Genomic DNA, 115343 nt, shown 5'->3' on the forward strand with positions numbered 1-115343 from the left:
TGATCCATAGGAATCAGCGCCGCCAGCACAAATACCGTGCCGATGAAGAAGATAATCAGCCGGGCCACGGTAGTACGGATCGCCAGCGGCAGCACTTTCTCCGGCTGCTGGGTTTCACCGGCCGCAATACCGATCAGCTCGGTGCCGGAAAAAGCGAAGTTGACTGCCACCATGGTCATCAGAATCGGCAGTACACCGTTAGGCAGCCAGCCGTGCGCCGTCAGGTTGCTCAGGCCCGGTGCGGGCGTGCCATCCTTCATCGGGATAAACCCAAACATCGCCGCACCCCCGAGCACGATAAAGGCGACGATCGTTACCACCTTAATCAGCGAGAACCAGAACTCCCCTTCGGCGAAGAAGCGGGTTGAGATAACGTTCAGCAGATAGATGGCGCAGCAGAAGACCAGGCACCAGATCCATACCGGGATCTGCGGGAACCAGTACTGCATACAGAAGCCCGCCGCCGTCAGGCTGGAGCCAAGGGCGACGGTCCAGGTGAGCCAGTAGAGCCAGGCCACGGTGTAGCCGGTTGCCGGGCTGAGATAGCGTGCGGCATAGACGTGGAACGCGCCGGTTTCCGGCATCGCCACCGAGAGTTCGCCCAGACAGACCATCACCAGCCAGACCACCAGCGCGCCAATCAGATAGGCGAGCAGCGTCCCCGCCGCCCCGGTGGTGGAAATGATGTAGCCGGTATTAAAAAACAGGCCGGTGCCGATTACGCCGCCCAGCGATAACATCACCAGATGGCGCACTTTCATGGTGCGTTTAAATTGTTCCTGCGAGGGAGTTGGCTGTTCGCTCATCACTTTTATCCGTATGGACGTCTAAACATCTATAATGGACAGTTTTATACGCGTCACAGCCGGTAATTGCAACGGCAGGGAAACAGGGAAGAGGTAAAGGCGGTTCAGTGCCCCGTCGCGGCGGGGCCTGATGCGTTAGCCGAAAACGCTTTGAATATAACGTTCCAGCGCCATGCGGGAACTAAATCCGTGCGGGATGCCGTAGTGTTCCTGTGAATCACCCGCCAGGTAGAGAGGGAATTGGGTGTAGTGATCGCAGGTCTTCATTTCTGAAGCAGGTTCAGCGAACGGCTGGCTCTTCTCTTTCAGTGTCGGGTGAATGACGAGTGCCATGCGCCCCATGCGCGCTTCGCGATTCACATAAACATAGTTCTCTCCACGGCGATAACCATAGGCCCGTGGGGTAATTTCATCGACTTCGAAACCCGCTTTTTCCAGTACGCGCGCTACCTCATCTGGTCGTAAATACATGCTCGATCCTCTCCTCTTTCAAAAGCTTCGCAACCTTACAACAGCATGACAGAGTGGGCATTCGGAATTTTCCCTAAAGAACACTCCCGCGTCTCGTTTATCTCAAGGTCGTCTACACTAGTATTACGTTTTTAAATCAAAGGGAGCTAAAAAATGTTTAATCGCACTGTAAAAAACGATGACATTGATATTAATCAGGATGTTAACGAACTGGCCGATTCACTGGAAGCGCTGCTGAAATCTTACGGCAGTGACGCCAAAGACGAAGTGGATTCTGCACGCAGTCAGGCAGAAAAGCTGCTGAAACAGACCCGCTCCAGACTGAACGGCGGCAGCAACCGTGTCTCACAGGTTGCCCGTGATGCCAGTGCACAGGTTGACACCTATGTCCATGACAAGCCATGGCACGGTGTTGGTATCGGTGCCGCTTTCGGTATCGTAGTGGGTGTGCTGCTGGCTTCACGCCGCTAAGCTCAACTCCAAAAAATCTCCTGAGCCCTGCCCTGTGCGGGGCTTTTTTATGCCCTTTTTCTGGCCGATGACATTTACAAAAGATTTTTCCAGGCTGCAGGGCGCATCCCTGCTGGCTTTGCCGCTGTTGCGCAAATGCAAATCATAAAACCCTATATCTGGTGGGCTTGACCCACAAAACCACTACATCTAGTATTTATCTCATCAGCACGACACCAAATGTTCGTCACAATGAAGCCCGCAACCTGCCGCGTCTGCTTTGTTTTCGGGCATCAGAACCGCATATAGAGGGAAATACGAATCATGCGCATTATTATTTACACTAAAGATAACTGTGTCCAGTGCACGGCAACCAAAAATGCGATGGACCGTCAGGGTCTCGCCTATCAGCTTATCAATCTCGACAGCCAGCCCGAGGCGATCGACAACCTGAAATCACTGGGTTACCGCCAGGTACCGGTCGTGATGGCAGATAACGATCACTGGAGCGGTTTCCGCCCGGACAAAATCGCCACGCTGCGCTCGCTTTCTGCTGTCGGGGGATAAACACATGTTCCCGCTGGTCTATTTTTCCAGCCAGTCGGAAAACACCCACCGGTTTGTGACGCGCCTCGGCCTGCCTGCCCGGCGCATCCCGCTTGATGCCCGGCAACAACTGCATATCGACCAGCCCTATATTCTGGTCGTGCCCAGCTATGGCGGTGGCAGCAGTCGCGGTGCGGTGCCCGGTCAGGTGATTCAGTTTCTTAATGATGAGGCGAACCGACGCGGCATTCGTGGCGTGATCGCAGCGGGCAACCGTAACTTCGGTGCCGGTTACTGCCTGGCGGGCAGCATCATTGCAAATAAATGTCAGGTTCCCTGCCTCTACCGCTTCGAGCTGATGGGAACGCCTGACGATATCGCGAAAGTTAAAGCGGGAGTAACCCAATTTTGGCAACAACAGACACCCTCAACGGCGTGACGCTCGATTATCACGCCCTTAATGCCATGCTCAATCTCTACGACGCCGAGGGCCGCATCCAGTTCGACAAGGATCGCGAAGCGACACGTCAGTTTTATCTGCAGCATGTGCAACCCAATACCGTCCCCTTCAATAGCTGCGCTGAGCGTTTACGCTATCTGGTAGCAGAGAGCTATTACGAAGCGGAAGTGCTGAACCAGTACGATTTTTCGTTCCTGCTTGCGCTGCATGAGGTGGCGGAGAACTGGGGATTTGAGTTCAAAACCTTTCTCGGTGCCTGGAAGTACTACACCAGCTACACTCTGAAGACCTTCGACGGCAAACGCTATCTGGAAACCTTCGAACAGCGCGCCTGCATGGTGGCGCTGACGCTGGCTCAGGGCGATGAAAAGCTTGCGCGGGCCCTGCTGGAGGAGATCCTCAGCGGCCGTTTCCAGCCCGCTACACCAACCTTCCTGAACTGCGGCAAACAGCAACGCGGTGAGCTGGTCTCCTGCTTCCTGCTGCGCATCGAAGACAATATGGAGTCGATTGGTCGCGCCGTGAATTCGGCACTGCAGCTCTCAAAGCGCGGCGGCGGCGTCGCCTTTTTGCTGTCGAACCTGCGTGAGTCCGGTGCGCCAATCAAACGTATTGAAAATCAGTCGTCGGGCGTTATCCCGGTGATGAAAATGCTGGAGGATGCCTTCTCTTATGCGAATCAGCTTGGCGCGCGTCAGGGCGCTGGCGCGGTGTGGCTCAATGCGCACCATCCCGATATTTTCCGCTTCCTTGATACCAAGCGCGAAAACGCCGATGAGAAGATCCGCATCAAAACCCTGTCGCTGGGCGTAGTGATCCCCGATATCACCTTCCAGCTGGCAAAAGAGAACAAACCGATGGCGCTGTTCTCGCCTTACGACGTTGAATGGATCTACGGTCAGGCCTTTGGCGATATCAGCATCAGCGAGAAATATGACGAGATGCTGGCCGACGACCGCATCCGTAAAACCTATATTCAGCCACGCGACTTCTTCCAGACGCTGGCTGAGATTCAGTTTGAGTCGGGCTATCCCTACATCATGTATGAGGACAGCGTGAACCGCAGTAACCCGATTGCCGGTCGCATTAACATGAGCAACCTCTGCTCTGAGATCCTGCAGGTGAACAGTGCCAGCGAGTACAATGACGATCTCAGCTATCGCCGGATCGGCAAAGATATCTCCTGTAATCTCGGCTCACTGAACATTGCGCACGCCATGGATTCACGCGATCTGGCGCGTACCGTGGATGTGGCGATCCGCGCCCTGACCTCGGTGTCGATGATGAGCGAAATTGGCTCGGTGCCCTCGGTCGCCGAAGGCAATCGCCGTTCGCACGCCATTGGCCTGGGTCAGATGAACCTGCACGGCTATCTGGCGCGGGAAGGCATCGCCTACGGTTCACCGGAAGCGCTGGATTTCACCAATCTCTACTTCTACTGCATCACCTATTATGCGCTGCGCACCTCTAATCAGCTGGCACAGGAGCGTCAGCAGACCTTCGATGGCTTTGCGGAATCGCAGTACGCCAGCGGTGTCTACTTCGATAAGTATCTGCAGCGCGAATGGCTGCCGCGCACGCAACGGGTAGCGACGCTGTTTGCGGATGCCGGACTGACGCTGCCGACACAGGCGGACTGGCAGGCACTGCGCGACGCGGTGATGCAGCACGGGCTGTTTAATCAGAACCTGCAGGCGATCCCGCCAACCGGTTCAATCTCCTACATTAACCATGCCACCTCCAGCATCCATCCGATTGTCTCCCCTATCGAGATCCGCAAAGAGGGCAAAACCGGCCGCGTCTACTATCCCGCGCCGTTTATGACCAATGAGAATATCCATCTCTATCAGGATGCGTATCAGATTGGGCCGGAAGCGATTATTGATACCTACGCAGAAGCGACTCAGCATGTCGATCAGGGCCTGTCGCTGACGCTGTTCTTCCGCGATGACGTCTCGACCCGTGACATCAACAAAGCGCAGATTTACGCGTGGAAAAAAGGCATCAAAACGCTCTATTACATTCGACTGCGCCAGATGGCGCTTCAGGGCACGGAGGTTCAGGGTTGCGTCTCATGCTCCCTGTGATGAAAACGATGAAACTAAAACAGATTCAGGCAATTAACTGGAACCGCATTCAGGATGACAAAGATCTTGAAGTGTGGAATCGTCTCACCAGCAACTTCTGGCTGCCGGAGAAAGTGCCGCTCTCCAACGATCTGCCCGGCTGGCAGACGCTGGATAAACAACAGCAGCAGCTGACCATCCGGGTATTCACCGGCCTGACGCTGCTCGACACCATCCAGAACGTGATCGGCGCGCCGGGGCTGATGGAAGATGCCATTACCCCGCACGAAGAGGCGGTGCTGTCGAATATCAGCTTTATGGAAGCGGTGCATGCCCGCTCCTACAGTTCGATCTTTTCAACCCTGTGTAACACCCAGGATGTGGATGCCGCTTATCAGTGGAGCGAAGAGAATGCGCCGCTACAGAACAAGGCGCGCATCATTCTGGAACACTACCAGGCCGATGATCCGCTGAAGAAGAAGATCGCCAGCGTCTTCCTGGAGTCGTTTTTGTTCTATTCCGGCTTCTGGCTGCCGATGTACTGGTCGAGCCGTGGCAAGCTGACCAACACCGCTGACCTGATTCGCCTGATTATTCGCGATGAGGCGGTGCACGGTTACTACATCGGTTACAAATATCAGCAGGCGCTGGCTGCCGCTGACGATCTGCGCCGCGAAGAGCTGCAGCAGTTCGCCTATGATCTGCTGCTGGCGCTGTATGAAAACGAAGTGGCTTATACCGAGGCGCTCTATGCCGATGTCGGCTGGGTAGAGGAGGTGAAAACCTTCCTGCACTACAACGCCAACAAAGCGTTGATGAATCTGGGCTATGAGGCGCTGTTCCCGGCGGAGCTGACGGCAGTGAATCCGGCCATTCTGTCGGCTCTGTCGCCCAACGCCGACGAAAACCACGACTTCTTCTCCGGTTCAGGCTCCTCCTATGTGATGGGAAAAGCGGTCGAAACCGAAGACGAGGACTGGAATTTCTGAGGGTTACCGGGTGCTGTTTTGTCAGCATCCGGTTTTCACTGGCAGTGCCGTGTCAGCCGCGCCATTCCGTCTAATCATAAGAAAAAAATATTACTGCAACACAACCTGACTATTTCACCGTTTGTTGATTCTGCCCCTCCCCGCATTTCCTTTTTTTTCGACCAATTATTCCACTGAACCCGATCGTTTCAGGCGTGATTATTTCCCTGCATCGGAATCCATTATTTCCGTAATATTTCACCCTGGTGACGCTTATTTTTCTCCCTTTCATGCGGCAAATCGGCTGAAATGCCAAAAACCCGCCAATGATTTCACAAAAAATTAATCCACGCTTATCCCTTGTGAGCACTGAAGATAATCGGCATCTGAATGTCCCGCGGCCGGCCAATATCCCACTTCAGGGTTGTCAGATAACGTCAGTGTGCTACGGTATGGCCTGCTTAAATTTCAGCGGGAACGACAGGATAATATTAGATATTTCAACCAGGATTTAATGACTGCATGGCTATTAAGCTCGAAGTAAAAAATCTCTATAAGATATTTGGCGACAATCCGGATCGCGCGTTTAAATATATTGAAAAGGGTGCGACCAAAGATGTCATTCTTGAGAAGACCGGGCTCTCCCTTGGCGTAAAGAACGCCAGTCTGGCCATTGAAGAAGGCGAGATATTCGTCATCATGGGGTTATCCGGTTCAGGAAAATCGACCATGGTTCGCCTTCTCAATCGTCTGATAGAGCCGACGCGCGGCCAGGTGATTATTGACGGTGTCGATATTGCCAAAATATCAGCCAGCGAACTGCGTGACGTGCGCAGAAATAAAATCAGCATGGTATTCCAGTCATTTGCTTTGATGCCGCACATGAATGTATTAAATAATACGGCATTTGGTATGGAATTAGCGGGAGTCGCACTGGCTGAACGCCAGGAAAAAGCACTGGAAGCGTTACGTCAGGTCGGGCTGGAGAATTATGCGCACGCTTACCCGGATGAACTTTCCGGAGGGATGCGGCAGCGCGTCGGATTAGCCCGCGCACTGGCCATCAATCCCGACATCTTATTAATGGATGAGGCCTTCTCCGCTCTGGATCCGTTGATTCGTACTGAAATGCAGGATGAGCTGGTTAATTTACAAGCCAGGCATCAGCGCACCATCGTCTTTATTTCCCACGATCTTGATGAAGCGATGCGTATTGGCGACCGTATTGCCATTATGCAGGGCGGCGAAGTGATACAGGTTGGTACGCCGGATGAAATCCTGAATAACCCAGCCAATGACTATGTCCGCACCTTTTTCCGTGGCGTCGATATCAGCCATGTATTCAGCGCCAAAGATATCGCCCGTCGTAGCGCGGGAGCGTTGATCCGCAAAGCGCCAGGTTTCGGCCCGCGCTCCGCTATTAAGCTGCTGCAGGATGAAGACCGCGACTACGGCTACGTGCTGGAGAAACAGAAGTTTCTTGGCGTGGTCTCCACCGACTCGCTGAAAGCCGCGCTGGCAGCAGGTCTGGGACTCGATAGCGCCCTTCTCGACTCGCCAGCCGCGGTGCCCGCCGATACCTCACTGAGCGATCTGCTCTCGCACGTCGCTCAGGCGCCCTGTGCGGTGCCAGTGGTCGGCGAGGAGAATCAGTATGTCGGTATCATTTCCAAAAGCACGCTATTGCGCGCGTTAGATCGTGAAGGAGCCCAGCCATGAGTCAGGAAACCACCAATCCGTGGGATAGCGGCAACGCCGCCAGCAGTCAGGCTGCGCCCACCAGCAGCGGCGGTGCCGATGCCTGGGGCACGCCCGATGGCAGCGCGACACCCGATGCAGCCAGCAGCAGTGACTGGCTCAACAGCGCCCCCGCGCCCGCGCCGGAACATTTCAATATCATGGATCCGTTCCACAAAACCTGGATCCCGCTTGATCACTGGGTGACCACCGGTATCGACTGGGTGGTCAACCATTTCCGCCCGTTGTTTCAGGGTATCCGGGTACCGGTTGACTATATTCTCAGCGCCTTTCAGCAGCTGTTACTGGGAATGCCCGCGCCGGTAGCGATTCTGGTGTTTGCGCTAATCGCCTGGCAGATCGCGACGCCCGCCATGGGCATCGCCACGCTGGTATCGCTGATCTTGATTGGCGCAATTGGCGCCTGGTCGCAGGCGATGGTCACGCTGGCGCTGGTGCTTACCGCGCTGATGTTCTGCATTCTCATCGGCCTGCCGCTGGGGATCTGGCTGGCCCGCAGTGAACGGGCAGCGCGTATCGTACGTCCCTTGCTGGATGCGATGCAGACGACACCCGCCTTTGTCTATCTGGTGCCGATTGTAATGCTGTTTGGTATCGGCAACGTGCCAGGCGTGGTGGTCACGATTATCTTCGCCCTGCCACCGATTGTGCGTCTGACTATTCTCGGCATTAAGCAGGTGCCCGCCGATCTGATCGAAGCGAGCGAATCCTTTGGTGCCAGTCCGCGTCAGCTGCTATTCAAAGTGCAGTTGCCGCTGGCGATGCCCACCATTATGGCGGGCGTCAATCAGACCCTGATGCTGGCGCTGTCGATGGTGGTGATCGCCTCGATGATCGCTGTGGGCGGACTCGGTCAGATGGTGCTGCGCGGTATTGGCCGTCTCGATATGGGGCTGGCTACGGTGGGTGGTGTGGGGATTGTGATCCTTGCCATTATCCTTGACCGCCTGACCCAATCGTTTGGTCGCGATAGCCGCAGCCGCGGTAATCGTCACTGGTATCACACCGGCCCGCTGGGCCTGATCTTCTCTCCTTCGCGTAAAAAATAATCTGTCGGGCGGCGCCTGCGCGCCGCCCATCCTGACGCGACATCTGAAATAAGGAATGACTATGCGCAACAGAGCCTCTCTGCTCGCCGCCGTGGTAACCACGCTGGCCGTTTCACACGTCTCCGCTGCCGATCTGCCGGGCAAAGGTATTACGGTACAACCCATACAGAGCACTATCGCTGAAGAGACTTTTCAGACCCTGATTGTCAGCCGCGCGCTGGAAAAACTCGGCTATCAGGTCAGCAAGCCGAGTGAAGTGGATTACAACGTTGGCTACACCTCTATCGCCGCTGGCGACGCCACCTTTACCGCGGTAAACTGGCAGCCGCTGCATGACGACATGTACAAAGCCGCCGGTGGCGATCAGAAGCTCTATCGTCAGGGAACCTACGTTACCGGTGCCGCCCAGGGTTATCTGATTGATAAGAAGACCGCCGAGAAATATCACATCACCAATATCGAACAGCTGAAAGATCCTAAGATCGCCAGCCTGTTTGACGCCAACGGCGATGGCAAAGCGGATATGACCGGCTGTACGCCAGGCTGGGGCTGTGAAGCGGTGATTAATCATCAGAACAGCGCCTTTGGTCTCAGTGATACCGTGACCGCCAATATGGGTAACTATTCGGCGATGGTGGCGGATACGCTGGCACGCTACAAACAGGGTAAACCGATCCTTTATTACACCTGGACGCCCTACTGGCTGAGCGATGTGCTGAAGCCGGGCCGCGATGTGGTCTGGCTGCAGGTGCCGTTCTCTTCGCTGCCTGGCGAACAGAAGGATGTGGATACTAAGCTGCCAAACGGTGCGAACTACGGTTTCCCGGTTAACACCATGCACATCGTCGCCAACAAAGCCTGGGCGGCGAAAAACCCGGCGGCTGCCCGTCTGTTTGCGGTCATGAAGCTACCCATTACCGATATCAATGCTGAAAACTCAGCAATGCATGCCGGACAAAACTCAGAAGAGGCGATTAACCGTCATGTGGATGGCTGGATTAAGGCGCATCAGGCTGAGTTCGATAAATGGATCAGCGAGGCGCAGGCCGCCGCGCAATAACCTGAAAACATTTCCGCCCCGGGTGGTTGATAAAAGTGCTGGCTCAGTGAGCATACGCTTTTAGTCGGGCAGTTATCTGAGGGCAGAAATTTTTCTGCCCTTTTTTTATGCCTGCTTTCCCGACTGGTATGGCCTGTTAATAAACATGCGTGTGAAATAGTTTTTTGAGTTACTATTAACCTCAAATGATTATTAGCGACCGATGCTGTTTATGAATGCGACTCGCCAGGGTCTGACGCCTGCTTTAGTAATGCTGATGTCAGTAGCAACCGGCCTCTGCGTAGCCAGTAATTACTACGTTCAGCCACTACTGAATACCATCGCCCAACAGTTTGATCTCTCTGTCAGCCTCGCCGGATTTATTGTCACCACGGCGCAGCTGGGCTACGCCTGCGGTCTGCTGCTGCTGGTGCCGCTTGGCGATCGGTTTGAACGACGCAGCCTGATTGTTACGATGATCCTGCTGGCTGCTGCCGGCATGGTGATTATCGCCCTTTCGCACTCCTTTCTCTTTTTACTGCTGGGCACGGTGATGACCGGCCTGTTCTCGGTCGCCGCACAAATCCTGGTGCCGCTGGCCGCCACGCTGGCAGAGCCGGAGCGGCGCGGCAAAATAGTGGGAACGGTAATGAGCGGTTTGCTGCTGGGGATTCTGCTGGCGCGCACCGTGGCAGGCGGCCTGGCGCAGCTTGGCGGCTGGCGTACCGTCTACTGGACTGCCAGCCTGCTGATGGTGGTGATGGCCCTGGCGCTGTGGCGATCGCTGCCGCGCGTAAAACAGTCCGTGCCCATGAGCTATCCGCAACTGCTGGCCTCCATCTTTCGCCTGTATGCCGGTAATCGGGTGCTCCGCACCCGCGCCTGGACCGGCTGCCTCTCCTTTGCCAATTTCAGCCTGCTGTGGACCTCAATGGCCTTTCTGCTCGCCGGGGCGCCCTATCACTTCTCAGAGGGCGAGATTGGCTTGCTGGGGCTGGTCGGTGCCGCGGGTGCGCTGGCCGCACGTCAGGCGGGCGCGCTGGCTGACAAGGGTAAAGCGAAGCTGACCACCCAACTGGGCCTGCTGCTTATGCTGCTGTCGTGGGCCGCCATTGCGTGGGGCGCGGAGCAGCTTGCGCCGCTGATCGTCGGCATCCTGCTGCTGGATCTGGCGGTACAGGCCGTCCATATCACCAATCAAAGCGTGATCTACGCGCAGATGCCGGAGGCGCGGAACCGTCTTAATGCCGGTTACATGACCAGCTACTTTATGGGTGGCGCGGCCGGCTCACTGCTCTCCGCGACCGCTTACCATCTTTGGGGCTGGTATGGCGTCTGTGGCGCTGGCGCGCTGCTGACTGTGGTTAATATGCTGATTTGGGCAGCCGGATCGCGCTTTGAGCCGGAAAAAATCAACTGAAGCCTGGCCGGACAGCGCATTGCGTCTGGTCACAAATGGTTAGGTTTGTTATGGTTAGTAGCAAACCTATTCACTTCAGTTATTTTTCCTCGCGATATTATTAAATTTGCCCCCTTTTTGATCACGTTCCGGCACAGCGGCTGCCGCCGGACGTACGGGTTTTTGACCCAGGGCCAGGGAATGGCCTGGAATACCTTTGATGGTGAATAGTGATTCTGTCAGCGATCACCTGCCAAAAAGTGACTACGCTTATCCTGTCACCATAGTTATTATACAAGTTGCAATTAGTGAGGTTTTTTTTAATGGAAAGTTCGTTTACTCCCATTGAGCAGATGCTAAACATCCGTGCCAATCGCCATAAGGATTTTCCGTTGCAGGAAATTATTCTGACGCGTCTCTGTATGCATATGCAGGGTAAACTGCTGGACAACCGCAATAAGATGCTGAAAGCACAGGGTATTAATGAAACCCTGTTCATGGCGTTGATTACGCTGGATGCACAGGAAAACCATAGTATTCAGCCCTCTGAGCTCAGCTCTGCGCTTGGCTCTTCACGCACCAATGCCACGCGCATTGCTGATGAGCTGGAAAAGCGCGGCTGGATTGAGCGTCGTGAAAGCGATCACGACCGTCGCTGCCTGCACCTGCATCTGACCGATAAAGGGATGGAGTTCCTGCGTCAGTTGCTGCCACCTCAGCATCAGAGCCTGCAGTACCTGTGGTCGTCGCTCTCCGTCGATGAGAAGTCACAGCTGGAAGGCATCACCCGTAAGCTACTTAATCGTCTTGATAAAATGGATGAAGATCAGCTGATCGCCTCGCTTTCCCGCTAATAGCAATAAGTGCGACACAATCACCTGTCGGAATCGTTATTTTAATTTCCTTTTTTATCTGGCCAGCGCTCAGTCGCTGGCTTTTTCGACTCGGGCGCTGGCGAAAAGGGATTTCTGCCGCCCGACTAAATGGAAAACGTGGAGAAAGACATGAGTGCAACGGCAGAAGCACAAAGCCCGCAACCGTCAGCCAACAAAAAGAAGAAGCGCAAAAGTGTGCTCATCGTGCTGGCGCTGATCTTTGTGCTGATCGGTATTGCCTGGGGAGTTTACTGGTTCCTGGTCCTGCGCCATTTTCAGGAAACGGATGACGCCTACGTTGCGGGTAACCAGGTGCAGGTGATGGCACAGGTCTCCGGTAGCGTGAATAAAGTCTGGTTTGAAGATACCGATTTCGTCAAAAAAGGCGATGTGCTGGTTTCACTGGATAAGACGGATGCGGAGCAGGCGTTTGAAAAAGCGCAGACGGCACTCGCCACCAGCGTGCGTCAGACGCATCAGCTGATGATTAATGGCAAACAGTATCAGGCCAGCATTACCTTGCAACAGACCGCTCTGGCGCAGGCACAGGCCGACCTGAAACGCCGTGAGCCGTTAGGCGCGGCTAATCTGATTGGCCGTGAAGAGTTGCAGCACGCCCGCGATGCCGTCGCGACGGCCAAAGCACAACTGGACGTGGCGATTCAGCAATACAATGCGAATCAGGCGATGATCCTCAACACCTCACTGGAAAATCAGCCTACCGTGCAACAGAGCGCGGCTGAGCTGCGTGACGCCTGGCTGGCGCTGCAGCGCACCGAAATCCGTAGCCCGATGGATGGTTTTGTCTCCCGTCGCAGCGTACAGGTCGGTTCGCAAATCTCCACCAGCACCCCGCTGCTTGCCGTCGTGCCTGCAACGAATCTGTGGGTCGATGCCAACTTTAAAGAGACCCAGCTGGCTGGCGTTCGTATTGGTCAGCCTGTCACCGTGGTTGCCGACATCTACGGTGACGAAGTGGTTTATCAGGGCAAAGTTGCAGGACTGGATATGGGCACCGGCAGCGCCTTCTCACTGTTGCCGGCACAGAATGCCACCGGTAACTGGATCAAAGTGGTTCAGCGCCTGCCGGTTCGTATCGAACTGAATCAGGAAGATATCGCCAGACATCCGCTGCGTATTGGCCTCTCAACGCTGGTTAAAATCGATACCACCAGCAAAGAGGGCAGCGCGCTGGCCACCAGCGCCCGTCAGCAAGCCGCTTACAGCAGCAACGCACTGGCGATTGACCTTGCGCCGGTCAATCAGCTGATCACCGATATCGTCCGCGCCAACGCCGGATGATGACGCGGAGGCTGTAATGGCACAAAAACCGCTTGAAGGAATGCCGCTGGTCCTGATGACCATTGCGCTATCGCTGGCGACGTTCATGCAGGTTCTGGACTCGACCATCGCCAACGTGGCTATCCCCACGATTGCCGGTAATCTGGGAGCGTCGAACTCCCAGGGAACCTGGGTGATCACCTCGTTTGGTGTGGCCAATGCGATCTCGATCCCGCTGACCGGCTGGCTGGCAAAACGCATCGGTGAAGTGAAGCTCTTTACCTGGTCGACCATTCTGTTTGCTATCGCCTCCTGGGCGTGCGGCATGTCAGACAGCCTGGAGATGCTGATCTTCTTCCGCGTCATTCAGGGGATCGTCGCGGGTCCCTTGATCCCGCTGTCGCAAAGTCTGCTGCTCAACAACTATCCGCCTGCCAAGCGCAGTGTTGCGCTGTCGCTGTGGGCGATGACGGTGATCGTCGCACCGATCTGTGGCCCGATACTGGGCGGCTGGATCAGCGATAACTATCACTGGGGCTGGATCTTCTTTATCAACGTGCCCATTGGTGTGGCGGTGGTGATACTGACGCTGCAAACCCTGCGCGGCCGGGAAACCAAAACCGAAATCCGGCGGATCGATATGGTCGGGCTGGTGCTGCTGGTGGTGGGGATCGGCTGTTTGCAGGTGATGCTGGATCGCGGAAAGGAGCTCGACTGGTTTAACTCGTCCGAGATCATCGTGCTCGGGGTAGTGGCCGTGATTGCGCTGTCAGTCCTGCTGGTGTGGGAGCTGACTGACGATCACCCGATCATAGATCTGTCGCTGTTTAAGTCGCGCAACTTCACCATTGGCTGCCTGTCGATCAGTCTGGCTTATATGCTCTACTTCGGCTCGATTGTTCTGTTGCCGCAGCTGCTGCAGGAGGTCTACGGCTACACCGCAACCTGGGCCGGTCTGGCGTCTGCGCCGGTGGGCATTTTGCCGGTGATCCTGTCGCCGATCATCGGACGCTTTGCCCATAAGCTCGACATGCGACGGCTGGTCACGTTCAGCTTCATTATGTATGCCGTCTGCTTCTACTGGCGCGCGTATACGTTTGAACCGGGAATGGATTTTGGTGCCTCAGCCTGGCCGCAGTTTATTCAGGGCTTTGCCGTGGCCTGCTTCTTTATGCCGCTGACCACTATTACGCTGTCGGGACTGCCGCCGGAGCGCATGGCCGCGGCCTCCAGCCTGTCGAACTTTATGCGTACCTTTGCAGGCTCGGTGGGAACGTCGATTACCACCACTATGTGGAGTAACCGCGAATCGATGCATCATAGCTACCTGACGGAGTCGATCACCCCTTACAACGTCAATTCGCAGCAGATGTATAGCCAGCTGGAGAGCATGGGGATGACGCAGCAGCAGGCGTCGGCCTGGATCGCGCAGCAGATTACCAATCAGGGACTGATTATTTCAGCGAATGAAATTTTCTGGGCGTCGGCGGGGGTCTTTTTGATTCTGCTGGTGCTGATCTGGTTTGCCCGTCCGCCGTTTAGCGCAGGCGGCGGTGGCGGTGGCGCACACTAACGTTACACAGCAAAACGGGCCTTTCGGCCCGTTTTTTTATGCGTTCTGACGCCACCATTCGGCGAGCAGTACGCCGGTTGCGACCGAGACGTTAAGGCTTTCTACGTTGCCGGTGCCGCCAATCGACAGGCTCATGTCACCCTGTTTGAACGCGGTATCAGAAAGACCTTCACGCTCCTGCCCTAACACCAGCACCATTTTCTCCGGCAGCTGAGCCTGCGCCAGCGGCGTGCCCTGATGGCTGGAGGTGGTGACGATGGTGTAACCCGCTTTACGGAACGCTTCCAGACCTTCACTGAAGGTTGCGCCGCTGATGGCCTGCACATGCTCAGCACCGCCTTCTGCGGTACGCACCGCTGCGCCGGACTCCAGCAGTGAGGCGTCGTTCACCAGCAAACCTTTTACGCCAAAATGCGCGCAGCTGCGCATAATCGCGCCGAGGTTATGCGGGTTGCTGACATCTTCCAGTGCCAGCACGCAATCTTTGGTATTCGCCTGGCTCAGCCATTCAGAAACCGCCATACCCATGCGCTTTTTGATCAGGAAGCAGACGCCACCATGATGCTCAGTGCCTGACGCTTTGGTAATCTCTGCATCTTCCACGACGTGATAGGCTTTGCGGTTAGCCGCCAGCCAGCGCAGCGCTTCGCGGAAACGCGGTGTCACTTCCTGCACGAACCAGGCGCGAACAATCGCTTCAGGACGGCTCTGGAACAGCGCCTGACAGGCGTTCTCACCATAGACGCGCGTCTCTTCGTTACGCTGACGACGGATCTGCTCGGGATCGACGAAGCTCTTGCCGCTGATGCCGCCGTGATCCGGCTTATCGCTTTCGGTTGCCGGACGATCTGCTGATGGCGCGCGTGACACAGTGCGCCATGGGGAATCGCTGCTGCCATAGGCGCCGCGATTATCATCGCCACGATCGTTGCGGCGGCCTGCGCCATCGTCTGAACGGCGTGGAGCGCTACGTCCGCCTTCATCACGACGCGGTGAACTGCTGCGACCGGTGTCGTCGCTGCGACGGCCAGCGGAGCGACCACCTTCCTGACTGCGTTCAGTACGGGGGCCAGACGAACGACGATTATCATCCGAACGAGCAGCAGCGTGACCACCTTTGCCTGTACGAGGATTAGGCGCGCGCGCGCTTTTATCGTCCTCGCCACGCACGTACATCACCTTAACCTTACCGCTCTTGCCTTTAAATTCGTCGTTCATGTCTTCCTCCTGCATTGAGAGCGCGCAGATTACCTGATGTGCTGGCGCTTAGCTATCAACTATTGAACCTATAGAGCAATCCAGATTGAGAGGGAATCCGTCCCCTTTCATAATGAACAATATTTATCAGACTGACACTTTTCAACATCAGAGGTTCCTATGAATACGGTATGCGCTTCCTGTCAGGCAACCAATCGCGTTCCTGAAGAACGCCTTGCCGACGTGGCGAAATGTGGTCGCTGTGGAAATGCGTTATTTGATGGCGAAGTGGTGAATGCCACCAGCGCTAACTTTGACAAATATCTGCAGGATGATCTGCCGGTGGTGATCGATTTCTGGGCGCCCTGGTGTGGTCCCTGTGTCAATTTTGCGCCGGTGTTTAAAGATGTCGCCAGTGAACGCAGCGGTAAAGTCCGCTTTATTAAAGTGAACACCGAAGCGGAGCCGGCCCTGAGCGCCCGTTTCAACATTCGCAGCATCCCGACCATCATGCTGTTTAAGAACGGCGAGCGGGTCGACATGCTGAATGGCGCGATGCCTAAAGCGCCTTTCAATGAATGGCTGGATGAGTCACTTTAATCTTCAGAGGCCAGCCTGGCTGGCCTTTTCCTTTTCGCCTGCGCTTCGATTACACTGACGTTTTTCCTGCCCTGAATACTCATGTCTGATAATGCTGTTTTGCGCTTGCGCACCCAACGCCTGGCCCGATCCACCCGTCCTTTCCTCGCGCGCGGGAATCGGGTCATCCGCTGTCAGGGCTGCCTGCTGCCAGAAGTCAACTGTCTCTGCAGTCAGATCGTGCCGCAGTCCGCCCGTAGCCGCTTCTGCCTGGTGATGTTCGATACCGAGCCGATGAAGCCGAGCAACACCGGCCGGCTGATTGCCGATATTCTGCCGGAAACTCAGGCTTTTGGCTGGTCACGCACCGAGCCGGATCCGCTGCTGCTGGCGGCGGTGCGCAATCCCGATTATCAGCCGCTGGTCGTTTTCCCGGCCGCTTATGCCGATGCCGGTCGCGAAGTGCTGACAACGCCGCCCGTCAGTGGCAAGCCGCCGCTGTTTATTATGCTGGACGGCACCTGGACCGAAGCCCGCAAAATGTTCCGTAAAAGCCCCTGGCTCGACGCCCTGCCGGTGATGTCGCTGGATGTCAGCACCCCGTCGCGCTATACGCTGCGTGAAGCCCACGGCGCAGGTCAGCACTGCACCGCTGAAGTGGCCGCGGCGCTGCTGGCGCAGGCGGGCGATCGGCTGGCGGCTGAGGCGTTATCTCACCATTTTGATCAGTTCCGCGCGGCCTACCTGGCAGGGAAACCGCACCACGCCGGACAGGCTTAATCGCCCTGTCACCTACTGGCGGGAGCGTCCCTGCGGGGACAGAGATTAAAATCGGGATGCGCAGCCTGCGATCTGCCCGAAAGCACTGCCAGCAAAAAGCGTTTACAATCACGCAAATCCCGAACTCTGGAGAGCGAGATGAGCCAACGCGGACTGGAAGCGCTGTTACGACCTAAATCAATTGCGGTGATTGGTGCCTCGGTCACGCCAGGGCGCGCCGGATACTTTATGATGCGTAACCTGCTGGCGGGCGGTTTTAGCGGCCCGGTGTTGCCGGTGACGCCGAAATATAAAGCGGTCAGCGGCGTACTGGCCTGGCCCACCATCGACAGCTTACCTTTCGCGCCAGACCTGGCAGTGATCTGCACCCACTCAAAACGTAACCTCGAACTGCTACAACAGCTCGGGGAGAAAGGCTGCAAAGCCTGCATTATCCTCTCTGCGCCCGCCAGCCAGTCGGCCGAACTCAAAGCCTGCGCCAGCCAGTGGCAGATACGTCTGCTGGGCCCGAACAGTCTTGGCCTGCTGGCCCCCTGGCAGGGATTGAATGCCAGCTTCTCGCCAGTGCCGATAGAGAAAGGCCGTATCGCATTTATCTCCCAGTCCGCCGCCGTATCCAACACCATTCTCGACTGGGCGCAGCAGCGTAATCTCGGATTCTCCTGGTTTATCGCGCTGGGTGACAGTCTGGATACCGATGTCGATGATCTGCTCGACTTCCTGGCTCGCGACGGTAAAACCAGCGCTATCCTGCTCTATCTTGAGCACCTCAGCGATGCGCGTCGTTTTGTTTCTGCCTCACGCAGCGCCTCCCGTAATAAACCGATTCTGGTGATCAAGAGTGGTCGCAGTCGGGAAGCACAGGCACTGCTGGGCACTCACAGCGGTCTGGACGCCGCCTGGGATGCAGCCATTCAGCGTGCCGGGTTACTGCGGGTGCAGGATACCCATGAGCTCTTCTCCGCCGTAGAGTCGCTGAGTCATATGCGGCCGCTGCGTGGCGACAGGCTGATGATCATCAGTAATGGTGCCGCCCCCGCCGCGCTGGCGCTGGATGAGCTCTATGCCCGCAACGGGAAACTGGCACAGCTCAGCGAGCAGACGATTCAGCAGCTCGAGGCGCTGTTGCCCGCTGGTGCAGGCCGCGGCAACCCGCTGGATTTAAAAGACGACGCCACAGCTGAACGTTATGCCGCCTGCACAGAGATCCTGCTCGACAGCCATGAACTTGACGCGTTGATGATTATTCATGCGCCAAGCGCGGTCGCGCCCGCGACTGAAACGGCCGGACATCTGATCGACACCATAGCCCGTCACCCACGCGGTAAGCTGGTGACGCTGCTGACCAACTGGAGTGGCGAGTTCTCTTCACAAGCCGCGCGCCGAGCCTTTACGCAGGCGGGGATACCGACCTGGCGCACGCCAGAGGGAACGGTGACCGCTTTTATGCATCAGGTTGAGTACCGCCGTAACCAGAAGCAGCTGCGCGAAACCCCTGCCCTGCCCGCCACCCTGAACCTGGACAGCGCCCATGCACACCAGCTGCTGTCACAGGCGCTGGAGCGCGGTGTTACTGCGCTGGATACCCACGAAGTGCAGCCGGTGTTGCAGGCTTACGGCCTGGCCACGCTGCCGACCTGGATCGCCAGCGACAGTAAGGCGGCAGTGGCGATTGCCGATCAGATTGGCTATCCGGTGGCGCTAAAACTGCGTTCACCCGATATCGCGCATAAATCGGAGGTGCAGGGCGTGATGCTCTACCTGCGTAATGCCAGCGAAGTGGAGCATGCCGCTGAGGCCATTTTTGATCGGGTAAAACAGACGCTGCCGCAGGCACGTATCGAAGGGCTGCTGGTTCAGAGCATGGCGAGTCGTGCAGGCGCACAGGAGCTGCGGGTCGTGGTCGAACAGGATGCCCTGTTTGGCCCGATCATTATGCTGGGGGAAGGCGGCGTTGAATGGCAGGCCGATAAACAGGCTGCCGTTGCCCTTCCCCCGCTGAATATGACGCTGGCACGCTATCTGGTGATTCAGGCGATCAAGAGCGGAAAAATCCGCAGCCGCAGCGCGCTGAATCCGCTGGATATCCCCGGTTTAAGCCAGTTGCTGGTGCAGGTCTCTAACCTGGTGGTGGATTGCCCGGAGATCCAGCGACTGGATATTCATCCGCTGCTGGCGGCGGGCAATGATTTTACCCTGCTGGATGTCACCCTGACGCTGGCTCCGTTCCACGGCGATAACGAAGCACGGCTGGCAATACGTCCTTATCCTCAGCATCTGGAAGAGCAGGTGGAGTTAAAGGATGGGCAATTCTGCCTGTTCCGGCCCATTCTGCCAGAGGATGAGCCCCTGCTGCGCGATTTCATCAGTCAGGTCACCAAAGAAGATCTCTACTACCGCTACTTCAGTGAAATCAGTGAGTTTACTCATGATGATCTCGCCAACATGACCCAGATCGATTATGACCGCGAGATGGCGATTGTGGCGGTACGTCAGCATCATGGACGACCCGAGATCATCGGCGTCACCCGCGCTATCTCTGATGCAGATAACATTGATGCAGAGTTTTCGGTGCTGGTCCGTTCCGACCTGAAAGGCCTGGGCATGGGCCGTCGTCTGCTGGAAAAGATGATCCGCTATACCCGGCATCACGGCTTGCAACAATTGAACGGTATCACCATGCCCCATAACCGCGGCATGATTACGCTGGCACGAAAGCTCAACTTTCATGTTGATATTCAACTGGATGACGGTATTGTCAGCCTGAAATTGTCTTTACAGAATGAGATCAACTAACCTTGTAGAGAAAGGTAAAAAACGTTCGAATCGGCGAAGTTGATGTTATTATTTGTGGTTATAACCCTGATTTGATGGCAAAAGGCCATGCAATGAACAGAGAAGAAGTGCACTGTGATGTTGTCTAAATTTAAACGTAACAAACACCAACAACACCTCGCACAGCTGCCGAAACTGTCACAATCCGTTGCGGATGTGTCGACACTTTACTCGCCTGCCGAATTTCGCCAGACGTTGCTGGAGAAGATTGCGGCAGCGCAGACTCGCATCTGTATTGTTGCGCTCTATCTGGAAAATGATGACGCCGGACGTGCCGTCATGGATGCGCTTTATAGTGCGAAGCAGGCGCGGCCGGAGCTGGATATCTCGATTCTGGTTGACTGGCACCGTGCGCAGCGTGGGCGAATTGGCGCAGCGCGAGGCGTAACCAATGCCGACTGGTATTGCGAAATGGCGACACGTTATCCGGATATTGCCATCCCGGTTTATGGTATCCCGGTCAATACCCGTGAAGCGCTGGGCGTGCTCCACCTTAAAGGGTTCATTATTGATGATATGCTGCTCTACAGCGGCGCCAGCATCAATGATGTCTACCTGCATCAGCATGATAAGTATCGCTATGACCGTTATCAGGTTATCCGTAATTCCCAGCTGACAGATACGATGTATGACTGGATCACGCTCAATCTGAAGTCAGCAGAGGCGGTAAACCGACTCGATTTTGCTGAGCGCCCCTCAAGTCCTGAAATTAAAAATGAGACACGCCAGTTCCGTCAGGACCTGCGCGGTTTCAATTATCAGTTTGAAGGGAATGCCGGCAACGATGAACTGACGGTCACGCCGCTGGTCGGTCTGGGTAAGCATAGCCTGCTCAATAAAACCATTTTCCACCTGATGCCCTGTGCGGAACAGAAGCTGATCATCTGTACCCCCTACTTCAACATGCCCGCCTTGCTGGTACGTAATATCATTCATCTTCTGCGTCAGGGAAAACAGGTTGAGATCATCGTCGGCGATAAAACAGCCAATGACTTCTATATTGCGCCCGATCAGCCGTTCAAAATCATCGGCGCACTGCCTTACCTGTATGAAATCAATCTGCGTCGCTTTATGAGCCGTTTGCACTACTACGTTACGACCGATCAGCTGGTCGTGAGACTGTGGAAGGATGGCGAGAACAGTTATCACCTTAAAGGAATGTGGGTTGATGACGAATGGCAGCTGATTACCGGTAATAACCTCAATCCACGTGCCTGGCGGCTCGATCTGGAAAATGCGGTGCTGATCCACGATCCTCATCAGGAGTTAGCGGCTCAGCGTGAGAAGGAACTGACGTTAATCCGGCAGAACACGACGGTAGTGACGCATTTCCGTGAGCTTGAAAGTATTGCTGATTACCCGGCCAAGGTGCGCAAACTGATTCGCCGCCTGCGCCGGATACGTATCGATCGCCTGATCAGCCGGATTCTTTAATCACTGCGGCCAATAAGGCATCTGCTATGCGAAGTGTGCTGCTTGCTGTGTTGTTGTGTAGCGGATGCGCCCATATGGCGGAAGATCAGTGGACCGGACGGGATAAAGCGGAGCATTTTGTCGCCTCTGCAGTCCTGGCCGCTGCCGGTAGTGAATATGGGAAGGCAGCGTCAGCACCATTCTGACCGGCAAAGCCAGACTGTTTTCATTAACGCCTGGGGCGGGAAAAGAGTGGTATGACAGCCGCCCGAATGGCAGCGGCTGGAGCTGGAAAGATTTCGCCTGGGATGCCGCCGGTGCTGCCAGCGGCATTGCCCTGTGGAATCTGAGTCAGTAGCTTTCTCTGTTAAAGCTTAATCCCCTTACCGCGCTTGTGCAGCAACAGCGACACCAGAAATGCCACCGCGCCCATCGCTGAAACATACCAGAAGAAAGTCGTCTCAATCCCCTGCTGCTTCATCAGCAACGCAACATACTCTGCCGACCCACCGAAGATCGCATTCGCTACTGCGTAAGATAGTCCTACACCCAGTGCGCGCACCTGTGGCGGAAACATTTCTGCTTTAAGAATGCCACTGATGGCGGTGTAGAAGCTGGTAATCAGCAGCGCCAGCATGATTAACAGGAAAGCCACACCAGGGCTCTGCACGTTTTGCAACAGGGTCAGAATGGGGACCGTACAGATGGCCGCGCCCGCGCCAAAAATCATCATTGAGGTGCGACGACCGATTTTATCTGACAGGGCACCGATAATCGGCTGAATCAGCATAAAGACCAGCAGCGCACCGGTCATCAGGCCGCTGGCGGTTTTAGGATCCATACCTGACGTATTAACCAGATACTTCTGCATGTAGGTAGTGAAGGTGTAAAAACTCAGGGAGCCGCCTGCGGTGAAACCCAGCACCATCAGGAAGGGACGAGTATGATTACGCAGTAACCCGATTACGCTACCCGCATCGCGATGTTCGCGGCTCGTCTTATCTGAGGTCTCTTCCAGTGAGCGTCGTAACCATAATGCGACAACGGCGAGGAGTGCGCCGAGGAAGAACGGAATACGCCAGCCCCAGCTTCGCAGTTCTGCATCCGTCAGCAAAAATTGCAGGACCACGACGGTGAGTACCGCCGCTAACTGACCACCTATCAGCGTGACATACTGGAATGAGGCGTAGAATCCTTTGCGTCCTTCCAGAGCCACTTCGCTCATGTAGGTTGCACTAGTCCCATATTCTCCGCCCACCGATAATCCCTGAAACATACGCGCCAGCAGCAGAATAACGGGCGCAGCCACGCCGATCGTTGCGTAACCGGGTAAGCAGGCGATCACCAGCGAACCAAAACACATCATGCAGACCGAAACCAGCATCGAATTTTTTCGGCCATGTTTATCGCCGATATAGCCGAACAGCCAGCCGCCAATCGGACGCATTAAAAATCCTGCCGCAAAAACGCCCGCTGTTTGTAACAACTGAGTCGTGGTATCGCCCTGCGGAAAGAAAATGTGGGCAAAATAGAGTGAGAAGAAGGAGTAAACGTAGAAGTCGAACCACTCAACCAGGTTACCTGATGACGCGCCGACGATAGCCCAGATACGTTTCTTTGTATCATCCGTCTGAGTTTTATTATTTGTGGGTGCCATGCCTTACCTCTGTTCCTTGCTGATCAACAGCGTTTAAAGGAGTGAGTAAAGCATTTAAGTCTACTGAAGGTAAAGGCGGCGTAATCCGAGATTATTATTGTGAGCCATGTCGCTAATTATCGAAAAATCAGCGGGTTGCTGGTCATTCAGAAGTGAAAAATGGGTAGTTAAGGGTGACATACCGCATGCCTGCAGGTCACGTTTTCAGCTTAACGTGGCAAAGTGCAGACGTAAAAAAGCCCCGCACTTTCGTGCGGGGCTTCTTCACTTGTTTAATGCCTGGCAGTTCCCTACTCTCGCATGGGGAGACCCCACACTACCATCGGCGCTACGGCGTTTCACTTCTGAGTTCGGCATGGGGTCAGGTGGGACCACCGCGCTAAAGCCGCCAGGCAAATTCTTTGTGCTCTGTCCTGTGTCTTTTGTGCTGATGCTGCGTTGGCCGCCCTCGCGCTACTCCGTCACATACTTCAGTATGCTCCTTCGTATCGCTCGGTTGCCGCCTTGCCTCAGCGCAAAATCCTTCGGACTTCAGTCCGCAGGACACAACTGTATCCGGTTAACAAGCTGAAAATTGTGTCTCTCAAAAACGCCTCTGGCGTTGTAAGGTTAAGCCTCACGGGTCATTAGTACCGGTTAGCTCAACGCATCGCTGCGCTTACACACCCGGCCTATCAACGTCGTAGTCTTCAACGTCCCTTCAGGACTCTCAAGGAGTCAGGGAGAACTCATCTCGGGGCAAGTTTCGTGCTTAGATGCTTTCAGCACTTATCTTTTCCGCACTTAGCTACCGGGCAATGCCATTGGCATGACAACCCGAACACCAGTGGTGCGTTCACTCCGGTCCTCTCGTACTAGGAGCAACCCCCCTCAATTCTCCAGCGCCCACGGCAGATAGGGACCGAACTGTCTCACGACGTTCTAAACCCAGCTCGCGTACCACTTTAAACGGCGAACAGCCGTACCCTTGGGACCTACTTCAGCCCCAGGATGTGATGAGCCGACATCGAGGTGCCAAACACCGCCGTCGATATGAACTCTTGGGCGGTATCAGCCTGTTATCCCCGGAGTACCTTTTATCCGTTGAGCGATGGCCCTTCCATTCAGAACCACCGGATCACTATGACCTGCTTTCGCACCTGCTCGAGCCGTCACTCTCGCAGTCAAGCCAGCTTATGCCATTGCACTAACCTCACGATGTCCGACCGTGATTAGCTGACCTTCGTGCTCCTCCGTTACTCTTTAGGAGGAGACCGCCCCAGTCAAACTACCCACCAGACACTGTCCGCAGCCCGGATCACGGGCCTACGTTAGAACATCAAACATTAAAGGGTGGTATTTCAAGGTTGGCTCCACGCAGACTGGCGTCCGCGCTTCAAAGCCTCCCACCTATCCTACACATCAAGGCTCAATGTTCAGTGTCAAGCTGTAGTAAAGGTTCACGGGGTCTTTCCGTCTTGCCGCGGGTACACTGCATCTTCACAGCGAGTTCAATTTCACTGAGTCTCGGGTGGAGACAGCCTGGCCATCATTACGCCATTCGTGCAGGTCGGAACTTACCCGACAAGGAATTTCGCTACCTTAGGACCGTTATAGTTACGGCCGCCGTTTACCGGGGCTTCGATCAAGAGCTTCTCCTTACGGATAACCCCATCAATTAACCTTCCGGCACCGGGCAGGCGTCACACCGTATACGTCCACTTTCGTGTTTGCACAGTGCTGTGTTTTTAATAAACAGTTGCAGCCAGCTGGTATCTTCGACTGGCTTCGGCTCGGGGAGCTAGTCCCTCCACCTACGCGCCAGCGTGCCTTCTCCCGAAGTTACGGCACCATTTTGCCTAGTTCCTTCACCCGAGTTCTCTCAAGCGCCTTGGTATTCTCTACCTGACCACCTGTGTCGGTTTGGGGTACGATTCTGTGTTACCTGATGCTTAGAGGCTTTTCCTGGAAGCTGGGCATTTATCACTTCAGCACCGTAGTGCCTCGTCGTCACGCCTCAGCGTTAATAAGGGACCGGATTTACCTGGACCCTCCGCCTACACGCTTAAACCGGGACAACCGTCGCCCGGCTGATATAGCCTTCTCCGTCCCCCCTTCGCAGTAACACCGAGTACAGGAATATTAACCTGTTTCCCATCGACTACGCCTTTCGGCCTCGCCTTAGGGGTCGACTCACCCTGCTCCGATTAACGTTGAACAGGAACCCTTGGTCTTCCGGCGAGCGGGCTTTTCACCCGCTTTATCGTTACTTATGTCAGCATTCGCACTTCTGATACCTCCAGCATGCCTCACAGCACACCTTCGACGGCTTACAGAACGCTCCCCTACCCAACAACGCATAAGCGTCGCTGCCGCAGCTTCGGTGCATGGTTTAGCCCCGTTACATCTTCCGCGCAGGCCGACTCGACCAGTGAGCTATTACGCTTTCTTTAAATGATGGCTGCTTCTAAGCCAACATCCTGGCTGTCTGTGCCTTCCCACATCGTTTCCCACTTAACCATGACTTTGGGACCTTAGCTGGCGGTCTGGGTTGTTTCCCTCTTCACGACGGACGTTAGCACCCGCCGTGTGTCTCCCGTGATAACATTCTTCGGTATTCGCAGTTTGCATCGGGTTGGTAAGCCGGGATGGCCCCCTAGCCGAAACAGTGCTCTACCCCCGAAGATGAGTTCACGAGGCGCTACCTAAATAGCTTTCGGGGAGAACCAGCTATCTCCCGGTTTGATTGGCCTTTCACCCCCAGCCACAGGTCATCCGCTAATTTTTCAACATTAGTCGGTTCGGTCCTCCAGTTAGTGTTACCCAACCTTCAACCTGCCCATGGCTAGATCACCGGGTTTCGGGTCTATACCCTGCAACTTAACGCCCAGTTAAGACTCGGTTTCCCTGCGGCTCCCCTATACGGTTAACCTTGCTACAGAATATAAGTCGCTGACCCATTATACAAAAGGTACGCAGTCACCCCCATAAAGAAGGCTCCCACTGCTTGTACGTACACGGTTTCAGGTTCTGTTTCACTCCCCTCGCCGGGGTTCTTTTCGCCTTTCCCTCACGGTACTGGTTCACTATCGGTCAGTCAGGAGTATTTAGCCTTGGAGGATGGTCCCCCCATATTCAGACAGGATACCACGTGTCCCGCCTTACTCATCGAGCTCACAGCATGTGTGTTTTTGTGTACGGGAGTATCACCCTGTACCCTGCGACTTTCCAGACGCTTCCACTAACACACAAGCTGATTCAGGCTCTGGGCTGCTCCCCGTTCGCTCGCCGCTACTGGGGGAATCTCGGTTGATTTCTTTTCCTCGGGGTACTTAGATGTTTCAGTTCCCCCGGTTCGCCTTGCAGCACTATGTATTCATGCTGCAATGATGCACAGAGTGCACCGGGTTTCCCCATTCGGACATCGACGGCTGTAGCGGTTCATATCACCTTACCGTCGCTTTACGCAGATTAGCACGTCCTTCATCGCCTCTGACTGCCTGGGCATCCACCGTGTACGCTTAGTCGCTTAACCTCACAACCCACAGGCGTTTTACAACGCTGCGAATTGCAAGCATTTGAGAGACTCGAACGCATCGCCTTGTCATTCCTTATTACGGAGGAATGACGCGCTGCGTCGTTTCAATTTTCAGCTTGTTCCGGATTGTTAAAGAGCATAATACGTCGCAGCACACCGTCGCCGGTATGCTCTGAGGTATTTCAGAAAAAAACAGATAAACGGTATGGTGGAGCTAAGCGGGATCGAACCGCTGACCTCCTGCGTGCAAGGCAGGCGCTCTCCCAGCTGAGCTATAGCCCCATACAGTTACTGCAGAGACCACTACTACCACTCAACCGAGTTACATTCTTCAGGAGAAGGATGCAATTTCTTTTCAGGCAAGGCATGCGGAAGGGACGTTTACTCAGGTAAACGACCGCGCGCATAACGCAGCATGAGAAGAAATTTGGTAGGCCTGAGTGGACTTGAACCACCGACCTCACCCTTATCAGGGGTGCGCTCTAACCACCTGAGCTACAAGCCTGTAGAGGTTTTTTCTGCTCGTTACTTTTTTATCAGACAATCTGTGTGGACACTGCGCGGGAAGGTATCTTCAGGTAAGGAGGTGATCCAACCGCAGGTTCCCCTACGGTTACCTTGTTACGACTTCACCCCAGTCATGAATCACAAAGTGGTAAGCGCCCTCCCGAAGGTTAAGCTACCTACTTCTTTTGCAACCCACTCCCATGGTGTGACGGGCGGTGTGTACAAGGCCCGGGAACGTATTCACCGTGGCATTCTGATCCACGATTACTAGCGATTCCGACTTCACGGAGTCGAGTTGCAGACTCCGATCCGGACTACGACGCACTTTGTGAGGTCCGCTTGCTCTCGCGAGGTCGCTTCTCTTTGTATGCGCCATTGTAGCACGTGTGTAGCCCTACTCGTAAGGGCCATGATGACTTGACGTCATCCCCACCTTCCTCCGGTTTATCACCGGCAGTCTCCTTTGAGTTCCCGACCGAATCGCTGGCAACAAAGGATAAGGGTTGCGCTCGTTGCGGGACTTAACCCAACATTTCACAACACGAGCTGACGACAGCCATGCAGCACCTGTCTCAGCGTTCCCGAAGGCACCAAAGCATCTCTGCTAAGTTCGCTGGATGTCAAGAGTAGGTAAGGTTCTTCGCGTTGCATCGAATTAAACCACATGCTCCACCGCTTGTGCGGGCCCCCGTCAATTCATTTGAGTTTTAACCTTGCGGCCGTACTCCCCAGGCGGTCGACTTAACGCGTTAGCTCCGGAAGCCACTCCTCAAGGGAACAACCTCCAAGTCGACATCGTTTACGGCGTGGACTACCAGGGTATCTAATCCTGTTTGCTCCCCACGCTTTCGCACCTGAGCGTCAGTCTTTGTCCAGGGGGCCGCCTTCGCCACCGGTATTCCTCCAGATCTCTACGCATTTCACCGCTACACCTGGAATTCTACCCCCCTCTACAAGACTCAAGCCTGCCAGTTTCAAATGCAGTTCCCAGGTTAAGCCCGGGGATTTCACATCTGACTTAACAGACCGCCTGCGTGCGCTTTACGCCCAGTAATTCCGATTAACGCTTGCACCCTCCGTATTACCGCGGCTGCTGGCACGGAGTTAGCCGGTGCTTCTTCTGCGGGTAACGTCAATCGACAGGGTTATTAACCCCGTCGCCTTCCTCCCCGCTGAAAGTACTTTACAACCCGAAGGCCTTCTTCATACACGCGGCATGGCTGCATCAGGCTTGCGCCCATTGTGCAATATTCCCCACTGCTGCCTCCCGTAGGAGTCTGGACCGTGTCTCAGTTCCAGTGTGGCTGGTCATCCTCTCAGACCAGCTAGGGATCGTCGCCTAGGTGGGCCATTACCCCGCCTACTAGCTAATCCCATCTGGGTTCATCCGATAGTGAGAGGCCCGAAGGTCCCCCTCTTTGGTCTTGCGACGTTATGCGGTATTAGCCACCGTTTCCAGTGGTTATCCCCCTCTATCGGGCAGATCCCCAGACATTACTCACCCGTCCGCCACTCGTCACCCAAGAGCAAGCTCTCTGTGCTACCGTCCGACTTGCATGTGTTAGGCCTGCCGCCAGCGTTCAATCTGAGCCATGATCAAACTCTTCAATTTAAGTTTGATTTGCTTAAACAAGTTAAGCGGTGCTCATCTGTAAAACGTCATAATGAATTTCATTATGTGTTCACTCGTGAGGCTTGATATTTTTTACGTCCGGAGACGCTGATATCAATCCTGCGAGTGCCCACACAGATTGTCTGATAAATTGTTAAAGAGCAGTGCGAACAGTGCGTTAGCGTCCTGTCGCGAGGTGGCGTATATTACGCTTTCCTCCTGCAGAGTCAACCTCTTTCTCAGAAGTTTTTCTCCGGCGGCGCAGTCTCCTGTGCCTTCTGACCCGTTTTCCGTTTCCGGTTTGCCGTGTCAGTGGAGGCGCATTATAGGGAACGGCTCAGATAGCGCAAGTGCAAATTGAGACTTTTTTACTGACCGTTCATTTTGCACTCAAAAGGAGTATTAAATAAGCAAAAACCCCTCAAAAGGGCAAAAAAAAACGGGCCAGAGGCCCGTTTTTCATTCCACACCCTTACTGATGTGCAGTAATGATGTTGTTCTCCACATCCATTTCGATGGTTTTGCCTGGCACCAGCGAACCGGCAAGGATCTGCTGAGCCAGCGGGTTCTCGATCTGCTGCTGTATCGCACGTTTCAGCGGACGTGCACCGTATACCGGATCATATCCGTTCTCCGCCAGCAGTTTGATCGCATCATCAGAGATGTGCAGCTGATAACCCCGTTCATCCAGACGTTTGTACAGCCGCTGCAGCTGAATCTGCGCAATGGACGCAATATGTTTCTCAGCCAGCGGATGGAACACCACCACCTCATCAATACGGTTGACGAACTCAGGACGGAAATGCTGTCCGACCACACCCATCACGATATCTTTCATTTCCGGGTAACTGAGATTGCCGAACCGCTCCTGGATTAAATCTGATCCCAGGTTAGAGGTCATAATCACCACGCTGTTACGGAAATCGACCGTCCGGCCCTGCCCATCCGTCAGACGCCCATCATCCAGCACCTGCAGCAGAATGTTAAAGACATCAGGATGCGCTTTCTCTACTTCATCCAGCAGGATGACCGAATAAGGCCGACGGCGCACAGCTTCGGTCAGATAACCGCCCTCTTCATAGCCGACATAACCCGGAGGTGCACCCACCAGCCGTGATACTGAGTGTTTTTCCATAAATTCAGACATGTCGATACGAACCATCGCATCGTCACTGTCGAACAGGAAGTTAGCCAGCGCTTTACACAACTCCGTCTTACCGACCCCGGTTGGCCCCAGGAACAGGAAGGAACCGATAGGCCGGTTTGGATCAGAAAGGCCTGCGCGACTACGGCGAATAGCATTTGATACCGCCTCAACCGCTTCATCCTGTCCGATGACCCGGCCATGTAAGTCCTGCTCCATGCGCAGTAACTTATCGCGCTCACCTTCCATCATTCGTGCGACCGGAATACCGGTCCAGCGTGCCAGCACATCGGCAATCTCCACATCGGTTACCCGGTTACGCAGTAACTTCATGGTCTTGCCTTCCGCCTGAGTCGCTGCGGCTAGCTGTTTTTCCAGTGCCGGAATTTTACCGTACTGCAGCTCTGACATCTGAGCGAGGTCACCCTGGCGACGTGCCTGCTCTAAATTCAGACGCGCCTGCTCAAGTTCCGCTTTGATGTTCTGCGTGCCGGACAGCGAGGCTTTCTCTGTCTTCCACTCATCTTCCAGCTCGGCGTATTCGCGCTCTTTCTGGTTGAGCTCGGTTTCCAGCATCTCAAGACGCTTGATGCTGGCATCGTCCGCCTCTTTCTTCAGCGCCTGCTGCTCCAGCTTCAGCTGAATGATACGGCGCTCAAGGCGATCCAGTGACTCCGGCTTCGAGTCCATCTGCATACGAATGCTTGAAGCTGCCTCATCGATCAGGTCAATCGCTTTATCCGGCAGCTGCCGGTCAGCAATATAACGATGAGACAGGGTCGCCGCCGCGACAATCGCCGGGTCAGTGATTTGCACATGGTGATGCAGTTCATAACGCTCTTTCAGACCACGCAGAATGGCGATGGTATCTTCCACACTTGGCTCAGCCACAAAGACTTTCTGGAAACGACGCTCCAGCGCGGCATCTTTTTCAATGTACTGGCGATATTCGTCAAGCGTAGTGGCACCCACACAGTGCAGTTCACCACGCGCCAGCGCAGGTTTAAGCATATTGCCGGCGTCCATCGCACCGTCCGCTTTACCGGCTCCCACCATGGTGTGCAGCTCGTCGATAAACAGAATGACGTTGCCTTCCTGTTTCGACAGGTCACTCAGTACGCCTTTCAGACGCTCTTCGAATTCACCGCGATATTTCGCCCCGGCCACCAGCGCACCCATATCCAGTGCCAGTACCCGACGTCCTTTCAGACCCTCAGGCACTTCACCATTGATGATGCGCTGCGCCAGCCCTTCGACAATCGCGGTTTTACCCACGCCAGGTTCACCAATCAGTACCGGGTTGTTTTTGGTACGGCGCTGCAGAACCTGGATGGTGCGGCGAATCTCTTCGTCACGACCGATGACCGGGTCGAGTTTGCCCTTCTCTGCCCGCTCGGTCAGGTCGATAGTGTATTTTTTTAAAGCCTGGCGCTGATCTTCAGCCCCCTGATCGTTCACGTTGTCTCCTCCCCGCATCTGTTCAATCGCACTGGTGATTTTTTCGCGCGTTGCGCCCGCTGCTTTGAGCAGATCGGCCAGTGAGCCCCGCGATTCCAGCGCGGCCAGAACAAATAATTCGGATGAAATAAAGTTATCGTTGCGCTTCTGCGCCAGCTTGTCGCACAGGTTTAATACCCGGACGAGGTCAGATGAGGGTTGTACATCGCCTTCGCTGCCTTCAACTTGTGGCAGGCGATCAATAGCCTGCTCAACCTGAGCGCGAAATGGCGTAACGTCGACACCGGCCGAAGTCAGTAAAGGTGAAACCGATCCGCCTTCCTGTTTGAGCAATGCGCTCATCAGATGCAGAGGTTCAATGAATTGATTGTCGTGTCCCAGAGCGAGGGACTGCGCGTCGGCGAGAGCCAGCTGAAATTTATTAGTAAGACGATCCAGACGCATAATTCCTCCCATTACAGGTCAAAATGCTACTGGAGATTAAATGAGGTCATCCCTCAAAATTTCAAGGTTAATGACCTGAGATTTGAGTAAAAAATACGCTAACTGGACCGTCTTATGGCGTAAGGTTATAACAGCCAGATCAAAGTTGCCATACGCCCGGTGATCCCATCGCGGCGGAAAGAGAAGAAATCGTCGCGCTGCGTAAAGGTACAAAGGCTGCTGGCGCTGACTGAATTCACGCCCGCTGCCTGTAGTCGCATCTGCGCCAGCAGGCCGATGTCGGCGTAAAAGCGGTCACCTGATGGACGGAAAGCCTGCACAGCCCTGTGATCCTGAGCCATAAAGGCCTGACGGACTTCTTCGCCGACCTCAAACGCATCAGGTCCGATTGCCGGTCCAAGCCAGGCATGAATCTGATCAGGCGGCGAACGAAACTGCGCCAGCGTATTTTCCAGTATACCCGCACAAAGTCCGCGCCAGCCTGCATGTGCCGCCGCCACTTCCGTGCCATCCTGCGAACAGAACAGGACCGGAAGACAGTCAGCGGTCATGATGGCACAGACGACGCCGGGCTGATCGGTAATACAGGCATCAGCACGTAATGGCGTACTTCCCCCTGCAGTCAGACGCACAACCTCAGTGCCATGAACCTGATCCAGCCACTGCGGCATGGCAGGTAAACCCGCCTCTTCCAACAGCAACTGCCGGTTACGCGCCACCGCATCCGGATTATCTCCCACATGCCCGCCGAGATTCAGTGCATCCCAGGGCGATGTGCTGATGCCGCCCTGTCGCTGCGTCGAGCAGGCCCGAACGCGTGACGGAGCGGGCCATTGAGGAGTAATCAGATTCATCACCAATTCAACTGGTCTTTAAATTCTTCAGTGTCTGCTTTTAACGCCGCGATTAAATCAACCATGTCCTGCGGAAGCGCAGCATGGAACTCCATTTCAATACCGCTGATGGGGTGATAGAGGCGCAACATCGTGGCGTGCAGTGCCTGACGATCGAAACCGCGCAGCGTAGTAATAAATGCTTCAGACGCGCCTTTTGGTGGACGCGGACGGCCACCGTAAAGCGGATCGCCCACCAGCGGATGGCTGATGTGAGACATATGCACACGGATCTGGTGAGTACGACCGGTTTCCAGACGCAGGCGCAGACGGGTATGGGCCCGGAAGTGCTCCATGATGCGGTAATGAGTGACCGCCGGTTTACCCATTGGGTGTACCGCCATGTGGGTGCGTTTGGTTGAGTGACGGCTGATAGGCTGCTCAACGGTGCCGCCCGCAGTCATGTTGCCAATCGCAACCGCTTCATATTCGCGGGTGATTTCGCGACGCTGCAGCGAGTCCACCAGATGCGTCTGAGCCGGAACGGTTTTCGCGACCACCATTAAACCGGTGGTGTCTTTATCCAGGCGGTGTACGATGCCCGCGCGCGGCACATCCATAATCGCCGGATAGTGATGAAGTAAGGCGTTTAACACCGTGCCATCCGGATTACCGGCGCCAGGGTGAACCACGAAGTCGCGTGGTTTGTTGATGACAATAATGTCTTCATCTTCATAAACGATGTCGAGTGGCAGATTCTGCGGTTCCCAGCGCTGCGCCTCCTCGATCTCAGCGTCAATCGCGACCAGCTCGCCGCCCAGCACTTTTTCTTTGGGTGTATCGACCATGACGCCGTTTACAGTAACGCGACGATCGAGGATCCACTCTTTTATGCGAGAACGTGAATAATCAGGGAACAATTCCGCCAAAGTCTGATCTAAGCGTTGTCCGAGTTGTGATTCGGATACCGTTGCGGTGAGTTGAACTTGTTGTGCCATATACAGCTTCTTCGTTAACGTTGGGTTTTCACGGCGATGCCGTTTAATATAATGTGCTATCGTACCTGGTCATTACCGGGAGCTATACGGACAGCTTCCGCCATAACATTTGAGGATAATCACTTCGTCATGACGCGTATGAAACATCTGGTGGCTGCTGCCACACTGAGCCTGGCACTTGTTGGTTGTTCCGGCTCAAATGACGCGGTACCGGACAGCCCGCCTTCTGAAATCTATGCTACAGCGCAGCAAAAGCTGCAGGACGGTAACTTTAAAGCTGCGATTAAGCAACTGGAAGCGCTGGATAATCGTTATCCGTTCGGTCCTTATTCGCAGCAGGTGCAGCTGGATTTAATCTACGCGTACTATAAAAATGCCGATCTGCCCCTGGCGCAGGCTGCCATTGCTCGCTTTATGCGTCTGAACCCCACGCATCCGAACATTGACTATGTCATCTATATGAAAGGTCTGACGGACATGGCGCTGGATGACTCCGCGCTGCAGGGCTTCTTTGGTATTGATCGTTCTGACCGCGATCCGACGCACGCTCGTGATGCTTTCCGCGACTTCTCTCAGCTGCTGCGGAGTTACCCGAACAGCCAGTATGCGGCTGATGCTCAGAAACGCCTGGTCTATCTGAAAGACCGTCTGGCTAAATATGAGCTGTCAGTGGCGCAATTCTATACTAAGCGTGAGGCTTATGTCGCGGTTGTTAACCGTGTCGAAGGTATGATGCGCGATTATCCGGATACGCAGGCAACACACGATGCCCTGCCGCTGATGGAAAATGCTTACCGCAATCTGCAGCTGAACGCTGAAGCCGATAAAGTGGCGAAAATCATTGCAGCTAACAAAAGCTGATAGTCAGACAGATTTCCAGCCATAAAAAAAGCAGCCTCTCAGGGCTGCTTTTTTTTGCTTACAGAACAGTCAGATTTGGATCTGTTCTCAGCGAGCTAACTCATCAAGCATGCCGTGTTAATCGTTTCGCTTCAAGCCATTTCGGCCAGTTTCTCTGCCTTTCTCACAGAATGTTGTGACTGACAAAAAGTGACATTTTTTCGTGATCGAAATCCCACATTGAACGCTTTTTCGCGCTATGCTGAGAAGACCAAGACGGAAATGACAGAGAGGTAAGAACGATGATTCTGAACATTACCAGTAAACAAATGGACATCACTCCGGCAATCCGAAGCCATGTTGAAGACCGTCTCGCCAAGCTCGAAAAATGGCAAACCGACCTGATTAATCCACATATTGTCCTTTCCAAAGAGCCCAAAGAATTCGTGGCTGACGCCACTATTAACACACCTAACGGGACTCTGGTGGCCTGCGCCAAGCACGATGATATGTATACCGCTATCAACGATTTGATTGCCAAGCTCGAGCGTCAGCTGAATAAAGTTCAGCACAAGTCTGAAGCACGCCGCGCCAGTGCCAGCGTGAAAGACATCATTCCCGCCGACGAAGAGTCCTGATTTTCTTAACGCTGTTTCTTGACGCGCCTGCGGGCGCGTTTTTTATTGACAGCTTTTAAGCAGTACGGTTACTCTCAGGTCACTCTCTTTTCGGACATAACAATGAAACCTGATCTGTTTTTCTTCGCTTTCTTTTTTACCTTCCCCTGAACGGGAGGCCATTCGTCGTGTGAAAATGAAAGCGAAGACGAACACCGAAGCCTCCCAACCGGGAGGCTTTTTTTTTGGATAGCATACAGGTGAGCCCTATGAATCCCGATAATCCATTGCTGGCGCTACGCGATAAAATCAGCGCCGTGGATAAAAAACTTCTGACGCTGCTGGCCGAGCGTCGTTTGCTGGCAGTGGAAGTTGCACAAGCGAAACTGGCGACGCATCGCCCGATTCGGGATGTGGAGCGCGAACGCGCGCTACTGGAGAATCTCATCGTACTGGGTAAGGCACACAACCTGGATGCGCACTACATCACCCGTCTGTTCCAGCTGGTAATTGAAGATTCCGTGCTGACTCAGCAAGCGCTGCTGCAAAAAAACCTCAATCATCCCCATGCGCATGCCGCCCGTATCGCCTTTCTGGGCCCGAAAGGCTCTTATTCGCATCTTGCAGCACGCAACTACGCGTCGCGCCATTTCGATAGCATGGTGGAGTGTGGCTGCCTGAAGTTTCACGACATCATCAAACAGGTCGAAAATGGCGTGGCTGATTACGCCGTGATGCCGATTGAGAATACCAGTTCAGGCTCGATCAACGATGTCTACGATCTGCTGCAACAGACCAGCCTCTCAATCGTGGGCGAGCTGACATTGCCTATCGACCATTGCGTATTGGTGAATGGCCCCACCGACCTTCAGCAGATTGAGACGGTTTACAGCCATCCTCAGCCGTTCCAGCAGTGCAGCCAGTTTATTAATCGTTTCCCGCACTGGAAAATCGAATACACCGAGAGTACCGCGGCAGCGATGGAGAAAGTGGCTGCGCTCAACTCACCTAAGGTGGCGGCGCTGGGCAGTGAGGCCGGCGGCGAACTCTATCAGCTGCAGGTGCTGGAACGTAATCTGGCGAATCAGCAGCAGAATCACACCCGCTTTATCGTGCTGGCCCGCAAAGCAATCGAGGTTTCCGACCAGGTGCCAGCGAAAACCACGCTGATTATGGCAACCGGCCAGCAGGCGGGTGCGCTGGTCGACGCGCTGCTGGTACTGCGTCAGCACAACCTGATTATGAGCAAGCTGGAGTCCCGCCCGATTAATGGTAATCCGTGGGAGGAGATGTTTTACATTGATGTGCAGGGCAACCTGCAATCAGAGCGGATGCAGCAGGCGCTGCAGGAATTACAGACCATGACCCGCTCTCTGAAGGTACTGGGCTGTTACCCCAGCGAAAATGTGGTGCCCGCTGAACCTGGCGAATAAAAAGAAGAAAAAAGGCATCCAACTGGATGCCTTTTCATTGATGGATGGCTGTCATTTATGGGCGGCTGTCATTGGCCGATCGCAACAGGCTTCGGCTTTCGACCAGGAAGCGTTTTGCGTGATCGCCAAACCACTGTTCAACCCGGTTAAAGCTGGCGATAAACGCCTGCTTGTCGCCCTGCTCCAGCAGCGCAATCGCTTCACCAAACCGCTGGTAATAGCGTTTTATCAGCGCCAGATTACTCTCTGAAGACATGATGATATCCGCATAGAGTTGCGGATCCTGAGCGAACAGCCGCCCCACCATCGCCAGTTCAAGCCGGTAAATGGGCGACGAGAGCGCCAGCAGCTGATCCAGATTGACGTTCTCTTCGGCTAAATGCAGACCATAAGCGAAGGTAGCAAAGTGACGCAGCGCCTGAATGAATGCCATGTTCTGGTCATGCTCAACAGCGCTGATACGATGCAGACGCGCACCCCAGACCTGAATCTGCTCCAGGAACCACTGATACGCTTCCGGTTGTCTTCCATCACACCAGACCACCACCTGTTTTGCCAGGCTGCCGCTGTCCGGGCCAAACATCGGATGCAGACCCAGCACAGGCCCGTTATGGGCAGCCAGCATTGCCTGCAGAGGCCGGTTTTTGACCGACGCCAGATCGACCAGAATACAATCTTCCGGCAGTGGTGGCAGTTGGGCAATCACCTGCTCGGTCAGGTGAATCGGCACGCTAATGATCACCATTCCGGCATCGCTGAGCAGAGTCTCAGCCTGAGGCCAGTCCTCTTTATCCAGCGTTTTAACCGTGTAGCCTGATAGCCCGAGCATTTTTTCAAACAGCCGGCCCATCTGGCCCTTACCACCGACAATCACCACCGGGCGCAGTTCAGGACAGAGGGTTTTAAAGCCTTTATCATTCTCGCTGGTATAAGATTCCCGCATCACGCGACGCAGCACATCCTCAATCAGATCCGGTGGGACGCCGAGCGCTTCGGCCTCTTTACGACGGGAAGCCAGCATCGTCGCTTCACGCTCAGGCACATAGATAGGCAGGCCGTAACGGCTCTTCACCTCACCTACCTCGGCCACCAGTTCCAGTCGCTTAGCCAGCAGATCCAGCAGCGCTTTATCAACACTGTCAATTTGATCGCGTAACGCGGTCAGTTCAGCCACCATTGCTCTTACACCTCTTGTGACAGACGCGCCGACAGCACTCCCTGCAGATCCTGATGCATTTCACGCAGCAACGTTTCGGTCACTTCCCAGTTGATGCATGCATCGGTTACGGAAACACCATACTTCATTTCGCTGCGTGGCTGCTCAGAAGACTGGTTACCTTCATTGATATGGCTTTCCAGCATCAAACCAATGATTGAACGGTTCCCGTCTTTGATCTGCGCAATAGCGGATTCCGCTACGCCAGGCTGACGGCTGTAGTCTTTATTCGAATTACCATGGCTGCAATCTATCATTAAGGCCGGACGCAGTCCCGCCTTGAGCATCTCTTTTTCACACTGCGCGACATCTTCAGGACCGTAGTTCGGCGCTTTGCCGCCACGCAGGATCACGTGACCATCCGGATTGCCCTGAGTCTGCAGCAGGCAGACCTGACCGGCCTGATTAATCCCGACAAAACGGTGTGGCATTGCGGCTGCACGCATGGCGTTGATTGCCGTTCCCAGGCTGCCATCGGTGCCATTTTTAAAGCCTACCGGCATCGACAGGCCCGATGCCATTTCACGGTGCGTCTGAGATTCAGTGGTACGTGCGCCAATGGCAGACCAGCTGAACAGGTCGCCCAGATATTGCGGACTATTGGGATCCAGCGCTTCAGTGGCCAGAGGCAAACCCATTTCAACCAGGTTCACCAGCAGCTGGCGCGCAATGTGCAGACCCGCTTCCATATCAAACGAGTTATCCATGAAAGGATCGTTGATCAGCCCTTTCCAGCCGACGGTGGTACGAGGTTTTTCAAAATAGACGCGCATCACGATAAAGAGCTGATCTTTCAGCTGTTCAGAAAGGGTTTGCAGACGACGAGCATAGTCCAGTGCCACTTCGGTATCGTGAATTGAGCAGGGTCCGCACACTACCAGCAGACGCGGATCGCGGCCGGCAATAATGTCAGAGATAGTCTGGCGCGACGCCGCGACCTGATCCTGCTGTTCAGTGGTCAGTGGAAACTTCGCTTTCAGCTCTTCAGGCGTGATTAATACCTGTTCACCGGCGATATGCACATTGTTCAGCGCGTCTTTTTGCATGATGGCGATCCTTTGGCTCGTATTGGCAGTCATGGACTCCTCACTGAGGAATGCAAATACTGTATCACATACAATACATAGTGCAATATTATATGTACACTTTTATTACCACGGATCAAGAAGGGTGCGAAATATACTTAAAATAACCAATAAAATCATGCATATAATAAAAAGCTCAACCACAAAAAACCAAACGCAATTGTACAAATAAGTTTACAGTTAAGGTTATTGCCTTTCTTCTACCCACAGGCAGAATAAAAGAATCATTCTGTTCGCGCTGAGAGAGTTATGTACCCATCACCACAAAATATTTATCTGCGACCTTTTGAGCTCAGCGACGTATCTGCGTTTACCACTGCGGTTAATGCCTCGCTGGATAGCCTTATCCCATGGATGGTCTGGGCGCATCACGATTATCAGCCTCATGAAGCAGAAAGCTGGATCCGCTTTACCCACTGGCAACGGATGAAAGAGGAAGCGGAAGAGTTTGCCATCGTTGATCAGCATGACCAGCTGCTGGGGGGCGCAGGAATACGCTTTGCCCGTCATCCGGGTGACACCAGCGCAATTGGCTACTGGGTTCGCAGTGATGCACAGCGTCAGGGAATCGCCAGCCGCGCGGTGGCCGCGTTGCTGCCGCTGGGGTTTTCACGCCCAGAGACCCGGGTGATTGAGATTCTGGCAGCAGAGGATAACCTGGCCAGTCGGGGCGTGGCTGAGAAGTGCGGTGGTCAGTTCATTGGCTGTCGCTATGGCCTGATCGTATTAGAGGAAGGGCCGGTTAATACCGCGATTTATCATTTTCAGCGGCCGGACGACGGTTAACTGCAGGCAGTAAGGTTGACTGTGACATAAAAAAGGGGCTGGCAGATGCCAACCCCTTGTTTGCTATTAACTTTTAGATGTCGCGTTAGCGATACCTTAGTTAAGACGCTTTTTTATTTAGGTGTTGATTTCCCTATAAATTTAAATACAAACATAGGTTTAAAGTAAAGTGTAGTGCAAACAAGTGCTATGAAAACCATGCTCTGTAGTCAAAATGTAGGCACTATTTTGTTCCCTGCCCTAACTTACTTACCACCGTTTCAACAAGCTTTGTTAGCGTCTCAAGTTCAGTTTTATCGAGTTTTCTTGATTCTAAAATTTCTGTAGATTGTCCAGCCTCAAGTTTACCAGGGTTACCACCAAGCCTTCCCTTCTCAATCACTTCGGCGAGATCAACCTCTTTACCGCTTTCTAACGTAAACTTAATGATAGCCAATGTTTCTTCTCTTGAACGTTTAATCGCTTCATAATATCTAAACTCATCCATGATAGTCCTATATTGGCGAAGAAAGAAAAATGCAACCAACTCTAAAAAAAACAAAACACCAAAATTAGGTAGTATTGACAAAAGTTGTTGTGATGGTGTTTTTTTTAAATCAACAACATGAGTCTGAGAATAAAAAAAGGCAATGCCTGCAAAAGCACAAATTAACCCTATCATTAAATACAAACTACCACGATTATAAATATTTTTTGAAAGAGATTGAGATGAAAAAATCAACTCTTTGAAATAAAATTCGGCGGTTTCATTTTGGTTGCCCGATGATTTTGACGGCATATCATTAGATTGACTGGATGTAAGAATCTCCTTAGAGTTATTTTTTCCCACCCTAACACTACCAGCATGAACTTTATTAGATATTCTTATTTTAGGATTTATTAGCTTTCTATACGTTAGCTGTAGGGGGGATATCCCATAAACCACCGTAAATATTATATGTAAAACAGTTATGAACAAGGCCTTAGAAAAAACAGGCATTCTATGGAAATCACTATCATACCCCGGAATAATATAACTAAGGGTAGCGTCAAATGTACCATTTAACAAAATAACGTTGGCAGCAATAAAAAAAGCAATTACCTCTATAACATTGCTAACACCCTGCTTCTTTCTTTCATAAAAAAACCTTTCTTCAATGCTAATTTTTTTATCATCTTCTTTTGAATTGTCACTCATTATTAATACCTCTTTTAAAATTTGATAAAGGATTAAGCGCCGCTGCTTCCTCTAAATGGTCAGGAGCGAAGTGAGCATACTTCATGGTTTCACGGATGTTAGCGTGACCGAGTATTCTTTGAAGCACCAGAATGTTGCCACCATTCATCATAAAATGGCTGGCAAAAGTGTGCCGGAGCACATGGGTTTTCTGGCCTTCTATAAGCTGGATAGTTGTAGTAGCTAACATCTTCTTGAAGTCCTGATAGCATGGCTTAAACATCCTCCCCTGCCTTTCCTTTAGCTCGTCATAAAGCCATTGCTGGATAGGAACCGTTCTGTTTTTGCCGCCTTTAGTTTTAAAGAATGAAAGTTTATTAGGTGATAGCTGTGAACGGGTCAGGGTTTCCGCTTCAGTCCAGCGCGCGCCAGTAGCCAGGCAAACTTTGCATATCATCTTTAAGTCTGGCTTTCCGTAAAGCTCGCAGCCATTCAGAAGTTCTGTGATCTGCCTTAAGGTAAGCCAGGACATTTCCTTTTCGTCTTCCCGGAATGTCCTGACACCTTCCAGTGGGTTAGGTAAAGTCCATTCCCCTAATCGCTTCAGTTCATTGAAAACAGCGGCAAGATAGTTTTGCTCTCTGTTGACAGTAATAGGCTTTACTTTCCACTTTGATTCATCGTCGTGATAGCCATTAGAAATTTTACCCTTCAAGCGCTGGTCACGATAATGCGCCCAATCTTTTGCCGTCAACTGAGAGGCTATCGGATCACCTAGTCCGGCACACACAATATCTAATTTAGCCTTACGAGATTTGACGGCCTTGAGCGACTGCCCATGCAGAGAATCCCAGAGATTTATCAGCTCACTAAGCTTGCGGCGATCCTCCTTCTCTTTTATCCACGGTTTGTTTCCGGCCTCAGCGCGCGTGTAATCTTCAAAAGCTACCGCTTCACCTTTTGTCGCAAAGCTTTTCCTGACACGTCGACTGCCGCGCCCATCTAAATAAAAATCAGCAAGCCATTCACCAGATGACAGTTTTTTGATGGACATGTTAACTAACCAAAGATTTTTTAAATTTAGATATATTATTGATTAGGATGGCAATACATACAGCCGCGATTGAATATGAAACCCACATAGGCGCTAAGAAACTAAAAAGCATTATTGTGCCCAGCACTGCCCCACCAAGGCATAGACTCATAAAAGCTTTAAAACCTCTGATGCTTTTTGCTTTACAATTAATATGAGCTGAAACAATACCGCTCACTGTCGCTATTATTAATAAAATAAACTCAGCCATAATTTCCCTATAAATTTTTGGATATTGTCAGCATTACGAAACCAATAGGGTTTACATCACTTTCTGAACATTCAAATGAAGATGAATTGTTAGTAACTTTGATCCTATTACCCGGAAGCCGTGAAACGCTATAAATATCTTTATTTCCATCAATATCTAATAGCCAATCACCATTACCAATGGTCTGAGCGTCCTCTTCCACGATCCATGACATCGAGCCGCGTTGAATATAAAGGGGGTTAGTTAAATCAAAGCCAAAAAGTGAAAGATTAAAACTCACATCAGCCTGATTCTCTAATGTGCCTCCGGAGAGTTTTCGTGCAGGTATGGATGGTATCAGCTGATCAGCTAAATCTTTCGTGGGTAGTGCCTCATCCTCATGGCCAGTAGCTAACCAAGAAAGAGAAACCCCCGTATCAAGTGCGCATGTAATGACAACATCACCTGGAAAATAATCTCTGCGAACCCATGCGCTCATCGTCGCTGAAGGAATATCAAGCAAGTCACCGAGCTGCTTCTGCATAGTAAAGCCATATGCGTGCATTATGCGGTCCAACACTGCCCGCCCGCCATTAGCCAGCATAGTGTCATGAAGCTTCTTCCCTTTAAGAGAGGGATGCTTCACCCCACCTGAACTTACATTTGCAAGTTCACCACTAACCAGCCATCTAAGGCTTACTCCCGTATCCAATGCGCATTGAACGATGTAATCGCCGGGTAAACTCTGGCGAGCCACCCAATTTTGGATAGTAGGTAACGGAATTTTCAGAAGTTCCGCTAGCTCTGGGCGTGAGCTAACCCCATAAGATTTAAGGATTCTCTCCAGTATGGCCTTAACATCGCTGTTGTAATCGGTCATATACCCTTCAAATAATCCAATATGATCTGTTTACACAAATCCATTTGGAATATATCATCCACTTCGTTAGTGAAAATGCACGCCAATGCACCGTAAATACTGCCAACTGGAGATAATCCCCGATGACCAATCAAATTACAATACCTAGCGGCCCCGATCTGATGACTTATGAACAGTTCGCACAGGCTTATGGTTACAGCCTTCGCACTGTGAAACAGATGGTTGAAGATGGTGATCTGCTTGTTATGCCACGTAAAAAAGTTGGTGGTGCCGCACGCATCAACATGGTTGCCTTCCGCGCGCGTTTGCTCGCTCAAGGTGTCAATTGCCACTACGTCGCTGCGTAACAACTTAATTATTTAAGTTGAGCAAAGGAATGACCATGTTTGATTTTAAGACTTCCACCCATAGCCACTATGACGACGCCTGCCGCAAGTTTGCGCTGTCCCACAATATGGTGAAGCTGGCCCAGCAAGCGGGCATGAAAGTGCAGACTCTTCGTAACAAACTCAATCCTGATCAGGTGCATCAGCTGACCGTTCCTGAAGTGCTGCTGCTTACTGATCTGACCGAGGACGCAACGCTGATGGATGGGATGCTGGCGCAGCTGCACTGTCTGCCGTGTGTTCCTGTCAATGAACATGCCGCTGAAAAATTTCCGGCTTACGTGCTCAATGCTTCCGCTCAGGTCGGGACGCTTGCTGCCAGTGCTGCTAATCACGCCAGCATTACCACCTCATGCCGTCGCGGGATCGTTGAAGCTGCTAATACCGGCATTCGCTGCATGATGCTGGCGGCCCTCGCGGTCCAGACTCGCGTCCACTCTAACCCTGCGCTGTCGGGTACTGCTGATGTGTTAAGTGGTATCGGTGCATCTATCGGGATGGTGTGAAATATGGCCTTTTCAGTAGCTCCGCTTCTGAAGCGGCAAAGCCCGTCCCACGCATACGGCCACGGCTGGATTGCAGCAGATAAGGGCAGGAGCTGGCATCCGGCAATATCACAGGCCGAACTGCTGGCAGAATTAACCGGTAAGAGGAAAGAATCATGGGTTACAAAGCTGAGAGTATCACTGTTCAGATGAACGCGGGGCAGCGTGCAAGTGCGCTTAATCATATCTCTGCGCTTCGTACCATGATGTACGGCGATTGCAGCCACGAACTCAAACGCTTTATCGCAGATATGCGTAATAAGCGCGATCACCAGGCTGAACAAAATGGCCGCGCACTGAGCGCAATATTCTTCCTGGCAAATATCAGCAAAGAACGTCACAGCGTTGATTTTAGTGAACTGACGAGTGACGAATTAACGGCGCTGATTAGCGCGATGAATCACTTAAAGGCAGTCGTGAGTTTATTTCCAAAGAATCTGACGTTACCTAATTAATTAACCCAACGAAATTAAATGGCGTAAACCCGCCGGGCATTTTTTTGCCCGAATTCAGGAGAAAGTGAAATGCGAAATATCGAGACCCGTAATTTTAAAGCCGATGAGGACGCGCTGGCCGTCCTGCTGAGCAAGGCAAAAACCGAGCAGCGTTCTGATGATGCTCTGTCAGTTTCTATCCGCCTTGCCGCACTGGCAATTCATGCCCGCAAAAACGAAATGTCTGCGGCGGAAATCATCGAGCTGCTGGACAAAGAAGCAGAACGTTTTGAGCGCCAGGCGCAGGAGCTGCACTGATGTCCCTGAAAGTAAAGCAGTAAAGCCTGCCTGCGGGGATCGAGGTCGTCTGGGGCGGGTGTCATGTTCATGCAGCCAAAATACGGCCCCGCCGCTTCCTTTTCCGCCATCCCTCATTGTGTGGTTTCCCGTACAACGTCCGCGCGTTGTTTCGATACCCCTGCCGCCGCAACCATAGAGCCTCACAGAGTTTTACTGACCGGAGCCTAGACAATGGCAAAGAAAGCAAAGCGTTTTCGTATCGGGGTGGAAGGTGCCACCACGGACGGGCGCACCATCGAGCGCAGCTGGCTTGAACAGATGGCGGCAAATTACAGCCCTGAGCTGTACACCGCCGTGATCAACATGGAGCACATCAAGGGCTACACGCCAGACAGTCCGTTTCGTCGCTTTGGCGTAGTCGAAGCGCTGGACGCTGAAGAAATCAGCGACGGCCCGCTGAAGGGCAAGCTGGCGCTGTATGCCCTGATCAACCCGACTGACGAGCTGGTCACGCTGACCGGCACCATGCAGAAAATCTTTACCTCTATGGAAATCCGCCCGGAATTCGCGGACACCGGCGCGGCCTATCTGATTGGCCTGGCCGTGACTGACGATCCGGCCAGCCTCGGCACGGAAATGCTGCAGTTCAGTGCCAGCGCCGGGGCGAACCCGCTGGCAAACCGCAAGCAGCATCCTGACAACGTTTTCTCTGCCGCTGAAGAAACCCTGATCGAGTTTGAGGACGTGGCCGACGAAAAGCCCGCCCTGTTTACCCGCATCAAAGCGATGTTCAGCAAACAGCAGCAGACCGACGCGGCGCGCTTCAGCGACGTGCATCAGGCGGTTGAGCTGATTGCCACCGAGCAGCAGGACCTGAGCGCGCGCATTGAAACGGCACTGAGCGAACAGGCCGACAGCCTGAAATCACATTTCAGCAGTGCGCTGGGTGAGGAAGTGCTGAAGCGCGAACAGCTGCAGGCGGAGTTCACCGAACTGCAGCAGCAGCTGAGCCGGGAAGATGGCCGCCAGCAGGTCCGCCCGCGCACGCAGGGTAACGGCAGCGGCGGCGAAGTGCGCACCGACTGCTGATACAGCGGCGGCAAACCTTTTTAACGAACAGAGAAAGCGAAGCGATGAAAAATACTACCCGTTTTAAGCTGAATGCTTACATGTCGGTGCTGGCAGAAATCAACAAGATTGACCTGTCTGCGCTGAACAGCAAATTCACCATTGAGCCGTCCGTGTCGCAGACGCTGGAAAGCAAAATTCAGGAGTCGTCTGCGTTCCTGCAGGCCATCAACATCATGCCGGTCAGTGAGCAGAGCGGCGAACGGCTGGGGCTGGGGATCGGCACCACCATTGCAGGCACCACCGATACCACCCAGAAAGAGCGCGAACCGACCGATCCGACCTACATTGACGGCGATGGCTACAAATGCACGCAGACCAACTTTGACACGGCGCTGCCTTATTCAAAGCTGGACATGTGGGCGAAGTTCAGCGATTTCCAGGTGCGCATCCGTGACGCCATCGTGAAGCGTCAGGCGCTGGACCGCATCATGATCGGCTTCAACGGCCTGAAGCGTGAGAAGACCTCCAACCGCGTGCAGAACCCGCTGCTGCAGGACGTGAATATTGGCTGGCTGGAAAAAATCCGCCAGGAAAAACCGGCGCAGGTGCTGGGTCAGCACATCGGTGACGACGGCAAAGTGGTGTCGGACAAAATCACCGTGGGTAAAAACGGCCTGTTCCGTAACCTGGACGCGGTTGTGATGGGCGCGGTGTCGGAAAAAATCGGCGTGCAGTATCAGGACGACACCGAACTGGTGGTTATCTGCGGACGCCAGCTGCTGGCTGACAAGTATTTCCCGCTGGTTAATCAGAGCCAGCCCAACACCGAAGCGCTGGCCGCTGATCTGATCATCAGCCAGAAGCGCATCGGCGGCCTGCAGGCGGTCCGCGCCCCGTACTTCCCGGCGAATGCGCTGCTGATCACCCGCCTGGATAACGCCATGTCCAAAGGGGCGGACATCATTGATGTGCTACAGCGTATGGGTGGCGTGGCCGACAGGATGAACTTCCGACAGGTGGCGGCGCTGGGTTCAACATTTCTTACACTGGGTGCCACCTCTGAGATTGCGGCCAGTTCCGCTAATGCCATGGTGCGCGAGCTGTCTATAGCCACGATGCAGAGTAACCGGTTTATGGACGGCATGGACCTGCTGAAACTGGACCCGGCAAAGATTGAAAAGCAGATGACCACGGATGCGATGGGCACCATCATGCGCGTGCTGGAAAAGGTTAAAAAACTGCCGGACAGCAAGAGAGTGCCCGCGCTGACGATGCTCTTTGGCAAGGAGTTCGGCCCTGCAGCGGCAAAGCTTGTCAATAACATGCCGGAGCTGCGCAGGCAGCTGGCACTGACACAGGGGGATGCTGCAAAAGGCTCCATGCAGAAAGAGTCAGACATCAATAAGGACTCGCTTTCGGCACAGTGGATGCTGACTAAAACCGGCGTTTCCAACACCATGAGCGGCCTGGGCGATTCGCTGCGCACGCCGCTGATGGACATCATGAACATGGTGAAAAAAGTCACCGGTGCAACCCGCCGCTGGGTGGAAAACAACAAGGAGCTGGCGGGCACGCTGATGAAAGCAGCGGCGATCATATCGGCGGTGGTAATGGTGCTGGGCACGTTTATGATCGGCCTGGCGGCGGTTCTGGGGCCGCTTGCGCTGCTACGGCTGAGCTTCAGCGTGTTAGGTATAAAAGCATTCAGCGCCTTCGGGCTGATTAAAAGCGCCATCGGCATCGTGGGGAACGGCGTGCTGTGGCTGGGGCGGCTGATGTTCGCAAACCCGATTCTGGCCGTTATCGGACTGATTGCCGCCGGGGCGCTGCTTATCTGGCAGAACTGGGACACGCTGGGGCCAAAACTTGCCGCGCTGGGGCCAAAACTTGCCGCGCTGTGGGACGGTATCAGCACTAAGGTCAGCAGCGTCTGGACTGCGATCCGCACCTACATCAGCACAAAGTGGGGCGAGATTGTCGCCGACGCGAAGGCGCTGCCCACGCGGTTTCAGGAGGCCGGTTCACAGATGATTGACGGCCTGATGGCGGGTATCAGCCAGAAATGGGATGCGATTAAAAACAAGCTGTCGTCTCTGACCGACTACCTGCCGGACTTCCTGAAGCCGGGCGGCGATAAGTCCGGCGGGCAGCAGCAGCCGCGACCGGCAACAGTAAAAACGGGCGGCGGTATATCCCTGCCGCCGGGCGGGTTTCCCGGATTTGCGGGCATGTACGACAGCGGCGGCTTCATTCCATCCGGGCAGTTCGGCGTGGCCGGTGAGAACGGGCCGGAGCTGGTCAGCGGTCCGGCGAACGTGACCAGCCGCCGGAGCACCGCACGGCTGGCTGCACTGGCGGCGCTGACGCTGGGCAGTGCCGGAGCGACGGCGGAGGCGAAGCCGCTGCACCCGCTGAGCCTGCCGGTTCAGGCTTACCGGCAGGAAGCACCGCGCATGAGTGGCAGTGCTGCACAGGGAGCTGCGCCGCAGATTCACGCCTCCTTCACCATCGTGCAACAGCCGGGAGAGAGTCAGCAGGATCTGGTTGATGAGGTGATGCGCAGGCTGGAGGCAAAAGAGCGGCAGGCGCAGGCCCGCGCCCGCAGCAGTTACCGGGACAGGGGAGGATTTGAGGAATGATGATGACGCTGGGCTTATTTGTTTTCATGCTGAAAACGGTGCCCTATCAGGAACTGCAGTATCAGCGCAGCTGGCGTTTCCCGTCAAACAGTCGCGTGGGCGTGAGGCCGTCGCTGCAGTTTTTAGGCCCGGACAACGACACGCTGACGCTTTCCGGCGGCAGGCTGTCGCTGTTCGCGCTGGAGCAGATTGCGGAGCTGGGCCGCGCGTGGCCGCTTATCGAGGGCAGCGGGACGATTTACGGCATGTTCGTGATTGAAAGCCTGAGCCAGACCAAAGCGGAGTTCTTCAGCAGCGGTGTGTGCCGCCGCATTGAATTCACGCTGACGCTGAAGCGCACCGATGAATCGCTGGGCGAGATGTTCGGCAGCCTCAGCGATCAGCTGTCTGCCATGCAGGGCGCAGCCGCCACCGCCGCCGGTAAGGTGAGCGCCGCAGCGGGAGGATTATTTTCATGATGACCAGCCCGTGGATTAACGGCCAGCAGAACTCACCGGCGTTCCGGCTGACGATGGACGGCGCAGACATCACGCAGAAGCTGGAAAAGCGCCTGCTGAGCCTGACGCTCACTGACAACCGGGGCTTTGAGGCGGATCAGCTGGACATCGAGCTGGACGACGCGGACGGCCAGCTGCAGCTGCCGCGCCGGGGCGTCGTGCTGTCGCTGGCGCTGGGCTGGCAGGGTGAGGCGCTTTTTCCGAAAGGCAGCTATGTGGTTGATGAAATCGAGCACAGCGGCACGCCTGACCGCCTGACGCTGCGGGCGCGCAGCGCGGACTTCCGGCAGACCCTGAACACGAAGCGGGAGAAGTCCTGGCACAAAACCACAGCGGGCGAAATTGTCCGGGATATCTCCGGGCGGCATAAGCTGAAGACGGCGATGGGTGAGGACATGGCCGCCGCAGAAATTGACCATATTGATCAGACCAACGAATCAGACGCCAGCTTTCTGATGCGCCTGGCTAAACAGTGCGGTGCGGTGGCCTGCGTCAAGGACGGTAATCTGCTGTTTATCCGCCAGGGTCAGGGTAAAACGGCAAGCGGCAAGGCGCTGCCGGTAATCACCCTTCAGCGCAGGGACGGAGACAGTCACCGCTTCACCCTGGCAGACCGCGACGCCTACACCGGCGTGATAGCCAGCTGGCTGCATACCCGTGAACCGGCAAAAAAACCAGTGGCGAAGGTGAAGCGCAGGCGACGTAAAGCCCCGGTGAAGAAGAAGAAGGAACCGGAGGCGAAGCAAGGGGATTACCTTATCGGCACGGACGAGAACGTGCTGGTACTGAGCCGCACTTACGCGAACCGGGGCAACGCCGAACGGGCGGCCAAAATGCAGTGGGAGCGCCTGCAGCGTGGTGTTGCAACCTTCTCAATCCAGCTGGCGAAGGGACGCGCAGAGCTTTACACGGAAATGCCGGTGAAGGTCAGCGGATTTAAGCAGCAGATTGATGCGGGGGAATGGATCATCACAACGCTGACGCATAGCCTGACCGCTGACAGCGGATATACGACCAGTATCGAACTTGAAGTTAAAATTGAGGACCCAGCCCTGCAATAGTAAAATTAATTATCCTTTTGGATAACCAATAGGTATGATCAAGTTAAATATTCAACAGGGCGAATCCTAAATGATGAATTGTCCAAAGTGCTCTCACGCTGCACACACTCGCAGCAGTGTTGTGCTCTCTGAGAACACAAAAGAACGTTACAACCAGTGCCAAAACATCAACTGCGGCTGCACCTTCAAATCCTTAGAAACTGTAACCGATATAATCATGTGCCCAGGTAGAGTAAATCCTGTACCGCCCCACCCTGCACGTGGAGGCCCCAAAACGTCCCAAGGCCAACTCTGGCTCTAACCCGCTCCGGCGGGTTTTTTAATGCCTACATTTGACTACAAAATAATTCTGCGTAGCCAATCCGTGGACAAGGCCCAAAAAAAAGGGGTTAGCGTCACGCCAACCCCTTGTTTGCTATTAACTTTTAGATGTCGCGTTAGCGATACCTTAGTTAAGACGCTCTTTAATACGAGCAGACTTACCAGTACGCTCACGCAGGTAGTACAGTTTGGCTTTACGCACAGCGCCACGACGTTTAACAGCGATGCTGTCAATTACAGGTGAATGAGTCTGGAATACACGCTCAACGCCTTCGCCGTTAGAAATTTTGCGAACAGTGAATGCAGAGTGCAGACCGCGGTTACGGATAGCGATAACCACGCCCTCGAATGCCTGCAGACGTTTTTTAGAACCTTCAACGACCCATACTTTCACTTCCACGGAATCACCCGGGCGGAAGGAAGGTACGTCCTGTTTCATCTGCTCTTGTTCAATTTGCTTGATAATGTTGCTCATAATTAAATCTCATATCCTGGGTAAACTGATAGTCGGGGAAGAGCTTACTCTTCCACATCATCGTTTTGTTGCTGCTGAGATTCCCGCTGGAACTCATTCAGCAACCTTGCTTGCTCTTCAGTCAGAGCCAGGTTTTCCAGAAGTTCAGGTCTTCTCAGCCAGGTACGGCCTAGCGACTGCTTCAGACGCCAGCGGCGGATATCAGCATGGTTGCCTGACAGTAATACTGCCGGGACCTCCACGCCGTCTAACACTTCAGGTCGGGTATAGTGCGGACAATCCAGCAAACCTTCCGAGAACGAATCCTCATCGGCTGACGCCTGCTTGCCGAGCACGCCAGGAATAAACCGGGCGACTGCGTCAATCATCGTCATCGCTGGCAGTTCCCCGCCGCTGAGAACGTAATCACCGATTGACCATTCTTCATCAATTTCGGTCTGAATTACGCGCTCATCAATCCCTTCATAACGGCCACAGACCAGAATTAACTTGTCCCGTGCCGCCAGTTCGCAAACGCCCTGTTGGTCCAGTTTGCGACCCTGAGGTGAAAGATATATCACCCTGGCCCCATCACCTGCCGCTGCTTTCGCTGCGGAGATGGCATCCCGTAAGGGTTGTACCATCATCAGCATTCCCGGTCCGCCGCCGTAAGGACGATCATCCACGGTACGGTGCCGGTCGTGCGTGAAGTCACGAGGACTCCAGCTCTGAATGCTGAGCAGACCGTTTTTTACAGCCCGGCCAGTTACCCCGTAATCGGTAATAGCGCGAAACATTTCTGGAAACAGGCTAATAACACCAATCCACATTGTATTCGCCGTTACGTTACCGTTCGATTCGGAGATCAAAAACCAGGATCCCAATCTACCTCAATGATGCCAGTAGAGAGATCGACTTTCCTGATAACCTGTTCATCAAGAAACGGAATTAACCGCTCCTGAGCACCGAATGCATCCTTCAGGTTTGCCTTAACGACGAGAACGTCGTTCGAGCCGGTTTCCATCATATCGATGACTTTACCCATCTCGTAGCCTTCAAGGTTAACTACCTGGCAGCCCATAAGGTCTTTCCAGTAGTAGTCGCCCTCTTCCAGCGATGGCAACTGCGTCGAGTCAACCTGAATTTCGCAATTGGTTAACTGAGCCGCCGCATCCCGATCTTCAATGCCTTTGACTTTGATGATCAGGTCCTGATTGTGGTGCTTCCAACCGTCCAGTTCGACCTGCTGCCATTTACCGGCGCGCTGGATGAACCAGGGTTGGTAGTTGAAGATGCTTTCAGCGTCTTCAGTGGAGGAAAACACTTTGAGCCAGCCGCGAATACCGTAGGCGGCTCCCATCTTACCCAATACAATCGGGTTAACAGGAGGCTGTGCGGCAATTTGTCTGCTCATGCTCACCACCGTGACAGATTAAGCTGCTTTCTTAGCTTCTTTGACCAGCGCGTTAACGCGATCAGAAAGCGTTGCGCCCTGGCCAACCCAGTGCTCGATACGATCCAGATCAAGACGCAGACCTTCAGCCTGACCAGATGCGATCGGGTTGAAGAAACCAACGCGCTCGATAAAACGACCGTTGCGTGCATTGCGGCTGTCAGTGACGACGACCTGATAGAACGGACGCTTTTTAGCGCCGTGACGTGCCAAACGAATTGTTACCATAACATCCTCTTCAGTTAATAAAACACCCGGCCCCCATCGAGGAACGGGGTCCGGGTGCTGTATAAAAAGCCCGAAAATTTTACTCATTTTGGCGAAAAAAGCAACCTAAACCGTGCCATTTCGGGCTTTTTTGTGGAACGCTTTAGCGGCCAGGAAAACCTGGCGGCATCATACCCTTCATGCCGCGCATCATTTTCGCCATACCGCCCTTCTTCATTTTCTTCATCATACGCTGCATGTCGTCAAACTGCTTCAATAAGCGGTTAACGTCCTGCACCTGCATACCGGAGCCGGTCGCAATGCGGCGCTTGCGTGAGCCTTTGATGATCTCTGGTTTTTCACGCTCTTTGCGTGTCATCGAGTTGATGATCGCTTCCATGCGCACCAGCACTTTGTCATCCATCTGTGACTTCACATTGTCAGGCAGCTGACCCATACCGGGCAGTTTGCCCATCAGGCTGGCCATGCCGCCCATGTTGCGCATCTGCTTCAGCTGCTCAAGAAAATCGTTGAGATCAAAACCGTCGCCGGTTTTCAGCTTCTTAGCCAGTTTCTCAGCCTGATCGCGGTCAACCTTGCTTTCGATATCTTCGATCAGTGACAGCACGTCACCCATGCCGAGGATACGCGAAGCAATACGCTCCGGATAGAACGGCTCAAGTGCATCGGTTTTTTCACCGACACCCATAAATTTAATCGGCTTACCGGTGATATGACGAATCGACAGCGCCGCACCGCCTCGTGCATCACCATCGACTTTGGTCAGGATAACACCGGTCAGCGGTAGCGCTTCATTAAAAGCTTTAGCCGTGTTTGCCGCATCCTGACCGGTCATGGCATCGACCACAAACAGCGTTTCTACCGGATTGATCGCGGCATGAACCTGTTTGATTTCGTCCATCATCGCTTCGTCAACGTGCAGACGACCGGCGGTATCCACCAGCAGTACATCGTAGAACTTCAGGCGAGCTTCACGCAGCGCATTGTTAACGATATCGACCGGCTTCTGGCTGAGATCGGATGGGCAGAAATCCACACCCACCTGCTGTGCCAGCGTTTCCAGCTGTTTGATTGCCGCCGGACGATAGACGTCGGCAGAAACCACTAAGACTTTCTTTTTGTGCTTCTCACGCAGGAACTTACCCAGCTTAGCGACGCTGGTCGTTTTACCGGCACCCTGCAGACCCGCCATCAGCACCACGGCTGGCGGCTGAGCAGCCAGGTCGAGTGCATTGTTCTCTGCACCCATCGCCGTAACCAGCTCGTTACGAACGATTTTGATAAACTCCTGACCTGGAGTCAGACTTTTATTCACATCATGGCCGACCGCGCTCTCTTTCACACGGTTGATGAAGTCACGCACCACCGGCAGCGCAACGTCAGCCTCAAGCAGTGCCATGCGCACTTCACGCAGGGTCTCTTTGATGTTCTCTTCAGTCAGCCTTCCGCGGCCGCTGATGTTTCGCAGGGTTTGCGACAAACGATCGGTTAAATTATCAAACATGGTCTCTCACTAAAAAAAAGATCGCGAGGCGCCTGATCGGCAGAATGCGGCGGATTATAACACGAAGCCTCAGCGATCTCTGCAATTGCCCCTCAGATCGTTTGGAGCCTGCTTCGGCTGGCGCTATACTGCCTTTTTCCTTATCTGACTGAACCTGAAAGGATCTATGTTCGTTTTCGCGATAGTGGCGCTATTCGCCTACTCCTTAAGTCTTGCCCTGATCATTCCCAGCCTGTTGAAACGTAACGGCGGCTGGCGGCGAATGGCGATGCTCTCTGCCTGTGTGGCGCTGGTGACACACGCGGTGGCCTTGCAGCAACGCATATTTGCTGTTGATAGCGGACAGAATTTAAGCCTGCTCAACATAGGCTCGCTGGTCAGCCTGTTGATTTGCGCCATCATGACCATTGTGGCGTCACGTAACCGTGGCTGGCTACTACTGCCGATTGTCTACAGCTTCGCGCTAATCAATCTGGCCTTCGCCACCTTTGTGCCCAATGCGTTTATCACCCATCTGGAAACCACGCCAGGCATGATGATCCATATCGGCCTGTCGCTGTTCGCCTACGCGACGCTGATTATTGCCGCACTCTATGCACTGCAGCTGGCGTGGATCGATTACCAGTTAAAAAACAAGCGTCTGGCGTTCACACAGGATATGCCGCCGCTGCTGACCATTGAACGTAAGATGTTTCACATCACCCAGGTGGGCGTCGTGCTGTTGACGCTGGTGCTCTGCACCGGTCTGTTTTATATGCAGGATCTCTTCAGCGCAGAAAACGTCGATAAAGCCGTGCTCTCCATCATCGCGTGGTTTGTTTATATCGTTTTGCTCTGGGGGCACTATCATGAAGGCTGGCGTGGTCGCCGCGTCGTCTGGTTTAACTGCAGCGGTGCGATGCTGTTAACCATGGCTTACTTCGGCAGTCGCATCCTGCAGCATCTGCTTGTCCCCACCTCTCGTTAAAAAGGAAGTTCTGCGTTGGAGAATGTTTCAACCACCACGCTGATTATTATTCTCTGCGTCATGGTACTGGTTTCCGCCTGGTTTGCCGGCTCGGAAACCGGAATGATGACGCTTAACCGCTATAAGCTGCGCCATCAGGCTAAAAACGGCAGTCGCCCCGCACGCCGGGTGGAGAAGTTACTGCGTCGCCCCGACCGGTTGCTCAGCCTGGTATTAATCGGCAATAACCTGGTGAATATTCTGGCTTCCGCACTTGCCACCATTGTTGGCATGCGTATTCACGGTGACGAAGGGGTCGCGATCGCAACCGGTATCCTGACCTTTGTGGTGCTGGTATTTGCTGAAGTGCTGCCAAAAACAGTGGCGGCCCTCTATCCCGAACGCGTCGCCTTTCCCAGCAGCCTGCTGCTGGTCCCGCTGCAATACATCATGCTGCCGCTGGTCTGGCTACTCAACACCATTACCCGTCTGCTGATGAGGATGGCGGGTATCCGCGCTGACGGTGCCATTAACTCCGCGCTGAGCAAAGAGGAGTTGCGTACCATCGTCTATGAGTCACGTAGCCTGATGTCACGCCGTAATCAGGACATGCTGCTCTCCGTGCTCGACCTGGAGAAAGTCAGCGTTGATGACATCATGGTTCCGCGTAACGAGATCGTCGGCATTAATATCAACGATGACTGGAAGTCGGTGGTGCGCCAGTTGAGCCACTCGCCACACGGCCGCATTGTGCTGTTCCGGGACTCACTGGATGACTGCGTCGGCATGCTGCGGGTGCGCGAAGCCTGGCGCATGATGACGGAGAAAAAAGAGTTCACCAAAGAGACGCTGCTGCGCGCCGCCGATGAGATCTACTACATCCCGGAAGGGACACCGCTGAACACCCAACTGGTGAAGTTCCAGCGCAACAAAGAGAAAGCGGGCGTGGTGGTGGATGAGTATGGCGACATCAAGGGGCTGGTGACGATAGAGGACATTCTGGAGGAGATCGTGGGTGACTTCACCACCTCCATGTCACCATCACTGGCAGAAGAAGTGATGCCGCAGAATGATGGGTCCGTGCTGATTGAAGGCAGCGCCAGTGTGCGTGAAATTAACAAGGCGTTTAACTGGCAGCTGCCAGAGCAGGAAGCGCGCACCATTAACGGCATGCTGCTGGAAGCGCTGGAAGAGATCCCTGCCATCGCCACCCGTGTTCAGATCGGCCACTACAACGTCGATATTCTGGACGTGCAGGACAACATGATTAAACAGGTGCGCATCACGCCGAAGACGCCACTGAAAAAATCGGTAGGTTCCTGAAGCGATAAAAAAACGCCGCAATCGACATGATGCGGCGTTTTTTTTAGCAGCAAAGCCCTGACTAGATGTGCAGTTCTTTCAGCTTTTCAGCAGGCAGTTTCAGATCTTCGTTGCGGTTAACGCCGATCTCATGCGCCAGCACATTGCGGGCGATTTGCTGCGCTTCATCCAGTGAGTGCAGCTTGTAGCTGCCGCACTGGTATTCATTCAGCTCAGGGATCTGGTTCTGATCTTTCACTTTCAGAACATCTTCCATCGCCCCTTTCCACGCTTTGGCAACGCGCTGCTCGTCTGGTGTACCAATCAGGCTCATGTAGAAGCCGGTGCGGCAACCCATTGGCGAGATATCGACGATTTCCACACCATCACCATTCAGGTGATCACGCATGAATCCGGCAAAGAGATGCTCCAGCGTATGAATGCCACGCTCAGTGAGAATATCAATGTTCGGGCGGCAAAAACGCAGGTCAAAAACGGTAATCGTATCGCCATGCGGAGTCTTCATGGTTTTCGCCACGCGAACTGCCGGTGCGCCCATGATGGTGTGATCAACGGTAAAACTGTCCAGTAGTGGCATACGTCACCTCCTGTTCTGAGAATTTTTTTTAAAACGATGAAACTTTTCTGTTCGCCCAACGTCTGAATATATGAAAGACGCGCATTTGTTATCATCATCCCTGACAACAGAGATGTTAATTTGGCCACATTGATGTGGCCTTTTTCTTTTCTACCCTTCCCGGCTCGCCAGATACGCTTCAAAATCCAGCTTATCATTCGCTTCCAGCTGCTGCTGTGCAGCAACAGACGCCTGCGCCTGACGCGTGAAATCTTCTTCTGTCAGCACTTCCAGCGGCTCTTCGCAGAGCAGATGGCGATACTGTTCAGCCAGCGCCACGCCGGTTCCGGTTACACCATTGTCCTTCATTGCCTGAAGGATGCGCGCCGAGTAGGTTAGCTCAGGATCGTCGAACGATGCTACCAGTTGATCGCAAACCTGCTGATATTCCGTGCTGTCCTGATTATGACTGTCTAACACTTCAGCAACCCGACGCAGATCGGCAAACAGGGTTTTGCCCACTTCAACCAGCGAATGTTCCTCTTCTCCGCAGCCTACGGCAATTTTCTGGTCCGGTTTACGCCCTTCCAGCACAACCCGGTTCCAGTTTATACGGGTGCATTGCAACTCATCTGCACTCATTTCCGGCGCATCGGCCAGGGTACACCAGATCAGGAACAGGTCGAGGAAGCGAACCTGATTCTCATCTACGCCGATCGCAGAGAACGGGTTGATATCCAGCGAACGCACTTCAATGTACTCAATACCACCACGCAGCAGCGCATCAGAAGGCGCTTCACCCGAGCGTGTCACACGCTTAGGCCGGATTGGCGCATAGAGCTCGTTTTCAATCTGCAGCACGTTGGTGTTGAGCTGCAGCCAGTTACCGTCGGCATCTTTAGTGCCCATCGCTGCATACTCTTCTGACGGTGTCTTGATCGCTTTCTTCAGCGCAGTGACATAGCCTTCCAGCGAGTTAAACGTGATGCCCAGAGAGCTCTGCGATTTATTGGTATAGCCTAAATCGCTCAGACGCAGTGAGGTGGCGTACGGCAGCCACATCGTATCTTTGTCGTTGGTTTCAAACGGCAGCGCGCTCTCACGGCCCTGCAGGAAGCTGGAGCTGATAGCAGGCGATGCGCCAAACAGATAGGGGATCACCCAGCCGAAGCGATAATAGTTGCGGATCAGCCGCAGATAGCCCGCCGAGATGGTCTCTTTTCCGCTTTCCTTATCTTTCACGTCAGCCCACTCCTGCCAGAATGAGAGTGGCAGTGAGAAGTTATAGTGAATGCCGGAGATGGTCTGCATCAACGCGCCGTAGCGGTTTTTCAGCCCTTCGCGGTAGAGCGTCTTCATCTGACCAATATTGGACGTGCCATATTGCGCCAGCTCAATATTGTCCGCATCGTCAATCACGCACGGCATACTAAATGGCCACATGCGTTCATCACCCAGTTCACGGGCAACGTGACGATGGATATCGCGCAGGAATGCCAGCATATGATCAATGCTGTGATCCACTGGCGTAATAAATTCCAGCAACGTTTCGGCAAAGTCAGTGGTGATCCAGTCATGTTTCAGCGCCGACCCCAGAGATTCCGGGTGACCGCTTTTTGCCAGCTCGCCATTTGCCTCTACACGCAGCGTTTCACGCTCGATGCCACGGCCAATACCTTTAAGGGCATTGGGATGCGCTTCCAGCCAGGAGAGCGCTTTAGATACGTCCGGGATCACATTACCCCCCCGCTGTGATAATAATTTATTTTTGTTCAGCATAATGTTAACCGTAGCCTCGAATCTGTGCGAATCAATGCCACCATTGCATACCCTGTAATGTGGCAGTCGCGATAACGATATAACGCAGTGTTTTGCCGACAGCGAGAAACAGCATCGCGGGTAGCCAGGCGAAACGTAACCAGCCTGCCAGAACGCAGAGCAGATCACCTATCACTGGCAGCCAGCTGAATAACAGTGCTGCAGGTCCCAGTCGGTGCAACCACGTCATTGCTGTGTCATGCCATCGCCCCTGACGTTTTAACGGCAGCAAGCGACCAATAAGAATGTTGGTTAAGCCGCCCAAGGTGTTTCCCAGTGATGCGGCCAAAAGCAACCCGTAAACTGATGTCTTTTTTGCTATCAATAGTGCTATCAGCAGTGCTTCAGAACTTCCCGGCAGGAGCGTTGCACTTAAAAAGCTGCTGCCGAACATCGAGGCATAGGTAAGAACGTCACTCACAGTAAGCGGACATCCACCACAGCCATACCTGCCGCCTTCGCTGCCTGAATACCAAAGTCCGCATCCTCAAACACCACACAACGTGCCGGCGTCACACCCATCAGCTCAGCGCAGCGTAAGAAGGTTTCAGGCTCAGGTTTATGACGCTGTACGTCGTCAGCACCGACGACGGCCGAAAAGAGCTCACGTACGCCCAGCTGCGTCAGTAACGCCTCTGCCATGCTGTGTTCGCTTCCGGTACCGACCGCCATCGGACGACGCCCGTGATACGCTTTCACCACCTCCATTAAAGGCAGTGGCTTCACGTTTTCCAGCAGCATCGCTTTCACGGCAGCGGTTTTTTCTGCGGCAAGAAGATGAGGGTCGAGTGACGACTGATTGGATTCAATGATGAACTGCGACAGCCGCCAGGTTGGTGCGCCATTGAAGTCGATAATACGTGCTTCATCCAGCGTTAATCCATAACGCGTCAGTACCTGACGCCACGCTTTTCGATGTGTCGGCTCAGTATCAAGAATCGTGCCGTCCATATCGAAAATCAGGGCGTCATATTGATCGTACATTGTCACTCCGGACATTCATCAAATGAGACATTACTTTAGCCTAATGTGGACAGGTTGTCGCCAGGGGGGATGAACAGCAAATGCTTTGAAAGCATTAACAATTTTTGTTTTCAGATAAAGGTGATCGTGCGCGACCAGCGATAAACGTACGAAATTCCAGCGTTTTTTTAACATTCTTCTGGCAGACAAGCGGCTTCGGACGGGCATGGGCAGCAAAACAGAAGGCGTTGATGCGGGAAACAGGCGTTTCGGATCGCTTAAGTCAGGATGATGAATCAATGGGGCAGATTAAACAGGAAAAGAGTGCGTGTGAAGCCAGAGGGAAACTGCAGAGGTTTTTCAGGATACTCACTCAGCGTTTGCTGTACGGACGGTTACGGAAGTAACGCTATCGTGTTTAGTGAGGTCTTAGCGATCATCTCGCCATGATACTTTGAGGGATTTTGAGGCTAAAGAAGAAGATGGTGCATCCAGGAGGATGACTCAGCTTGCGCTTCGCCCTGCGGGCCGTTGCAGATGCAACGTTATCCCTCTTCGTGCGGCCGGAACGCTTATTGCGTCATGTCACACTGAGGAACTGCCAACATTCGAGAAGATGGTGCATCCAGGAGGATTCGAACCTCCGACCGCTCGGTTCGTAGCCGAGTACTCTATCCAGCTGAGCTATGGATGCATTGGGGTCTATCTTTTGGGGTCTATCTTTTGAGGTACAACTTTTTATGGACTTACAGAAACCAACCTGAGGATGTTACAAAGAATGGTGCATCCAGGAGGATGACTCAGCTTGCGCTTCGCCCTATGGGCCGTTGCTGATGCAACGTTATCCTCCTTAGTGCGGCCTGAACGATAATCACGTCATGACACACTGAGGCACTGTCCATATTCGGGAAGAATATGGTGCATCCAGGAGGATTCGAACCTCCGACCGCTCGGTTCGTAGCCGAGTACTCTATCCAGCTGAGCTATGGATGCATAAAACAAATTCTTGTACAACGCAGGGTGCTAACTACTCACCATGAAAGGAATTGCTAATTCGCTTTGTTTCGATGGTGCATCCAGGAGGATTACTCAGCTTGCGCTTCGCCCTGCGGGCCGTTGCTGATGCAACGTTATCCTCCTTAGTGCGGCCTGTACGCTAATGCGTCATGTCACACCGAGGCACTTCTCCATATTCGAAAATATGGTGCATCCAGGAGGATTCGAACCTCCGACCGCTCGGTTCGTAGCCGAGTACTCTATCCAGCTGAGCTATGGATGCATCGAAAATGGCGGTGAGGGAGGGATTCGAACCCTCGATACAGCTTTTGACCGTATACTCCCTTAGCAGGGGAGCGCCTTCAGCCTCTCGGCCACCTCACCTTACGCTTTCTTTCGAACTGTGCGTCTGAACGTTGTTTCTGCTCATCGGCACTGCGTGGCGCACATATTACTTTCCCGGACTTTTAAGTCAAACAATTTTTCCGAAACTTTGTTTGATTGAGCAAATCACACACAATTGGGACAAAATGGCGACAAAAAGAGTGAATTATCAACAATGAAAGATGATGGCGTTAACAAAACAGAGGAGGAACAGGTAGAAAGAAAAGGCAGGATTTTTACAGAAAGCGGTAGCGCCTCGCACAGGTGCGAGACGCTGAATCCGTTAAACGCTGGTTTGTTGCGTTTTTTCAGCCTGGATGCGTTGATAGATCTCTTCGCGATGCACAGACACTTCTTTCGGCGCGTTAACACCGATACGAACCTGGTTACCCTTAACACCCAGCACCGTTACAGTTACCTCATCACCGATCATGAGGGTTTCACCAACTCGACGAGTTAGAATAAGCATTCTTTGCTCCTTGAAAGATTAAAAGAGTCGGGCTTGTACAGGCTCCCGGCATTATCCATCATTTAACGCTGCACAATGTGTATGAGAAATACACCAATGCACATCGATGCGCCAATACATTCTGCTGATAGTTAGTTTAGCCGAAATACACTACATCAACCTGACTTTGTCACTTGCTGCTTTAGCATCGTATTAAAAAGCGCCGGAACAACCGTTCTGACGCTTTTTACGATGCCTTGTTTTAATTCACTTACAGACGGCTGCTGACCCAGTCCTCAACCCCTGCTAATGCGCCTTTCAGAGCACCCGCATCGTTACCACCAGCTTGTGCCATATCAGGACGGCCACCGCCCTTCCCGCCAACCTGCTGAGCCAGACCGGCAATCAACTCACCCGCTTTAACACGGTCAGTCAGATCTTTGGTCACACCCGCAATCAGCGACACCTTACCTTCAGTAACCGTTGCCAGCACAATAATCGCCGAACCCAGCTGATTCTTAAGATCATCAACCATGGTACGCAACATTTTAGGTTCAACATTGTTGAGCTCACTGACCAGCAGTTTCACTCCCTTAATGTCGATAGCATTGCTGCTCAGTGAAGCGCTCTCCTGCGCGGCTTGCTGATCGCGCAGTTGCTGCAACTCTTTCTCCAGAGCCCGTACATGATCGACCAGACCACGTACTTTCTCATTCAGGTTGCTGCTGTTCGCTTTTACCAGCTGCGCAAGATCCTGCAGCTGGCTGCTCTGCGCATTGACCTGCGCCAGCGCGCCTTCACCCGTAATCGCTTCGATACGACGAATACCGGCTGCAGTACCTGACTCCGCCTGAATACGGAACAGCCCGATGTCACCCGTGCGCGCAGCATGGGTACCACCACACAGCTCAACAGAGAAATCACCCATGGTCAGAACACGCACGCGCTGATCATATTTCTCGCCAAACAGTGCCATTGCCCCTTTAGACTTCGCCGCATCCAGATCCATCACTTCGGTTTCAACCGGCAGGTTGCGACGAATTTGCGCATTGACGATATCTTCGACCTGACGAATCTCCTGAGGTTTCATCGCTTCGAAATGCGAGAAATCGAAACGCAGGTACTTGTCGTTAACCAGCGAGCCTTTCTGCGCCACATGCTCACCTAAAACCTGACGCAAGGCGGCATGCAGTAAGTGAGTAGCAGAGTGGTTAAGACGGATGCGCGCACGGCGTGCTGCATCAACCTGCGCCTCAAGGCGATCACCGATACGCAACTGCCCTGCGGTCAGCTTACCGACATGACCGATTGCCTGACCATATTTTTGTGTATCCTGGACGCTAAATTCAGCATTCTTCCCTTTCAGCAGACCGGTATCGCCTACCTGGCCACCCGATTCGCCATAGAATGGCGTTTCATCCAGCACGACCACGGCATCCTGACCCGCGGTCACTTCATCAACCGCCTCGCCTGCAACATAGAGCGCTTTCACCGTGGCAGCTAAATCGAGCTGGTCGTAGCCTTTGAAGGATGAGGCGGCATCAATACGAATAACGTTGCTGTAGTCAGCGCCGAAGCCACTCGCTTCACGTGCGCGCTGACGCTGCTGCTCCATCGCCCGCTCAAAGCCGGCTTCGTCGATCTTCAGATTGCGTTCGCGACAGACGTCAGCCGTTAAATCAGCCGGGAAACCAAAGGTATCGTAGAGACGGAAGACGATTTCGCCATCCAGCGTGTCGCCCTGCAGTTTTTCCAGCTCTTCGTCCAGCAGCGCCAGTCCGCGCTCCAGGGTTCTGGCAAACTGATCTTCTTCGCTTTTCAGCACCTGCTCAACCTGAGCCTGCTGGCGCTGTAACTCTTCGCCTGCGGCACCCATGACCTCAACCAGTGGCGCAACCAGCTTATAAAAGAAGGCCTCTTTAGCGCCCAGCATGTTGCCATGACGCACGGCACGACGAATGATACGACGCAGCACGTAGCCACGGTTCTCATTAGACGGGATGACGCCATCGGCAATCAGGAAAGCACAGGAGCGAATGTGGTCGGCAATGACACGCAGCGATTTGTTACTGAGGTCAGTGGCACCGGTAACCTGCGCCACGGCCTGAATCAGTTTCTGGAACAGGTCGATTTCATAGTTGGAGTTGACGTGTTGCAGAACGGCAGAAATACGCTCAAGGCCCATTCCGGTATCAACCGACGGTTTTGGCAGCGGCAGCATGGTGCCATCAGCCTGACGGTTGAACTGCATAAAGACGATGTTCCAGATCTCAATGTAACGGTCACCATCTTCTTCCGGGCTGCCCGGCGGGCCACCCCAGATGTGATCGCCATGATCGTAGAAAATCTCGCTGCACGGACCACAAGGACCGGTATCGCCCATCTGCCAGAAGTTATCTGACGCATACGCGCTGCCCTTGTTGTCGCCAATGCGAATAATGCGTTCACGTGGCACACCGATTTCGTTCGCCCAGATATCAAAGGCTTCATCGTCGGTTTCATAGATCGTCACCCACAGACGCTCTTTTGGCAGGCTGAACCACTGCTCGCTCGTCAGCAGTTCCCAGGCAAAACCAATCGCCTCTCTCTTGAAGTAGTCACCAAAGCTGAAGTTACCCAGCATTTCAAAGAAGGTGTGGTGACGTGCGGTGTAACCGACGTTTTCAAGATCGTTGTGTTTACCGCCTGCGCGTACACAGCGCTGTGATGTGGTCGCACGTGTGTAGTCACGTTTGTCCTGACCGAGGAACACATCTTTAAACTGGTTCATCCCGGCGTTAGTAAACAACAACGTTGGATCGTTATTCGGTACGAGGGAGCTGCTGGTTACAACCTCATGTCCCTTGCTATGAAAAAAGTCGAGAAACGCTTGACGGATCTCAGCAGTGCTCTTGCTCATATATATCCTGGAATCACGCTAACGAACGTTCCCTCTGATCGGCGCGACCACATTCTGGTGGTGCCTGATAAGCGGAACAAAAAGTGGGAATAAGATAAATTTTCTTCAGTGGGAAGTAAAATTACATCGGCTTTTAGTCATCAAAATTTCTGAAAATGGACTGGATATCTTCGCTCATAAAACCCTTTGACTGCAGATAGCGTAGTACTTTCGCTTTCTCTTTCCACTCTGTGGGCAGCGGGTGTCCGAATTTTCGTTCAGCCAGCTGAGCCGCGCACGCCGCCCAGTCTACCTCTGTCTCTTCCATTGCAAGATCAATGGCTTCACGGTCGATGCCTTTCTGGCCCAGTTCAAGGCGCACGCGCTGCGATCCAAAGCCTTTACGGCTCCGGCTCTGAATAAATCGTTCGGTGAAACGCTCGTCGTTTAACCAGCCGCTTTCCTGACACCAGTTAAGAACCTGTTCCAGCAACGCTTCGGTAACAATTTCGGGCTCTTTTTTCTGCGCCCACGCAGCACGCTGCGCTGATTGTTGCAGTTTACGCGCTAACTCTGCACGGCTGTGATCGCGCTGACCCAGAATACGCATCGCACGGTCAAGCAGACGAGAGTAAGAGACGACATTAGGTTGGGGCTGAGAGGGTTCAGTCATACTGCGCACCTTGTACAAACAGAGGGAGATTATGGCGACAGAACAGGACAGAGGGAAGGCAAGAAAGGCAATAGAGGGGGATAAAACTACGGGAGAGGCTTTCGCCCCTCCCGCATCAGAGATTAGAAGTCTTCGTTCGCTTCAGCCGCGTCTTCTTTCTCAGCAGCCTTGTCGGCTGCTGCGAGTTTTTCATCCGCGCCGTTGAGCAACATCTCACGTAACTTCAGATCAATCTCGTTTGCCACAGCAGCATTCTCTTTCAGGAAGTTGCCTGCATTCGATTTACCCTGACCAATCTTGTCGCCATTGTAGCTATACCATGCACCCGCTTTTTCAATCAGCTTGTGCTTCACGCCCAGGTCGACCAGCTCACCAAAGGTATTGATACCTTCGCCGTACATGATCTGGAACTCAGCCTGTTTGAATGGCGCGGCGATTTTGTTTTTCACCACTTTAACGCGGGTCTCACTGCCGACCACGTTATCGCCCTCTTTGATTGCACCGATACGGCGGATATCAAGACGGACAGAGGCGTAGAACTTCAGCGCGTTACCACCAGTGGTGGTTTCCGGGTTACCAAACATCACACCAATTTTCATACGGATCTGGTTGATGAAAATCAGCAGGGTATTGGACTGCTTCAGGTTACCGGCCAGTTTACGCATCGCCTGGCTCATCATACGTGCCGCGAGGCCCATGTGTGAGTCACCGATTTCACCTTCGATTTCCGCTTTAGGCGTCAGCGCCGCGACGGAGTCGACGATGATCACGTCAACGGCACCAGAGCGCGCCAGCGCATCACAGATTTCCAGCGCCTGCTCACCAGTGTCTGGCTGAGAGCAGAGCAGGTTATCAATGTCTACGCCGAGTTTCTTGGCGTAAACCGGATCAAGCGCATGCTCGGCATCGATAAAGGCACAGGTTTTACCTTTACGCTGTGCAGATGCGATAACCTGCAAAGTCAGCGTGGTTTTACCTGAAGACTCAGGTCCGTAGATCTCAACGATACGGCCCATTGGCAGACCGCCTGCGCCTAATGCGATATCCAGCGACAGCGAGCCGGTAGAGATAGTTTCCACATCCATTGAGCGGTCTTCACCCAAGCGCATGATGGAGCCTTTACCAAATTGCTTCTCAATCTGGCCAAGCGCGGCAGCTAAAGCCTTCTGTTTGTTTTCATCAATCGCCATTTCAACTCCTAATCAAGCCGGGTAAACACGCACTCAGGGTGCCTGTACTCTTTCTGTTGCCGACAATTATACTGTATAGTCATACAGTATCAAGTTTAATTTGTCAGAAATTCGCCATACAGTTTCTGCAGGGCCCATGCCACCGACTGGCGGCGTACGGCATCACGATCGCCGCTAAAATGCTGCTGAAAAGTCAATACGTTATCCTGTGGCCCGGCAAAGCCAAACCACACCGTGCCCACCGGTTTTTCTTCACTGCCGCCATCCGGACCGGCAATACCGCTGACGGAGATCGCGTAGTCAGCATGGGCCGCCCTGCGGGCACCCAGCGCCATCTCCCGCACCACCACATCACTTACCGCACCATACTGCAACAGCGAAGCAGCCTGAACACTGACCATCTGCTGTTTGGCCTGGTTACTGTAGGTCACAAAACCCCGCTCGAACCAGGCGGAGCTGCCGCTGATATCGGTAAAGACTTTGGCAATCCATCCCCCCGTGCAGGATTCCGCACAGGTTACGGTGGCATTGCGCTGCTTCAGCTTCTCACCTATCTGCGCACTAAGCGCCTGCAATTGCTGATCATCCATTGCGACTCTCCCTTTGGCTGTGGGTTGAAGGTGGTGCAGAAAAACCGCTTTTTCAAGGTCACTCACCATTATTACGCTGTTTTTGCGGCCAGCTTTCCACTGCGCTTACCGGTTTTTCACCGCAACCATAAAAAGACGCGGGAAGGCGAGCAACACCTGACCATCGGCCTGAGCCGGATAAGCCGCGAGCAAACGCTGATGATAATCGGTCAGAAACGCCGTCTGTTCGGTCTCATCCAGCGTTGCCAGGAAAGGCCGTAAACCGGTCGCCTGCAGCCAGCTGATAATCGCCTGCGCATCGGCCATCACGTGATAATAGGTGGTACGCCAGATATCCACCTCACAGCCGGCCTGCGTCAGCAGATCGTAATACTCGCCCGTGGAAAGCAGCTGTGTACGTTCAGCGGCATCGGCATTGATGCGTGAACGCCAGCGATCCGTTGCCGCCACCTCGCGCATCAGCCGGTGCGACGGCTCATTGAGGTTATCAGGCATCTGGATCGCCAGCACGCCACCGGGCGCCAGCTGGCTGACCAGATGGGGAAACAGCGTTGCGTGATTATTCAGCCATTGCAGAGACGCGTTGGCGTAGACCACCTGCTGCGGCACATCGGCCTGCCAGTTGCGGATGTCCGCCTGGATAAAACGACAGTGCGGCAGGCGTTCAGCGGCCTGAGTTAACATCGTGGCGGAACTGTCCAGCCCGGTAATCTGCGCCAGTGGCCAGGCATCAGCGAGCAGCTCGGTGCTGTTACCGGGCCCGCATCCCAGATCGGTCACCTGCTCAACCTGTTCCAGGCTGAGGCGCGCCAGAAGTTCGCGGGCTGGACGGGTTCGTTCTGCTTCAAACTTACGGTACAGCACAGGATCCCACTCTTTCATCATGACCTCTCGCTCAGTTATCAGATGCATCCGCTTACTGAGACGGATGAAAGAGGAAAAAGTGCGACCCGTTGCTCATTTTTGAATCATGCGCTGGCAGAGACCGGCCGGAGTCATTAAGTTAAAACACTGTTTCATTTTTTTAACATCCGATTCAGGAGTCATTTATGAGTGAAAAATCGCCCTTTGCCGGTGTCTGGTGCCCTTCAGTCACCCCGTTCAATGCGCAGGGTGCGGTCGATATTGATGCGCTCGGGCGACATTTCTCCCGCCTCAATGACTCCGGTATCGATACCTTACTGGTGATGGGCAGTATTGGCGAGTTCGCCTCACTGACGCAGCAGGAACGCTTACAACTGATTCAGGAAACCAGACCCTTGTCATCGCTGAAGATGGTCGCGAACGTCTCGGCAACCTGCATTCCTGACATGCTGGAGCTGGCTGAAGCCGCCTGGAAAAATGACTTTGACGCGGTGATGGTGCTGCCGCCCTACTATTATGGCCAGACGCAAAACCAGCTGATGCACTACTTCGAAGCACTGGACGCGCAGCTCGGTGGTAAATGGTTTGCCTACAACTTTCCGGCACGCACCGGCTGCGACCTGACGCCCGCGCTGATTGCTGCCCTGGCGGCAAAGCTGCCCAACTTCGCCGGCATTAAAGATACGGTGGATTGCCTGTCGCATAACCGGATGATGATTGAAGAGACCCGCAAGGTGCGTAGCGATTTCGCCGTACTGTCGGGGTATGACGAGTACCTGCTCCCGAACCTGCTGGCGGGCGGTGCCGGCGTAATTTCAGGACTGAATAATATTGTGCCGGAGTACTTTGCGCAGATGATGACGGCATGGCGAAGTGGCAATCTGCCGGAGCTGACGCGCCTGCAGCAGCAGATCGGCCGTCTGATGGCGATTTACAGTATCGGAGATGATTTCGTAACGACAATTAAAACGGCCGTGGCACGGCGCTATGACTCGATGAGCAGCGGCTCACGAAACTACGGTGGCACGCTGAATGCGGAGCAGTGTGCCGCAATTGATAAGCTGTTCAGCTAAGCAGGAAAGCGGGCGCATCTCTGCGCCCCCGATCTCAGTTCTTTTTCACAAACTCAGATTTTAATTTCATCGGGCCAAAACCGTCGATTTTACAATCGATGTTGTGGTCCCCTTCAACCAGACGAATGCTTTTCACTTTAGTGCCGATCTTCAGCGATGAAGAACTGCCCTTCACCTTGAGATCTTTGATCACCGTGACGCTGTCGCCATCTGCCAGCAGATTGCCGTTGGCATCACGCACTTCCAGTGATGCGTTGCTGCTGTCACCTTCTCCCTCGGTCCAGATGTGACCGCAGGAGGGGCAGTTAAGGTTATCGCCATCTTGCCAGGTGTAATCGGCGTGACAAGCCGGGCAGGCAGGTAAAGACATAATGACTCCAGAAATATCAGTGGCTGTGTGGCCTGAAAAAGGGCGTCATCATATAACCTTACAGTTAACAAGGATAGCCTTTATAACAGGCCGCCCTGGCGCGCCTTGCTCACCGCCTCACCCAGCTGCCACACCGCCATCGCATAATGGGTACTGTGGTTGTAGCGGGTAATGACATAGAAATTGGGTAAGCCGTACCAGTACTGGTAGCTGGTGCCCAAATCCAGGCGTAGCAGACTGACCTGATCGTTACCGTCCAGCGAGCCCTGTGGTGACAATCCTGACGCCGCCAGCATGCTCACGCTGTAACGGGTTTTGAAGCCATCTTCCAGCATCGGTGCCTGACCGCTGGCCGGTACCGCCACGTTTTCGCCGCTACGCCAGCCATGCTTCTGAAAATAGTGCGCCACGCTGCCGATAGCATCCTCCGGATCCCACAGGTTTGCATGACCGTCGCCGTTGAAATCAACCGCATAATCATTGTAAGAGGAGGGCATAAACTGACCATAGCCCATCGCCCCGGCAAAGGAGCCTTTCAGCGCCAGCGGGTCATCCTGCTCTTTGCGCGACATCAACAGAAAGGTTTCCAGCTCGCTGCTGAAGTACTCTGCGCGGCGCGGATAGTTAAAGGATAAGGTCGCAAGCGCATCCAGAATCCGCGTTTTCCCCATCACGCGACCCCAGCGGGTTTCCACGCCAATGATGCCCACAATAATTTCTGGCGGCACGCCATAAACCTGCTGTGCGCGTTGCAGGGCATCCTGATACTGATTCCAGAACGCCACCCCATTTTGCACGTTATCGGGCGTAATGAACTTGTTGCGATAGCGGATCCAGGCGCCATTAGGTCCTGGCGCTGGCGTATAGCTTGGTGCCTGACGGTCCATTAGTCGCAGCACATAATCCAGTCGTTTGGCCTGACCGATGATGTTGTGCAGTTGCTGACGGTCAAAGTCATGCTTCTCCACCATCTTATCGATAAATTGCTCTGCTGCCGGGTTACCGGCAAAGTCGCCAAACATCGCCTGTCCGCTGTGCGACGGCTGCAGTAAAAAACCGCCCTGTGGCGCAGCCAGCATCTTCTGCTGGGACGGGACTTCAGGTTTGCTGCTGCAGGAGGCCAGAAGCGGGATGAACGCAAGGAAGGCTAACTTGAGGCGCATCGGTTATCCATAAACGAGGGGTAATTTCAGATGCGGTAATAGTAGACGTTCAGCGCAATGACATACAGGGCAAAATCTTAAAAAAACGTCAAGGCAGCCGTGGGCTAAAATGGCTGCGGGGCTCTCTCTGCCCCGCAACCATCATGCACTTAGCGGCGGTTTCTCACCAGCTGATAACGACGGGTCAGATACTCAACCGGCGCGCTCCAGATATGCACCAGCCGGCAGAACGGGAACAGCAGGAACAGCGTCATTCCCAGCACCATGTGCACGCGGTAGATAAACGCCACGCCGTCGAGATGCTGCGAAGCGCCACCGTGGAAGGTCACCACCGCCTGCGCCCAGCCCACCAGCTTCATCATTTCACTGCCGTCCATATGCTGGGCGGAGAAGGGAATGGTCAGCAGGCCCAGCGTCGCCTGAGCCACCAGCAGGGTCATGATCAGAATATCACCGACGCTACTGGTCGCCCGCACCCGTGGATTGGTCAGACGGCGCTTCAGCAACAGTCCACCGCCCAGCAGTGTCATCGCCCCGAACAGGCCACCGGCAATCATCGCCAGTTTCTGCTTCACGTCGATCGGCAGGAAGGATTCATACATCCAGTGCGGCGTCAGCATCCCGACGATATGACCGAAGAAAATACCGATGATGCCGATGTGAAACAGGTTGGAGGCGAGACGCATCCCTTTTTTGTCCAGCATCTGACTGGAACCGGCACGCCAGCTGTACTGCCCGTAGTCATAGCGCAGCCAGCTTCCCACCAGGAAGACCGTTCCGGCGAGATAAGGGTAAATATCGAAGAAGAAAGTGTTAATAAAATTCATGCTGATTCTCCTGTGGTACGCGCCGTCGCCGCGGCGATGTCCAGATACTGCGGCGCGACCGCATCGGCGAAGCGACGCTGATGCATCGCCTGCTGCGCCGAGGCGCAGCCCTGTTCGCCGAGAAATTTAATCTGCTCCTCTTCCCAGACAGCATCCAGTGCTGCCGGCGTATCGTCGCGCGCTTCCTGCGCCACCTGTGGCTTGAGGGCCGCAGGATCAACTGCGCTACCGGATAGCGTCAGTAATACTGTGAAGAGATCGGCGTAGGGGCTCTGACGCTCTTCAAGCCGCGCCGCCAGCAAGGCCAGGATAGGCACGATGTCGTCCAGTCCCTGACGCGCGGCCTCATCGCTTTTACAGGCGAGATACTCCAGGTAGAGCGGCAGGAAATCGGGCAGCTCTTTGCTGTTCAGCTCCAGACCATCGGTACGATACTGTTCCAGCAGATCAACCATCGCCTGACCGCGATCGCGTGACTCACCGTGCACGTGTTCAAACAGCAGCAGCGAGGTGGCGCGGCCACGATCAAACAGTTCGCAGTAGTCAGCCTGTACGTCGAGCAGTGGCCGGGCACAGAGCTGATTGATAAACCGCACCAGCCGTGCGCTCTGCTGCAGGTTGAGTTCAGTGGCGTCATCCAGCGCCGCGATCAGGTCGGAAGAGTGGGTAAACAGCGCCTCGTCCGGGTAGTCCAGCAGCCGCGAAAGAATCCGTAACGTCATCATGAGGCATCCTCCGGACGAATGGTTTTCTTACTGACGTCGATGGCATCAATACGGCGGCTGTTGAACAGGTTGAATTTGCTGTCGCTGCCGTGACAGCCATCGCCAAAGCTAAAGCCGCAGCCTTTGCTTTCCGGGAAGGCTTCACGCGCCAGTTCGCGATGGCTGGAGGGCACCACAAAGCGATCTTCATAGTTCGCGATCGCCAGATAGCGGTACATCTCCTGCGCCTGCGCTTCGGTCAGGCCGACCTGCTCCAGCGCCCGGATATCATGCTCACCGTCCACGCTTTCTGCGCGTTTGTAATGACGCATTGCCAGCATCCGCTTCAGTGCCAGCAGCACCGGTGCGGTGTCGCCTGCGGTCAGCAGGTTCGCCAGATACTCAACCGGAATGCGCAGGCTTTCCACATCCGGCAGCACGCCGGTGTGCGCCAGCGCCCCGCCATCCACCGCCGACTGAATCGGTGACAGTGGTGGCACATACCAGACCATCGGCAGCGTGCGGTATTCAGGGTGAAGTGGCAGCGCCAGCTTCCACTCCATCGCCATTTTATAGACCGGTGAACGCTGTGCTGCATCAATCACGCTCTGCGCAACGCCATCTTTCAGCGCCTGCGCAATCACCGCCGGATCGTTGGGATCAAGGAAGATATCCAGCTGGCTCTGATAGAGATCTTTCTCGTTTTCCGCTGCGGCCGCCTGTTCAATGCGGTCAGCATCATAGAGCAACACGCCGAGATAGCGGATACGGCCGACACAGGTTTCTGAACAGACGGTGGGCTGGCCCGCTTCAATGCGCGGATAACAGAAAATGCATTTTTCTGATTTGCCGCTTTTCCAGTTGAAGTAGATCTTCTTGTACGGACAGCCGGTGAGGCACATCCGCCAGCCGCGACATTTATCCTGGTCGATCAGCACGATGCCATCTTCGCCACGTTTGTAGATCGCGCCGCTTGGGCAGGTCGCCACACACGCCGGGTTGAGGCAGTGCTCACACAGGCGCGGCAGGTACATCATGAAGGTGTGCTCAAACTGACCGTAAATCTCCTTCTGGATGTTATCGAAGTTCTTATCCTGCGAACGTTTGGCAAACTCGCCGCCGAGGATCTCTTCCCAGTTCGGGCCGTTTTCGATCTTTTTCATCCGCTGACCGGTGATCAGCGAGCGCGGACGCGCAATCGGCTGATGCTTACCGGCGGGCGCATTGTGCAGATGCTGATAATCAAAATCGAACGGTTCGTAGTAATCATCCAGCGCGGGCACATCCGGGTTGGCGAAGATCTTCGACAGCAGGCCGATGCGACTCCCCATGCGCGGCTCCAGCTTACCGTTGATCTTACGGATCCAGCCACCCTTCCACTTCTGCTGATCTTCCCAGGCGTGCGGATAGCCGACACCAGGCTTGCTCTCGACGTTGTTAAACCAGGCGTACTCCATGCCCTCGCGGCTGGTCCAGACGTTTTTACAGGTCACCGAGCAGGTGTGGCAGCCGATACATTTGTCGAGGTTCAGCACCATGCCGACCTGTGAACGAATTTTCATGGTTTTACCTCCTGCTGGCTGCCCTGGCAGGCATCGTTGCCTTCCCCATCTAACCAGTTAACGTTGTTCATTTTTCTCACTACCACGAACTCATCGCGGTTAGAGCCGACGGTGCCGTAGTAGTTAAAGCCCCAGGAGAGCTGCGCATAACCGCCGATCATATGGGTCGGTTTCGGGCAGGTCCGCGTCACCGAGTTATGGATCCCGCCGCGCTGGCTGGTGATCTCCGAGCCAGGGATATTCACGATACGTTCCTGCGCGTGGTACATCATGGTCATACCCGCCGGGATGCGCTGGCTCACTACTGCACGTGCGGTCAGCGCACCGTTGGCGTTGAACGCCTCGATCCAGTCGTTATCCACAATACCCAGCTCACGGGCGTCATCTTCACTCATCCAGACAATCGGTCCGCCGCGCGACAGTGTCAGCATCAGCAGGTTGTCGCTGTAGGTGGAGTGAATGCCCCACTTCTGGTGTGGCGTCAGGAAGTTCAGCGCCTTCTCCGGGTTACCGTTGGGTTTGCTGTTCAGCAACGGCTTCGCCGCGCGGGTATCGATTGGCGGACGATAGACCATCAGGCTCTCGCCAAAGGCGCGCATCCACTCATGATCCTGATAGAGCTGCTGACGGCCGCTCAGGGTTCGCCACGGGATCAGCTCATGAACGTTGGTGTAGCAGGCGTTGTAAGAGACATGTTCATCTTCCAGCCCTGACCAGGTCGGGCTGGAGATAATTTTGCGCGGCTGCGCCTGGATATCGCGGAAGCGAATCTTTTCATCTTCTTTATTGAGCGCCAGGTGGGTGTGGTCACGACCGGTAATCACGCCCAGTGCCTGCCAGGCTTTCACCGCCACCTGACCATTGGTTTCCGGTGCCAGCGCCAGGATCACTTCTGCCGCATCGATCGCCGTGTCGATATTCGGCCGCCCCGCTGCCGGGCCATCCGCTTTGACGTAGTTCAGCTGCTTGAGGAAATCGACCTCTTTGCTGGTGTTCCAGCTGATACCTTTGCCGCCGTTACCCAGGGTCTCCAGCAACGGTCCCAGCGAGGTAAAGCGCTCCCAGGTCGCCGGATAGTCGCGCTCCACCACCATAATGTGTGGCGCGGTTTTACCCGGAATCAGATCGCATTCGCCTTTTTTCCAGTCTTTCGCCTCAAAAGGCTGCGCCAGTTCCGCGGGCGAGTCATGCAACACCGGCAGAGTAACGACGTCCGTTTCAACGCCTAAATGACCCGGGCAGAGATCGGAGAAGGCTTTGGCGATGCCTTTGTAGATCTCCCAGTCACTTTTTGAGTCCCAGGCAGGATCGACGGCCGCCGAAAGCGGATGAATAAACGGATGCATATCCGAGGTATTCATATCGTCTTTTTCATACCAGGTCGCCGTTGGCAGCACGACATCGGAGTAGAGACAGGTGCTCGACATGCGGAAGTCGAGTGTGACCACCAGATCCAGTTTGCCTTCGGCACCCTGATCCAGCCACTCCACCTCTTCCGGCTTCACGCGGCCCTGCTGGCCTAAATCTTTACCCTGAATGCCGTTTTCCGTGCCCAGCAGATACTTCAGCATGTACTCATGCCCTTTACCGGATGAGCCGAGCAGATTGGAGCGCCAGACAAACAGATTACGCGGGAAGTTCTGCGGATCGTCCGGCTGTTCAGCGGCAAACCGCATGGTGCCCTGCTTCAGGCTTTCCACGGTGTAATCCAGCGGCGACTGACCGGCGGCTTTCGCCTGCGCCGCGATGTGCAGCGGGTTGACGTTAAGCTGCGGCGCTGAAGGCAGCCAGCCCATACGTTCGGAACGGACGTTAAGGTCGATCAGGCTGCCGCTGTAACGACTTTTATCCGCCAGCGGGGAGAGCAGTTCGCTGGTGGCCAGGGTTTCATAGCGCCACTGACTGGAGTGGTTGTAGAAGAAGGAGGTGCTGTTCATCTGGCGTGGCGGACGCTGCCAGTCCAGGCCAAAGGCCAGCGGGGTCCAGCCGGTCTGCGGACGGAGTTTCTCCTGGCCGACATAGTGCGCCCAGCCACCGCCGCTCTGACCGACGCAGCCGCAGAAAATCAGCATGTTCATCAGGCCACGATAGTTCATGTCCATGTGATACCAGTGGTTCATACCGGCACCGACAATGATCATCGAACGACCGCGGGTTTTCTCGGCGTTTTCGGCAAATTCACGGGCAATGCGAATGATGTTCTGACGGGAGACACCCGTAATCTGCTCCGCCCAGGCCGGGCTGTACGCTTTGATGTCGTCGTAGGTTTGCGCGCAGTTAGCATCATCCAGACCGCGATCCAGACCATAATTCGCCAGGGTCAGATCGTAGACGCTGGTGACCAGCGCTTCACTGCCATCCGCCAGTTGCAGGCGTTTCACCGGCAGCTTATGCAGCAGGATTTCGTCCAGCGCAACGCTGTTGAAATGCTCGCTGGTAATGCCACCGAAGTAAGGGAAACCGACCTCGACCACCTCATCGTGGCTGCCGAGCAGGCTGAGCTGCAGTTCAACTTCCTGATGTGACGCCCCATCACGCTGCTCGAGGTTCCATTTGCCTTTTTCGCCCCAGCGGAAGCCGATAGATCCCTGCGGCGCGGTCAGTTCCCCGGTCGCCTCGTTGATCGCGACGGTTTTCCACTCAGGGTTATTCTCCTGACCGAGCCCATCCACCAGATCGCTGGCGCGCAGCTGACGGCCGGCGGCGTAAAAACCGCCCTCACGGGGTTCCAGCAGCACCAGCATCGGCATATCGGTGTAACGGCGCACGTAGTCGCGGAAATAGCCAACTTCGCGATCAAGATGAAACTCTTTCAGCATCACGTGGCCCATCGCCAGCGCCATCGCGCTGTCGGTGCCCTGCTTCGGACTCAGCCACTGGTCACACAGCTTCGCGACCTCAGCATAGTCCGGCGTGATCGCCACGGTTTTCGTCCCTTTATAGCGGACTTCCGTAAAGAAGTGCGCATCCGGGGTACGGGTCTGCGGCACGTTAGAGCCCCAGGCAATAATGTAGGAGGAGTTGTACCAGTCAGCCGATTCCGGCACGTCGGTCTGCTCGCCCCAGGTCATCGGTGAGGCCGGCGGCAGATCGCAGTACCAGTCGTAGAAGCTCAGACAGGTTCCGCCAATCAGTGACAGGTAACGTGCGCCCGCAGCGTAAGAGACCATCGACATCGCCGGAATCGGTGAGAATCCCATAATGCGGTCAGGGCCGTAGGTCTTCGCGGTGCAGATGTTCGCGGCGGCGATCATCTCGTTGACTTCCTGCCAGCTGGAGCGGACAAAGCCGCCGCGTCCACGCGCCTGTTTGTAGCTTCTGGCCTTTTCAGGATTACTGATGATGGATGCCCAGGCGTCCACCGGGTCGCTGTGCTGCGCTTTCGCGTCGCGCCAGAGCTGAATCAGCTTCTTGCGCATCAACGGATATTTCAGGCGGTTAGCGCTGTAGAGATACCACGAGTAGCTGGCACCGCGTGGGCAGCCACGCGGCTCATGGTTTGGCAGATCGGGACGGGTACGGGGATAGTCAGTCTGCTGGGTCTCCCAGGTGACCAGTCCATTTTTGACGTAGATTTTCCAGCTGCATGAGCCGGTACAGTTAACGCCGTGCGTGGAGCGCACGATTTTATCGTGCTGCCAGCGACTGCGATAGCCATCTTCCCAGTCGCGGTTGCTGTTTAACGTCTGGCCATGCTGGCCGGAAAAGGGTTCGGCCAGCTGTTTGAAATAGCGAAACCGATCTAGAAACTTGCTCATCCGGAATACTCCTGAAGGCTTAATGTGACATTGCTGACTCTGCATCTGTCCCGACACAGAAAGTGAAATTGTGCCGGTGCGCCACACCGGCTTTGTCGTTATCAGGCGCGTGCTTTTCGGCCGTAAACCAGCCAGGTCACCGCGATGCAGCAGAGATAAAAGACCAGGAAGATTTTCATCGCGCCGGCGGGTGAACCGGTCATGGCGAGCGACAGGCCAAAAGTCTGCGGAATAAAGAAACCGCCCAGCGCGCCAATGGCGGAGATAAAGCCGAGCGCAGCAGAGGTTTCTGTTGCCGCTTCACGCTGTGCCAGCGCATCGTCGCCGCCCTCAGCTTTGATACGTTCCAGCGTCAGCTTACGGAAGATCACCGCAATCATCTGATAGGTGGAGCCGCTGCCCAGACCGGAGGTCAGAAACAGGCCCATAAACACGGCGAAGAAGGCAACGAACGAGCCATCATGTCCGGCACCCGGCAGGGTGAGGAACAGCAGCGCAGCGAACAGCGCCATCAGCACGTAGTTGACAAGCGTGACGCGGGTACCGCCGAAGCGGTCAGAAATGATGCCGCCTGCTGAACGGGCCAGCGCGCCAATAAAGGGGCCGAAAAAGGCGTAATGCATGATCACGACATCAGGAAATTGCGTCTTCGTCAGCATGGCAAAACCGGCAGAGAAACCGATAAATGAGCCAAAGGTGGCCAGATAGAGCAGCGCCATAACCCACAGGTGGGGACGTTTCAGCACCGGCAACTGCTCACGCAGCGAGGATTTCGCCGCCGCCAGGTCGTTCATGCCGAACCAGGCCGCCAGCGTGCCGATCGCCAGGAACGGCACCCAGATCCAGGCGGCATTTTCCAGCCAGATGCTGTCGCCGGTGACGGTGGTCTGACCCACATCGGCAAAACCAAAAATGGCACAGGAGATCGCCAGCGGGGCGACAAACTGCATTACGCTGACGCCAAGGTTACCGAGGCCGCCGTTGATGCCCAGCGCGCCGCCCTGACGGGCTTTGGGAAAGAAGAAGCTGATATTGCCCATGCTCGACGCGAAGTTAGCGCCACCAAAACCGCACAGCAGGGAAATCACCATAAAAGTGGTGAATGAGGTCTGGCTGTCCTGTACGGCAAAGCCGAGCCACAGGCAGGGAATGATCAGGATGCCGGTGCTGAAGGCGGTCCAGCGACGTCCTCCAAAGATGGGAATAACAAAAGAGTAAGGCACACGCAGCAACGCGCCAGAAACCGACGGCAGTGCGGTCAGTAAAAAGAGCTGCTCAGTGCTGAAGGTAAAGCCAACTTTATTCAGGTTAACCGCAACGGTGCTGAACAGCATCCAGACGCAGAAGCCCAGCAGCAGACAGAAGACAGAAATCCACAGGTTACGGCTGGCGATACGTTTACCACGCGCCTGCCAGAACGCATCGTTTTCCGGTTGCCAGTCCTGAATTAACGCGCCGCGCGTCGGGGTTTGCAAAGAGGTGGATTGGGTCATAAATCTCTCATCAGCAGAATAATAATTGTGCGTATCCTGCGCATCCGCCGTGGTGTCGGGCTTGATACAAATCAACGGCAATGCAGGTTACAGAGGTGCAGCGCCCTCTCTTCACCCTGGTTAAGTAGTTGACTGAATTCAGATAACCCTTATAAATCATAGGGTTTAAACACGGCCGCCCATGCCTTCTGTAAAAGGGTGTCCGACTGGAAATAAAGGAGTAGTCCATTGGGGGTATATAGCGACCCCGCTTCACCGGTAAGATAGGCTCTCCGCCCGCTCAGGGCTGGCGTATGTGACAGGAACAGGAGCCATTGTGACGGCAGAGAAATTTACGCTTTTATTGATCGACGACCATCCCATGCTGCGCAATGGCCTGAAGCAGCTGATTGCGCTGGATGAAAGACTGCAGGTGGTTGCCGAAGCGGGTAATGGCATTGATGGCCTGGCGCTGGCACAGCAGCATGATCCCGACCTGATCCTGCTTGATCTTAATATGCCAGGTCTGAACGGACTGGATACCCTGACCCAGCTGCGTGAGATAGCCCTTTCTGGCCGGGTAGTGGTGTTCAGCGTTTCAGATAATGAAGAGGATGTGGTCAGCGCGTTGAAGCGCGGCGCTGATGGTTATCTGCTGAAAGATATGGAACCGGAAGCCTTACTGAAAGCGCTGCATCAGGCTGCTGCCGGTCAGATCGTGCTGAGCGAGGCGTTAACCCCGATTCTGGTCGCCCGGTTGCGTGAAGCGCAGCCTGCTCAGACGCGCGACATCAATCAGCTGACCCGGCGCGAACGCGATATTCTGCAACTGATCAGCGACGGGATGACCAATAAAGCGATTGCCCGCAAGCTGGCCATCAGTGAAAGCACGGTCAAGGTTCACGTTAAATATCTGCTGAAAAAGATGAACCTTAAATCCCGACTTGAAGCCGCCGTCTGGGCGCTGCAGAACGGGCTGCACTGACCTTTCCCCCTTCCCGATGCGGCGCAGTGCCCTCCTGCCGGCCATAAACTGCCGCAGAAATCGCGAGCCGCCTCGCAGCCCCGCATCAGCGTCATGAGAACAGGCACTTTTTTGTCGCCAGCCGCCGCCACATTTGCCAGGATGCCTGTCAGGTTACACCCGGTCAGGATCGCGGCTGTGCATCACGCTGGCATATGCCCTGCCCTATTCGTTATCATCTGATTATCCTGCGCGCCTGGAATCCCTTTCGGTTTCATGGGCGTTGACCGCCAGAAATTTACCGCATTAAAAATGAGCTAAAACCTTATGCAAGAGCCAACCGAAAAGGACTTTCCTTCCCACACGCCGATGATGCAGCAGTACTTATAAACATCTATTAATATTCTGTTTTATAAGTAAAAATTATAAAATTTTCTTTTTTAGGCTACATATAAAATACTTTTTAAGAAAAATTTTTACGGCAAAACTTAAAAGTTCCGTTTAACTCCCAGCACAAAGAGATAATCCAGCTTTCCACTCTTTAGCACCCTCAAACCTCTCATCGTTTGTTCCTTCCGAGAAAATGTTAATTCCATATCTCAAAAATCCGCCTTGCAGAAAACAAAAAAAGGTTGAAAGCGATTGAAAAATGATCAATTTTTAACCAATTCATTTCTCACGTAGTTTCATCAAGGCACTAAAATGATTGATAAAACTGATAAGATACATAAGGTTAGGGTTGCCCAGTATCTACGGATGTCTACTAATCTCCAGGAGTTTTCTTTAGATAACCAAGCACGATTCATAAAAAAATATGCTGATGAGCATAATATGGAAATCATACATACCTATGACGATGCTGGTAAGAGTGGTGTAACTACTACTGGAAGGCATGACTTTAATAAACTTGTTAATGATGTTCTAACAAAGATTATTAATATCGATGCAGTCCTTGTATACGATGTAAGTCGTTTTGGTCGATTCAAGGATCCTCAAGAAGGCATTTACTATAAATATCTTCTCAAAATGAACAATGTGAATGTCATTTATTGTGCCGAAAACCTCCCGGAAAATAGTGAAACTGAAACATTCATACTTTCTTCACTTATGTACGCAGCGGGAGCCTTAAGTAAAAACCTTTCGATAAAGGTATTTGCAGGACACGTAAACCTGGTGAAAAGAGGATACTATCAAGGAGGAAAACCCGGATATGGGCTTAAAAGAAAGTTACTTGATAATAATAATAAATCAAAGATGATACTCGCTCATGGTGAGAGAAAGAGCCTTCAAACAGACAGAATAGTTCTCGTTCCTGGAACAAAAAAAGAAATTGAGCTGATAAAAAAGATTTTCAATATGTTCATTTTTGACGGATTAAATGAGTATCTTATCGCTTCACGACTTAATCAGGAGGGGTATAGATTCAGCGATAAAACAGAATGGACACGTGGTCGAATTCACTCCATTCTTATTAATAGCAGATATACAGGAAAATACACATACAACCGAACATCACAAAAGTTAAAGACAAAAAAGGTTAGAAACCCTGAAGATGAATGGATTGAGTATAGTTCTTTTTTTAAACCCATCATTTCAGAAGAAAAATTCAAATTAGCCAAGGAAATAATTGATAATCGTTCTATAAAAATGAGCAATGAAAAAATTCTTGATTGTTTGAGAAAAATTCTTTCTAAGCATGGAAAAATATCAGGCTTTATTATAGACGAGGAGGATGGTAGTCCATCAAGCAGTGTAATTGCAAACCGCTTTGGAGGTCTTCTCAATGCTTATAAATTAATAGATTATACCCCTGAGCGAGATTATCAATACTTAGAAATAAACTCTTACCTACGAAAAAAACATGGTGATATTGTTAACAAAATACAAAATGAAATTCTAAGTAGTGAAGTGAAGATACTTGAAAACAAGCTGATTTCAGTTAATAAAGCCTTAAGCTTCTCAATAGTGCTTTCGCGATGTAAAAAAACAGGTTTGAACAAGCATAGATGGGTGGTGCGATTGGACAGGAGTTTAAATCCAGAAATTAGTATCATTGCAAGAATGAACAGTCTCAACACAGAGCCTGTTGATTATTACATATTACCGTCATTAGATTTTTTTGAAAATGAATTAAAACTCAAAGATAACAATAACCTTTTGTTTGAAATGTATCGTTTTGATGATATCAAACCATTCTTTAATATGCTATCAACTGATAATAAGGATGTCATATAAATGCAAGATCAAAATGTTCATATGGTTAAAATATCTTCTATAAAGGTAGTCATTCCTCGTTCAAGGAACAAATTTCGCCATGCAGAAATAACTGAAAGCATTGATGCAAGTGGGCTTAGAAAACCAATAACGATTCGAAGGATTGTTGATAAAAAATACGATTTCGCTTTGATATGCGGTCAAGGTAGACTTGAATCGTTGACTGCATTGGGTGAGGAGCTAATTCCGGCTTTTATATTGGATATAGACGAAAACCAGGCTTACATCATGAGTTTAGTCGAAAATATGGCCCGAGTAATTCCAAGAGCAGGGGAACAGTTTCAACGAATAAAAGAAATGACTGAGCAAGGATTAACTAATAAGGAGATATCAAGCTCTACCGGCCTATCTTTGCACTGGATTACAAGTCTAACCATGCTCATTAATAAAGGGGAAAATAAGTTACTTTCGGCTGTTGAGTCAGGATGCATACCAATATCATTTGCTGTTGAAATTGCAAGAGTAGACTTCGAGGGTGGTCAAGAACTATTGATAAAAGCTTTTGATGAAGGTTTAATAAAACATAAAGATGTTGGTAAAATTCGTGAAATACTCGATTCACGAGATGAAGGACTTAAGGGATTTATTAATAATAACTTTGGTGTTGCCAAGAAAAAGAAAAAAATGACTACTGATGAGTTACAACAACTTTATCAGGATAATATCTCCCAACATAAAAAAATCAAAAATAAAGCTGAATATGTAGAGATCAAACTACTCGTTGCAGGCCAGATATTCAAAGAACTTACCAGCAATGAAAGCTTTTCTAAAATAGTAAGTGAAGAGAGTCTACAAGATGTTGTGAAAGTCATAGTTAAAAACACTACTAATTGAGGTGTGAGATGATCAAATACTGCTTCAATGACAAGTCAGTAAGTTTTAAACTGGCTGATCTGACTTACACAAAAAAGCTTCCTGTAAATTTTCAAATCAGTAAAAAATTCGCCCAAATAAAAAGCACTATATTAGCCATCGGCTTAGTAGAACCAATACTTGTCTTCATTGATCAAACAGATAATTCTGTGAAAATCCTCGATGGCCACCTTAGGGTTGAGGCTCTTAAAGAGTTAGGTGAGGATAAAGTAAATTGCCTTATTTCGACAACATACGACACTTACACACCAAATAAAAAAGTTAACCGAATAACAATAATACAGATCCAACGAATGCTTAAAGAAGCTGTAAGAGTAGGAGTTCCTGTTGAAATGCTTTGCACCGCACTAAATATAAGTGTTGAGTCTCTGAAATCTAACCTCTCAGTTCTGAAGGGTATATGCCCGGAAGTGATAGAACTGTTTAACGATAAAGATATTCCGGTTAATACTTTTAGAACCTTAAAGAAAATGGTTCCTTTGAGACAGATAGAATGTGCGAACTTGATGGTAAAGTTTGAAAACTATTCAACTCTATTTTCGGAATCACTATATCACAGTTCCTCTCCTGAATACCTTATACAGCACCCAAAAAAGAAATCAGACTCAAAACTTGCGAACAGGAAAGCGATAGAACGACTTGAGAAAGAAATGGCTCAAGTTCATTTTGACACTCAAAAAATCAAAGAAACATACGGCTCAAATAGCTTAAAACTAACAATTATCATTTCTCATATCAAGAAACTGCTAGAAAATCCAAAAGTATTTCATTGGCTTTTGAGGAATAAGAACGATTACCTGAATGAACTAACAAATATCTCTGACATAGATAAACTCACTTAAAAAACCATATGGGATTACATTTTATCATTTTTTTATTAAAATGCTTGCATTCATGCCTCTTTTTATTAGAATGCTTTCTTACCACTGAGGCACTCTTTCCTGCCCAATCCCATAGTATGCTTGCTTTGCACATGGGGTGTGAAGGCTATCAGTTGCAAACTGAGAAAAGATGGAGTTAATGCCATGACTTTTGAAAAAGTTGTGCTGGTTCGCCAGTATGATCGTTTCCGAAACGGGCAGTGGGAAACGGTGTGCCAGCACACTCGCTCCCTGCCACGTCGTTGATTCGATTCAGAGATGCCTCAGTGGTAACCCTTCTTATTCTGTCATTTCCTTATCAATTTCACTTCCAAACATTCGATTATAATGTGGAAGATCATCCGTCTTATCAAAAACATCTTTGAAGATTTCAAAATATTTTTCAGTTGCCCCCCTACCTAAATTATTTATATTCGAAGAGTCTGAGTGTGACCCTCTATGCATATAGCGACAGAAGGACTTGTAGGTAATATCACTTTCCGACTCTGCAAGTTTTTCTAATACTACTTTAAGGCTTTCCAACTTACATGAAAATGAAAAATAATATTCAAGAATATTTCGCATTACATTTGGAAGAACAACCGGATTCACAATACCATCTTTCACATTTTTTAATACCATCCAATAGGATTCATACTCATTTTTGATATCACCTTTAGACATGGCAATGACATCACTAAATTCATTCTTTATTACTCTCAATAAATTATATTGCTTATCGAAGGTTTTTATTTTAGGTGGTGCTAGTTTTAAAAGCTCTTGGAAAAAGAACAAGTTATGGGTAAGTATCAGAACTTTAGCTTCTGGTGCCATACCTTCAATAATTCGATAATGTATCAATGAAGATATTTCATAAATATAGTCATGAGATAGACTTGATATAGGATCATCAATTACAATTAACTTATCTTTAACCTCTCCTTCTTCGAGTTGACCTTCGCAACACTCCAAAAAATACAAGAAGGTGATTATCGTTTTTTCACCTTCACTTAATGATTTGTAAACTTCAACATTATCGTTCCCTCTGTGTATTTGAAAAAAATTTCTTTCATGTGCTTTTTTAATCTCTAAACCATTTAGCCCAAGATTTCTGAGAGATGCATTTATTTTATCTATAGTTTCGTCCATGTTTGAAACTTTTTTTCTGAGCTGTGAAAGATTATTTTTTTCCTGCTGTATTTCACCTTCAAGAGTCTCTTTCCTTTTTATTATTGTATTCCTTTCCTTTTTCAACTCATCCATATTACTGTTATTATTATCAATCACATCACCGCATAAATTTCTCAATACCATCCAAAGCTTGTTAGTAACATTGGAAATGCTAGCTTCATAAATATTTAACCTGTCATTAATTTCTTTTATTTCTCCATTCAAATTTTTAATTTTTGTGTTCAATTCATCGTGATTCACTGATAAATCAGTGACTGATATTACAGCCGAAGGTTTTTCAATCTTTTCTTTGATAGCGTTTTTATTTAGTTCAAGTGCTTGCCCGTTCTGTGCGATTAGACTCCAGATACTATCGTCATCAGAAATGTAACCCGAGCCATTTAGAGAATGCTCTAATTCTCTTGTAAAATCGTCACAAGCTTTGGAGTAATTATTATGAAAAGATCTAAGATCTTCTAATCTTAGTTCATATGTTTCGTCAAATACATCTTTTATGGCTTTTAAAAAATCATTATTGATTGTATCTCCTTGGCAGAATGGACATTTCGTGTCATTAACATATCCTAATCCCAACTTGACCCAATCTGCATTCCCTAACTCATTAATAACATTTGAAAGGTAACTATTAGACGATGGGATTAATGGTGTTAGGAGCAGTTCTTCTTGTAGTCTATTCAAGATAGGCATTGATGGGAGGTTGATTGAATTGAAAGAAGAACTTTTATTATTTTTTAATTTTTTATATTCATTTAAAACATCATCTGAACTAGCTTCATCTTTTCTAACTTGTGTGCATATTTTATTATATAGGCTATCTTTTCTTAAACTCCCAGTCATTAACTCAGTAAGCTCGGTTGCTCTGATATGTGCTGTTTTTTTCCATACAGCATCTTTACAGCTATTCTCAAGCTTTGTAAGCATTTCATCTTTTTCTTTTATCCCATTTTCAAGCCGTGTCAGACTACCTTTTAAACTAGCCATTTTTTTATCTGACTGTTTAATATCCTCCATAACTTCTTTATTACTTTGACTCAATGTAAAAACACCAGGTTGTTCAGACTTATGATAAAACGAGTCTTCTACAAACTGATTGTTATATACGACATACTGATAATCATCTTTTTGACTAAAAGAACACTCCCTGTATGATGAATTGGATGGGCTATAAAAATATCCTGATATGGTAGATTTACCGCTTCCATTTTGACCATATATAAGATTTATTTTTTTACTCAAATCTATATTAATGCTTCGCTCTTTAGAATAGCTTCTTACATTTTTAATCACTAACTGTGCCATTGATATATTCCTTTTATTCTACAAGACACAAAAATAATTTAAAATGGCTCATAAATGAGCCATTTATATATGACCGTCAATATTTACTCCAGTTATCTTCCAGCCACGAAGTGACATTCTTGTGGCTTCTGATATCACTAGGCAAGTATTCTTTTATCATCTTCTCAGCCTTGAGTGCTGATTCCTTACTTTTAAAAGAATGCTTTTCTGCAAATCTATTTAAGAACGGAAGAACTTCATATCCTTCGTTTCTGCTGAGCAATGTGCTGTCAGGCTTACCTGTTTTTTTAGGATCGTCATCACCTATAGCAGTCCAACTATAGGTATATTTCAAATCTGATTTATTTATAAGGGCCATCATAACCTCCAAAATACAATTGATGATATTATCGGTTTGAACACTATTTACTTTATTTTAACGAGCTAAAATACTTAGAGAATTTAACAACTGTGTATCCAAGGTTTCCCTTGCCGGTGTGGGTAGCCCATTTGCAACTCTGTAATTCTTAATGGCTGTTCGTGTCGCTGGTCCCATGCTCCCGTCAATATTGCCGTTGTAAAAACCTTTATCGAGTAAGGCGAACTGCACTCTCATGATCAACCGCTTACGTTTTTCTGTATCAGCAGTCAGCCCACTACTTGCACGGTTGGCACCTGTGGTTCCTGCTGAGCTTGTTGTAGTTGAGCTATCAGTGTCGTTAGAACGAAGCGAACGGATTGAGGAGGAGGAGCGAGTTCCTGAACTGGATGAGTCTGAGGTGCTTGGCGAGCTGTAAGTTTTGGGATAGTAAGGAGTGCTTCCGCCATAGTATCCACCGCCTGATGAAGAACGGTGTGAGCTGTGGCTACGGTGAGAACTGTGACTTCTGTGTCCGGCAATGTAGAACGGCACTTCGGTGTTGAGTGGGGCTATCACCAAATCATGTTCGTTCAGGCTCATACCAGGTAAATCACTGGCACCAGTAGATGAATCACTTGCCCATACAGAGTTATTAAGAGCCAAAAATCCAGGAAGCAGAGCCGCGAAATTAAACTTCTTCATATTATTGGTCTCGGAGGTTGATGAAAACGGCCTTTTGATGAACTGAAGTAACCAGCACAGGAAGCCTTCTGAGTGCATTCATCACATTCTTTGGGATAGTAATTTTTCCAGTCAGAGATGGACTGTGTAGCTAAACCCCATGCCCTTTCAGGAAGGTGGCACAGTGGGTAATTGAAGATGGTAAGAGGGATACCTGACCTGTGTGCAGTGTCTATAGCCGAAAGGATTTTTTCACTGTAATTGTCGTGCTCAATGAAGATTGAGGACCAGTTCTTACGGGCCCACCCAATCGACTCTAACCCCATCAGGGAGATCTGGTTAATGTTCGAGAACACACGACCAGCAAACTCTACTATGTCATCAAGCTCTGTGTAGTTCGCCTGAGTAGGGATGACTCTCAGTTCTATGTTGATTCCTGAGTTACCGGCATTGATCAGTCCCCTGACTGTTTCATCAAATGCTCCCTCGCTTCCGACCAGATAGTCGTGCATTGATGCTCTTGAAGAATAAAGCGGTATCCCAAACGTGATTTTGATCTTATCGCTTCTTTCCTTCATCTGCTGGGTAAAACTGACATCCGCAAACTTCCTTCCGTTGGTTAGAACATGCAGGGCTGTGTCAGGAGAATTTTCATTTATGAAGTCCAGAAAATGCAGGAAGTCTTCGCCATAGAGCAAAGGCTCTCCCCCGCTCACTCCCACTACTCCATTCAGAGAGAAGGAAGCGATAGCGAGAGCTGACTGGTTGAGAAGCCAGTCATCGTTTCCAGCTTTAGGAGGCTGAGAACAAAACAGGCAACTGTTGTTGCACCTTTCAGTGACAAGGACAGTGTTGTGGTTTGCTCTACGGGACAGTATCACCCGAAGCATGTTGCCGTTGTTGACGATCCCAATGTCACCATCTTCAATGGAATCGAAAAGTTCCTGGCTCACAATCGAGTCTGCAAAATATGCAGGCAGTCTGGAATCGAGTTGTGTTGCAGTGACAAGCAAATTTGGCAGATAGAATTGAGGATTCTCGGGCTTGGTTTTACACAGGCAATAGAAGCCTTGCTGAACTGCTAAGTCCGATGAAAACCGGAAAACATCGTTTCTCAGCACCTCAGACATAAGCCCACCTTTTGAGCATCTCAGCCATTGGTCCATCCTGAGAGATTTCATTCAACAGGAAGCGGAACATCCCTTTGTGATACTGGCAAAAGGTTGACCGACTCTTGTCACCAACAGGCTCGCCATGAACACTGATGTTCTGACAAGGATCTGCTCCACAGAAAGGTTGGTAAGCACAGGTATCACAACCGGGCATGGCGAAATTAAATGAAGATGAGAGAGCGGAACGGTAGTATTCGTTGCTACTGAATGACAGTGAAGCAAACTCTCCTGCACTGAAATCTGCTTCAGGATTTACTTTCTGAAGCATACGGCTTTCATCGCTACCGTATACCTTGCCGTCATAGTTGAACAGGATGCAGTTCAGCACTACTCCGCTTGGTGATTTCAGATCTGCATAACCACTGAAGCCCGGATTGAAAATTCGCTTTAGATGGATTGAAGCTGAATGCTCAACGACAGGTATGCCCTTCTGGTTCTGAAGCAACACTTCCTGCATTAACTTTTTATAAAACTCAAAATATTCAGGCATTGAAAAAGTGAAGCTCTGCTTCTGTGCAAACCCATAGGGACTTACTGGCCTGATAAACATGTCGGTTAGGCCAAGAGACAGATGAGCATCCACTATGGAAGCTGGCTCTTTTGTCAGCTCCTTAGTAACTGTGGTTACCGTAGCTACCCGGTTTGCTCCCAGCTCTTCTGTGGTTTTTCTAATGCCCGTGACGGCTTTGTTGTGAGCCTGAGAGTCGGTGAGGATACGGTTTTTATTATGGACGGCTTCATTACCATCAAGAGAGACAGAAAAGGTGATATTCCGTTCTTTAACCCAAGAGAGGATGCTTTCATCGAGTATTGAAAGACTCGAAGCAATAACCATTTCGAAAGCACCACTACCTAATGAACTATCGCACTCTTCATAAATTGCCTGGACGAGATCGAATCTGAGAAGTGGTTCTCCACCCTGCACTTCTATCTTGTAAGGTGAAGTGCCCAGCTTCTTAATAGTGCTGATGATTTGCGGAATCAGTTCAGGGTTGAGGTCATAACCATCAGCGGTAATCGATGCTCTGCTGACCTGACAATACTTGCATGTGTGATCGCACCTGAGAGTCGGCACAATCATGAAGATTGGTCGGACGGCCAGCTCGTTCATCAGTCGCTTGGCAAAGGCAGAACTCAGTGAGGCTTTTGAAACTGCCTGAGTTGCATCGTCAGCAATGAACAATCGGCTTTCAAGTAGCTTGGAGGTTGTTTGTTCTGGAGGGAATTTGTTATCAGCAAGAAGATGTAGCTCTTCGTCATCGACGAAGCTGTGAAAGCCAGCAAGGTTGCTGATGAAGACTTTGCCATTGCTCAGGCGGTCAAAGTTGAATGGCATAGTGTTCATTGAGAGAGTCTCGAATCGATGCTCCTCAGAACATTGTCGATAATTGAAGTCCTGACTTGGCCGGTATGTGCCTGAAGCTTCTCTCTGAGCTTATAGTCATTCAACAGTCGTTCGAACTCAAACTCGACCTCGTCGTTCCAGTCTTCGAACGAGACGAGCCAGTGCTCATCGTTTTCATCAAGCTTCCAGCGAGTGACAGCACTCATCCAGTAGAGAGAATTTCTAATCACCCAAAGGGAATAATTTGATTTTCTTATGTTTTTTTGCATAACCCGTCTTTTTTTCGCTCTAAGTTACATTGCTTGGGATTTGTGAATTACATTTTAATTTTCTGAAAAAAATCGTATGATACTAATATTACTTAACATTTAAATCTGTTACTTGCAGATCATTCTTATTTACTTATGCTATCGCTAGATAACAGATATGTAAATTTATTTTGCAAAAATCATGATCTCGTGCAATTATATAAATTAAACTGTTATGTTTCATGGGCTTGCACAGCATTGGCATTAGAATTTTAAATGTAAAAAATCTTTATAGGGATATGTATGAAAGTAAAAAGCATTGGTTTTGAAATTGAAAACCTTAATCCACATATAAATAGCATTGAAGTATTTAAAAAATTTATAGAGGCATCTTCACGAGTCTTTTCTTATGGTGATTTTTCCAGGCAAGTACTTTTGTCTGAAGGGAAGGATTATTACTACGGCATGGTTCTAACTTACAGAAACCAGAAGAAAAGCTGTAAATCGACAATTAAAGAAGGCAAATTCAAATTAAAAGTTGAAGATTTAAAAAGTAGTGAAAAGTTAGTTTCATTCAACTTTTTTTGTCTAAAGAAGAGTAACCTAAAAGGTATTTATCTTTATCACTACTCTTCATGCTCGATTAATTCTTTGTTCTCAACCTTCCAGACAATCAGTAACGAATACATACGTAATATAAATAAAGAAGACATTAAGTTGCTTGGTGAAAATGCCAAGCAAAAGGATATAATCAATGTAAATAAAAAATATAAACAAAGGTTAAACTTTAATATACTTACAACCAAAGATAATATTGAAAACATCTTGTCTAGTTTCAAAAAAATAAAATCAGCTTCATTCAGGCTATCGCACATAGGTTTTAATCAAAAACCAATGAATGCAATTGAACCTTTAACTAAAAATATTGATGTTAATTTTTCTATTGATGCAAATGAAAGAACTAAAACACCAAAGCTAGGAAGGCTAATTTCAGAAGCCTATAGCGGTGTAAAAGACATAATAAAAGCTAAAGTTGTTGCTGTTGATTACAATGATAACGAACGCTTTATAGACATAATAAATTGCCCTACTTTTTTTGATGAATATGATTTTGATTTCATCGCAGATAAAGTAGATGGACTAACAAATGACAATTATACATCTAATGAGATTATGACACTAATTCAAGAGCAGATGACTAAAGGAAAGAATGCAAATGTTTTTCTATGAGTTCATATCAAGACAAAGAATACTTTGTCAATATGTAATATTGATAGCAATGTCTTTGCTAATTTTATTCTTATTGGTTTGGATGTATCGTGACTCGCCAGATTTAAACAATAATTTTTTTAAGTTTTACCATAAGAATCTTAGAGGATACCTTTTTTCTGGATTTATATCCGTGGGTTCATTTTTACTTAGTCTTCATACATTTGTAATTGTAAATTTGAAAGAAAAAGTTTTCGGCACTGTCGAGTATTTGGAAGTTTTTAAAAAGGCTAGCGGTTCAGAAATTGTTAAGCAATGCGATCTATATAAACCACTGGATAACCTCTCTGGCTTTATTAATTCTTCCATTTGGCTCTCAATTATAACTGCTATTTCACAATTCACAATTGGATTGTCAACGAATTTCTATGCGAGTATTTACTGTGTATGGGTATCTATATTGACTGTTATTTTTATGCTTTATTGTTTAATGGTTATTAGAGAGAATATAAAAATACTTTTAAATCAAAATAAAAATCCATAACAACAAAAAAAGGAAACACTATGAAAAGCAGAAGAAAATCAAGAAAAAACAGATCAAACAAAAGGAGAGTCAATAACCCTTCAAATCCAAAGAACAAAATATATAACCATTGCATTTTTTTCTTAATGCTCGTTTGCATCGCTATATTTTTATACCTTTATTTTACATTACCTGAACTATTAGAAACCCCTTATCTACTTGTATTCCCACCAATATTATCAGCACTGATTCTTACCATTTGGTATAGAAAAATCGAAAAAGAAGCTGAATATATATTTTCTATATCTGCATGTTTATCCGCATTATCACTTTGTATGGATGCGTTACCTAATTACAACAATAAACTGTTTGTAACCTTATTCCAAAATGCATATGGGTATACCCTTATTTACACTTTAGCTACAATATCTTTAGCCAAGGTACTTGTTCCTGTTAAAGAGAAATTCTCGTGGTAAACTATAAATTTATTTATCTAATGAATCTCTGAAAAGATAAAATGAAAACGCAATCAAATAAACCCCGGCAGTTATCATGAAGAAAGTTTCCAATAATGTAATACCATATCTACTTGAGTAAATAGCAAACAAGAAATAAAAAAAGCAAAGCAAAAAGATAGCCGATGAAAAAAGTTTAAAATAAAATTTCATATGTTTTCCTTTTTTAATAAATTAATTATCATAAAAAAAACCTTTGTCAATATCATGGGTTGAAATTGTAATTATAAGCAAGGGCTAACTTAGCGATGCTCAGTTGCCTTGCTTTTTCCGCCCTTCGGTTGAAAAAGAAAGATCAAAGCCACAACACAATCAAATGCCAACCCATTGACACCATTGACTTTTATGGTATTTATTACATATAGCATACGGATTTGCTATCAAGCCTAAATATCAAAAGGAGTTGATATGGAAAAAATAAATATTGTTTTCGATGATGAGTTTCCTTCTTCGTTTACCAATGATCCTTTCGCAAAGAAGCTACCGCCTAATCGTCTTCGCAGATACTCAGTAACTGTCAGATTAAATGAGGTTGAGCTGGGCAAAGTAAACCAGTCCAGAGGACAGCTCAGCAGAAGCTGTTGGCTGAGATCTTCAGCTCTAAAGCAGTTGCCTCCCTTAGTTCCAGAGGTTAATAAAGAAGCCTGGCATCAACTGACGGCTTCCCTGCAAAAGTTAAATGACCTCACTTCATTTCTTATTCGTCGCGGATCTGATGCTCAGCCTTTGAGTAATGAGGTCGATACTCTCAGGCTGAAGCTATCTCATGTGAGAGATGCCCTGCTCTCACTCGATAAGTGATTTTCCGCTCGTGAAAGGAATGCAAAAAATCCGCAGGGGTAGGTGCTTCAGAGGTGTTGTCACATATGCACTTGCCCCAGCATCTCATCATAAAACAGCTCCTGTGATAATCGGCGGTAACATGATTGGCTTATCTGTCGATGAGGTGACTGTTGAGTTCATGCGAACACAGAAGCTCCGCCCAGATGTGCAGAAACCTGTCTGGCACAATTTTCTTCGCCTTCCTATAAGAGATTCACTCACCAAAGAGCAATGGAAACTTGTAGCTGACGACTACATGAAGCGAATGGGCTTCAGTGATACTCATCTCCGTTGCTATGTCCTCCATGATGACGAGGCCGGCCAGCACATTCACATAATTGCTTCCCGCATCCGTCTACCTGATGGCCAACTCTACCTTGGCAGAAATGAGAACCTCATCAGCACCAGAATCATTCAAGAGCTTGAGCGGGATCATCAGATCACATGAACCAAAGGTCCATCTCCTTCTTCAACACCCAAAGTCAGGAAAACTGGAAGGAATGAGGAAATGATGGAAGCAAGGACAGGCAACAAAGCACCAAAGAAAATCATCCAGGAAGCAATTGAGGCTGTGCTGAGTTTCTATAGCACCATCACCATTGACGATTTCATCTATGAACTCGGTAAGCAAAATATAACAGCCAGTGCGAGCATTGCTTCTACTGGTAAAATGAATGGTTTCTCATTTAAGTATGCAGGAGTCGCCTTCAAAGCCTCCCAGTTAGGTAAAGCCTACTCATGGTCGAGTCTGAGTCAGAAGGTTACCCTCACCCCTGCTGTCGAGCCTCAGGTGATAGACGATACAGAGTTGCCTGAGAATGAGTCAGAAGCAATGGAAAGACTGACGAACATAGAAGACGAGCCTGTGTTCCACTCCCCTGCTATTCCGCATATTGAGGAGACGAATACTAAACAGGTTCGCTGGCTACTATGGGTCCCATACATGAAGCAGATTATCCAAGCCTTGAAAGCAACGGGTCTGAGCATTCTTAAGCCGTCAATCAAGATGAGACCCCTCCACTTTGTTACTCCCTACCAAAGCAGTCATGAGACAAAATCGCTCACGGCCACCAAAGAAATCGCCACTAGTCAGAAAAAATTTTCTATCTGATGTGTTCTTAACCTGCTAGTTATCAGTAGCTTAAAACTAAACATTAAGTCAAATGCGCTATCTATTCTTATTAATAATCATATTGATAGGAAAAACCGATCGATCGTTTTTACAGATCAATTTAACCATCATGATAGTCTATAACTATCAAAAAGATCTGATCGATCGGTACAAATGATTTGCTAGACACTCATTACTGGCCGTAATGTAACTTCAAACGAAGCGATATAGCTCACTGATTTATCAGCAAAATAAGCTTATGGATGCGTGCGCTCTGAATCCAACGAAACAATACTGGATGGTTCAATGACAACAATGACAGAAGTAAAACAGCCGAATTTTTTGATGATGAAACGTGTGTGGATTGCCATCGCTCTGCCGATTGTCATTTTTTACTTTTTGGGTATGCAAGGCTTAGTTCAGCTTGCGATGATTTGGGTTTTCGTAAGCATCATGCTTTTGATGTTCGCCTATAAGAAGTTCAAAGTTAAGAAGTGGAATGCCAGCACCAGGGATTATTTTAATGAAAAAAATGATGGTATCTGGAGTCATGAGTATTTCAGTTCATTGATGATCATTGATACCAACAAAGGAAAAATTTTCTTAAAAGAAGAGAACAAACAAAAAACTTATAATCTTTCAGATGTAAAAGAGTGGAGATATAATTTATCACACGGAGGAGAGATTGCTGGAGGCGGATTAAATAGCTTTACCCTAAATAATATTAACACTAACAAAAACCTGTATGAATCTGGCTTCTTCGTAACTGTAAATGATGTTCAGCAACCAGAATGGCACATTCGATTTTTCCCAAAAAGCGGGCATATCAATACTCAGGATGGTGTGAGAGATCTTGAACTTCAGTTTAAGAGTTGGATGCAAGTCTTCGATCAAGTGTTTAATAAATAACTATTAGGGGTAGAAAATACTCCACTAAAATCTGGATTAACCTGATGCTAAATAATGAAAAATTGTTAGTGGCTTTGATTACTATATTTTTAAGTGGATGCCAACAAATTGAGTCTGGTGTAAACACGATTGATTCGTCGATAAAATCGCTAAATGAAAATTTAAGCACAAGTAAAAAAACCAAAACCCAGGACAGCGGTCAGAACATTGCATTATCTTCTGCAAAGTCAGTCAGTGGTTTAGGTAAAATTTGTTCCGATCATGATAGCAATACCACAATGTCTGAGAAGAAATGGACAGGTCAAGTTGTTAGAATTCAGAATGTTAAAATCCTTAGGGTGTCAGAGTTTAATAGTGCCAAGACATTGGGTGCTAATACTCATGGTGAGTATGGAATATTGTTTAGAACAACCGACACAAGGAAATGTATGGGAGTTTTACATATCCAATACTATGATGGTTTAGAGAATGATATTGCCAGCTTTAAAAAAGACGAATTGATTACTGTTACCGCAAAAATCAGCAGTTTTTCAGATGTAAGTAACTGGTCGCAGTATACTGAAAGCCTGAACTTTACCACCGTAATAGATTTCACTGGTATTGTTACTAAACCATAACACATTAAAAAAAGCGGGATTCTTACATCCCGCTAATTCCTTATGAATTACTTCTTCAGCATTAAAAACCTTTATAAAAGATGAATTCCTTCACTGATTCTTATAGGTTATAATCAGATCACGCGATGAAGGAGATGAGTCATGACAGAAAAAATCACCAGAGAAGAACTTAAAAATTATGGATTTACGGATAATCAAGTAGATATCTTACAAGAATACTCTGACAAAGATAATAAGCCTTTCATAACTCTTCTGGAAGAACTGAAGAAACGATTTTATGCCGGAGTGCTTTTAGTATCTTTGATGACTATCGCTTTGTTGGCGTCCGTCGTCAACTATGATAATGGGCATCTTATTGGTGTCATTATAGTTTCTATTATTTTATATGCATCCATATTATTTTTGATCCCAATGCAATTTGGCTACAAGGCAATGAAATACTTAAAGACAAAGAAAAACTCTCTTTAATTATTTTCATTTCTTCCTGTGTGAAGGTCATACATCAGTTTCAAATTAGGCCCATTACTAACAATTTTTAGAGCAAGAGAAGCTTTGCTTATATTGTTAAAGTGACGGGCATAATCGCTTGGTATGTTTCTGAACAATCTCCAGGCATCAGGCTTAACAGTAAACTTCAATAGTCCGTATGCTGAGAGTCCTACATCCATTGCTGTGTAAGCTTCCCTGCCTGTAGTTGCATCGAAACCAAGGAATTCAGCCGAAGCAATGTAACCCTCTTTAACCAATCCAGTATGTTCTTTCTCGCCTATTAGCGAGTAAACACTTTCCTCAACAGAGTTGGCCCCGTGCATAACCAGGAACAGCCCTGCTCCGGCACCAACAACATTCCCGGTGACAAAGGAAGCTACAAAGATTCCAACACCTGTTACAACCTGAAAAGCTCCAGTTACCACCCCTATACCGTTGATGATGTAACCCAGTTCGTTCTGATAACCTTTGACCAATTCTACTGAAGCATGAACCACGGCTTCACCGCTTCTGAGCATCCGATCCTGAATTGACAAGTAATCTTGCTCAATCTTTAGATTTTGAATACATTCCTGACACTCATTTTCAGATTTTGAATTACGTATTGTATGAATCTGATTATCAATAAATTTCTGGATCTCATTTTGAAACTGCAATCTGGCAAAACCATCCTTAAGATGGATCGCTGAGATAAAATTTGCTTGGCTAATTAACTGATTAGCCTCAGCATTTGCCATGACTAAAAAGTAATTTAGGAATCTGTTTTTATCGAGGTAGTTGTCCATGCATTTGCCCTGTGCAATTATAGATCCAGTAATTTATTTAAACAGATTCAGTTGAAAACGAAAAGAGGAAGCTCGAATGAACACGGACATCTATCTGAAAATAGATGGCATCACTGGCGAGGCTAAAGACAGTAATCATGCTGGATGGATTAACATTGACTCATTCACATGGGGTGCAAGCCAGCCCGGCAACATGTCCGTTGGCGGTGGTGGTGGAGCTGGTAAAGTGAGATATCTTGACCTCAGTGCACAAGCACCGATTGATAAGGCAACTCCAGCTATCATGCGGTATGTATCTAACGGAAAACATATAGCTAAAGTCGAACTATCAGTCTGCAAAGCAGGAGGTAGTCAGATCGAATACTGTCGTATCACCCTTGAAGAAGTATTGATTACTAATGCAATTTTTAATGGGTCTTCACAAAGGGATCTCGTAGGTATGACTTACCAATTCCAGGCTTCTAAGGTCAAAACACAATATTGGGAGCAGTCCTCTACTGGTGGTAAGGGAGCTGAGTCCCAATCGTCATGGAACATTAAAGAGAATAAAGAAAGCTAATTTTCAATTAGTAATCTTCAAAGCACTCTTTAGGTTAGGGTGCTACAGATGAATAACTAATAAAGGTCAGATAATGCTTGATAACAAAGAAACCATCCTTAGATTCAATTCTCCGATAGTAATGAAATTATTAAGTTTAGTTCCTTTAGCTGGAATCATTTACTGTTTAGGGGCATCAAGTCTTTGGATATATCTAAACAGATTAGGCCGTCTCGATGTCTTTTCTTTGGTTTTTGAAAGTGAAAAAACGTTTGATATCATCGCCTTTTTTTTGATCATGTCGATAATATTATTCATGCTTTTATTTTATACTCCATCCGCATTAATGATCCTGTCCTTCAACAACAAATTTTACAAGAGTGAACGTTACCCTGAAACAATAGAATATTCGAGCAAAGCGATATTAATAACATCTATACTCACAACAACAGCGATTTTTTTCATAGCATTTTATTCATTATTTGAACTAACTTCAAAAAACACATGGACCTTATTCGCAATAGCGACTCTAGTGAATTTATTTTGCTTGTATTTCTTTAATAGAAAGTTTTTAAAAGGTGGTGTTTTATATAACAGAGTAGCTTTATATAAATATAAATGGTATTTATTATTCACTTCGTTGTTAATTGGAGTGATAGCTATTACCCCTATGACTGCCCTATCCTTATTTATCCCTTTAATTAAAATTAATGATGATTCATCTCCTGAAAGTCTTGCAAGTGTAGTTCTTGTTTCATTAGCTATTATAATTATGTCGCAGATCCCGGCAACATTATTTCTTCGAAAAAAAGAAATACCCTCATCGTTTAAGAGATCATGTTTATCGATTGGAATATCTCTTCTATTATTAATTCCGATATCTTTTGTAATTAAACCAATCCCCATAATGATAATAGACATTTCAATGAAATTATCAGGAGTGACCGACTTTAGAGAACATAACTATACAATCAACTCTAATGATTACCCTGTGGAAATTTTTAATTATCCAAAATGGGATATACAAAAAAATGTCGCAAATAACAATTATACTATTAAAGGCGTCACCTTTTTTTCATACAAAAATATAAGCCTGGTTTGCCCAGTCGATATCAAAAAAACATATAAGGAAGCAAGAAAATTTTCAATATTCGACAAGGATTTTGATGAGAACACCTTAACTAACCTCGATAAAAAGATGCAATCATGTTTCGTCTTCGACAAAAGTAAAATTATTCAGTGGAATAACCCAACCTAAAAAAAAGGATCGTAATTTTATTTCTGTAATTACGGTCCTTAACATTTAAATTTGCCTTAGTTTACTTTTTGTTGATTTTTCTTTCATCGAAAATGAGTGTTGTTCAAAACTAACTTTCTGTTGCTTAAATATTTTTTCAACATCGTGATCATTCCATATTATATATTCAACAATGAATCTATAATAATAAAGAACTCTTTCCAAACTAACTGTATCAGGTATTGTATGAAAATTAGGGCTAAGCAATGCAGATGAGAGAACAGCAATAATATTACTCGGCCCTTTCAAATGAGGATTTTCATAGTCCTGATGATACTTCAAAAAATATCCTACACAGAAAAGGTAGGCATCTTTCACAATCTTTTCTTTGTTACACTGAGACTCATCATACCTAATTATAAACCTATTAAGTAAAATCAAAAACCTCTGATCTGGCAAATATCTTTGTAATCCATTCATAGTAAGCATCCTTGCTAGTTTGTCATCCGTGACATATTATTTATAACGTATTCTATTTTAAAATCAACTTTTCTCACCTTAATAACATTACTCTTTATGAGATTTTTCTCTATCAACTGGCATCAGTGGGGCATTTAATTGATGTTCTTTAATACCATGTTTGTAAGCATTAAACTGCCATATTATGAACTGTTGTTTTAAAACCCTAACTTCTTCTTTGAGCGATTCATTCTTTAATTGCAAATTTTTTATCTGCTGTGAAGCAATGTTAAGATTTGCAGGTCTTTTAACTTCGGATACTCCAGATTTTATGTTTTTCTTTTGAAGTTCAAAAGCCCTTACTATCTCTTTATGCTGACTAAGCGATTGTCTTGTCGGTCTCTTACCCAGAAGCTCTGTAAGAGAGTCACAAAGGTTTTCCCAGGTAAATTTCCCTTGCCTCAAACTCTGCCATCCTGCTATAGAATTTATAATTATTTGTAGATCTTTATTAGTTAAGTGTTTGGCCATTATTGTTCTCCTTGTTAGTTATCTTGTCATCCTTCTTCATTTCTAAAATACGAGACAAGTGTGAAAAACCGTCACCATGTGTTCTTATAAGTGAACCATCAGGTAGTTCGGGATTTTCCATCAATGCAACAATCCCCTTCACTCTTTCAAGTGTCTTGGTTTGATGCTGATACCACTTGTCAGCTCCAAGTTCCTCTTCACTGATAGCTTCTTTAGCCTTATCAACGAGGTCTTCGGTCGTATCAAGTAAGGACCTGAGCCTTTCGAGTTTCTGCTTCTCACCTTTGACACATACCTGCTCACTACAGTTGATACAATCAAAGTATTTGCTACAGGGAGCAAAAGTATAATCATGTACACAATATCCATACTCTGTAGTATGAACAGCACCATGCTCTAACTTATTTTTTAATTCATGAATAGTTGAAATTTCAAAGTTCTCATTCATCTCACTATCGCAGGGAATTATGTTATTTTGATTAATCCCCAAAGCTTTCACTTTTTCAATCATTTCATCTTCAGTGATGTGGTTGTAAACTCTGTTTTGTGTGACTGATACTCTTCCTGACCACTTTGCTATGTCCAGTTCTCCAAGGCCTCCTCTCTGGGCGAGAGTGTTGAGTAAATGTCTTGCTTGATGAGTTCTGAGAAATAATGGGTTATTATCCTCATCGTGATAACCATGCCTTTCGAAAAGATTCTTATGCTTACTGATTTTTGAATAGCCTAACTCTTTGGAGAAGAAGGTATTTGTTATCTTAAACAAATCATTACCAGTTTGACGTTTCATGCTGAGCTGATTATCGAATAGAGCACAAAGAGCATTACTGAAGCGAACATCCTTTTCCTTATCAAACCAGATTTCTCCGCCTCCTTGTTTTTTCATCTCTTCCTCAAGCATCTTACTTCTTACTCTTGAATTTTCAGATAACTTTAACAATCTCTTAATTGCAAGTCTGGCAGTAGGAACCATAATTTCAGGTATCCACTTAATGTTTTCCCCAAAACCTTTCAATGAATAGAATCTCAGGCCATAGCATTCCTTTCCTTCCCTGTTCTTTTCAACAATTTCACAATCAGCTCTAAGTGATAATATTTCAGTTATACGACTGGGTGCGCACATCAGCAATGCAAACACTGAAGTAACAAACAGGTCTCTTTCGTGAAGGTCATAATCATGCATAGAAAAGATCTCACCAATTGCTCGTAATGCTTTTTCATTAGGCAGTTTCGCTAATCTGGCATTGTCTGCATTATCAGAGATCGACAGCCTTGATTCAGGTGGTCTGATGTAACTACTCCACTTCATTAATCCACAATTAAGGAATTCTTTCTCATTCAGGAAAGCAACCAATCTCTCCATAAATTTACCATAACTATATGCAACTCCTTTAGTGTAGTTTTCATTAATGTCGGACAAGCACTCATCGAGAATGACTGGGTTTAGTGATTTTATATCCCCAGACCCAGTAACAAATAATAAATTCTTTTCAATCACCCTGAGCACAATTGGAAAAGTTAGTTTATCAAATCCTTTAAGATTAGAGCAAAAAATATAAGCTACATATGATTTGCAAAATCCAATGTAAGATGAATCAAGATCTTCTGCTTTACTGAACGAGTCCAACTTAACATTCTTCATCTTAAATTTAGAAAATTTAAATATTTTCTTCCAATGATTACTCTCCCAGTTGTTATCAAGTAGATTGCCACTTAGTTGTTCTTTGCAATTCAGAATAAATTCGTTAAGATTTTTCTCTGCTAAGATTTCTGCTTTATTCCTCAAATTAACTATATCACTTTCATTCATATCTATTGCTCCTTTGTAATTTTAAAACCTCACATTTTTTTACTACTTCTTCGACAGCCATTATTGTTCTGTCTAATGTTTTACTCATAGTCTCATCATTAGTATCAGTCATGATTCTTTCTCTTTTTTTTAATAAATGATTTCGTAGTTCAATATGTGGTGCATTAATAAATGGGCGAAAGTGATGGCAGGTATAACAAGGGACTGGAACATTAGCCTGACATGATTTACAACCACCACATGCTCCAGTGACATCACCTGATAAATCCCTTACTGCTAATTCATTTTTCTTTATTGAGTCATCACCCTGAATTTTACCTTGGAAAAAACCAGCATATTTTTGCATTTGATTTCCCACTGCTTCATCAATTCTTGCAACATGATCAGCATTAAATTCAACGTATACACCCGTATATTTAGTTGTAGAGTGATCTAATAGTTCTGCAATAACTAATTCGCTGGCACCTTCTCTCGCAGCTCTTGTGCCTACCGTATAACGAAATCGTCGAGGGTTTACATTTAATCTTTCATAAGTTCTTTCCGAAATAACATTTTCTGTTTCAGCAATAAAACTAAGTGTATTATTTATCTTTACAGAGTATTCGTGAGCTTTATCCGATACAAATATCTCTCTCAATTCCTTATTGATTTTGAAGCTTTCTAACTTTTGCATTGATATAAATAGCGGTGTATTTTCAATCTCTTTGTTAGTTAGCTCTCTTTTAAGTATGCTACGAGTTTGCTCAAGGCTCAAATCACACTGCTTACGGAGTAAATCGTATAATTCTTTTGTCACTTGAAAATTTCTGTAAGCTTCCCTGAATCCCAAGCCTTGTTTTATCCTTGGAATGCTAATGACATAAGAATAGCTATTCTCATTTACTTTTAACCTTCTTATATCAGATACCTTCATCTGTGAAATCTGTAGTGGCCTTCTTCCAGTTGCGCTTATCAGCAAAGCCATTGCTAATTGTGTAATATCTATGTTCCCCTTGTCATATGCTCTATAGCAAGCTTCAAGAAAAGATTGTAATTCGATATCAGTAAATGGGCCTTTAACTTGATCTCTTCTTCTTACAACTTCTCCTTTTTTATTGTCAGGGATTATCAATTTACACAAGAAATCATATGCATCTTCATCTATTCCAGAGTAGCCCAATTCATACCATTTTTTTATGAGTATCCTTACCGATGACATAATATTATTATTCTTGCCATCAGATCCTCTAAACTTCACAAGGGAAAACTCATCAACTCGCTTTGGATCTACAATTGCAATAAACCTCCTGAAATTATTATTTATTACTTTAACTGAAGCAGGACTTAACTCACAAGCCAGATATTTAAGCACCTTTAAGTATCCTTCCATTAATTCTTTATCAATTACATCCTTGACCATTTTAACATTTACCGTCACATTTCGGCTTAGCCTCCATGCCTCATCATTTAGGGAAAAGTAATAACCTTTGGTTTTAGCTTCATAAGCGCTCTCATTATCTTCACTATTAACATATACTTTTAACATTATACACCTCCTCTATTGATCATATCTTTCTGCATATTCAGAGCTAACTCTGCGGCCTTGTTTTCGGTGAATCTTCTGTTATAAGTAGAAGCAGTCCCCGAACCCTCTTTCCAGCCCATGAGTAAAGACCTCATTTGTTCTTGCTCATATTGATTAGGTGGACTCTCCATGCGGTCCATCTTTGAAGAAAATTCATAATTCCAGGTGTGTCTTAATTTATGCCCTGTCATTTTGCAAAGTTCGGGGCAAGATATTCTTAAGGCATTAATGATTTTATGATATGCCTGAATAGATAATGGTTCTCCAACCGTATTTCCCTTTTTATGACAAATAAAAAGATAACCATTATCCTTTTTCATTCTGTGCTTTCTTCTTTCGACTTTAATATAATTGGAAATTTCCTGACTTAAGTCATCAGATATAGACAACTTTCTACTTAATGTTTTAACGAGCGGTTGTTTAATCCTTGAGTCATGAGGATCATCAGCTCTTCTGTTTATAAAAATTGTCTGAGAACCTATATCAATATCTTCGATTTTGATGTTTAGTAGCTCTCCTGCCCTCAATCCCAAGTTATAAAGAATCAGTATCATTAGTCTATTTCGCCTTTGAACATCAGAATTAAATGGATTCATTTCTGAACCTATTTTCAAAATCTCAAACAAAATATTAATTTGATTTTGATTGAGGTTTCTATCTTTTGCTGAATCTTGTTTCCTGAATCTGATCTTAGGTCTATGACTTTTCAATTTCGCAATGAACTTTTCGATAAGTTTGTGATCTCTTTTATAACTCACTGTGAAGAAGTCACATAACCATTCAAGATATTTAATAATTGCTGTTAATCTGAAGTACTGAGTATTACTATTAACCCTGCACCCACTATCAAGACTTGCAACCTTCTCTTTTTTCATTCTCTTAGTTATAAATTCTTTTAGTCCATCAATCTCTTGAAGATTAAGAAACTCTGCTGCTCTGATCCTTGCCTCTATATCTATCTTCTTAAAATTTAAAAACCTGTAAAACAAAGCTATACTCGCTGAATGTAGCTCAATAGTTGAAATAGATTCGTTCTTCTTTCTTAATTCTGATGATATATATAAACACGGATAATAAAGTGGCACTTTTGAAACTTTATCAGTGATTATGCAACATCTCTCCCCTGTATCCATTTTTATTGTATTAGTTACTATTCTATCCATATGTCTCCTTATTTTATTTACATTATTTCAGTTCCAGTTTTGTCTAAAAAATCTTGCAAAATAGGTATATGTATAACCTACATAGAAAATGACCTATAAGTATATTGCAAAGAAATTATTGTCTTTTACTTAAAAAAATCAGTAATATCAAGTGGATCTAAATCATTTATTGCATTTATGTATAAGGTAGATAGAAGGTATATTCTATTTACCTTATACTGACTTTTCGTTACTCCATCCCTTGTTATATCTGATATCTCCAATATTATCGTAAAGTATTTTGCAATATTGCTGTTTAAAAACCTTATAAATATTGCATTTTCAGAATCTTCTTCATTAAAGAATATTATTTGTTTTAACTCTTTTTATGTTATTGTCAACCCCCTCCTTAAATACTCATTAACAAGAAATTAACAAATAAGTTTACATAATATGTGTTTTTTTAGTATCATTGTAATTATCATTTATTGACATCCATTTGAGGTTATATGAGTTTTCGCACAATGCTCCCCAAAATAGGTTTTATTGTGGCAATTTTGTCAGGACTAGCAACCTTTGGCGGTTTCGTTCGCGACCTAAATAAACCGTCACCTAATTTAAATGTTAAGATTGATGAAAACGCTTTTAACATCCCTACACAATATATTGAAAAAATCGTAAAATTCCACAATTTAATTAGTTATGAGAAAATTCATGATTCAATAGATGAGATTGTAATTAATGGAAGCTCTATTGAAAAAGACATTTTAACAAATAAAATAATTAGTTTAATGTCTACACAGTTCTCACCTCCATTCGAAAAAAGTATTTTCGAATATAAGAAGCAATATTTTATTGATATTACAAATACTGGTGGTGTTATTGCTAAAGATGTTTATGTGGATTATCCTGAAAAAGTGCTATTAAGTACAAGAGATGATAACGATAACTATTCTAATAACGACACGCTTGTATCCAGCTTAAAAATCCCCTCAATAAGACAAGGAGGTAGGTATTTAATATGGGTTTGGACTAAGAATGATAAGTTTGATGTTAGTGACATAAAGATTGGAACTACTGATCAGGTCGCCAAACTATCGTTTGGTCAAACTTATTATGGCAAAACTGGGCAGATTATAAGTGCAATTCAAGATAACCTTGTTTTATTCTTTGGGTTGTTAGCATTGCTGGTTGTACTATTTGTATACTCGCTTTCGATAGTAATATCACAACTTATTGATAGCGAATGAATTTAAAACAGGCAACTGGGTTCGTTGCCTGTTTTAGGCATCATATGTCTTAGAATTCGTGAAGATTTATATAATATAATCTATTAAAAACACCCTTGCGTATGATACCAAATCATGAATATTTATTAACGGTCTTTAGAGCCTGATTCAAATCATGTTTTTCTTGTTGAGCAACTGAGTTTAATATGGTTCGGTTCAATACATAAACCAAAACCGAATGCCATTTTTTTCTTTCCTCGGTAAAAGACCATTTTTCTAATAATACATCGTTGACACATATCCAGATGATTTGATAGTCATTGCTGATAAGAAAATCTTTGAAAAAGTCGTCTTCGATACATAAAGCGTGACCTATAACTATCTGTGATTTGAAAATCCAGAATGGCTGTGGTTTTGTTAAGTCAGATAAAGTAGAAAAGGTTAACCCCCTAACCTGAGCAGCTTGTATGGTGCTACTTACTCTATGATTGTTTCTCCAAGCACGAAGATCGCCAAGTAAATAATTTACTCTCTGATTTCTGGCTTTGCTTTCAGAGGATTGATACTGCACATAGGGTGGCCCATCACCATTCTGGCGATAACGAGCAAGGGTTTTAACACTTACTCCTAAATACAGTGCCGCTAAGTCCACACCAATGGTGGCATCATCCGGCATGTCACCAAACAAACTCCAGACCTCTGACATCTCTCTCAAGGTTTCAATAGCACTCATGCTTGCTTCCCAGAATATTCAAGTATTGGTGGGTATTTTGCTGAAGCCAGTAAATTATTATATAAACTTGGCGCAGTCATCAGTATATGTAGCTCAATCCGCTGTAGTGCCTCAAATACTCGGTTTTTGTCCGGTTCAGCATACCTCTCGGTAGGATCGGTTGTGTTACGGTGATTCAGAAGCTTCTTTACAACAGCATAGGAGCCAATCTCTTCAGCGATCCTGCCAAAGGTTCTTCTCAGGTCATGAGTGCCTAACTTAGCGATTCCGGCTTCTGCACATAGGTATTCCCTAAGTGTTTTACTATCACTATAGTGCCCGCTTTTGCTTCGAGGTGATCGTGCTGGAAACACCCATTTTCTGCGACTCGCTTTTACTTCCTTATCAAAAACGATATCCCTTCTTTGCTCTAACAAACATCTGACAGCATCACAGATGGGAAGCTCATGATTCGTCCTGTTCTTGGTATCAAAGAAGAAAATTTTCCTATTAGCCAAATCGACATAGCTTGTAGACTTTGCTTCTTCTGCCGATAGCTCTTCTCTCCAGCAGAGCGAAGCCGTTTCTTCCTTTCTCGCTCCCAGTAACACCGTTAGTAGAAGGTAATCGCAACCAAGGCGGTTGAAGCTTCTTTTGTTATGTAGTGCATCAAGAAATTTACCCAATGTATCTTTTGTGGAAAGCGGATTTCTCACACCTTTTGATTGATAGCTTTCTTCCAGTTCAGAGCGACTACGGTATTTCTTTTGCACTCTGAGCACAGTGAATGGGTTGTAAGTGAGAACAGGCAGTCGTTGCTGGCTCTGTGCATTCATCGCTTCTACATCGATAGAATGTTGAACTGCCACATTTGCCCATCTGAAAGTCTGCTCGGCCGTCGTTCTGGTCTTTGAGGCTATCTCATCAAACTTCTTGAGAATGAGGCTTCCTGTGAGGTCACGGACTCTATACCGCTCCCACTCTTTAAGCTTCTGTTCAGCTTTATCAAGCACCCGGATCGAATTTGGTTTTGCTGGTTTGCTTCGTCCTAAGAGGTGCTGACGATATTGAGCAAAAATCTCACTGAGAGTTAGCTCTGCGATATCAGCTTCTCGTTTAACTGTATTTGGGTTTCTTTTAGTAGATTTCATCGATTGTGCGTAGGTTCTCGCAACTTCACGAGCCTGATCAATCGATGCAAAATCCGATACATTACCTATCGTCGCTCTGATTACCTGTGAAGGTGACTTGCCCTCTGAAGGACTTCTGTCCCCTCCTGATACTCTTCTCTGGATGATATAGGTCTTCTTTGTTGCACTGATCTTTACACCAAAGCCTACGGGTGAATCACGGTGGCTGTCAGTGATAAGATACGGCTTACCAGAAATGTTAGGCACATACACAACTCGTCCGTCTGAATCTAACTCAGGTTTGGTTTCTATCGATAACTTATTGATAATTATTGATTGATTCAGAGTCATCTTCACTGTTGTTGCCTCATGTATACCAGAAGAGCCATGTTGTATTCTCGATAGTAGCTAGAATACATCTGGCATACAAATTTTCGGATTTAGATGGATTTATCAGGGTTTCAAATGGGGCCACTTGAGTACTTCTAAAGCCATAAAAATGAGTTAATTCAATATGAAAGAGTCTACAGATAAGGACTTTTCAACCCATACGCCAATGATGCAGCAGTACCTGCGTCTCAAGGCGGAGCATCCTGACATTCTGCTGTTTTACCGTATGGGTGACTTCTACGAGCTGTTTTATGACGACGCAAAACGTGCCTCGCAGCTGCTGGAGATTTCACTCACCAAGCGCGGTGCGTCAGCGGGCGAACCGATCCCGATGGCGGGTGTGCCCTATCATGCGGTTGAAGGTTACCTGGCTAAACTGGTGCAGTTGGGCGAATCCGTTGCCATCTGCGAGCAGATAGGCGATCCGGCGCTGAGCAAAGGCCCGGTCGAACGCAAAGTGGTGCGCATCGTTACCCCAGGTACCATCAGTGATGAGGCGCTGTTGCAGGAGCGGCACGACAATCTGCTGGCGGCGATTGTGCAAAGCCCGCGCGGTTTTGGCTACGCCACGCTGGATATCAGCTCAGGCCGTTTTCGCCTCAGCGAACCTGCCGATGCTGAAACCATGGCGGCAGAGCTGCAGCGTACCAATCCGGCGGAGCTGCTCTACCCCGAAGATTTTCATGCGATGTCGCTAATCGATCAGCGACGCGGCCTGCGACGCCGTCCGCTGTGGGAGTTTGAGATCGACACCGCGCGCCAGCAGCTGAACCTGCAGTTCGGCACCCGCGATCTCAATGGCTTCGGCGTGGAGAATGCGCACCTCGGACTGAGCGCGGCGGGCTGCCTGCTGCAGTATGTTAAAGATACCCAGCGCACCACGCTGCCCCACATCCGCTCGCTGAGCATGGAGCGGCAGCAGGACAGCATCATCATGGATGCGGCCACCCGCCGTAATCTGGAGATCACCCAGAACCTGGCAGGCGGCACCGACAACACCTTAGCGGCGGTGCTGGATAAAACGGTCACCCCGATGGGTAGCCGGATGCTGAAACGCTGGCTGCATATGCCGCTGCGCGATGCGCGCATCATTAACCAGCGTCAGGAGTCGATTGCTGAGCTGCAAAATCTCAGCGACGTGCTGCAACCGGTGCTGCGTCAGGTCGGCGATCTGGAGCGAATCCTGGCTCGCCTGGCCCTGCGCACCGCACGTCCGCGCGATCTGGCTCGCATGCGTCATGCGTTTCAGCAACTGCCGGAACTTAACCAGCTGCTGGCCGATGTTGAGGCGCCCCAGTTGCAGAAGCTGCGCACGCAGATGGGCGAGTTCACTGCGTTACGTGAGCTGCTGGAACAGGCGGTGATTGAGTCACCGCCGGTGCTGATCCGCGACGGCGGAGTCATTGCGCCCGGCTACAACGCGGAGCTGGATGAGTGGCGCGCACTGGCAGATGGCGCAACCGACTATCTAGACCGGCTGGAGATCCGCGAACGCGAGAAGCTGGGACTGGATACCCTGAAGGTCGGCTTTAACGGCGTGCATGGTTATTACATTCAGGTGAGCCGCGGACAGAGCCATCAGGTACCGATGCACTATGTCCGTCGTCAGACCCTGAAAAATGCTGAACGCTATATCATTCCGGAGCTGAAAGAGTACGAAGACAAAGTACTCACCTCCAAGGGTAAAGCGCTGTCGCTGGAAAAAAGCCTGTATGAGGCGCTGTTCGATCAGTTGCTGCCGCATCTTGAAGCGCTGCAGTTGAGTGCCGCCGCGCTGGCAGAGCTGGATGTGTTAAGCAACCTGGCAGAACGTGCCTGGTCCCTGAACTATTGCCGCCCGGTATTGCAGGATAAAGCCGGGATTAAAATCAGCGGCGGACGCCATCCGGTGGTGGAACAGGTTCTGAAAGAGCCGTTTATTGCCAATCCACTGTCACTGGCACCCCAGCGCAGAATGCTGATTATTACCGGCCCCAACATGGGCGGTAAAAGTACCTATATGCGCCAGGCAGCACTGATTGCGCTGATGGCATGGATTGGCAGTTTTGTTCCTGCCGATGAGACGCTGATTGGCCCGCTGGATCGCATCTTTACCCGTGTCGGTGCCGCTGACGATCTCGCCTCCGGGCGCTCGACCTTTATGGTTGAGATGACCGAAACCGCTAACATCCTGCACAACGCCACCGAAAACAGCCTGGTGCTGATGGATGAGATTGGACGCGGAACATCCACCTACGACGGTTTATCGCTCGCCTGGGCCTGCGCCGAAAACCTGGCGAACCGTATCAAGGCGATGACGCTGTTTGCCACCCATTATTTCGAGCTGACAACCCTGCCGGAAAAAATGGAAGGCGTGGTTAATGTCCATCTGGATGCCGTTGAGCATGGCGACACGATCGCCTTTATGCACAGCGTCCAGGAGGGCGCGGCCAGTAAGAGCTATGGTCTGGCGGTGGCGGCGCTGGCCGGCGTACCCAAAGAGGTGATTAAGCGGGCACGCAATAAGCTGAAGGAACTTGAGACCGTTTCAAACCACTCCGCGTCATCGACGGTCGATGGCTCTCAGCTACCGCTGCTGGTTGAAGAGACCTCGCCTGCCATGGAGGCGCTTGAGGCGCTGGATCCGGATACGCTGACACCGCGTCAGGCACTCGACTGGATTTATCGTCTTAAATCGCTGGTCTGATATTACATCCCGTACATCGCACCGCGTTAATGCGCGGTGCGATGCTTGCTCGCCCGCAAATCACTTTTCTGCAGACATAAAAAAAGCGATGGTTTTCACCATCGCTTTTCGCATTCAAACTCAGATTTACTGTTAACGATTATTCACGAAACAGTGCTTCAATGCTGAGGCCCTGCGCCTGCAGGATTTCACGCAGACGGCGTAAACCTTCAACCTGAATCTGGCGTACACGCTCGCGGGTTAAGCCGATTTCACGACCCACATCCTCAAGTGTTGCCGCTTCATAGCCCAACAGGCCGAAACGACGTGCCAGCACTTCACGCTGCTTGGCGTTCAGTTCGAACAGCCATTTAACGATGCTTTGTTTCATATCATCGTCCTGCGTGGTGTCTTCCGGGCCGTTGTCTTTTTCATCGGCCAGAATATCCAGCAGCGCTTTTTCAGAATCACCGCCTAATGGCGTATCAACCGAGGTAATGCGTTCGTTGAGACGTAACATGCGGCTTACGTCATCAACCGGTTTATCAAGCTGCTCTGCGATCTCTTCCGCACTCGGCTCATGGTCGAGCTTGTGGGAAAGTTCACGCGCAGTACGCAGATAAACATTCAGTTCTTTCACAATGTGAATCGGCAGACGGATGGTACGGGTTTGATTCATGATCGCCCGTTCAATGGTCTGACGAATCCACCAGGTGGCGTACGTTGAGAAACGGAACCCGCGCTCCGGGTCAAATTTCTCTACGGCGCGAATCAGGCCGAGGTTACCTTCTTCAATCAGGTCCAGCAGGGCTAAACCACGATTGCTGTAACGACGAGCGATTTTCACCACCAGGCGTAAGTTACTTTCGATCATACGGCGACGGGAAGGGATATCACCCCGCAATGCACGGCGAGCGAAGAAGACTTCTTCCTCTGCCGTTAACAACGGAGAATAGCCAATCTCCCCGAGATAGAGCTGCGTCGCATCTAACACACGTTGCGTCGCACCCTGTGATAGCAACTCTTCTTCCGCTACGTCGCTATCACTGGCTTCATTTTCAACGAGTGCCTTCTCATCAAAAATTTCAGCTCCGTTCTCATCGAATTCCGCGTTCTCATGTAACTCGTTTACTTTCAGCGTATTCTGGCTCATAAGCGGCTCCTACCCGTGATTCCAGGGCAGAACATAAACCTGTTTTGTTCTGCCGGATTATCGCTGCGGTAAATAACGCAACGGGTTTACGGATTTCCCCTTGTAACGAATTTCAAAGTGTAATCTGACTGAACTGGTTCCGGTGCTACCCATGGTAGCGATCTTTTGCCCCGCCTTAACTTCCTGTTGTTCCCGGACCAGCATTGTATCGTTGTGGGCGTAGGCACTCAGGTAATCATCGTTGTGTTTAATGATGATTAAATTACCGTAACCCCGGAGTGCGTTACCTGCGTAAACCACTCGTCCTGAAGCAGTGGCGACCACAGATTGTCCGCGCGTCCCGGCGATATCGATACCTTTATTGCCACCTTCGGCGGCAGAGAAGTTATCGATGATCTTCCCGTCAGTCGGCCAGCGCCAGCTTCCGACCGGCGTTGAACTGTTGGTTGTACTGCTAACCGTTGGGGGTGCGGTAACGACTGGAGCTGTTGTCGTTGCAACATTTGCTCCATTCGAAGGCAACATTTTGCTGCCACCCGAATTACCTGAATCATCAGAATACGTAATAACAGGTTGCTGTGCAACAGCAGGCGATTTAATTTGTGGCGCCGCCGGAACGCCGCCCTGCGTTGCATCAGCAACGGTAATGGGATTGCCGCCAGTAATCGGCTGACCCGACCCATTGCCAATCTGCAGAGTCTGGCCGACATTCAGGCCATATGGCGCAGGAACATTGTTGCGCTGGGCTAAATCACGGAAATCGTTGCCGGTAATCCAGGCGATGTAAAACAATGTGTCGCCACGCTTAACGGTATAAGTTTCACCGGAGTAGCTACCTTTAGGAATGTTCTGATAACTGCGATTGTAAACAATCCGGCCATTCTGCGTCTCAACATTGCTGTTGGTACTAATCATTCCACCATTAGCGGGGGCAGATGCTGAATTTTTGCTTAACATTTGTCCCTGGGCTGGCGTGGCAGGAACGCCGCCTGAACTCGTGTCTGCTCCAGACTGGTTAGTGTTCATGCCGCCATTATCGCCAACGCGACTGATGGGTGCCTGTGAGTTGTCGCTGGAGCTGCAGCCTGCCAGCCAAAAACCTACCAGTGAAAGCGCCGCCAGACGGCGTAACTGAAAAAGTGTGCTTCCCGTGCTCATTAATCCCCCGTGATGGCAACTCTGATCTATCTGTTTCACTGTATCTGCCAGCAGGATACTCTGCGCGGCGCGATAAAATCTGCGTTTTCGATGAATAAACTGGATAGTAACAACATCAGGTACGTGGTGCTATGAAACAGTTGTGAAGAAATACGAAGAGGGTCAGGCCAGATCGCCCTGCACCAGCGGGACAAAACGCACTGGTTCGATGGTCTCTTCCATCACCTCTTCGCCCTGACGACGCAGGCGCTTCAGTACCTGCTGATCTTCACCAACTGGCAGCACCATGATGCCGCCTTCTGCCAGTTGTGCTATCAGCGCAATCGGAATTTCAGGCGGTGCAGCCGTGACGATGATGGCATCGAAGGGGCCACGTGAAGGCCAGCCCTGCCAGCCATCACCATGACGGGTTGAGACATTATGCAGATCCAGCTGTTTCAGACGGCGCTTGGCCTGCCACTGCAGCCCTTTGATGCGTTCCACTGAATAAACATGGTCCACCAGGTGGGCAAGAATCGCCGTCTGATAACCTGAACCCGTACCAATCTCCAGCACACGCGAATGCGGATTAAGCCCGAGCAGCGCGGTCATCCGCGCGACCATGTAGGGCTGTGATATCGTCTGACCGGAGCCGATGGGCAAGGCAACATTGTCCCAGGCTTTATGCTCGAACGCTTCGTCGATAAAACGTTCGCGCGGCACCTCGCTGATGGCTTTCAGCAGGTTTTCATCATCGATGCCCTGCTGACGCAGTTGTGACAGCAACGTCTCAATACGCCGATTCACCATGCCAGGTTCACCTCAGCTTTAGCCAGCCAGTCACTGAGAACGTTCTGCGCGCTGTGCGCCGTTAAATCGACATGGAGTGCCGTGACAGAGACGTAGCCCTGATCCACGGCGGCGAAGTCTGTATCCGGGCCCGCATCCAGTTTTTCGCCTGGCGGACCAATCCAGTAGAGTGTATTGCCACGCGGATCCTGCTGCGCAATCACCTGATCCGCCGGATGGCGGCTGCCACAGCGCGTCACGCGGATGCCTTTGAGTTCTGACAACGGCAGATCGGGAACGTTGATGTTGAGAATGCGGCCAGTGCGCAGCGGTTCATGCGTCAGCGCCCTGAGCAGAGCGCAGGTCACGGCCGCCGCGGTGGCGTAGTGCTGATGGCCGTTGAGCGAAACCGCGATAGCCGGCAAGCCAAGATGTCGCCCTTCCATCGCCGCCGCCACCGTGCCGGAGTAGATCACATCATCGCCCAGATTGGGGCCGGCATTGATGCCCGACACCACAATGTCGGGACGCGGCTGCATCAGCGCATTCACCCCCAGATAGACGCAGTCGGTCGGCGTCCCCATCTGGACGGCGATATCACCGTTTTCATGGGTGAAGGTGCGCAGAGGCGTTTCCAGCGTTAATGAGTTCGAGGCACCGCTTCGGTTACGATCGGGGGCAACAACCTGCACGTCAGCAATCTGCCGCAGGGCTTTCGCCAGAGTCTGAATGCCTGGCGCATGAATGCCGTCATCGTTACTGAGCAATATCCGCATTTCGTTCTGACCTTTTTTTATTCGACTGGTCGCCGTGACGGAACCTGTTTTAACGGCATGGCAACAGGTGAGGAATGGACGGCGATTTTTGCATTCTAGCGAGGCGCGCAAGGAAGTGGTAGGCGTAAATCACACGACGGTGGGGGTTTGCCGCAACATTACCCACACTGCGGGTCAGGTTGCGGCGAAGATTACTCATCAATCTGATCGGGCGAGTCCGCGTGGGTCAGCAGCTCACGGACCACGCTGGTGGCAAAGCTGCCCGCTGGCAGCCAGAATGCCAGTTCCAGCGTGACATCATCCCACCAGCTCCACTGCATATCGCGCGGCACCACCAGCATGGCACGGCGTGCAGCATCAACCTTCTCACGTTCAATCAGTCCCAGCAGCAGCGTCTCATCAGCCAGCGCCTGCTGTTCAAAGGCCAGCGCGTCAGCCTGCGGGCCAGGCTCGCCCCGTCCCGGCAGCGGCGCGGTGATGCGCAGCTCATGCTGCTCAACCCGGCGCTGTGACTCTGCCAGTTCATCAGGCTGCGCGACAAACCAGCTGCCTCGTCCGGTCAGCTGCAACGCGTCGCCGTTGAGCACCTGAGTCAGCCTACCCTGCTGTTGCAGACGCGCACTGGTCACCTGATTAAACAGCGCACTGCGCGCGGCAGAGAGCATCAGGCTGCGCTTGTTGCGGTCGCGAATAATGATCTCATTGCGCGCCCACTTTTCTGCCATCACGAGGTTATTGCCGCCGCGACCAAAACGCTGTTCACCAAAATAGTTCGGCACGCCCGCATCGCGAATCTGCGCCAGACGCGTTTCAACTGCATCACGGTCACTGATCTGGCGGATGATCAGCCGAAACGCGTTCCCCGCCAGTGCGCCGATGCGCAGCTTACGTTTGTGGCGCACCGCCTGCAGAATCTCGACCCCTTCCAGCTCAAAACCGCGCAGATCGGGCATAGCATTACCCGGCAGGCGAAAACAGAGAGTCTGTTCCGTCACCGCATGGCGATCTTTCATTCCGGCATAACTCATGTCGCGCTGATGAATACCGAGATACTTCGCCAGTGCCTCAGCCACAAAGCGGGTATTGGCCCCCACTTTACGGATGCGCACCAGCAGGTGCTCACCTTCACCATCCGCGCCATAACCGAGATCTTCAACCACCACGAAATCTTCCGGATTGGCTTTGATCACGCCGGAGGCCACGGGTGTGCCGTGCAGGTAATTCAGCATCATTGGCTGTCAGCTTTCAGGACTAACGCCACCGCTTCACAGGCGATGCCTTCGCCGCGCCCGGTAAAGCCCAGCTTCTCGGTGGTGGTCGCTTTGACGTTGACCGCATCCATATGGCAGCCCAGATCTTCTGCAATATTGATCCGCATCTGTGGCACGTGCG

105 protein-coding genes, 6 tRNA genes, 3 rRNA genes, 2 pseudogenes and 1 other annotated feature (2 of these 117 only partly in view) are annotated in these 115343 nt (G+C 50.1%); of the genes and pseudogenes, 51 read left to right on the plus strand and 65 right to left on the minus strand.

Annotated elements, in window-relative coordinates; translation table 11 throughout:
• Together mmuP and AC6I8B_RS14815 are read right to left on the minus strand one after the other, a co-directional pair.
• Positions 1–806, minus strand: the 5' portion of a protein-coding gene (gene mmuP, locus AC6I8B_RS14810; protein ID WP_033758676.1) for an S-methylmethionine permease. It extends 604 nt beyond the left edge of the window; 806 of the gene's 1410 nt are visible here — the first part of the coding sequence; it begins with the start codon at positions 804–806; its stop codon lies off the left edge, out of view.
• A gap of 135 nt (positions 807–941) precedes the next feature.
• Positions 942–1277 (minus strand): DUF2002 family protein, encoded by a 336-nt coding sequence (locus AC6I8B_RS14815; protein ID WP_003850360.1) that lies wholly within the window; start codon positions 1275–1277, stop codon positions 942–944.
• 153 nt (positions 1278–1430) lie between these two features.
• Between AC6I8B_RS14815 and AC6I8B_RS14820 the strand changes: the two genes are divergently transcribed.
• The 12 genes from AC6I8B_RS14820 to emrB all read left to right on the plus strand — a co-directional run bounded on the left by AC6I8B_RS14820 (position 1431) and on the right by emrB (position 14741).
• Complete coding sequence (locus tag AC6I8B_RS14820; protein ID WP_010257764.1) at positions 1431–1748, plus strand: DUF883 family protein; 318 nt, start codon at positions 1431–1433, stop codon at positions 1746–1748.
• Positions 1749–2051: 303 nt separating this feature from the next.
• Positions 2052–2294 (plus strand): glutaredoxin-like protein NrdH, encoded by a 243-nt coding sequence (gene nrdH / locus AC6I8B_RS14825; protein WP_003850362.1) that lies wholly within the window; start codon positions 2052–2054, stop codon positions 2292–2294.
• A 4-nt stretch (positions 2295–2298) separates the two neighbouring features.
• Complete coding sequence (gene nrdI, locus AC6I8B_RS14830; RefSeq protein ID WP_010257771.1) at positions 2299–2712, plus strand: class Ib ribonucleoside-diphosphate reductase assembly flavoprotein NrdI; 414 nt, start codon at positions 2299–2301, stop codon at positions 2710–2712.
• Positions 2682–4820, plus strand: coding sequence for a class 1b ribonucleoside-diphosphate reductase subunit alpha (gene nrdE / locus AC6I8B_RS14835; RefSeq protein ID WP_157352796.1), 2139 nt, complete (start codon positions 2682–2684; stop codon positions 4818–4820). The genes nrdI and nrdE overlap by 31 nt, the downstream gene beginning before the upstream one ends.
• An 8-nt stretch (positions 4821–4828) precedes the next feature.
• Positions 4829–5788, plus strand: coding sequence for a class 1b ribonucleoside-diphosphate reductase subunit beta (gene nrdF, locus AC6I8B_RS14840; protein ID WP_010257777.1), 960 nt, complete (start codon positions 4829–4831; stop codon positions 5786–5788).
• A gap of 501 nt (positions 5789–6289) precedes the next feature.
• Positions 6290–7486: a glycine betaine/L-proline ABC transporter ATP-binding protein ProV gene (proV, locus tag AC6I8B_RS14845; RefSeq protein WP_010672155.1), complete on the plus strand. Its 1197-nt coding sequence runs from the start codon at positions 6290–6292 to the stop codon at positions 7484–7486.
• Entirely contained in the window at positions 7483–8574 is a 1092-nt protein-coding gene (gene proW, locus AC6I8B_RS14850) for a glycine betaine/L-proline ABC transporter permease ProW (RefSeq protein WP_157352798.1), read from the plus strand. Before proV ends, proW begins: the two co-directional genes overlap by 4 nt.
• Before the next feature lie 61 nt (positions 8575–8635).
• Entirely contained in the window at positions 8636–9634 is a 999-nt protein-coding gene (gene proX, locus AC6I8B_RS14855) for a glycine betaine/L-proline ABC transporter substrate-binding protein ProX (protein WP_010257785.1), read from the plus strand.
• Positions 9635–9845: 211 nt separating this feature from the next.
• Positions 9846–11033: an MFS transporter gene (locus tag AC6I8B_RS14860; RefSeq protein WP_157352800.1), complete on the plus strand. Its 1188-nt coding sequence runs from the start codon at positions 9846–9848 to the stop codon at positions 11031–11033.
• 302 nt (positions 11034–11335) lie between these two features.
• Positions 11336–11866, plus strand: a complete 531-nt coding sequence (mprA, locus tag AC6I8B_RS14865) for a transcriptional repressor MprA (RefSeq protein WP_003850381.1) — start codon at positions 11336–11338, stop codon at positions 11864–11866.
• 150 nt (positions 11867–12016) lie between these two features.
• Complete coding sequence (emrA, locus tag AC6I8B_RS14870) at positions 12017–13189, plus strand: multidrug efflux MFS transporter periplasmic adaptor subunit EmrA (protein ID WP_157352802.1); 1173 nt, start codon at positions 12017–12019, stop codon at positions 13187–13189.
• 16 nt (positions 13190–13205) lie between these two features.
• Positions 13206–14741, plus strand: coding sequence for a multidrug efflux MFS transporter permease subunit EmrB (gene emrB / locus AC6I8B_RS14875; protein ID WP_010257793.1), 1536 nt, complete (start codon positions 13206–13208; stop codon positions 14739–14741).
• 36 nt (positions 14742–14777) lie between these two features.
• Here emrB and AC6I8B_RS14880 read toward each other — a convergent pair whose 3' ends face one another.
• Positions 14778–15959, minus strand: a complete 1182-nt coding sequence (locus AC6I8B_RS14880; RefSeq protein ID WP_052271637.1) for a tRNA/rRNA methyltransferase — start codon at positions 15957–15959, stop codon at positions 14778–14780.
• A gap of 159 nt (positions 15960–16118) precedes the next feature.
• Between AC6I8B_RS14880 and trxC the strand changes: the two genes are divergently transcribed.
• The 5 genes and pseudogenes from trxC (at position 16119) to AC6I8B_RS14905 (ending at position 21903) form a co-directional block, all read left to right on the plus strand.
• Complete coding sequence (trxC, locus tag AC6I8B_RS14885; protein WP_010257800.1) at positions 16119–16538, plus strand: thioredoxin TrxC; 420 nt, start codon at positions 16119–16121, stop codon at positions 16536–16538.
• A gap of 81 nt (positions 16539–16619) precedes the next feature.
• The gene (locus tag AC6I8B_RS14890; protein WP_157352804.1) at positions 16620–17297 is read left to right on the plus strand and encodes a tRNA-uridine aminocarboxypropyltransferase; all 678 of its coding nucleotides are present in this window, start codon (positions 16620–16622) and stop codon (positions 17295–17297) included.
• A 138-nt stretch (positions 17298–17435) separates the two neighbouring features.
• Entirely contained in the window at positions 17436–20093 is a 2658-nt protein-coding gene (locus AC6I8B_RS14895) for a bifunctional acetate--CoA ligase family protein/GNAT family N-acetyltransferase (protein ID WP_033758680.1), read from the plus strand.
• A gap of 117 nt (positions 20094–20210) precedes the next feature.
• The gene (gene pssA, locus AC6I8B_RS14900) at positions 20211–21566 is read left to right on the plus strand and encodes a CDP-diacylglycerol--serine O-phosphatidyltransferase (RefSeq protein WP_029519515.1); all 1356 of its coding nucleotides are present in this window, start codon (positions 20211–20213) and stop codon (positions 21564–21566) included.
• Positions 21567–21592: 26 nt separating this feature from the next.
• Positions 21593–21903: pseudogene (locus tag AC6I8B_RS14905) on the plus strand (YfiM family lipoprotein).
• 9 nt (positions 21904–21912) lie between these two features.
• On the opposite strand, the gene AC6I8B_RS14910 reads toward AC6I8B_RS14905, so the two are convergent.
• The 9 genes from AC6I8B_RS14910 to rluD all read right to left on the minus strand — a co-directional run bounded on the left by AC6I8B_RS14910 (position 21913) and on the right by rluD (position 33715).
• A complete protein-coding gene (locus tag AC6I8B_RS14910) occupies positions 21913–23202 on the minus strand; it encodes an MFS family transporter (RefSeq protein WP_010257813.1) in 1290 nt (429 codons plus the stop codon).
• A gap of 277 nt (positions 23203–23479) precedes the next feature.
• A 5S ribosomal RNA gene (rrf, locus tag AC6I8B_RS14915) occupies positions 23480–23595 on the minus strand.
• Positions 23596–23807: 212 nt separating this feature from the next.
• Positions 23808–26716 (minus strand): 23S ribosomal RNA (locus AC6I8B_RS14920).
• 209 nt (positions 26717–26925) lie between these two features.
• Positions 26926–27001 (minus strand) — tRNA-Ala (locus tag AC6I8B_RS14925).
• Between the two features lie 146 nt (positions 27002–27147).
• Positions 27148–27224: transfer RNA gene (locus AC6I8B_RS14930), tRNA-Ile, on the minus strand.
• Positions 27225–27298: 74 nt separating this feature from the next.
• Positions 27299–28838 (minus strand): 16S ribosomal RNA (locus tag AC6I8B_RS14935).
• The 16S, 23S and 5S rRNA genes sit together here with 2 tRNA genes alongside, the layout of an rRNA operon.
• Positions 28839–29310: 472 nt before the next feature.
• Entirely contained in the window at positions 29311–31896 is a 2586-nt protein-coding gene (gene clpB / locus AC6I8B_RS14940) for an ATP-dependent chaperone ClpB (RefSeq protein ID WP_029519628.1), read from the minus strand.
• Between the two features lie 113 nt (positions 31897–32009).
• Positions 32010–32738, minus strand: coding sequence for a purine nucleoside phosphorylase YfiH (yfiH, locus tag AC6I8B_RS14945; protein ID WP_157354356.1), 729 nt, complete (start codon positions 32736–32738; stop codon positions 32010–32012).
• Positions 32738–33715, minus strand: coding sequence for a 23S rRNA pseudouridine(1911/1915/1917) synthase RluD (rluD, locus tag AC6I8B_RS14950; protein WP_010248442.1), 978 nt, complete (start codon positions 33713–33715; stop codon positions 32738–32740). Before rluD ends, yfiH begins: the two co-directional genes overlap by 1 nt.
• Positions 33716–33844: 129 nt before the next feature.
• Between rluD and bamD the strand changes: the two genes are divergently transcribed.
• The 4 genes from bamD (at position 33845) to pheA (ending at position 36605) form a co-directional block, all read left to right on the plus strand.
• Complete coding sequence (gene bamD / locus AC6I8B_RS14955) at positions 33845–34576, plus strand: outer membrane protein assembly factor BamD (protein WP_010248444.1); 732 nt, start codon at positions 33845–33847, stop codon at positions 34574–34576.
• 281 nt (positions 34577–34857) lie between these two features.
• Entirely contained in the window at positions 34858–35193 is a 336-nt protein-coding gene (gene raiA / locus AC6I8B_RS14960) for a ribosome-associated translation inhibitor RaiA (RefSeq protein WP_497817477.1), read from the plus strand.
• A 101-nt stretch (positions 35194–35294) separates the two neighbouring features.
• Positions 35295–35419: a sequence feature (Phe leader region), on the plus strand.
• Entirely contained in the window at positions 35296–35343 is a 48-nt protein-coding gene (gene pheL / locus AC6I8B_RS14965) for a pheA operon leader peptide PheL (protein WP_193555295.1), read from the plus strand. It overlaps the preceding feature by 48 nt.
• A gap of 22 nt (positions 35420–35441) precedes the next feature.
• On the plus strand, positions 35442–36605 hold the full coding sequence (gene pheA / locus AC6I8B_RS14970) for a bifunctional chorismate mutase/prephenate dehydratase (protein WP_010248448.1): 1164 nt from the start codon (positions 35442–35444) through the stop codon (positions 36603–36605).
• Positions 36606–36660: 55 nt separating this feature from the next.
• On the opposite strand, the gene tyrA is transcribed toward pheA, so the two are convergent.
• Complete coding sequence (tyrA, locus tag AC6I8B_RS14975) at positions 36661–37782, minus strand: bifunctional chorismate mutase/prephenate dehydrogenase (RefSeq protein WP_033758683.1); 1122 nt, start codon at positions 37780–37782, stop codon at positions 36661–36663.
• 5 nt (positions 37783–37787) lie between these two features.
• Positions 37788–38867: a 3-deoxy-7-phosphoheptulonate synthase gene (locus tag AC6I8B_RS14980; RefSeq protein WP_010672116.1), complete on the minus strand. Its 1080-nt coding sequence runs from the start codon at positions 38865–38867 to the stop codon at positions 37788–37790.
• A 288-nt stretch (positions 38868–39155) separates the two neighbouring features.
• Between AC6I8B_RS14980 and AC6I8B_RS14985 the strand changes: the two genes are divergently transcribed.
• The gene (locus tag AC6I8B_RS14985; protein ID WP_010248470.1) at positions 39156–39692 is read left to right on the plus strand and encodes a GNAT family N-acetyltransferase; all 537 of its coding nucleotides are present in this window, start codon (positions 39156–39158) and stop codon (positions 39690–39692) included.
• Between the two features lie 223 nt (positions 39693–39915).
• Here the strand turns inward: AC6I8B_RS14985 and AC6I8B_RS14990 are convergent, their stop codons facing one another.
• The 4 genes from AC6I8B_RS14990 to AC6I8B_RS15005 are packed head-to-tail and all read right to left on the minus strand — an operon-like array spanning position 39916 to position 43011.
• Entirely contained in the window at positions 39916–40869 is a 954-nt protein-coding gene (locus AC6I8B_RS14990; protein ID WP_497817478.1) for a hypothetical protein, read from the minus strand.
• Positions 40862–41902 (minus strand): phage integrase, encoded by a 1041-nt coding sequence (locus AC6I8B_RS14995; RefSeq protein ID WP_497817479.1) that lies wholly within the window; start codon positions 41900–41902, stop codon positions 40862–40864. The genes AC6I8B_RS14990 and AC6I8B_RS14995 overlap by 8 nt, the downstream gene beginning before the upstream one ends.
• Position 41903: 1 nt before the next feature.
• Positions 41904–42152, minus strand: a complete 249-nt coding sequence (locus AC6I8B_RS15000) for a hypothetical protein (protein WP_157354354.1) — start codon at positions 42150–42152, stop codon at positions 41904–41906.
• Positions 42153–42159: 7 nt separating this feature from the next.
• Positions 42160–43011 (minus strand): phage repressor protein CI, encoded by an 852-nt coding sequence (locus AC6I8B_RS15005; protein WP_497817480.1) that lies wholly within the window; start codon positions 43009–43011, stop codon positions 42160–42162.
• A gap of 122 nt (positions 43012–43133) precedes the next feature.
• Between AC6I8B_RS15005 and AC6I8B_RS15010 the strand changes: the two genes are divergently transcribed.
• The 11 genes and pseudogenes from AC6I8B_RS15010 to AC6I8B_RS15060 all read left to right on the plus strand — a co-directional run bounded on the left by AC6I8B_RS15010 (position 43134) and on the right by AC6I8B_RS15060 (position 50245).
• Positions 43134–43358, plus strand: coding sequence for a QIAIP family phage-derived DNA-binding protein (locus AC6I8B_RS15010; RefSeq protein WP_337029298.1), 225 nt, complete (start codon positions 43134–43136; stop codon positions 43356–43358).
• 35 nt (positions 43359–43393) lie between these two features.
• Entirely contained in the window at positions 43394–43903 is a 510-nt protein-coding gene (locus AC6I8B_RS15015; protein WP_154210525.1) for a phage regulatory CII family protein, read from the plus strand.
• A 3-nt stretch (positions 43904–43906) separates the two neighbouring features.
• Positions 43907–44095, plus strand: coding sequence for a phage filamentation protein Fil family protein (locus AC6I8B_RS15020; protein ID WP_497817481.1), 189 nt, complete (start codon positions 43907–43909; stop codon positions 44093–44095).
• The gene (locus tag AC6I8B_RS15025) at positions 44059–44397 is read left to right on the plus strand and encodes a DUF5347 family protein (RefSeq protein ID WP_033786606.1); all 339 of its coding nucleotides are present in this window, start codon (positions 44059–44061) and stop codon (positions 44395–44397) included. Before AC6I8B_RS15020 ends, AC6I8B_RS15025 begins: the two co-directional genes overlap by 37 nt.
• A 69-nt stretch (positions 44398–44466) precedes the next feature.
• Positions 44467–44694, plus strand: a complete 228-nt coding sequence (locus tag AC6I8B_RS15030; RefSeq protein ID WP_497817482.1) for a DUF2732 family protein — start codon at positions 44467–44469, stop codon at positions 44692–44694.
• Between the two features lie 213 nt (positions 44695–44907).
• Positions 44908–45765 carry a GPO family capsid scaffolding protein gene (locus AC6I8B_RS15035; protein ID WP_497817483.1) on the plus strand — a complete coding sequence of 286 codons (858 nt, stop codon included), beginning with the start codon at positions 44908–44910 and terminating at the stop codon, positions 45763–45765.
• Positions 45766–45809: 44 nt separating this feature from the next.
• Positions 45810–46685, plus strand: a pseudogene (locus AC6I8B_RS15040) (phage major capsid protein, P2 family); the annotation flags it as partial.
• 42 nt (positions 46686–46727) lie between these two features.
• The gene (locus tag AC6I8B_RS15045) at positions 46728–48386 is read left to right on the plus strand and encodes a phage tail tape measure protein (protein WP_497817742.1); all 1659 of its coding nucleotides are present in this window, start codon (positions 46728–46730) and stop codon (positions 48384–48386) included.
• On the plus strand, positions 48383–48844 hold the full coding sequence (locus AC6I8B_RS15050; protein ID WP_497817484.1) for a phage tail protein: 462 nt from the start codon (positions 48383–48385) through the stop codon (positions 48842–48844). The genes AC6I8B_RS15045 and AC6I8B_RS15050 overlap by 4 nt, the downstream gene beginning before the upstream one ends.
• Positions 48841–49944, plus strand: a complete 1104-nt coding sequence (locus AC6I8B_RS15055; RefSeq protein WP_497817485.1) for a phage late control D family protein — start codon at positions 48841–48843, stop codon at positions 49942–49944. The genes AC6I8B_RS15050 and AC6I8B_RS15055 overlap by 4 nt, the downstream gene beginning before the upstream one ends.
• 70 nt (positions 49945–50014) lie before the next feature.
• The gene (locus AC6I8B_RS15060) at positions 50015–50245 is read left to right on the plus strand and encodes an ogr/Delta-like zinc finger family protein (RefSeq protein ID WP_074399310.1); all 231 of its coding nucleotides are present in this window, start codon (positions 50015–50017) and stop codon (positions 50243–50245) included.
• 147 nt (positions 50246–50392) lie between these two features.
• Here AC6I8B_RS15060 and rplS read toward each other — a convergent pair whose 3' ends face one another.
• The 5 genes from rplS to ffh all read right to left on the minus strand — a co-directional run bounded on the left by rplS (position 50393) and on the right by ffh (position 53904).
• Complete coding sequence (gene rplS / locus AC6I8B_RS15065; protein WP_003849035.1) at positions 50393–50740, minus strand: 50S ribosomal protein L19; 348 nt, start codon at positions 50738–50740, stop codon at positions 50393–50395.
• 44 nt (positions 50741–50784) lie between these two features.
• Positions 50785–51549: a tRNA (guanosine(37)-N1)-methyltransferase TrmD gene (trmD, locus tag AC6I8B_RS15070; RefSeq protein WP_010248477.1), complete on the minus strand. Its 765-nt coding sequence runs from the start codon at positions 51547–51549 to the stop codon at positions 50785–50787.
• Between the two features lie 35 nt (positions 51550–51584).
• Positions 51585–52133: a ribosome maturation factor RimM gene (gene rimM / locus AC6I8B_RS15075; protein WP_010248480.1), complete on the minus strand. Its 549-nt coding sequence runs from the start codon at positions 52131–52133 to the stop codon at positions 51585–51587.
• Positions 52134–52151: 18 nt separating this feature from the next.
• Positions 52152–52400: a 30S ribosomal protein S16 gene (gene rpsP, locus AC6I8B_RS15080; protein ID WP_003849041.1), complete on the minus strand. Its 249-nt coding sequence runs from the start codon at positions 52398–52400 to the stop codon at positions 52152–52154.
• Between the two features lie 142 nt (positions 52401–52542).
• Complete coding sequence (gene ffh, locus AC6I8B_RS15085; RefSeq protein ID WP_010248486.1) at positions 52543–53904, minus strand: signal recognition particle protein; 1362 nt, start codon at positions 53902–53904, stop codon at positions 52543–52545.
• Positions 53905–54070: 166 nt separating this feature from the next.
• Here ffh and AC6I8B_RS15090 point away from each other — a divergent pair, with 166 nt between their 5' ends.
• On the plus strand, positions 54071–54871 hold the full coding sequence (locus AC6I8B_RS15090; protein ID WP_122889672.1) for a cytochrome C assembly family protein: 801 nt from the start codon (positions 54071–54073) through the stop codon (positions 54869–54871).
• A gap of 15 nt (positions 54872–54886) precedes the next feature.
• Positions 54887–56173 (plus strand): HlyC/CorC family transporter, encoded by a 1287-nt coding sequence (locus tag AC6I8B_RS15095; protein WP_022623780.1) that lies wholly within the window; start codon positions 54887–54889, stop codon positions 56171–56173.
• Between the two features lie 61 nt (positions 56174–56234).
• Here the strand turns inward: AC6I8B_RS15095 and luxS are convergent, their stop codons facing one another.
• The 14 genes from luxS to tam form a co-directional block, all read right to left on the minus strand.
• Entirely contained in the window at positions 56235–56750 is a 516-nt protein-coding gene (gene luxS / locus AC6I8B_RS15100; RefSeq protein WP_009086888.1) for an S-ribosylhomocysteine lyase, read from the minus strand.
• 150 nt (positions 56751–56900) lie between these two features.
• The gene (gshA, locus tag AC6I8B_RS15105) at positions 56901–58508 is read right to left on the minus strand and encodes a glutamate--cysteine ligase (RefSeq protein ID WP_050680043.1); all 1608 of its coding nucleotides are present in this window, start codon (positions 58506–58508) and stop codon (positions 56901–56903) included.
• Between the two features lie 31 nt (positions 58509–58539).
• Positions 58540–58968, minus strand: a complete 429-nt coding sequence (locus tag AC6I8B_RS15110) for a YqaA family protein (RefSeq protein ID WP_010248498.1) — start codon at positions 58966–58968, stop codon at positions 58540–58542.
• Entirely contained in the window at positions 58965–59531 is a 567-nt protein-coding gene (gene yqaB / locus AC6I8B_RS15115; RefSeq protein WP_031594176.1) for a fructose-1-phosphate/6-phosphogluconate phosphatase, read from the minus strand. Before yqaB ends, AC6I8B_RS15110 begins: the two co-directional genes overlap by 4 nt.
• Positions 59532–60127: 596 nt before the next feature.
• Positions 60128–60204, minus strand: a tRNA-Arg gene (locus tag AC6I8B_RS15120).
• Positions 60205–60426: 222 nt separating this feature from the next.
• A tRNA-Arg gene (locus AC6I8B_RS15125) sits at positions 60427–60503 on the minus strand.
• A 209-nt stretch (positions 60504–60712) separates the two neighbouring features.
• A tRNA-Arg gene (locus AC6I8B_RS15130) sits at positions 60713–60789 on the minus strand.
• Between the two features lie 8 nt (positions 60790–60797).
• Positions 60798–60890: transfer RNA gene (locus AC6I8B_RS15135), tRNA-Ser, on the minus strand.
• Positions 60891–61173: 283 nt separating this feature from the next.
• Positions 61174–61359: a carbon storage regulator CsrA gene (csrA, locus tag AC6I8B_RS15140; protein WP_008927091.1), complete on the minus strand. Its 186-nt coding sequence runs from the start codon at positions 61357–61359 to the stop codon at positions 61174–61176.
• 250 nt (positions 61360–61609) lie between these two features.
• Positions 61610–64237: an alanine--tRNA ligase gene (gene alaS / locus AC6I8B_RS15145; protein ID WP_010672120.1), complete on the minus strand. Its 2628-nt coding sequence runs from the start codon at positions 64235–64237 to the stop codon at positions 61610–61612.
• Positions 64238–64370: 133 nt separating this feature from the next.
• Positions 64371–64889, minus strand: a complete 519-nt coding sequence (locus AC6I8B_RS15150) for a regulatory protein RecX (RefSeq protein ID WP_010248508.1) — start codon at positions 64887–64889, stop codon at positions 64371–64373.
• Positions 64890–65011: 122 nt separating this feature from the next.
• On the minus strand, positions 65012–66079 hold the full coding sequence (gene recA, locus AC6I8B_RS15155) for a recombinase RecA (RefSeq protein WP_010248510.1): 1068 nt from the start codon (positions 66077–66079) through the stop codon (positions 65012–65014).
• Between the two features lie 95 nt (positions 66080–66174).
• Entirely contained in the window at positions 66175–66669 is a 495-nt protein-coding gene (gene pncC / locus AC6I8B_RS15160; RefSeq protein ID WP_010672121.1) for a nicotinamide-nucleotide amidase, read from the minus strand.
• A gap of 105 nt (positions 66670–66774) precedes the next feature.
• Entirely contained in the window at positions 66775–67551 is a 777-nt protein-coding gene (gene tam / locus AC6I8B_RS15165; RefSeq protein ID WP_157353810.1) for a trans-aconitate 2-methyltransferase, read from the minus strand.
• Positions 67552–67718: 167 nt separating this feature from the next.
• On the opposite strand from tam, the gene AC6I8B_RS15170 reads away from it, so the two are divergent.
• A complete protein-coding gene (locus AC6I8B_RS15170; RefSeq protein WP_060680816.1) occupies positions 67719–68606 on the plus strand; it encodes a dihydrodipicolinate synthase family protein in 888 nt (295 codons plus the stop codon).
• Positions 68607–68640: 34 nt separating this feature from the next.
• Here AC6I8B_RS15170 and AC6I8B_RS15175 read toward each other — a convergent pair whose 3' ends face one another.
• The 7 genes from AC6I8B_RS15175 to AC6I8B_RS15205 form a co-directional block, all read right to left on the minus strand.
• On the minus strand, positions 68641–68976 hold the full coding sequence (locus AC6I8B_RS15175; protein ID WP_033770017.1) for a zinc ribbon domain-containing protein YjdM: 336 nt from the start codon (positions 68974–68976) through the stop codon (positions 68641–68643).
• Between the two features lie 80 nt (positions 68977–69056).
• A complete protein-coding gene (gene mltB, locus AC6I8B_RS15180) occupies positions 69057–70139 on the minus strand; it encodes a lytic murein transglycosylase B (RefSeq protein ID WP_031594452.1) in 1083 nt (360 codons plus the stop codon).
• Between the two features lie 149 nt (positions 70140–70288).
• The gene (gene narI, locus AC6I8B_RS15185; protein ID WP_010248521.1) at positions 70289–70966 is read right to left on the minus strand and encodes a respiratory nitrate reductase subunit gamma; all 678 of its coding nucleotides are present in this window, start codon (positions 70964–70966) and stop codon (positions 70289–70291) included.
• Positions 70963–71691 carry a nitrate reductase molybdenum cofactor assembly chaperone gene (gene narJ / locus AC6I8B_RS15190; protein WP_157353609.1) on the minus strand — a complete coding sequence of 243 codons (729 nt, stop codon included), beginning with the start codon at positions 71689–71691 and terminating at the stop codon, positions 70963–70965. Before narJ ends, narI begins: the two co-directional genes overlap by 4 nt.
• Entirely contained in the window at positions 71688–73232 is a 1545-nt protein-coding gene (gene narH, locus AC6I8B_RS15195; protein WP_010248525.1) for a nitrate reductase subunit beta, read from the minus strand. The genes narJ and narH overlap by 4 nt, the downstream gene beginning before the upstream one ends.
• Positions 73229–76990, minus strand: a complete 3762-nt coding sequence (locus tag AC6I8B_RS15200) for a nitrate reductase subunit alpha (protein WP_010248527.1) — start codon at positions 76988–76990, stop codon at positions 73229–73231. The genes narH and AC6I8B_RS15200 overlap by 4 nt, the downstream gene beginning before the upstream one ends.
• 101 nt (positions 76991–77091) lie before the next feature.
• Entirely contained in the window at positions 77092–78483 is a 1392-nt protein-coding gene (locus tag AC6I8B_RS15205) for a NarK family nitrate/nitrite MFS transporter (protein WP_010248529.1), read from the minus strand.
• 361 nt (positions 78484–78844) lie between these two features.
• Here AC6I8B_RS15205 and narL point away from each other — a divergent pair, with 361 nt between their 5' ends.
• The 4 genes from narL to AC6I8B_RS15225 all read left to right on the plus strand — a co-directional run bounded on the left by narL (position 78845) and on the right by AC6I8B_RS15225 (position 83415).
• A complete protein-coding gene (gene narL, locus AC6I8B_RS15210; RefSeq protein ID WP_050442355.1) occupies positions 78845–79447 on the plus strand; it encodes a two-component system response regulator NarL in 603 nt (200 codons plus the stop codon).
• 681 nt (positions 79448–80128) lie between these two features.
• Positions 80129–81661, plus strand: a complete 1533-nt coding sequence (locus AC6I8B_RS15215; protein ID WP_497817486.1) for a recombinase family protein — start codon at positions 80129–80131, stop codon at positions 81659–81661.
• Complete coding sequence (locus AC6I8B_RS15220; protein ID WP_497817487.1) at positions 81662–82534, plus strand: ParB/RepB/Spo0J family partition protein; 873 nt, start codon at positions 81662–81664, stop codon at positions 82532–82534.
• 8 nt (positions 82535–82542) lie between these two features.
• Positions 82543–83415: a ParB/RepB/Spo0J family partition protein gene (locus AC6I8B_RS15225; RefSeq protein ID WP_497817488.1), complete on the plus strand. Its 873-nt coding sequence runs from the start codon at positions 82543–82545 to the stop codon at positions 83413–83415.
• Between the two features lie 318 nt (positions 83416–83733).
• Here the strand turns inward: AC6I8B_RS15225 and AC6I8B_RS15230 are convergent, their stop codons facing one another.
• From AC6I8B_RS15230 to hxsD, 6 genes are all read right to left on the minus strand, one after another.
• On the minus strand, positions 83734–85923 hold the full coding sequence (locus AC6I8B_RS15230; protein ID WP_497817489.1) for an AAA family ATPase: 2190 nt from the start codon (positions 85921–85923) through the stop codon (positions 83734–83736).
• 76 nt (positions 85924–85999) lie between these two features.
• The gene (locus tag AC6I8B_RS15235; protein WP_243408644.1) at positions 86000–86284 is read right to left on the minus strand and encodes a hypothetical protein; all 285 of its coding nucleotides are present in this window, start codon (positions 86282–86284) and stop codon (positions 86000–86002) included.
• 54 nt (positions 86285–86338) lie between these two features.
• Positions 86339–86965 carry a His-Xaa-Ser repeat protein HxsA gene (gene hxsA, locus AC6I8B_RS15240; RefSeq protein ID WP_497817490.1) on the minus strand — a complete coding sequence of 209 codons (627 nt, stop codon included), beginning with the start codon at positions 86963–86965 and terminating at the stop codon, positions 86339–86341.
• On the minus strand, positions 86962–88074 hold the full coding sequence (hxsC, locus tag AC6I8B_RS15245) for a His-Xaa-Ser system radical SAM maturase HxsC (RefSeq protein WP_497817491.1): 1113 nt from the start codon (positions 88072–88074) through the stop codon (positions 86962–86964). The genes hxsA and hxsC overlap by 4 nt, the downstream gene beginning before the upstream one ends.
• Entirely contained in the window at positions 88067–89461 is a 1395-nt protein-coding gene (gene hxsB, locus AC6I8B_RS15250; RefSeq protein ID WP_497817492.1) for a His-Xaa-Ser system radical SAM maturase HxsB, read from the minus strand. Before hxsB ends, hxsC begins: the two co-directional genes overlap by 8 nt.
• Positions 89458–89730: a His-Xaa-Ser system protein HxsD gene (hxsD, locus tag AC6I8B_RS15255; protein ID WP_497817493.1), complete on the minus strand. Its 273-nt coding sequence runs from the start codon at positions 89728–89730 to the stop codon at positions 89458–89460. The genes hxsB and hxsD overlap by 4 nt, the downstream gene beginning before the upstream one ends.
• Before the next feature lie 282 nt (positions 89731–90012).
• Between hxsD and AC6I8B_RS15260 the strand changes: the two genes are divergently transcribed.
• The 8 genes from AC6I8B_RS15260 (at position 90013) to AC6I8B_RS15295 (ending at position 95883) form a co-directional block, all read left to right on the plus strand.
• Positions 90013–90939: a hypothetical protein gene (locus AC6I8B_RS15260; protein WP_497817494.1), complete on the plus strand. Its 927-nt coding sequence runs from the start codon at positions 90013–90015 to the stop codon at positions 90937–90939.
• 543 nt (positions 90940–91482) lie between these two features.
• Positions 91483–91917 (plus strand): hypothetical protein, encoded by a 435-nt coding sequence (locus AC6I8B_RS15265; RefSeq protein WP_497817495.1) that lies wholly within the window; start codon positions 91483–91485, stop codon positions 91915–91917.
• A gap of 447 nt (positions 91918–92364) precedes the next feature.
• A complete protein-coding gene (locus tag AC6I8B_RS15270; protein WP_497817496.1) occupies positions 92365–92757 on the plus strand; it encodes a hypothetical protein in 393 nt (130 codons plus the stop codon).
• A gap of 121 nt (positions 92758–92878) precedes the next feature.
• The gene (locus tag AC6I8B_RS15275; RefSeq protein ID WP_497817497.1) at positions 92879–93226 is read left to right on the plus strand and encodes a relaxase/mobilization nuclease domain-containing protein; all 348 of its coding nucleotides are present in this window, start codon (positions 92879–92881) and stop codon (positions 93224–93226) included.
• 60 nt (positions 93227–93286) lie between these two features.
• A complete protein-coding gene (locus tag AC6I8B_RS15280; RefSeq protein ID WP_497817498.1) occupies positions 93287–93889 on the plus strand; it encodes a hypothetical protein in 603 nt (200 codons plus the stop codon).
• A gap of 306 nt (positions 93890–94195) precedes the next feature.
• Positions 94196–94798, plus strand: coding sequence for a DUF4755 domain-containing protein (locus AC6I8B_RS15285; RefSeq protein ID WP_497817499.1), 603 nt, complete (start codon positions 94196–94198; stop codon positions 94796–94798).
• 44 nt (positions 94799–94842) lie between these two features.
• A complete protein-coding gene (locus AC6I8B_RS15290; protein WP_497817500.1) occupies positions 94843–95415 on the plus strand; it encodes a hypothetical protein in 573 nt (190 codons plus the stop codon).
• A 141-nt stretch (positions 95416–95556) separates the two neighbouring features.
• The gene (locus AC6I8B_RS15295; RefSeq protein WP_497817501.1) at positions 95557–95883 is read left to right on the plus strand and encodes a hypothetical protein; all 327 of its coding nucleotides are present in this window, start codon (positions 95557–95559) and stop codon (positions 95881–95883) included.
• Here AC6I8B_RS15295 and AC6I8B_RS15300 read toward each other — a convergent pair.
• Complete coding sequence (locus AC6I8B_RS15300; protein WP_497817502.1) at positions 95880–96689, minus strand: DUF4225 domain-containing protein; 810 nt, start codon at positions 96687–96689, stop codon at positions 95880–95882. The genes AC6I8B_RS15295 and AC6I8B_RS15300 overlap by 4 nt on opposite strands.
• Positions 96690–96765: 76 nt before the next feature.
• Between AC6I8B_RS15300 and AC6I8B_RS15305 the strand changes: the two genes are divergently transcribed.
• A complete protein-coding gene (locus AC6I8B_RS15305) occupies positions 96766–97248 on the plus strand; it encodes an Hcp family type VI secretion system effector (RefSeq protein ID WP_497817503.1) in 483 nt (160 codons plus the stop codon).
• Between the two features lie 450 nt (positions 97249–97698).
• Here the strand turns inward: AC6I8B_RS15305 and AC6I8B_RS15310 are convergent, their stop codons facing one another.
• The 6 genes from AC6I8B_RS15310 to AC6I8B_RS15335 form a co-directional block, all read right to left on the minus strand.
• Positions 97699–98148 carry a hypothetical protein gene (locus AC6I8B_RS15310; RefSeq protein WP_497817504.1) on the minus strand — a complete coding sequence of 150 codons (450 nt, stop codon included), beginning with the start codon at positions 98146–98148 and terminating at the stop codon, positions 97699–97701.
• A 382-nt stretch (positions 98149–98530) separates the two neighbouring features.
• Positions 98531–98944 (minus strand): hypothetical protein, encoded by a 414-nt coding sequence (locus AC6I8B_RS15315; RefSeq protein ID WP_497817505.1) that lies wholly within the window; start codon positions 98942–98944, stop codon positions 98531–98533.
• Between the two features lie 87 nt (positions 98945–99031).
• Positions 99032–99454 (minus strand): hypothetical protein, encoded by a 423-nt coding sequence (locus AC6I8B_RS15320; protein ID WP_497817506.1) that lies wholly within the window; start codon positions 99452–99454, stop codon positions 99032–99034.
• Positions 99435–101264: an integrase gene (locus AC6I8B_RS15325; RefSeq protein ID WP_497817507.1), complete on the minus strand. Its 1830-nt coding sequence runs from the start codon at positions 101262–101264 to the stop codon at positions 99435–99437. Before AC6I8B_RS15325 ends, AC6I8B_RS15320 begins: the two co-directional genes overlap by 20 nt.
• Positions 101257–102789 (minus strand): site-specific integrase, encoded by a 1533-nt coding sequence (locus tag AC6I8B_RS15330; protein ID WP_497817508.1) that lies wholly within the window; start codon positions 102787–102789, stop codon positions 101257–101259. The genes AC6I8B_RS15325 and AC6I8B_RS15330 overlap by 8 nt, the downstream gene beginning before the upstream one ends.
• Positions 102789–103991, minus strand: a complete 1203-nt coding sequence (locus AC6I8B_RS15335; protein ID WP_497817509.1) for a tyrosine-type recombinase/integrase — start codon at positions 103989–103991, stop codon at positions 102789–102791. The genes AC6I8B_RS15330 and AC6I8B_RS15335 overlap by 1 nt, the downstream gene beginning before the upstream one ends.
• Positions 103992–104479: 488 nt before the next feature.
• On the opposite strand from AC6I8B_RS15335, the gene AC6I8B_RS15340 reads away from it, so the two are divergent.
• The gene (locus tag AC6I8B_RS15340; RefSeq protein WP_497817510.1) at positions 104480–105220 is read left to right on the plus strand and encodes a hypothetical protein; all 741 of its coding nucleotides are present in this window, start codon (positions 104480–104482) and stop codon (positions 105218–105220) included.
• A 112-nt stretch (positions 105221–105332) separates the two neighbouring features.
• Here the strand turns inward: AC6I8B_RS15340 and AC6I8B_RS15345 are convergent, their stop codons facing one another.
• The gene (locus tag AC6I8B_RS15345; RefSeq protein ID WP_497817511.1) at positions 105333–105932 is read right to left on the minus strand and encodes a hypothetical protein; all 600 of its coding nucleotides are present in this window, start codon (positions 105930–105932) and stop codon (positions 105333–105335) included.
• A complete protein-coding gene (locus tag AC6I8B_RS15350; RefSeq protein WP_497817512.1) occupies positions 105929–107398 on the minus strand; it encodes a tyrosine-type recombinase/integrase in 1470 nt (489 codons plus the stop codon). Before AC6I8B_RS15350 ends, AC6I8B_RS15345 begins: the two co-directional genes overlap by 4 nt.
• A gap of 157 nt (positions 107399–107555) precedes the next feature.
• Here AC6I8B_RS15350 and mutS point away from each other — a divergent pair, with 157 nt between their 5' ends.
• Positions 107556–110117 (plus strand): DNA mismatch repair protein MutS, encoded by a 2562-nt coding sequence (gene mutS / locus AC6I8B_RS15355; RefSeq protein WP_497817513.1) that lies wholly within the window; start codon positions 107556–107558, stop codon positions 110115–110117.
• A 139-nt stretch (positions 110118–110256) separates the two neighbouring features.
• On the opposite strand, the gene rpoS is transcribed toward mutS, so the two are convergent.
• The 6 genes from rpoS to ispF all read right to left on the minus strand — a co-directional run.
• Positions 110257–111249: an RNA polymerase sigma factor RpoS gene (gene rpoS, locus AC6I8B_RS15360; RefSeq protein WP_003849090.1), complete on the minus strand. Its 993-nt coding sequence runs from the start codon at positions 111247–111249 to the stop codon at positions 110257–110259.
• Positions 111250–111306: 57 nt separating this feature from the next.
• Complete coding sequence (gene nlpD / locus AC6I8B_RS15365) at positions 111307–112407, minus strand: murein hydrolase activator NlpD (protein WP_182500768.1); 1101 nt, start codon at positions 112405–112407, stop codon at positions 111307–111309.
• A gap of 162 nt (positions 112408–112569) precedes the next feature.
• A complete protein-coding gene (locus tag AC6I8B_RS15370; protein WP_010248537.1) occupies positions 112570–113196 on the minus strand; it encodes a protein-L-isoaspartate(D-aspartate) O-methyltransferase in 627 nt (208 codons plus the stop codon).
• The gene (gene surE, locus AC6I8B_RS15375) at positions 113190–113951 is read right to left on the minus strand and encodes a 5'/3'-nucleotidase SurE (RefSeq protein ID WP_003849099.1); all 762 of its coding nucleotides are present in this window, start codon (positions 113949–113951) and stop codon (positions 113190–113192) included. Before surE ends, AC6I8B_RS15370 begins: the two co-directional genes overlap by 7 nt.
• Positions 113952–114142: 191 nt before the next feature.
• A complete protein-coding gene (truD, locus tag AC6I8B_RS15380; RefSeq protein WP_033786729.1) occupies positions 114143–115183 on the minus strand; it encodes a tRNA pseudouridine(13) synthase TruD in 1041 nt (346 codons plus the stop codon).
• On the minus strand, positions 115180–115343 hold the 3' portion of the coding sequence (gene ispF, locus AC6I8B_RS15385) for a 2-C-methyl-D-erythritol 2,4-cyclodiphosphate synthase (RefSeq protein WP_010248541.1). Its footprint extends 319 nt past the window's final position; 164 of the gene's 483 nt are visible here — the last part of the coding sequence; the start codon falls outside the window, past its right edge; its stop codon occupies positions 115180–115182. Before ispF ends, truD begins: the two co-directional genes overlap by 4 nt.

The sequence above is a fragment of the Pantoea sp. X-Soil-ISGK-285 genome (assembly GCF_059730815.1).

Coding starts and splice junctions, on each gene's coding strand:
- AC6I8B_RS14815 (WP_003850360.1), bottom strand. CDS start 1,277: ATGTATTTACGACCAGATGAGGTAGCGCGCGTACTGGAAAAAGCGGGT.
- AC6I8B_RS14820 (WP_010257764.1), top strand. CDS start 1,431: ATGTTTAATCGCACTGTAAAAAACGATGACATTGATATTAATCAGGAT.
- nrdH (WP_003850362.1), top strand. CDS start 2,052: ATGCGCATTATTATTTACACTAAAGATAACTGTGTCCAGTGCACGGCA.
- nrdI (WP_010257771.1), top strand. CDS start 2,299: ATGTTCCCGCTGGTCTATTTTTCCAGCCAGTCGGAAAACACCCACCGG.
- nrdF (WP_010257777.1), top strand. CDS start 4,829: ATGAAACTAAAACAGATTCAGGCAATTAACTGGAACCGCATTCAGGAT.
- proV (WP_010672155.1), top strand. CDS start 6,290: ATGGCTATTAAGCTCGAAGTAAAAAATCTCTATAAGATATTTGGCGAC.
- proW (WP_157352798.1), top strand. CDS start 7,483: ATGAGTCAGGAAACCACCAATCCGTGGGATAGCGGCAACGCCGCCAGC.
- proX (WP_010257785.1), top strand. CDS start 8,636: ATGCGCAACAGAGCCTCTCTGCTCGCCGCCGTGGTAACCACGCTGGCC.
- AC6I8B_RS14860 (WP_157352800.1), top strand. CDS start 9,846: ATGAATGCGACTCGCCAGGGTCTGACGCCTGCTTTAGTAATGCTGATG.
- mprA (WP_003850381.1), top strand. CDS start 11,336: ATGGAAAGTTCGTTTACTCCCATTGAGCAGATGCTAAACATCCGTGCC.
- emrA (WP_157352802.1), top strand. CDS start 12,017: ATGAGTGCAACGGCAGAAGCACAAAGCCCGCAACCGTCAGCCAACAAA.
- emrB (WP_010257793.1), top strand. CDS start 13,206: ATGGCACAAAAACCGCTTGAAGGAATGCCGCTGGTCCTGATGACCATT.
- AC6I8B_RS14880 (WP_052271637.1), bottom strand. CDS start 15,959: ATGAACGACGAATTTAAAGGCAAGAGCGGTAAGGTTAAGGTGATGTAC.
- trxC (WP_010257800.1), top strand. CDS start 16,119: ATGAATACGGTATGCGCTTCCTGTCAGGCAACCAATCGCGTTCCTGAA.
- AC6I8B_RS14890 (WP_157352804.1), top strand. CDS start 16,620: ATGTCTGATAATGCTGTTTTGCGCTTGCGCACCCAACGCCTGGCCCGA.
- AC6I8B_RS14895 (WP_033758680.1), top strand. CDS start 17,436: ATGAGCCAACGCGGACTGGAAGCGCTGTTACGACCTAAATCAATTGCG.
- pssA (WP_029519515.1), top strand. CDS start 20,211: ATGTTGTCTAAATTTAAACGTAACAAACACCAACAACACCTCGCACAG.
- AC6I8B_RS14910 (WP_010257813.1), bottom strand. CDS start 23,202: ATGGCACCCACAAATAATAAAACTCAGACGGATGATACAAAGAAACGT.
- clpB (WP_029519628.1), bottom strand. CDS start 31,896: ATGGGAGGAATTATGCGTCTGGATCGTCTTACTAATAAATTTCAGCTG.
- yfiH (WP_157354356.1), bottom strand. CDS start 32,738: ATGAATCTGATTACTCCTCAATGGCCCGCTCCGTCACGCGTTCGGGCC.
- rluD (WP_010248442.1), bottom strand. CDS start 33,715: ATGGCACAACAAGTTCAACTCACCGCAACGGTATCCGAATCACAACTC.
- bamD (WP_010248444.1), top strand. CDS start 33,845: ATGACGCGTATGAAACATCTGGTGGCTGCTGCCACACTGAGCCTGGCA.
- raiA (WP_497817477.1), top strand. CDS start 34,858: ATGATTCTGAACATTACCAGTAAACAAATGGACATCACTCCGGCAATC.
- pheA (WP_010248448.1), top strand. CDS start 35,442: ATGAATCCCGATAATCCATTGCTGGCGCTACGCGATAAAATCAGCGCC.
- tyrA (WP_033758683.1), bottom strand. CDS start 37,782: ATGGTGGCTGAACTGACCGCGTTACGCGATCAAATTGACAGTGTTGAT.
- AC6I8B_RS14980 (WP_010672116.1), bottom strand. CDS start 38,867: ATGCAAAAAGACGCGCTGAACAATGTGCATATCGCCGGTGAACAGGTA.
- AC6I8B_RS14985 (WP_010248470.1), top strand. CDS start 39,156: ATGTACCCATCACCACAAAATATTTATCTGCGACCTTTTGAGCTCAGC.
- AC6I8B_RS14990 (WP_497817478.1), bottom strand. CDS start 40,869: ATGAGTGACAATTCAAAAGAAGATGATAAAAAAATTAGCATTGAAGAA.
- AC6I8B_RS14995 (WP_497817479.1), bottom strand. CDS start 41,902: ATGTCCATCAAAAAACTGTCATCTGGTGAATGGCTTGCTGATTTTTAT.
- AC6I8B_RS15000 (WP_157354354.1), bottom strand. CDS start 42,152: ATGGCTGAGTTTATTTTATTAATAATAGCGACAGTGAGCGGTATTGTT.
- AC6I8B_RS15005 (WP_497817480.1), bottom strand. CDS start 43,011: ATGACCGATTACAACAGCGATGTTAAGGCCATACTGGAGAGAATCCTT.
- AC6I8B_RS15010 (WP_337029298.1), top strand. CDS start 43,134: ATGACCAATCAAATTACAATACCTAGCGGCCCCGATCTGATGACTTAT.
- AC6I8B_RS15015 (WP_154210525.1), top strand. CDS start 43,394: ATGTTTGATTTTAAGACTTCCACCCATAGCCACTATGACGACGCCTGC.
- AC6I8B_RS15020 (WP_497817481.1), top strand. CDS start 43,907: ATGGCCTTTTCAGTAGCTCCGCTTCTGAAGCGGCAAAGCCCGTCCCAC.
- AC6I8B_RS15025 (WP_033786606.1), top strand. CDS start 44,059: ATGGGTTACAAAGCTGAGAGTATCACTGTTCAGATGAACGCGGGGCAG.
- AC6I8B_RS15030 (WP_497817482.1), top strand. CDS start 44,467: ATGCGAAATATCGAGACCCGTAATTTTAAAGCCGATGAGGACGCGCTG.
- AC6I8B_RS15035 (WP_497817483.1), top strand. CDS start 44,908: ATGGCAAAGAAAGCAAAGCGTTTTCGTATCGGGGTGGAAGGTGCCACC.
- AC6I8B_RS15045 (WP_497817742.1), top strand. CDS start 46,728: ATGGGTGGCGTGGCCGACAGGATGAACTTCCGACAGGTGGCGGCGCTG.
- AC6I8B_RS15050 (WP_497817484.1), top strand. CDS start 48,383: ATGATGATGACGCTGGGCTTATTTGTTTTCATGCTGAAAACGGTGCCC.
- AC6I8B_RS15055 (WP_497817485.1), top strand. CDS start 48,841: ATGATGACCAGCCCGTGGATTAACGGCCAGCAGAACTCACCGGCGTTC.
- AC6I8B_RS15060 (WP_074399310.1), top strand. CDS start 50,015: ATGATGAATTGTCCAAAGTGCTCTCACGCTGCACACACTCGCAGCAGT.
- rplS (WP_003849035.1), bottom strand. CDS start 50,740: ATGAGCAACATTATCAAGCAAATTGAACAAGAGCAGATGAAACAGGAC.
- trmD (WP_010248477.1), bottom strand. CDS start 51,549: ATGTGGATTGGTGTTATTAGCCTGTTTCCAGAAATGTTTCGCGCTATT.
- rimM (WP_010248480.1), bottom strand. CDS start 52,133: ATGAGCAGACAAATTGCCGCACAGCCTCCTGTTAACCCGATTGTATTG.
- rpsP (WP_003849041.1), bottom strand. CDS start 52,400: ATGGTAACAATTCGTTTGGCACGTCACGGCGCTAAAAAGCGTCCGTTC.
- ffh (WP_010248486.1), bottom strand. CDS start 53,904: ATGTTTGATAATTTAACCGATCGTTTGTCGCAAACCCTGCGAAACATC.
- AC6I8B_RS15090 (WP_122889672.1), top strand. CDS start 54,071: ATGTTCGTTTTCGCGATAGTGGCGCTATTCGCCTACTCCTTAAGTCTT.
- luxS (WP_009086888.1), bottom strand. CDS start 56,750: ATGCCACTACTGGACAGTTTTACCGTTGATCACACCATCATGGGCGCA.
- gshA (WP_050680043.1), bottom strand. CDS start 58,508: ATGCTGAACAAAAATAAATTATTATCACAGCGGGGGGGTAATGTGATC.
- yqaB (WP_031594176.1), bottom strand. CDS start 59,531: ATGTACGATCAATATGACGCCCTGATTTTCGATATGGACGGCACGATT.
- csrA (WP_008927091.1), bottom strand. CDS start 61,359: ATGCTTATTCTAACTCGTCGAGTTGGTGAAACCCTCATGATCGGTGAT.
- alaS (WP_010672120.1), bottom strand. CDS start 64,237: ATGAGCAAGAGCACTGCTGAGATCCGTCAAGCGTTTCTCGACTTTTTT.
- AC6I8B_RS15150 (WP_010248508.1), bottom strand. CDS start 64,889: ATGACTGAACCCTCTCAGCCCCAACCTAATGTCGTCTCTTACTCTCGT.
- recA (WP_010248510.1), bottom strand. CDS start 66,079: ATGGCGATTGATGAAAACAAACAGAAGGCTTTAGCTGCCGCGCTTGGC.
- pncC (WP_010672121.1), bottom strand. CDS start 66,669: ATGGATGATCAGCAATTGCAGGCGCTTAGTGCGCAGATAGGTGAGAAG.
- tam (WP_157353810.1), bottom strand. CDS start 67,551: ATGAAAGAGTGGGATCCTGTGCTGTACCGTAAGTTTGAAGCAGAACGA.
- AC6I8B_RS15170 (WP_060680816.1), top strand. CDS start 67,719: ATGAGTGAAAAATCGCCCTTTGCCGGTGTCTGGTGCCCTTCAGTCACC.
- AC6I8B_RS15175 (WP_033770017.1), bottom strand. CDS start 68,976: ATGTCTTTACCTGCCTGCCCGGCTTGTCACGCCGATTACACCTGGCAA.
- mltB (WP_031594452.1), bottom strand. CDS start 70,139: ATGCGCCTCAAGTTAGCCTTCCTTGCGTTCATCCCGCTTCTGGCCTCC.
- narI (WP_010248521.1), bottom strand. CDS start 70,966: ATGAATTTTATTAACACTTTCTTCTTCGATATTTACCCTTATCTCGCC.
- narJ (WP_157353609.1), bottom strand. CDS start 71,691: ATGATGACGTTACGGATTCTTTCGCGGCTGCTGGACTACCCGGACGAG.
- narH (WP_010248525.1), bottom strand. CDS start 73,232: ATGAAAATTCGTTCACAGGTCGGCATGGTGCTGAACCTCGACAAATGT.
- AC6I8B_RS15200 (WP_010248527.1), bottom strand. CDS start 76,990: ATGAGCAAGTTTCTAGATCGGTTTCGCTATTTCAAACAGCTGGCCGAA.
- AC6I8B_RS15205 (WP_010248529.1), bottom strand. CDS start 78,483: ATGACCCAATCCACCTCTTTGCAAACCCCGACGCGCGGCGCGTTAATT.
- narL (WP_050442355.1), top strand. CDS start 78,845: ATGCTGCGCAATGGCCTGAAGCAGCTGATTGCGCTGGATGAAAGACTG.
- AC6I8B_RS15215 (WP_497817486.1), top strand. CDS start 80,129: ATGATTGATAAAACTGATAAGATACATAAGGTTAGGGTTGCCCAGTAT.
- AC6I8B_RS15220 (WP_497817487.1), top strand. CDS start 81,662: ATGCAAGATCAAAATGTTCATATGGTTAAAATATCTTCTATAAAGGTA.
- AC6I8B_RS15225 (WP_497817488.1), top strand. CDS start 82,543: ATGATCAAATACTGCTTCAATGACAAGTCAGTAAGTTTTAAACTGGCT.
- AC6I8B_RS15230 (WP_497817489.1), bottom strand. CDS start 85,923: ATGGCACAGTTAGTGATTAAAAATGTAAGAAGCTATTCTAAAGAGCGA.
- AC6I8B_RS15235 (WP_243408644.1), bottom strand. CDS start 86,284: ATGATGGCCCTTATAAATAAATCAGATTTGAAATATACCTATAGTTGG.
- hxsA (WP_497817490.1), bottom strand. CDS start 86,965: ATGAAGAAGTTTAATTTCGCGGCTCTGCTTCCTGGATTTTTGGCTCTT.
- hxsC (WP_497817491.1), bottom strand. CDS start 88,074: ATGTCTGAGGTGCTGAGAAACGATGTTTTCCGGTTTTCATCGGACTTA.
- hxsB (WP_497817492.1), bottom strand. CDS start 89,461: ATGAACACTATGCCATTCAACTTTGACCGCCTGAGCAATGGCAAAGTC.
- hxsD (WP_497817493.1), bottom strand. CDS start 89,730: ATGCAAAAAAACATAAGAAAATCAAATTATTCCCTTTGGGTGATTAGA.
- AC6I8B_RS15260 (WP_497817494.1), top strand. CDS start 90,013: ATGAAAGTAAAAAGCATTGGTTTTGAAATTGAAAACCTTAATCCACAT.
- AC6I8B_RS15265 (WP_497817495.1), top strand. CDS start 91,483: ATGAAAAGCAGAAGAAAATCAAGAAAAAACAGATCAAACAAAAGGAGA.
- AC6I8B_RS15270 (WP_497817496.1), top strand. CDS start 92,365: ATGGAAAAAATAAATATTGTTTTCGATGATGAGTTTCCTTCTTCGTTT.
- AC6I8B_RS15275 (WP_497817497.1), top strand. CDS start 92,879: ATGATTGGCTTATCTGTCGATGAGGTGACTGTTGAGTTCATGCGAACA.
- AC6I8B_RS15280 (WP_497817498.1), top strand. CDS start 93,287: ATGATGGAAGCAAGGACAGGCAACAAAGCACCAAAGAAAATCATCCAG.
- AC6I8B_RS15285 (WP_497817499.1), top strand. CDS start 94,196: ATGACAACAATGACAGAAGTAAAACAGCCGAATTTTTTGATGATGAAA.
- AC6I8B_RS15290 (WP_497817500.1), top strand. CDS start 94,843: ATGCTAAATAATGAAAAATTGTTAGTGGCTTTGATTACTATATTTTTA.
- AC6I8B_RS15295 (WP_497817501.1), top strand. CDS start 95,557: ATGACAGAAAAAATCACCAGAGAAGAACTTAAAAATTATGGATTTACG.
- AC6I8B_RS15300 (WP_497817502.1), bottom strand. CDS start 96,689: ATGGACAACTACCTCGATAAAAACAGATTCCTAAATTACTTTTTAGTC.
- AC6I8B_RS15305 (WP_497817503.1), top strand. CDS start 96,766: ATGAACACGGACATCTATCTGAAAATAGATGGCATCACTGGCGAGGCT.
- AC6I8B_RS15310 (WP_497817504.1), bottom strand. CDS start 98,148: ATGTCTATTATCATTATGGGGATTGGTTTAATTACAAAAGATATCGGA.
- AC6I8B_RS15315 (WP_497817505.1), bottom strand. CDS start 98,944: ATGAATGGATTACAAAGATATTTGCCAGATCAGAGGTTTTTGATTTTA.
- AC6I8B_RS15320 (WP_497817506.1), bottom strand. CDS start 99,454: ATGGCCAAACACTTAACTAATAAAGATCTACAAATAATTATAAATTCT.
- AC6I8B_RS15325 (WP_497817507.1), bottom strand. CDS start 101,264: ATGAATGAAAGTGATATAGTTAATTTGAGGAATAAAGCAGAAATCTTA.
- AC6I8B_RS15330 (WP_497817508.1), bottom strand. CDS start 102,789: ATGTTAAAAGTATATGTTAATAGTGAAGATAATGAGAGCGCTTATGAA.
- AC6I8B_RS15335 (WP_497817509.1), bottom strand. CDS start 103,991: ATGGATAGAATAGTAACTAATACAATAAAAATGGATACAGGGGAGAGA.
- AC6I8B_RS15340 (WP_497817510.1), top strand. CDS start 104,480: ATGAGTTTTCGCACAATGCTCCCCAAAATAGGTTTTATTGTGGCAATT.
- AC6I8B_RS15345 (WP_497817511.1), bottom strand. CDS start 105,932: ATGAGTGCTATTGAAACCTTGAGAGAGATGTCAGAGGTCTGGAGTTTG.
- mutS (WP_497817513.1), top strand. CDS start 107,556: ATGAAAGAGTCTACAGATAAGGACTTTTCAACCCATACGCCAATGATG.
- rpoS (WP_003849090.1), bottom strand. CDS start 111,249: ATGAGCCAGAATACGCTGAAAGTAAACGAGTTACATGAGAACGCGGAA.
- nlpD (WP_182500768.1), bottom strand. CDS start 112,407: ATGAGCACGGGAAGCACACTTTTTCAGTTACGCCGTCTGGCGGCGCTT.
- AC6I8B_RS15370 (WP_010248537.1), bottom strand. CDS start 113,196: ATGGTGAATCGGCGTATTGAGACGTTGCTGTCACAACTGCGTCAGCAG.
- surE (WP_003849099.1), bottom strand. CDS start 113,951: ATGCGGATATTGCTCAGTAACGATGACGGCATTCATGCGCCAGGCATT.
- truD (WP_033786729.1), bottom strand. CDS start 115,183: ATGATGCTGAATTACCTGCACGGCACACCCGTGGCCTCCGGCGTGATC.